Origin of the sequence: Leptothoe sp. LEGE 181152 (genome assembly GCF_032906605.1) — a bacterium.
In the GTDB taxonomy this organism is placed as follows: Bacteria; Cyanobacteriota; Cyanobacteriia; order Phormidesmidales; family Phormidesmidaceae; genus Leptothoe; species Leptothoe turfae.
Genome location: NZ_JASATU010000014.1, coordinates 57672 through 160473, shown reverse-complemented (window position 1 = coordinate 160473; position 102802 = coordinate 57672). Strand labels below are relative to the sequence as shown.

The window sequence follows — 102802 nt, the reverse complement described above, 5'->3', positions numbered from 1 at the left end:
GGGTTTCTTGGTCTTGTGTTTCATTGAAACGCCACAACAACGAACCGTCTCTATATATAGTATCGGTTAACTAAACCCGCGCCAGGGTGACCATTTCTGATTGATCCTGATACTTACCCTGGCGAGTTTCATAGCTAATTTGGCAAGGATCCCCTTCCAAAAATAAAAGCTGCACGACGCCCTCATTGGCGTAGATACGGCAGTCTGCGCTGGAGGAGTTGGAAAACTCTAATGTAAGGTAACCACGCCAGCCGGCTTCGGCTGGTGTCAGGTTAGCGATAATCCCGCAGCGGGCATAGGTACTTTTGCCGATACAAATAGTAGTAATGTTGTCGGGAATCGCAAGTCGCTCTAGGGCTACTCCCAAGCCGTAGGAATGGGCAGGCAATATGAAATAGCTGCCGGATTCATCACGTTGCAGCTGAGTGAGCTCCAAGTTTTCTGGATTAAAGTGTTTAGGGTCGATGACCGTGCCTGGTATATGACGGAAAATCCGAAATTCTTTAGGTGATAAGCGGATGTCGTATCCAAAAGAAGATAGTCCGTAGCTGATGACGGGCACGTTGGCACCATTTAGGTCTACCCGTCGCACTAGTTTGGTTTCAAAGGGCGCAATCATGCCCTCTTTGGCCATGGTGTTGATCCAAGCATCATTTTTGATCATTGTTTACGACTCACGACTCACCATATGGAAATGGGCTTGATTGCCTTTTGACTAGGGCAAAAACTCACGGCGGAACTCAGTGACCTGATCGGCCATTGACAGAATTGAATAGGGCATCTTAGGGCCTGTCAAAATGATATCCATTTGAGTGGGGCGGTGCTTAAGTAAATCGAGTACCTCTGCTTCGGGAATTAAACCGTATTCAATGGCAAGGCTGAGCTCATCTAGCATGACCAAACCATATTGATCGCTTTGTACAACTGACTTGACATGGGACCACAGCTCACCTACTGCCCTTTGGGCATCGGCATCGTCTGTAGTTTCAAAAATGCAACCAGCGTACCCGCAGCGTAACCAGTCTAAGTTTTGCCCCATGTGGGTCATGTGACCTGGGCCTTGGTCAATACCGCCTTTGAGAAACTGAGCTACTAGTACCGTCATACCTTGGTCTGCAGAGTGCAGGGCTTGAACCATGACATTGGTAAAAAAGCTGCGATGAACAGATGTAAATACCCGTATTGATCCTTCAAGGGCTTGTAAAAATGGGTGACGCTCCCCGCTGGCAATGTTTTGGGAAACATCAGGAACAGGCGAGAGGCGGGATGGGCGGCGGGCATTCTGATCTACCCTCAGCTGTTGAACCATAAAACGCTATATCTAGTAGCACTTTCTCAGTAGAGCCCTAAATATAGCGCATACCTGACAGATTTAAGCAGCTACTTAACATGATGATTTTCTTGCAAAGATAATGATACTCACCACTGGTGATGGATGCCCCAACCTTGCATAGCTCAGGCTTAGTGCTATATAGACTATATAGTTAAGATGTACTATCTGATGGGAGGGAGAATCTACGTTGCGAAAGCTGGGGACGCTAAAGCCACCACGGCCACCAGGGTAAGAGTTGCGATCGCAATCACCACGCTAGCTCTATCTGCTTTAATCCGTTTTTTCATCGTTCAAGTCTCGTAGGTCGCTATCGTAACACAGGGTTTGAGGATAGCCACGACACAGCTCTCAACGGCTAACCCACGCTATGGTCGAAGAGTTATATCGTTTTTTAGAACGCCACTCCAATGTTAAAAGCAGTTTTATTTGACTTAGATGGCACCCTGGCCAACACCGATCCAATTCACTTCCAAGTGTGGCAGACATTGCTGGCATCCCATGACATGGTCGTCGACCAGGAATTTTATGATCGCTTTATCAGCGGGCGTCTTAACCCTGATATTGTGCAAGATCTCTTACCGCAGCTTTCAGTGGAAGCAGGAGTAGCTTTTATTGCTGATAAAGAAGCTCAGTTTCGAGAAATGGCCGCGAATCAACTCCAGCGGATGCCAGGGCTGACCGACTTTCTTCACTCCATTGAGCAGAAAGGATATGCCATTGCCCTAGTGACAAATGCCCCCCGCCCCAATGCGGAATTTATGCTGAAAACCCTGGCCTTAAACGGTGTTTTTGATCCTATTGTCATTGCGGATGATTTACCTAAAGGTAAGCCTGATCCGCTTCCTTATCAAACTGCATTAGAGCAGTTGAGGCTGCTTCCAGATGAGGCAATTGTGTTTGAAGATTCTCCCACGGGTGTTCAGGCAGCGACTGCGGCGGGCATTCCCACTATTGGCGTGACGTCTACCCATAGCGACACGATCCTATGTCAATTAGGAGCCCAGTGTACGATTGCAGATTTTACCGATAGCCGATTGCTGGCCTATGTTGGCGATCCGGATGTGGCAGGTACAGCATCAAGATAGCGCTTAGAACGTTTGTCAGGGCCAGTCAATGATGAGTTGCAAGGACGTCCCAGACTCTTAGATGCTAGGAAGGGATTAGTTATGGATTTCCATTATGAGCAACGCTTCTGAACATTCGCCTGAGTCACAGACGGTCCAAGACCGTTTAGTGAATTTGCGTCAACTAGCGCAAGCATTTCCTAAGGAACAGCGGGAAGATGTCCTGCTAGAACTTGATGACCTCAGCACAGATCTAACCCATACGGATGGTTCTAGCTTGCAAACCCTCCACAAAAGGCTTAAACGGCTGGCTGCCATTGCCATGATGGCCCGTATGTTTGCTACGAATAACCAGCAGGTAATTGAAGAGTTTGCCAGTAATTTAGTCGAGCTGACCAATGCAACGAAGATTGGCGGGGGAGATAGTGAAGAGTAGGAGTGGGGGTAGGGCTAGTAATAATTTCTAGCGGGGGGTGGTGTGTAGGCCTGTTCTACCCAAATCTGGGTATTTACTGGTCCATAATGCTGGCGTAACGCATTTTCCACACGTTCACCGATAGTGTGGGACATGGCTAAAAATTCTGGATGAACGGCCAGATAAAGTTCGATCCAAACTTGGCGACCGACCATGCCCCGTGACCGAATGAGATTGCATCGGGTGACCCCCTCTACGCTAGTCGCTACCTGGGCAATCGCTTCAGGTGCAATGGCAGTGGGACGTAACAATGTGGGTAGTTGGGTGTCTAGGACGCGCCAGAAGCTGTGAAGGGTGAAGATGATAAGTGCGATCGCAAGCAGTGGATCGAGCCAAGTATAACCACGCCAGATACCTACCAAGCTTAACAGCATTATGATGCTGAGCCAGCCATTGCCTAAGACATGTTGTGTCGTGAGTTTAAGGGCCAAACTATTTAGATATCTGCCTTGGTAAGACACCAATAAAGCTAAAGTTAAGGCAATGGCTACCATGGCAGCCATCAACTGCATCAGCGCTACGGTCACTTCTACTGGAAAAGGAGTCGTAATCTTTTGCATTGCTAGTTGAAATTGCCTTAAAGCAACGATTAATAGGCTGACGCCAAAGAACCCTAACGTAGCTGCTAAAATTAACGCCCCTCCTGCTTCTCCTCGACCATGGCCCCATATTTCGCGTCCTAATGGACGATGCGATGAAGCGACCGCTGTCAAACTTAGAGCCGTGCTAAATACATCAATCAGAGTGTGGAGTGATTCTGCTAATAGACATACAGAATGACTGACCCAACCCGCTATGACCTCAATTGTCAAAATCACTAAATTAGCCCAGAGCATCATGAGCAATAGGCGGTAGCATGTTTGCCTTTGTTGCCCAGCATCTATGACCATGGGGGATTTTCTTTCAAGTTGAATGTGGGGTTAGCCATGATTTTCCCTACCGAACGCTATCAGTCAAGATGTCGTATGAGCCATGAACATTGGATCCTACCTATAGGAAACAATAAAAAAGCTACTGATTTAACCAGTAGCTAGAGTAAATATAGTAAGAATAGACCTGATACCCCTAAATTAATTTCAGGTCTGGCAGGCAAAGACATCACGAGCCGATGCCATCGCTCATCATATGTTTCTCAAACGTCTGTAACTTGCTGACAAAAGCAGACAGAAACTTCAGCTCAATATTCAGACAATACGAATAGCTATACGAGTCCTTGACAGCAGTTTAGAAAAGTTGGTTGCAGCGAATGCTTTTCTAAATCTTTTAAGAAGGATGTGGGAGAAGCAAGTGCATCTGATTGACTAATTGAAAATTTTAAAAGCAGAAAGGGTACCGACGACTGGCCGTGTTTCGTCTCGGTACCCTCACTGGTTCGCTCCTCACACACATCCATATGTTAGGGCACATCGTGGACTTTGTCATCCCCCCGTGGCAGGTTTGCATAGGTTAGATATCTAGAGTACCTACAATCGTTCAGCTAGTTGGTAGCCTAATCTGCCGTTCACAGACTGTTTCAAGACAATTCGAGTTGATTCTAGCCAAGGTCTAAGGGCAAAGACTTCTGGTGATTGATTGATTGGCGTAGTGCAGGCTGCTAATGCCAGGACAAGCTGTTGAACCTGTCGCAAAAGCTGAGGTGAGGTTGTCTGATGCCATCGATCGCAGATATCCAACAAACAATGAATCAGAGCTTGTAAAGGAGACCAGGAAGTTTGAAACGTTTCCGTTGGGCCCCTTTCGATGCTCCTTGCAGCGCTTTTTGTAGTTAAAAAATCGCGCTGATGATCACGGGTTTGCCATCGACAGCACAGCTCATAAGCAGATTGCAGTTGCCATAGGTCTTCAGGCGTAATCGGCCAAGGCGATGGTGCCAAGGGCAGTATCCACTGTTCTAGCTGCTGTTGCCACTGTGCCATTCCTCGCTGAGAAATGACGAACTCCAACCAACCATCCCTGGTCTTATGAACACTAGACCATAGGGGTGGAGTGGTTTGTTGGCGTAAGATCGATAACAGCATATTTGCGATGTCATCGCTTGGCTGCTGCCAGATTGTCGCCAACTTCCGTGAAATTGCAGAAATGTATGTAACTGTTCCGTTACAGTTAACTTTTTTTAAGGGAATATTCTGATGACAAATCTGTGTGGTTTTACCGATGCTTAACAAAACTGCTGAATACCTAAGGTGAGTATGAAGGTTTAATCTAGGTACATCTTGATTGATGGGATTAAGAACTTCAATCGAGGAAGCTAGATTAGACTGCAATGTCCGTTTTAACGAAAACCATGTCATATTTGTAATAGTCAAAGTAAGTAGGACAGACCCGACTCTGTTCAGGCCTTTTTAGCTTTATTGAAGAATTAGTGGTTGTATTTCAATCATCTCCTTCAATAAAAGCTGAAGTAAATATAAAGAAATCAATTTTAGGATGCCAACCAGGTTAGTCGTTTGTATTAATGTACTTGACATGTTTGTTCCGTATACTGATCGTGGTTTTACGGTTGACAGATATGGTGGTTCCTTGGTAGTTGACATAGAGCTTTAAATTACTTCTTTTTAATTTACATAAATGATTGCTTTCAGGGCGTATCGATAACTGGAATTTTCTTTAATCGGAAGCTTTCCAGGTTGTTTGTTTTGTCTACAAACTCTATGGCTTGACACTAGGTAAATGACACTATCTGAATTATCGACAACTTCCAGCACCTCCTCCATGTCCTCATCTATCCCATCAGATGACGCTCGGCCATTTCATGTATGGCAACGCATTCTGGATTGGGCGCAAGAGCACTATCGATGCCGCACTTTTAGTAAAGATGAGAGGATTCCGACACGCCCTGGACTGCTTTATTTAGTGCAACAGGGAGCTGTGCGCTTAGTTGGAAGCGCTCAGGTTAGCGCCACGCTAAAGCAGCAGAAGAGTTCATCTGCCAGGGTCCCCTTGGTGGCAGCTGAAGAAGCATTCCTAGGGTTTGTCGGTGCAGGTCAGCCGTTTGAGATCGTTGCGCAGCCACCATTTACCCTGCAAAGTTTTTCCCATGTAGATCAAACAACTATCGTTTGGCTTTACTGGAACGATTTGGACACGTGGCCTCATTTTCGTCGTGAGGTGCTAGACGCATTTCGTCGTCAGCACCAGCGTAAATTGCTTTGGTTAAGTACTTTGGGGCAGCGTCGTACCATCGATCGCCTGCTTGGTTTTCTAACTCTACTGGTTGATGAGTACGGTGAGCCCTGTGAAAATGGCTATTACCTGCCCTTCCCATTAACCCATGCTCAAATTGGTAGTGCTATCGGTTCAACCCGAGTAACCGTCACACGTCTGATGGGCAAATTGCGTCAGCGGGGTCTAATTCAGAGCCATGGGGAAAATTTGATTAGTATTCCTTTTAGTGCCAGCCTCAAGCAACAGGGATAAGAGCTGAGTTTATTTTTATTTGCCAAAACGTAGGGGGGGGCATGCACCCCCCTACGTTTTGGTGTTTCTAGAATTTGTGGAGCTTGGCACGGTTCCTTAGGATTATTGCAGGCGTGCAAACCCTACGCTGCTTAAAGCGGCTTGACCTTCATCCGATAAAATTAGCTCTGCATAGGCTTGGCCAATGGGCTTATCGATATTTGACACAATATAAATTTGACGCGTTAGAGGATAGTTTCCTGACTCAAATCCCTTTAGGTTGGGTTGATTGCGCTGATTAGGGCAGTTTTGTAAATCAATATAGGGGAGTTGATACGGAGGCTGTTGATTGATGGAGAGCGGTTTGACCGTACACTGACCTATGACTTCTGGAGCCGATGCAAAGTAAATAGCGCCTGGTGTGTTAGCTGTGAGACGAATCGCTTCAGTCGTGTTATTGCTGCGTTGTACCTGAGTACTTAGGGCTTCTCCATTCAGCACGATCTGGCTAAAAAACATCACGGTGCCACCTGCATCATCACGGGAAATGGGTACAACGGGAAGATCAGGGCCACCGAGTTGTTGCCAATTATTGACACGGCCAGTGTAGATATCCCGGAGGTCAGCCTGACTCAAATTTGAAAGTGGTAACGTTGGGTGGGTAACGACGGCAACCCCTTCAATGGCCACAGGAATTTCTTGTAACGCTATACCCTGTTGGTGGGCCTGTTGCTTGTCGGCTTGAGTGAGAGGGCGCGATGTCTGGGCAAAATCTAGTTCACCCTTGATCAGCATTTGAATACCAGCAGACGACCCTGGCGCTTGATTGCTGGGTGCTTGGTAGGTTAGTTGTAACCCCGGAATAGCCTGCTGTAGCTGAGGATCAATGATGCCTCGAATGGGAGCCCAAGTGGTGCTACCACCATAGGTGAATTGCCCGGTTGGTACATCGACATCTGCAAATTTTTCTGCTGGCTTGATGTCGGATAGCTGTGATGTTGGGGTGTTAAACAGACCCTTTTGTTTTATCCACCAACCTCCTCCAGCTACCAATGCGACGAGTAGAGCCAGACCGAGCATCCATGGCCGTATGACTCCTGGTTTGGTTTGGCGAGTTGAAACAGGGTTTTGGGAGGCTGCTGTGTTGAGTGGCTGAGGTGGTGACGTATTGAGCCTTGGTGCTGGTGGCGTAGCCGTTGCGGGTGGTGTTGCGGGTTTGGGGAGAGGTGGTGGGGGTGGTGACGGTGACGTCGGTGTTTGGGGCGTAGGTGTCGCTGCACCAGATACCGAATGACTGATGCTGGGCATCAAGACATCTAAGGCGGCCTGGGCACTGTGATATCGATCTTGAGGACTAGCACTTAGTAGTTTGGTGATGACATGGTCCAGATTTTTGTCTTCAAGGGTGATGTATTTTTGCCAAAGCCACTCGCTGCTATAGCTATCAAATAGATCTGCTGTTTCTTGGCCAGTCAATAAAATAATGCAGGTAACGGCTAAGGAATAGAGATCGGACGCTGGAAAAACTTGTCCACCAGTAACCTGCTCGGGAGGTGCGTAGCCTGTGGTGTAGATGCCTGTTGAACGATTTGATGCAGCGGCTCCAGTGACCTGTTTGACTGCTCCGAAATCTAACAAATACAGCTGATTATCAACTGTTTTCATAATGTTAGAAGGTTTGATATCGCGATGAATAGCTCCGTTACTATGGACAAAATCCAGGACTTTTAAAATAGAGATGAGGATAGCTTTAACTGCCCTTTCGGGTAAGGTGCCGCGCCGATCGAGAATTTGGTCTAAGTCTTCACCATCAATAAATTCTTGGACCAGGTAAAAGTATTCTTCATCCTGACCCGATGATGGAGATTTCACCACGATGGGGAAATAGGCGTAGAGATCGGGAATTTGTGGATGTTGATTTCCTAGACGCTCTAGGACCTCAGCCTCACGGGCAAAGAGCTTCTGAGCAATCTTTAATTGTTGTTGGTTGAGTTGGGCTGATGGTTGAAATAGCTTGACAACGCAGGGACGTAAGGTGGGGGTGTCGCGATCGCACGCATAATAAGCTGACCCAAACCCCCCTTGACCTAAAAGTCGCTGTGGCAAATACCGTCCTCTTAAAATTAACGGCATGCCACAGCTCGTGCAAAAGAGCTGAGACGCTGTTTGAAGCGAATCCTTTAGGTTTGGATGGAAGTTAACTGGTCGAGAACAGCCGGGTCTAGTGCAGTGTAATTGCATGGAGCAGCAACGTGACGACGTATTCAAGTGGCAACGCCCAAGAATAAGCTTAACTAAAGCTTAATTGCTCTCTTCAACAGGTTTTTGGTCTACTTGCTTGCCGTTGGTATCTGCTTTAGCGGGTGCTGCCTGATTTCCCCCATTTTTCTTGCGATCAGAGCGCTGATCAAAGTCAATTTCCCGGTTTGTAAACTGAGGCAGAATCTCCTTGGTAAAAGCTCCAGCTGCCGTTGAGCGATAGCGATTGGGATTAAAAATCACCGATAGGGTGCGTTTGACTACGACCGAGTCAATTTTGGCTCGATGCAATACTCCCATCTGTAATTCTTTCTCAATGGCTGAGATTGAGACAAAGGCCACTCCCAGCCCAGACTGAACGGCGTTTTTAATGGCCTCAATGGAGTTCAGTTCCATTTCGGTTCTTAGCCGCCGGGTTTCAATGCCGCACCGGGTGAGTACCTGGTCGATTACCTTACGAATAGTAGATTGGGAATCGAGGGAAATAAATTTTAGTTTGTAGAGATCTTCTCGCTGAATCGCTTGACTACTGGCCAGTGGATGGAAGACAGGCATAATCAACGCCAGTTCGTCTTCAGCGTAGGGGATAATTTCCAGCGAATCCTGTAGTTCTGGAGGGACTTCACCCCCAATAATCGCCAGGTCAATCTGGCCATTGCCGACACTCCAAGAGGTGCGGCGAGTGGAATGCACATGAAGCTGTACCGCCACATCTGGATAGCGTTGACGAAACAGGCCAATCATCCTTGGTAGTAGATAGGTGCCTGTGGTTTGGCTGGCCCCCACAATCAGAGTGCCCCCCTGTAGTTTTTGCAAATCCTCAATGGCGCGACAGGTCTCTTGGCAAAGACTGAGGATGCGATCGCCATATTCCAGCAACAAATATCCCGCTTCAGTGAGCTGTGCTCTCCTACCACCACGGTCAAATAGAGGGACATCCAACTGACGCTCTAAATTTTGTACCTGCAGGCTAACGGCAGGCTGAGATACATACAGACTATCGGCAGCTCGCTTGAAACTACCCTCTGCCGCAATCGCCTTTAGAATGCGCAGTTGATCTAACGTAAACGGGAGGTCAGACATAACGGTTAGGGTGTTAACGCCGGTATTTCAAGCAAAATCCGTGGCACGATCAATAAGGGCCTCTACTAATAAGAGCACTTTAAAGTATCTAACAAATAGAGCTACCCTGTCGCTGCTTAACACACTTACTAGCACGTTAAAGTCCACAGGATACGTAGATCATTCATTCCTTATGAGGGGAGAATAACTCAAAACGTTAGCTAAAGTATTTTTTGTGAGGAAAACTTTTAAAGCTTGTCAATGAGTTTACCGATTTTATTGAACGTTTGTGGTCATATTCTATCTGCTCTAGTCTTGCTTATATGCAGTTCCAATTAATTCAAAATTTTCTAGACCTGCCCGGTATTATTGGTTTTAGTCTGGTGCCTTTAAATGACACCTCCAATCACGCTTATAGCGTTGGCTTTCCTCAAGGGAACGGGCCTGATAAAAATCCCCTACTGCTACAAGGAATTCAACAGATTATCAAGACAACGCCCACCTCGCTAGAATTTTGTGCATTTCAATTTGGGTCGTATCAGGTGGAGTTGCACAAGGTTGAGAGCGGAGCTGTCTTACTAGTTTTTAGTGAAGGCACACTCTCTAGCCAGTATTCGAAGTCGGTCAGTGAGCTAATGCAGTTCATTAAAGCTGACTATTTAGCGTTAGTTGAGAGCATACAGTCCATTCATGCCGACAATGTAACTCCTGCCACAACATTCTCTGCACAGCGGCAAACAGCTAGTGTTGATGATGTTGTAGCGGCGATGAATAGTCTTAGTCAGGTAACGAGTCGATATTTAGGCACGCAATTGGTGGCTAATCATTGGCGCACCTATCAATCCCAGGACATGGTCTGGCTGAAGAAATTTTGTATTTCCGTTGATGGCACGATCAGTGTGAAGGATGTAGATTCAAAACTTTCGCCGGAACAGCTCACAGAGATTCGTCTGTGGACTCAGCGATTTCATCAGCGATGTACCCGTATTATTCGAGATTACGACGTATTAGTGGAGCAGACACTACCTAAAGAGCACTGGCAGCTGCTGTTTGGTGGATAACTGTTGTGTTGCGGATATTAGTGACGGTAAACCAAACACTGAGTCAATTTTAAACACTTGCCAGTCACTATGTTTACGTGAATAGTGGAAAATTTTGCCCGATATTTAAACACCTATGGTAAAGACAGTTCGGTTAGAACCGATTGCCCAGGAGAGTGCCGTTGAAACTAACGGCAACCTGTTATCGGTCTTATTACATCAAGAGTTAACTGTATTAAAGGAATGTGGCGGACGAGGTATGTGTGCTACCTGCCACGTTTATGTCAATGAAGGCATGGATGAATTGACCCCCATCAGTCGACGGGAGCAACGTACCCTAGCAATTATTACTTCCTGTAGAGCCAATTCTCGTTTAGCCTGTCAAGCTCGGGTGAAGGGGAATGGTGTAGTGGTGGAGTTACCCCCTGGCATGTACGTCAACTCCATCAAGGACATTGAGTCTCTGATTGGTCGTCGAGCCGACCAAGACTTACTGCACCCTTTGACTGGTGCCGTGCTGGTAGAACAGGGCAAATTAATTACCCGGTCGATGTTACGCAAAATTGCAAATGGTGCCGATTTAAACCTGAACGAGTATTTCAACCACAGTACCTAGAATGTAGGTATCTGGTAGACGGCACTATGTAGGCAGGTCCCTGTATTGCTTAGATTATTTTGTAACGATATGTTTACGCCCATAGTCTTCAAGGTCTTTTTGAGAAAGACAATTTAATATCTTTATTAAAAGATTTAGTATCTTATTGAGCTTTCTAGGTAAACAGCACCCTTTAGTATGGGTTTAATTGAGGGCTCGGCCAGATAATACTTGATGTGGCTGCTTGTATTTTTAGATATTGATGGCTGTCGATAAATCTAGGGATCTTAATCTCCGTCAACAAAATGTGATGCGTGCCACTGTGCGCCACTATGTGTCGACAGCAGAGCCTGTGGGGTCCAAAGCCTTGCTGGATGCCTATGACTTAAATGTCAGTGCGGCCACAGTGCGAAATGTCATGGGGGCACTGGAGCGCTCTGGTTTTTTATATCAGCCCCACACATCAGCAGGGCGAGTGCCTTCTGACTCAGGATATCGGCTCTATGTGGATCAGCTGATTAAGCCTTCAAGGCCAACGGCTCTGCGGATCGATCAACTTTTGTCACAGCATCTAGATTGGCAGGGATGGAGCATTGAGGCCTTGTTGCAGGAAGCGGCTCACATTCTGGCTCACTTGAGTGGCTATGTGGCTTTAGTGACCATGCCTGTATTAGAAAAAATGGTGGTCAAGCACTTACAGCTAGTGCAAATATCGGCTGAGCAAGTGCTTTTAGTGGTGGTCTTAGATAGCTACGGTACTGAGTCTATGGTGGTTAGTTTGCCTAGAGGCACTACGGGGGCCGGGGGAACCCAAGACGAGGAAGTGCTGAATCGAGAGCTACAGATTTTATCCAATTTTTTAACCGCTCAGCTATGTGGCAGGCAGCTGTCTGAGATCTCTAGCTTAGATTGGGATGAAGTAGATACAGCCGAACATCATGTTGTAGCCCTTTGTCAGGCCATTGATGACCTGTCGCGCCGTAAGCGTCAGCCCCAAACCCATATTTTGGTAAAAGGTGTAGCGGATGTGTTGAGTCAGCCGGAGTTTGCAGAGCAAAGTCAGCTGAGAAACCTGGTGTCGTTGTTGGCAGATGGACGCGAGCAGCTATGGCCCTTGATCTACTCAGACGATAGCCCGCTGCTTAAGATTTGGATTGGAGAGGAAAATCCGCTGGAGCCAATGCAAAGCTGTGCTCTGATTTCAGCGACCTATAATCGGGACTCTCTGCCGTTGGGTAGTGTGGGGGTGATGGGACCCACTCGGATGCTGTATGAAAATACAATTGCAGCTGTTGAAGCCACATCTAGTTATCTATCAGAGATTATGTCAGGCTTAGACGTTAACCAGTAGGCGGCGACAATGCCACTGATAAAGCCAAAAAGGTGGCTTTCCCAGGAAATTCCAGGTTGTGTGGGTAAAACTCCCCAAAACATTGCGCCATAGGTAACTAGGATAAATAAGGATATTGCGATCGCACCCATCGTTCGTTCGTAATATCCTCGGGCTACTAAAAATCCTAAATAGCCAAAGATTAGGCCACTGGCCCCAATGTGGACGGTTGAACCTAGAGAAAAGAGACTGCCCAATAACCATGTGCTTGCTCCCCCCAGGATCGTAATCATCACTGTGGCTTTGATCCAGGTGTCGATAGAGCGCAGCATCACCCACCAGCTGAGGGTGAGCATGGGTACTGTATTCGCTAATAAATGATTAAATCCACCATGGAGAAATGGGGCAAAGAGAATTCCCCAGATCCCATCTATAGAACGGGGGCGAATACCGTATCGATCGAGATGCCCACCAAACACTAAAAAATCTATAATTTCAATACACCATAGGGTAATCAAAACGATACCCAATAGCTGAAATCGAGCTACGGTAGCAGATTTCAGTTCAGATAAGAGAGGACGATCGGATGACATGTTTTGAGATGGCATTAACTCAGGATGTGGGCAACCTATGCGGCACAGGCTTGGAATAACCACTAGTTCCTAGGTTAAGCCAACTACCGTAAAGTTGCCTTCGCTTCTCTTGCAAATTTGCATTTCTACCGCCCTACCTGCGTCACCACCCTCATCTCACGTTTGACTCCCTTCACTCCATTTACAGAAACGACGTGATCCTTCCAGAACTGCTAGCGGTGCTCTCGATTTCGGCAGCCACTGGCCTCAGACTGGCGTTACCATTACTGCTGATTGGCCTGTTTTCAGGCGAACAGTTATGGGCCGCTGTGCCAATTTTGGCCAACATTCCTCAGATGTTGGTGGTTGCCGTGTTGGTGATTTGGTCCCTGCTAGAATTGACGATTTCTAAAGATCGGGTCAGTCGTCGATTTTTGCAAAGTGCGGAGCTGTTTATCAGTCCGTTTGTTGGCACAATTGCTGGCGTTGCGATCGCACGCCTCGCTGATATCAATGACAGCCTCACCCTTGTCCTTTTAGCCGTGACAGGAGGCGTGCTTGCCTTGGTTATTCAAATGGTTCAAGTGGGCTGGCTATATCGTTTTAACAGCCCGCCCATGTGGATGATTTTTGTGGAAGATGCCCTTTGCATCTGCCTGGTATTCTTTGCCTTTGATGCACCGGAACAAGGTGGCCTAATTGCTTTATTTTTACTTTGGTTTGCTATCCGGAGTTCAGCTGTCTGGCGGCAATGGCAGAAAAAACGGTGATAAAAATGCCGGAGGGTGGGCATTGCCCACCCTCCGGCATTTTTGTATTGCTCTTGCAGAATTACATCAGTCCAGCAATGTGCAACGGCCCATGACCGCTTACCATTTCCAGCAGTAGTGCCAAGAAACCCACCATCGCTAGGCGACCATTCCAGACCTCGGCAAAGGGAGTTAACCCCCATGCAGACTTATCTTGAGGGTAAATACGTACCTGTTTCTGCAACTGCGCAGCGTCAGAAAATAGCTTACGGGGAGATTCCAACGCCTTTACCACCATGTTACCCATGTCTTCAATAAAGACAGGATAGGTATTCAGGGCAGGAACTCGGTGGAATCCTTTGATGCCAGATTCTTCAGCCAACTCGCGATATTCAATATCGATTTCCTGCAAAGTTTCAATGTGCTCAGATACAAAGCTAATGGGCACAACCACAAGGTCATCAATGCCTTTCTCTGCCAACTCTTCAATGGCATCTTCTGTGTAGGGCTGTAGCCACTCTACGGGGCCTACACGACTTTGATAAGCCAGTGTAAAGTCATTGGGACGATTGACCGCTTTTATGATTAAGTCAACGCAGTGCTCCATCTCTCGCTGGTATGGATCACCTGCTTCTTCGACATAGCTAACGGGTACACCATGGGCGCTAAAGAAGATGTGACCACTTTCAGGATTTGGTAGTTTATCCAGCTCTTGAATGATCAAATCTGCCATAGCTCTGACATAGCCAGGGCTGTTGTACCAAGACGGAATCAGGGTGTAGTTAATTTTCTGTAGGGCGGGGTCGGCCTGCCAAAGTTTTTCTAGCAGCCGGAAACTAGAGCCACTAGTACTAATGGAAAACTGAGGATATAGAGGCAAAATAACGAGGTCTTCAATGCCATCTTGCTTAATTTGAGCAACAGCCTCTTCAGTGAAGGGATACCAGTAGCGCATGCCAATATAAATCTTGACATCGCGCCCCAGTTTTTGTAAGTACTCCTTGAGGGCTGTCCCCTGCTCTTCAGTAATACGGCGTAGGGGAGAACCACCTCCAATCTCCTTATAATTGTCCTGGGATTTATTAGCACGGCTAGTGGAAATTAGCCAAGCGAGAGGTTTTTGCAACCAGGGAAATGGGAGCCGGATAATCTCTGGGTCAGCAAACAAGTTGAACAGAAAAGGACGGACATCCTCTAACTGCTCTGGACCTCCAAGATTAAGTAATAAGACTCCAGTACGACCCATGACAGCGCAGTTACCTTTATAAACGAAGTTTTAATCATCTTTGACTTATCGTAACAACTAACTACTCGATAGGCATATCAGATTTGTAGAAGTTGAGAATTTTTTTCATTTAGTATGGCGGATGTATCCATAGCGCATTCCATAGATAAGTCATTAGCGCAGGTGAATCAGCGCTTAAAAGCTGCGAAATTAGGGCTGCAAATCGAACGGCGAGGAGATCGCTTAAATCTGCGGGGTACGTTGCCACCACGGCCTGGTAGCCCTAAGCTACGCCCCTATCAACAGCGAGTTCCTTTAAAGTTGCCTGCGACTAAAGCGGGTCTGAAGCAATGTGAGCAGACGGCTAAAATCATTGCGGCTCAGTTATTGCAAAATACCTTTGATTGGCGCAACTATCTGGGAGTTGTTGCAGGATTGCGCATGGCAGGGGCTGATTTATCTGCGCAGATTGATGCTTTTGAGCAGTATTTTTTTGAAACCCGGCGCTCACAATCCTCAGCTGCTTCATTGCAAACGACGTGGGAAAAAGCTTACGTGCCTTACCTGCGGAAACTGCAAGCCACAGCAGAGCATCATCGTAACCTCAGTTTGCCTGAGGCCATTTATGCCACAGTGCAAAGTACCAAGGCCAATTCCCGTAGCCGTCAGATTTGCTGCACCGCTTTAGCTGCCTTAGCGGAGTTTCTAAATTTGGATCTGCCTACAGATCTCAAGTCCTTTTGGGGTAACTATGGCAATAGTCACACTCAATTACGGGAGCTGCCCTCTGATGAACAGATTATTGAAGTTTACGATAGCCTCAAAAATCCTCGTTGGCAGTATGTTTACGGCATGATGGCCACCTATGGTTTACGGAACCATGAGGTGTTCTTTTGCGATCGCACCTGCACCCCTAACGCTGAAATCATTGTCCGCGAAACCACCAAAACCGGCCACCACGAAGTTTGGCCCTTTTACCCCGAATGGGTAGAGCGTTTTAACCTCACCACTGGTGAACTCCCAAACGTCAATACCGATCTAGATGCAACGACTTTGCAGCGTGTCGGTCAGCAGGTGACCACCCAGTTTCGTCGCTACAAAATTCCGTTTTCACCCTACGACTTGCGTCATGCCTGGGCTGTGCGCACTATATTAATGGGCCTACCCGATGCCGTCGCCGCCAGAATGATGGGCCACTCGGTACAGGTACACAATCGGACGTACCACCGTTGGATGACCTACCGAGATCAGCAGGCGGCGGTGCAGGCAGCGTTAGCAAAAAATGAGATGAAGGCACCCATGTAGGGGCGTTGCATGCAACACCCCTACATCCAACACCCCTACAAATTGAATTTCAATTACATCACCATGCCGCCATCCACATTCATTACCTGACCGGTGATGTAAGCTGCTGCGGGATCAGCTGCTAAGAATCGAATGAGTCCAGCAACTTCACTTACTTGACCGTAGCGACCTAACGGAATGTACTTGAGAATTTCCTCGGTGTTAGGGAGTTCGCTGGTCATATCAGTCTCAATAAAGCCAGGTGCAACGGCATTGACGGTCACACTACGGCCTGCCATTTCCTTGGCCACAGTCTTTGTGAAACCGATGACACCTGCTTTAGCGGCACTATAGTTAGCTTGACCGGGGTTACCCATGAGACCGGCCACGGATGAAATATTAATGATGCGCCCTGAACGCTGTTTGAGCATGATTTTGGCAACGGCACGGGTGCAGAGAAATACGCCTGTGAGGTTGAGATCGATCACTGCCTGCCAGTCGGCGGGCTTCATTCTGAGTAGCAACGTGTCTCGGGTGATGCCGGCATTGTTGACTAGCACGTCGATGCGCCCAAACTTTTCCATAGTGCCCTTGATCAGGGTCTCTACCTGATCTTCTTTAGAGACATCAGCCTGAAGGGCAATGGCATTACCACCTGCACCCGTTATTTCAGAAACGACTTCATCAGCAGCAGTACTAGAGTGTGCATAGTTGACCACAACGCTGGCCCCTTCTGCGGCGAGGGCGAGGGCAGCTGCTTTACCGATGCCACGGGACGAGCCGGTAATGATAGCGACCTGATCTTGCATTGCTCCAGTCATGGTGAGGGGAAATGGTTAACGGCTCGATCACTCTATTATTTTTGGGGGTTGGGGATCAATTACCCTCTTTTCACTGCCCATCTTGACCCAAATAGTTAGCTTAAAATCCAGTACCTTACAAATGCTTATAAAAATGCCAAGAATTCCCTTAAATTCCCGCCATTTTGATGGGGCTCGCTTAGCATGAAGGCTGAACCTAGCCTGGATTTAGGACAATGGCTGTAAAACAACAATTTTCTAGTTTTGAGGATATGTTAGCTGGGTCTGATAAGCCTACGCTGGTGGATTTTTATGCTACCTGGTGTGGTCCTTGTCAGTTGATGGCAGGAGAATTGAAGAAAGTTAAGGATGAGCTACAGGATAAGCTGCAAATCGTGAAAATTGACACGGATCGCTACGACACGCTGGCATCCAAGTATCAGATCCATGCGCTACCGACTATGGTGCTCTTTAAGGATGGTCAAGAAGTGGACCGAATTGAAGGTGCCATGAACGCTACTCAATTGGTTACGCGATTACGGCCGAATTTATAATTGGGAACTGCTGACTCAACTGCTTGGTAGCAACGGGTATGATTGAGAGTCCCCAGGCATGCCTGGGCTCGTGACGACTCAGCAAAACAGTATGGAAACGGCGTGTGCCATTGCCCTGGGCAGTAACCTGGGAGACTCGGAGCAAACCATTGAAGCAGCATTGGCACAGCTTGATCGGGGTGGTATGCGGTTGAGGCGGCGATCGCAACTCTACAAAACCGCTCCAGTGGGTCCCCCCCAGCCTGACTACATCAATGCCAGTGCTGTTTTCCATACCACCCTGCGTCCTGATCAGGTGCTGCAGTTACTGCTAGTGACAGAGGCGAGCTTTGGTCGTATCCGGCGTGAGCGTTGGGGACCTCGTACGTTAGATTTGGATTTACTGTTCTATGGCGATCAGATCATAGATACGCCCAGACTGATTTTGCCGCATCCGAGAATGCATGAGCGGGCGTTTGTGTTGGTGCCCCTGTCGGAAATTGCAGCGGACTGGCGACATCCCGTCAGGCAGCGAACCGTGAAGGAATTATTGGGACAGGTTGATACGGCTGGAGTGTATCCACTGGTGGCTTAGAGACTGGGCTTTGACTACGCTCAGCTCTCATCGCATTAGTTGGCTGAGCGAAGCGCCTTTAATGGAGTTAGCCAGCGGCTCATGGTGTAACCTGATCCCGTTACCTCACTGCATCCAACACTATGTCTCTTGGTTTAGAACCGCCTCAGCTACTCAAAAAGTGTCTATTTTACGCCGGACGTAAGTTTGACTTTGAAGTCAACCGTCTCCGTCTACCCAACAAAGTGGAAGGTCAGTGGGAATGCATTCGCCATCCAGGGGGAGCGATGGCTATACCCATTACCCCTGACGGTAAGCTGGTGCTGGTCCGACAATATCGTTTTGCCGTGCAAGGAAGATTGTTAGAGTTCCCGGCAGGTACGATTGAAAGAGAGGAAGATGCATTTACAACCATTCAACGAGAGATAGAAGAAGAGACTGGTTATAGTGCCAGCGAATGGACCAATCTTGGCAAGTTTCCATTGGCCCCCGGTTACTCTGATGAATATATTTTTGCGTTTTTGGCAAGCGACCTTGAGAAGCTAGAAACAGCTCCAGCCCAGGATGAAGATGAGGATATTGAAGTTGTTTTGATGACGCCAGAAGAGTTTGAAAAAGCTGTTCTTAGTGGTGAAGGTGTGGATGCAAAATCGATTGCCGGGTACTTTATGGCAAAACCGTTTTTGAATAAATAAAACGAGAGTTTTAGAAGACATCCACTCATCTTATGTAGGCATACACTGATGTTGGCTTCTCAAAGTGCCGACAGTACATCAGCCCTTTATGGGACGACATGGAGGGCTGATTATTTGTTTTCAAGGATAATTTGGGATTTCTATGGTGCAATGAAGACAAAAAATGGTGTAGACATTGATAGTAATAAGACGATTAGCCACTGGGTTGTAGTCAATACCCAGAGTTTAGTGAATCCTGATGCGATAGAAATCATGGTGTCGAAATCGATCATGTCGGAACCGGTCATGGTGGAAATCATGACGTCTACCATGTCGAAATCTTCCACGGTAGAAATTATGATGGCGGACACTGCCATGACGGAATTCCCGGTTTCGGAAGAAAATTTCATCCCGCCGAAATTCCCCATGTCTGAAGTGGATTCGACGGATGCTGCCGTTTCGGAAGAAAATATCTCCCCGAAATCTATCAGGACGAAATCGACTGCGCCCGGATCGTCTTCTATGAAATCCTTTCTCTAAGGAGATACTAGTATCTTCTGTTTTTACCCATGGGCTTTCCCCATCTTCTAGATCTGCCAACTTATCTACGTTATTTGTAGAATCATTAATAATTTCTGTTGGTGTCTTGGGAACAGTCTCAAACTCGAAGGCAGCGGCTTTTGGCGTAAGAGCACTGAAATGAGCGCCCAAAATTAGGAGTGGTAGCCAATAAAGTTTCATGGGACCTCCAGCTTTTAAAGCTATGTAGAGGGATGGGGGCAGTGGTGGATTTAGAGGTGATGCACCCTTGGTAGATGCTTGAAATGAACCTTGATAGTTCCTAGGTTGACGCGCTCATATGAAATAAACGTGATGGCAGTCTGAAAAAAACATGAGTGATCTTGATCTAAATTATGGCTGCTTTCACTAACTTTGGTGTGCAGGGGAGTGAAGAATTCCCTAGCCAAAAACACAAAAAACACAAAAAACTCTTTCTTCACTATCAATGAAGAAAGAGGGCAATACGATACTTTGTTTCTACTGAGAGGAAAGAGTCGGCAATGACATTCCCTGAGTTCAACTTAGAATACCTGCGATTTTAATCTAATGCGAGGTTGCCACCCCTCTTTTAGACTTCTTGGTTATATTTCACGCCACGATAGGTGAGCTGTACACGCTGATGGGGGTGATTAGGAACCTTAAATGCCTTGCGCTTAAGGGGCGCACCACGGTAGGTGCCAATCTTTTCAGTATCAGTTACTTGAATATTTTCGAAGTGCGCTTCGTAGAGAGCGCCAAGAAATGAGAGTTTCATCTCGGTTCCTCCAAATGTGTAGATGCCATGACAGAAATATTTGGACAGCAAGAAAATCGCTAAAACTTCCCGCCAAAAACATCAAACTGTGTAATTGGTTACAGTTTATATGCTATCGGGATGCATTAAGGCTAAGTTAGTAAACCTTAAAGTGTAATTTAATATTTGCTTAATTGTGTGGCTAAGCTGTCCTTGCACTGGACCTCGTGTCCACAAACGTTCAGTGTTCCGGAGGCGCTAGCTTGGAGCTGCTAAACCTAGGCTATCCAGCATAAAGGCATATTCAAAGGCGGTTTCTTCGAGCCATCCATAACGCCCGGAGGCACCGCCGTGGCCTGCATCCATATTGGTTTTGAGAAGAAGCTTATTCTGATCGGTTTTTAACTCTCTCAGTTTTGCTGTCCACTTGGCAGGTTCCCAATAAGAGACTCGTGGGTCGTTAAGTCCACCCGTGATCAACAGGTCAGGATACTTCTGGGCTGTGACATTGTCATAGGGCGAGTAAGACTTCATGTAGTCATAGTACGCTTTCTCATTAGGGTTGCCCCATTCGTCCCATTCCATCACTGATAGCGGCAGGCTGGGGTCTAAGATGGTTGTTACAACATCCACAAAGGGGACAGCTGCGAGGGCAACTTTAAATAACTCGGGTCGTATATTTAATACGGCACCGATCAATAATCCACCGGCACTACCACCATAAATAGCGAGTTTGTCAGCGCTGGTCCATTGGTTATCGATCAGGTACTCAGCACAGGCAATAAAGTCCGTAAACGTATTTTTCTTATGGAGAAACTTGCCGTCCTCGTACCATGGCCGACCCATTTCACCACCACCGCGAATGTGGGCAATGGCATAGATGACACCTCGGTCTAATAGGGAGAGCCGGATAGAGGAGAAATAGGCCGATGATGATGCGCCATAGGATCCGTAGCCATAGAGAAAGAGGGGACTGTTGCCATTTCGCTCAGTTCCTTTTTTGTACACCAGCGAGATTGGCACTTCGGTGCCGTCGGGAGCCTTCGCCATCAACCATTCACTTTGATATAGGCTGCGGTCGTAGCCTCCAAGTACCGGCATCTCTTTTTTGAGCTCTCGTTCATGGGTGTCCATGTCATAATCAAATACTGAGGACGGAGTGATTAATGACGTGTAGGTAAATCGCAGAGTTTTGTTGTCAAATTCAGGCATGGCACCAGACCAGACCGAATAGGTGGGTTCTGGAAACTCTAGGGCTGTGTCTTCTCCTGTGGAAAGTTTGTGGATACGAATGGTGGGCAACCCCCCCTGGCGTTCGTAAATGATCAGATGGTCGATAAATACACTAATACCTGTCAGCTGTACATCAGGGCGATGGGGTATGACAGTTTCCCAATTCTCTTTGCCAAGTGCGTTGACTGGTGTCACCATTAGCTTTGAGTTAATGGCATCCTCGTTGGTAACAATGTAAAACCGGTCGAGGGTGTTGTTGTTGCCAGGATGGTGAGAAATGGAGTATTCCACGCCATGTTTGCGGGGACAAACTATCTGAAACTCTCCATCTGGATTATTGGCATCTAAAATCCAGATTTCGGAGGTGATTTTGCTGTTAATTGAGATGAATAGATAAGCTTCGCTGCGGGTGCCGCCCACTGAGAGATAAAAAGCATCGTCGGTTTCTTCGTAAACCAGTTGGTCGTTACCTGGATCTTCTCCCAAACGATGTTTCCATACTTGGTAGGGGCGATGGGCATCATCTAGTCGAGTGTAGAAAACAGTACGATTGTCGTTAGCCCAGATAACTTCACTAATGTTTTCAATTTTTTCTGGATAAAGATTTCCAGTGGTCAAGTCTTTGAATACTAAGGTGCAGCGCTCTGATCCATTGGTGTCTGTAGCATAGGCTAGCAACTGATGATCAAGACTCGTTTCATAGTCTCCCAAGGCAAAAAACTCATACTCCTCAGCTAGCTCATTTTCATCGAGCAAAATTTCTTCGGGGGCGTCTAAGCTACCTTGTTTACGGCATAGGATGCGATAGGCTTTGCCTTCTTCAGTGCGGCTGTAATAGTAATAATCCCCGTCTTTTGTGGGTACCGACAGATCACTTTCCTGAATGCGGCCTAGCATTTCGTTATACAAAGCTCTCTGAAAGCTCTTGTTATGGGAGGTTTGTGCGTCAGTGTAGGTGTTTTCAGCTTTGAGGTAATCCAGGGTTTCTGGGGAGTCGCGATCGCACAGCCAATAATAATCATCAATGCGAACATCCCCATGTTTTTCAAGGGTTTTCGGCTGTTTTTTGGCGATAGGGGCTCCAGACGTCATCAAAACTTTAACTCCCTGAACGTGTGCCCTTCTAGAATACTGAGCTAAGCCCTGGGAAGCCATGATGCATGGGTGTAGAATACCGTCCCTGTGAAGAAGTTTTGAATTCTGAGTTCTAAGTTTTGGGGTGTAGTGCAATTAAACCCCCCACTCAAAACCACCTATACTGATCGGATTCTCCCCTTTTTACCAAGTTTATGGCTGATCTGATCCTGTTTTGGCACCGTCGTGATCTGCGCATTAGTGATAATTTAGGCCTGGCCGCTGCTCGGGAACGGAGTCCTAAAGTAGTCGGGGTTTTTTGCCTGGATCCTGGCATCTTAGAAGCAGATGACGTAGCCCCAGCCAGGGTGGCCTATATGCTTGGCTGTGTGGCGCAGTTACAGGAGCGTTATCAAGCAGTCGGGAGTGAACTGCTGATTCTCAAGGGTAATCCTGTAGAACAAATCCCTCAGACAGCTTCGACATTGGGAGCTATGGCTGTCTATTGGAATCGAGATGTGGAACCCTATTCCCGCCAGCGAGATAACGCAGTGGCAGCAGCCCTGACGGAAAAAGGCATTGAAATGCGGACCAAAACTTGGGACCAACTGCTGCATGCACCGGGGGATGTGCTGACTGGAGCTGGTAAACCTTACACGGTGTATGGTCCTTTCTGGCGAAACTGGCAAAATTTAGTCAAACTACCTCCAGCTGCAACGTTGCAGGGGGCGGTGGGTCTGAGTGACGCGGAACGTGGGTTGGTAGATGCGATCGCACTGCCCTCGGCTAAAGCATTGGGCTTTACGTGGGATGCCCCATTACCCCTAGAACCCGGCGAGCGGGCCGCCCGTGCCCAGCTAGAATTCTTTGGTCATAAAGCCATTGAAGCCTACGATGAGCAACGCAATTTCCCCGCGGTGACAGGTACTTCATTGCTGAGTGCGGCCCTTAAGTTTGGTGCAGTGGGTATGCGTGAGGTGTGGCAGACGGCAATGACAGCCTACGATGCCTGTAACAGTGATGAGGGTCGTACCAATGTGCAAACCTGGATGAAGGAACTCGCCTGGCGAGAGTTTTACCAGCATGTAATGTTTTTCTTCCCAGAGTTAGCACATGGTCCCTACCGTGATGCCTGGAAAGATTTTCCTTGGGACAATGATGAAGAGAAATTTGCAGCTTGGTGTGAGGGACGTACAGGCTATCCCATTGTGGATGCTGCCATGCGTCAGTTAAATGAGACCGGATGGATGCACAATCGTTGTCGCATGATTGTGGCCAGCTTTCTCACCAAAGACTTAATTGTCGACTGGCGCTGGGGTGAGAAATATTTCATGCAAAAGCTGGTGGATGGTGATCTCAGTGCCAACAATGGTGGCTGGCAGTGGAGTGCCTCTAGCGGCATGGATCCTAAGCCGTTAAGAATTTTCAACCCGGCTAGCCAAGCTAAGAAATTTGATGCGGATGCAGACTATATTCGCCAGTGGCTGCCTGAGATTCGCCATGTGGATACGGGTGCACTGGTGAGTGGTAAACTCTCACCCCTAGATTTAGAGGGGACTGATTACGCTGCGCCTATTGTCGATCACAAAAAACAACAGGCTGTTTTTAAAGAACGTTATAAGGAACAAAAAGCTAAGTTGGGAGCCCTAAACGAACGTGATTAATGACACATGAGAAAATTAGGTGTACTGATTTCTGTCTCTGATAAACGGTGATTATGGGCAGTAATGGTGCAGTATGCTGTTTTTCCCGCTAGTTCATCCGGATTTTTATCAGTTCATATTGATTAAATCTTTATAACAAGGTTTTTCTATGCCGAAAATCGGGCAATTTTGAAGAGAGGTCGTCATAACGACCAGCATGATGGAAATGCACTTAAAGAGGAATTGAATCGATATGACAAATTCTGGTGGCGTTGAAGGGGCTGACAAGAAAGTTGTAGCCGGTATTTTAGGGATTTTGCTGGGTGCTTTTGGCATACACAAATTTTATCTGGGGTATACCAACGAAGGCATTATCATGCTGCTGGTTTGCCTGATTGGTGGCACTGTGACCTGTGGTGTGGGTTCTGCTGTAGTGGGTGTGATTGGTCTAGTTGAAGGTATTCTGTATCTGACTAAGTCGGATGAAGAATTTGTCAGCACTTATATCACTAATAAAAAGCCATGGTTCTAACGTAGAGTCATGGTACTTGCAAAATCGTCAATTTATTTGCGCCTCGGTCTATTAGGAGCGTTATGTACACCGCTCTTGATCGTGGTGCTGACTTCATTTGGATATGAAATAACGCTGTGGGGATGTCCGCTAAATGCATTGGTGGGCATCCCCTGTCCTACTTGGGGGATGACGCGAGCGGTGTTTGCGATCGCAAACCGTCAGTGGTCAGCGGCTATTCATTACCATCTCCTGGCTCCTTTGGTTGTCATACTCTGGGCAGTTGCCCTAGTTCAGGTCAGTATTGAGCTTTGGACTAAGCGCCTATGGAGCCGCTGGTGGCGACATCGCAGTCTATGGAGTACCGGGCTTATACTAATGTTTGGATATCACGGTTTCCGGTTATACCAACTCTGGATGTCAGGGGCACTAGCTACAAACATGCAGCAGTCTTTTCTAAGTTCTCTAATCTAAATTAAAGCAGCTAAATAATTACTATGCGTAATCGTACACTACCTCTTAAAGCAGGATTGGCCATCGCAGGATTGACCTACTGTCAAATCTTTGCCCATATGGAAATCAACCCTTTTCTAAAAAACTATTTGATTCTGGTGCCGATACAACTGGGAGTGCTGATGTATTTCGGCTACATGCATTGGAGTGGCAAGTATAAACAGCCCTAGACGCTGCCACAATTTGATTTCTTACCCATAAACCCTTTCACTGCACTGGGTTTGCAGGGTCGCTTGGCTGCCTCATGCTCAAAGCTATGCTTCATTTGAGCGATGCCCGCTACTCAAACGATTTATTAAAATAAACACTTACATGACAGCCTTAACCTTAAATTACTCCGCAGAAGAGCCCCGTTTAAAGATCTCTCAAGATTTAACCGAATTCCCCCTAGAAATTTTAGAACAAGCCGATTCGTTGGAAATTCTAGATCTATCCAATAATCACCTCAGGACGCTGCCACCTGAATTCTCTAAGTTAAAAAAGCTGAGAATTGCCTTTTTCAATAACAATCAGTTTGAAGAATTTCCAGAGATATTAGCCGCCTGCCCAAATCTCTCTATGGTGAGTTTTAAGGGCAACAAAATGAAAACGATTAGTGAAACGGCCCTGTCACCCAACCTTCGCTGGTTAATTCTGACTAACAATCAGCTAACATCATTGCCCAAGAGCATTGGTAAGCTCAGTAAACTACAAAAGTGTATGCTGGCAGGTAATCAGTTACGCTCGTTGCCGGACGAACTGGCCAATTGTCAAAGCTTAGAACTCATGCGACTCGCAGCTAATCAGCTACAAACTTTGCCTAGCTGGCTTTTTGATTTACCCCGGTTAACCTGGTTGGCCTATGCCGGCAACCCATGTAGTCAGGCTACAGAAGTTCAACAAAATAATACCCTAGCCACCATTGATCCAGCAGAACTACAGCTGGGTGAAGTCTTGGGCCAAGGGGCCTCTGGGGTTATCTATAAAGGCCTGTGGACGCCTGAAACAGCATCGACTCCAGCTCAAGATGTGGCAGTTAAGCTGTTCAAAGGTGACATTACTAGCGACGGTTTGCCTCTAGATGAAATGCAGGCCTGTATCGCAGCGGGTTCCCATCCTAATTTAGTCAAAGTATTCGGTAAACTAAGCCACCCCATTGATGGCAAGGCGGGTTTAGTATTCTCCTTTATTACCGCTGAGTACGGTAACTTAGGTAACCCTCCCAGTTTAGAAACCTGCACTCGAGATACGTATGCCGATGGTATTACATTTAGACTCCCTGTTATTCTCCAAATTGCCAGGGGCATCTCCTCTGTCGTTGCACACCTCCATAGCCACGGTATTATGCATGGCGATCTCTATGCCCATAACATTCTAGTCAATACTCATGGGAAGAGTATTCTCGGAGATTTTGGCGCAGCGTCTTTTTACGCCCCGACAGATACAGAGGTCGGGCAATCTTTCCAGCAGCTTGAATCTAGGGCCTATGGTTGTCTCTTAGAGGATTTGCTAGCACGTCATATTTCCGAGAATGATGAGATGGAAATAAAGATATTTCAAGCTCTTCGGGATTTGCAGCAGCGTTGTATGGACGCGGTTCCCAGTGAACGCCCATTATTCAGTACAATCAATGAATTGCTGACAGAGGTATCCACACTTGTTTGAGGCTACTCCCTTTCGGGTTCATCATCCTACGACCAGGCTATGTCCGATTGTGGCCAGTATTCCCCATAGTGGCTTGGTGATTCCGGAAGAGGTTATCACCTCGCTAAACCCTCAGTATCAAGATTTTCTGCCCCACCAAGACTGGCATCTGGATAAGCTCTATGACAATTTACCCAAGCTGGGTATTACGGTGTTGGCTGCCAACTACAGTCGCTATGTTGTGGATCTCAATCGAGCTGCTAAAGCACCTTTTATGGGAGGGTTTTGGCAAGCGGCAGTACCACGACAGACTGCTTACAAGCAGTCCCTGTATCGTCACTTACCATCAAGCCATCAGGTTCAAGATCGAATTGATCACGTTTATCGCCCTTACCATCAAAAGCTGGAATATCTTCTACAACAAATAGTTGACCAATTTGGCTATGCATATTTGTTAGATTTACACAGCTTTGCAGGACCGATTGTGGATCAGGTTTGCCTGGGTAATGGTAATGGCAAAACCTGTTCTGACAAGCTGATGTCAGCTGTTGAAGCAGCATTTGTATCACAGGCCTATCAGGTCGCACAAAACCATGTGTTTAATGGCGGATATATCACTCGCCACTATGGTGCAATGCCAGGTGTGCAATCGTTACAGATTGAGCTTCGATATCACAACTATCTCAATTTAGAACAACTTGAACAGCCTCGTATTCCCGATTGGGATATCCCTGAATTTCATCAGGCCAAACAAAACATTCAGGCCGTTTTTAGTCATTTGACCCAATCGATACTGGTGCCGTCTAGTGGAGAAGATAGCTGAAAAGTCTGTATCCTAGGGATTTCAGAAATCTTATGGAGATGAGCAATGGGTCTATCAGCGTTTCATGGCGAGCATCAGCCCATCTGCAATTGGCAATAAACTCATGGAAACACGCTCATCCGAGTGAATTTTCTGATTCAGGGCATGAATACGCTTTGTGCGATTATCCTGTTCTGTGAATGGATTGGCGACTCGCCCTGACCACAAAACGTTGTCTACAGCGATTAAGCCGCCTGACCGTACGAGCTGTAGAGCCTTCTCATAATAGTTGTTGTAGTTGCTCTTATCTGCGTCGATAAATGCAAAGTCAAAACTGTTACTATGACCTTCGGCAATGAGGTGGTCAAGGGTTTCGAGTGCCGGAGCGATGCGTAGGTCTATCTTGTGGTCAACTCCAGCTTTTTGCCAATACTTGCGAGCCATGCCTGTATACTCATCACTAATGTCGCAGGCAATAAGCTGACCATCGTCGGGCAGTGCCATGGCCACAACTAGCGAACTATAGCCAGTAAAAACGCCTATTTCTAGCGCTTTTTTCACCCCTAATAGCTGTACCAATAACCCCATAAACTGACCCTGTTCTGGGGCAATTTGCATCACTGCTCTAGGGTGCTGAGCATTCTCTTCTCTTAACTGCTGGAGAATCTCACTGTCTCGAACGCCTACAGACAGTAGATAGTCATAGAGATTTTCAGTGAGGGTGAGAATTTGAGTAGACATTGAAGAGGCTGCTGGGACTTTGGATTCTGAGTGCATGCACATCATAAACTAGAAAACTCTAAGGGAAACAACCCAGCCTTTAAAGATATTCAATTGAGTAAGAAGGGGCGATTCTACAAGACTTAGAGCTCAATGGTTCTCTTTTGCAACGCTAATGCTGATATCGTTTGACGGTTTGCTAACCTAAGGTACAAAGCGTGAGGAACACCTAATGGATGTGACCCAGGTGGTGCAGGTATCTGCACGGGTGGGGTGGATCATTGAAGTGAGCCAGCAAGACGATGGATATCGCTGCTGGGTAATCAACCGTGAATTGGATGTCTTGAGTGATGGGCACATATACGCCACTAGCAGTGCCGCTCTAGCCGCAGGCAGATTATTTGTTGAAAGGAATTAGGTGCTTAGAAGTCTTTGAATAGCCTATTGGCATTCTATTGGCATTAAATTAGTAAGAAGTAGGGTCCTAGGAATGCATTTTCCTAGGACCCTTACTTTTTAGATGAGCCTGTAATTAGCTCAGAAAAATTACTGTCTGCTACCCATTTAGGGCTGGCACAGCACCCGACGCATGGTTTTCATATTGCCGGGTAAGTCAATGCGCATGGCCTGCTCTAGCAAAAACTTAGGTGCTGGAATCATGGGTGTGGCTTTGACCGAGTAGGTCAGTAGCGTACCTTCACCAAAATCTTCTAGTACAAGGTCGGCGGCAAAGTCTGCAAAAGTGCCGCGTTCTAGCCGAAACTGAATGCTCTGATGCAGATGCTCAACGACGTGAAGGTAAATTTCTACCTGAGCGGTGAAAAGGATAAAGGCTTTGCGGGCTGCCTGGTAGAGTTTGCGAGTAATGCGCTGGGACTGCTGTCTGACGTGGTGTTTTACGGACGCTTCTAACTCGCGGCTGTGGGTAATGTCGGGAAAGTAATGAACCCAGCGACTGTAGTCAGTGAGTTGCTCCCAAAGTTGCGATCGCACTAACGGCACATACATTTGAGCAGTAACAGCGGCACCTTTACCTTTGTGGTTAGTATCGGTCGCAATTAAGATATCGCCGCGCAGCAAAGCTGTTTGTTGTGTCGTCGAAACCATAGGATTCAATAAGGAAAAACTTTATATATGCTTAATAAATCTGCCGAATAACTGAGACGCCCCAAAGCATCCATTAGCTTAATGTAGATTGCAAGTTTGTACCGATTCGTTGCCCATTATTAACCAGGCGATATGAGACAAGTGTCAAGCAAACACATTTTTGCGTAAAACCTTAGTAAACCTTGTTGTTCCCTCGATACATGTACCTACTCCGAACCGATGGCTAATCGTTTTCGTCTGCGTCCAATTACTCAACTGTTGCTGGCCACCATCGCGATGACAGCCATTGTCTGGATATTGCGTGGTACGGGCCTCCTGTCATTTCTGCCGGGCATTATTATCTGGTTGCTGATTTTGACATGTTTTGCGATCGCACTCTTTAGCAGCGTGCAATCCACTCGATAGGATAATGCACACTGGTCTTGAAATGTAAATTATTTCTAAATCAAACGTTAAATAAACTTTAAATTCACTCTGCTAGGTTGCCGGGGAGTTGTGAGGCAATCAGCAATGGAACTATTGAGAATATTGGGAATTTCCCTGCTATTACTACTGCTAGGGGACTTTGTCGCTACGTTTATTTACCACGTGCCGGAGCATGTGTTTGGCCGTTACCACAGCATCGTGCACCATAGCCCCAACCGTAGTTTTGTGAGTTACGCCTTCCGCAAACATTGCCCCCAGGCCCTACTGCCAGGATTTTTGGGCGCGTTGCCCTACCTAATGTGGGTGCCATTGCTTTGGCTATTGTCTCCCGTGGGGACCGTGATTGGGCTGTTACTGGCTGAGCTGCACGTGATCTGGCGGCACCAGTTCAACCCAGACTATTGCACGCCTAACTGGATTAAAACCATCTGCCGTTGGCTATGCATTACCACGCCTGAGCGCCATCACCTCCACCATAGAAATGCAAATCTGGCCTATGGTGATGTCTTTACGTTTTACGGTAAGCCAGCTCAATATTGGCTTACATTTTTGCGGCAGCTTAAGCGCCAGTGGGTTTAACAGGTCTGCTGCTAACTATTCTGGCCGTATTTTTACGGGTATCCCTTTATGGTTTCCCTCGTGTAGTTATGGTTTTCCAAAAGGGTATGCCCGCAACCCATCGATCGGTGGAACGCATGCCACTGCAGTCCGTCGAACACATCGCAGCCACAGCATCCTGTAAGGTTAAGGATGAATCGGCTCGCCGACGCAGAGATAAGGAGTATCATGACCATCCAAACGGTTTCGACAACGCCTTTTTCAGATCAAAAGCCGGGCACATCCGGTTTACGTAAACAGGTCGCTGTTTTTCAAAAGCCTAATTATCTAGAGAACTTTGTTCAATCTATCTTTGATAGCTTGGAGGGCTACCAGGGCCAAACGCTGGTTGTGGGTGGAGACGGTCGCTTCTACAATCGCCAAGCGATCCAAATTATTCTAAAAATGGCCGCTGCTAGCGGCTTTGGTAAAGCCCTTGTGGGGCAGGGTGGTATTTTCTCCACACCGGCAGTTTCCTGCATTATTCGCAAGTATGGAGCCTTTGGTGGCATTATCCTTTCTGCTAGCCATAACCCTGGTGGCCCCGATGGTGACTTTGGCATTAAGTACAACATCGGTAATGGTGGCCCCGCTCCAGAAAAAGTAACCAGTGCCATCTTTGATCGCAGCAAGGTCATCGATAAGTACGAGATTCTCGATGCTGAAGATGTGAACCTGGATCGGGTGGGCACTACTTCCCTGGGCAATATGACCGTTGAAGTGCTTGATGCGGTCAATGACTATGCCGCATTGATGGAAACTCTATTTGACTTTGAGCAAATCCGTCAGCTGCTTACCTCCGGCAATTTCAACATGTGCATGGATTCGTTGCATGCAGTAACTGGCCCCTATGCCAAGGCCATTTTTGAAGGTCTACTGGGCGCTCCTCAAGGCACCGTGCAAAACGGTGAGCCTCTAGAAGACTTTGGCGGTGGGCACCCTGACCCCAACTTAGTCTATGCCCATGACCTGGTAGAGGTCATGTTTGGTAGCAATGCCCCTAGCTTTGGTGCAGCTTCTGATGGCGATGGCGATCGCAACATGATCGTCGGTAGCAACTTCTTCGTTACCCCCAGTGACAGCCTGGCGGTGCTAGCGGCTAATGCCACTTTGGTTCCCGGCTATCGTGACGGCATTGCAGGTGTGGCCCGCTCTATGCCCACGAGCCAGGCCGTGGACCGTGTGGCTGAAAAACTGGGCATCGACTGCTACGAAACCCCAACCGGTTGGAAGTTCTTTGGCAACTTGCTAGATGCTGACAAAGCCACCCTGTGTGGTGAAGAAAGCTTTGGCACCGGCTCTAACCACGTTCGTGAGAAGGATGGCCTCTGGGCCGTGCTGTTCTGGCTCAATATTCTGGCAGTGAAAGGCCAGTCTGTTGAAGCAATCGTCAAAGAGCACTGGGCGACCTATGGTCGTAACTACTACAGCCGCCATGACTTTGAAGGGGTGGAAACGGCTGTAGCCAATCAGCTGATGGATGGCTTAAGAGCCAAGCTCTCCACCATGAAGGGCCAGCAATTGGGCAGCTACACCGTCGACTATGCCGACGATTTCAGCTACACCGACCCCATCGATAACAGTGTGAGTCAAAAGCAAGGCATCCGCATCGGCTTCACCGACGGTTCCCGCATTGTGTTCCGCCTCTCCGGCACCGGCACCAAAGGAGCCACCCTACGACTTTATGTCGAAAACTACGAGCCCGATGCTGCTAAGCATGACATCGATACCCAAGCAGCTCTTGCACCTCTGATTCAGCTAGCTGATGAAGTTGCCAAGATTAAAGAGCTGACTGGGTTTGACAAGCCTACGGTTATTACCTAAATCTACGACGCCACTATCTGAGCACTCTCCCCTTCTGGGAGGGTCTCCGGGGCGGGTTAACCGTTAGCGCTACTGCTTCAACTCACTCTGTCTTAAAGGTAAATTCCCAGAGAATCGCCAAGCTCGTCCTAGCTACCTGGCACCGTCACACTACTCTGAACCTGCTGTCTATCTGCACTCTTTGCATATTTCTCAGCCACAGCGGTTACTTCAGCCACCCGCTTAGCATTGCTAACCTCTTCAGCCTTAGCTTTGGCTGCCGCCGCTTCCTTGGCTTTCAGGCCATTCTGGGCCCGTGTCAAAAAAGATAAAGTAAATCCTACGCTCAAGTAGGTCGCGCTCATAATCGCCCATCCTTCAATGACGTAGGTCATCATATGATTCAAGGTTTCAACGGTCATGATGCGCTCCTGTCGGTATAAATAACTTTGATCAAAAGGATTCTGAAGATCAGAGTTACTCGCTAGCTAGCGGAAACTCAATACAACACAAAATGTTTTGATCACCATTTAAGCAGGTTCTTTTTGGGATCGGTACTTATCGCAAAAAATATTTTGGACCGGCTTTTATAAAGAAGGTCTCAAATACATCTGCAGTCTCTAAGTGATCACAAGGTGTTGCTGTAAATTGTCGAATAGCCTGTATTCCAATGGATTGAGGCTATTCATTGTATATATAACTTTATTAATTAAGACTATGAATTTTGCCGCTTGTGTGAAGCCTTTGACAGGGGCGTTGGTGGGAGTATTGGCGATCGCTACACCCACCCTGGCCTTACCCTCTGCCGAAAGTGAGATTGAGAACTATGTAGGGGTAGGTGTACGAACGGGGCTTAACGATGATACAGCAGCCGTACTTGATTCCAAGTTGGAGGTGATTCCGTTTGAGCAGGGGAGTTTATCAGTACGCCCTGCTATTTTGATCGGTGAGGACTTTGAAGGTCGTTTACCCGTCTCCTTTGATCTGGCGTTAGATGAGCAATTTTTGGTCTTTGGCGGCGGCGGCTTTGCCTATAACTTTGATGACAGTGACCTTGACCCCATGATTACGGGGGGGGTTGATATGGCTGTCAGTGAGCGCCTCATTCTGAATGTAGAAGGCAATCTGATTTTCAAATCTAACGATACAGATGCAGAAGTTGCGGCATCGATCAACTGGCTGTTTTAGAACTGGCTGTTTTAGAACTGTTTAGTACTATTCAGGCTATGGCGCTGTTCGGTATTGTGAAATACCGAGCGTCACTGTCTGAGTTATGTCTACCCGCTTGTCTTTCCGTACAAAATTTGCCTACGGTGTTGGTGAATTAGGAACGGCTGTTCCCATTGGCCTGGCAATTTTTTATCTACTGTTTTTTCTCACAGAGGTGGTGGGGCTGTCTCCCACACTGGCTGGGACAGTGCTGCTCATTGGACGAGTGTGGGATGCCGTTAATGACCCGATTATTGGCTGGCTAAGCGATCGCACCCAGTCCCGTTGGGGACGTCGTTATCCCTGGCTGGTGCTGGGCGCTTTGCCCCTGGGCTTTTTCACCTTCATGCTCTGGTTGGTGCCTCCCCTGGAGTCAGAGACCAGCCTATTTATTTACTATGTGCTGATGGCTGTGGGGGGCTATGCGGCGTTTTCGGTAATTATTTTGCCAATGGTTGCGATCGCAACCGAACTTACCCCCGACTATGACGAACGCACCAGCATTATGTCGGTGCGTTCAGCAGCCAATATTATCGGCTCGGTGGTGGGGCTAGTGCTGGCCCAGATTATCTTTGCCCTGGTGGAAAACACCCGACGCCAGTACATGATTCTGGGTGCGGCCAGCGGCATCTTTATTGTGATAGCCATTGCTGTGTGTGTCGTTGGCACCTACGGTCAATACCGTCCGGTGATGCGTAAACAGCCTGAATTATCGCCCCACCCCATGGGTCGTCAGCTGCGTCGGGTCTTTGCCAATCGGGCATTTCGTTGGGTGATGGGGCTATACCTGTGTTCTTGGGTCGGAGTGCAGGTAACAGCGGCGATGCTGCCTTTTTTCGTGACGGATTGGATGAACCTGGGAGAGCAGCATTTTACCCAGATGGCCATTGCGGTTCAGGGTAGTTCCGTGGTGCTAATGCCATTTTGGCTGTGGGTGACCAAGCGCACGAGCAAGCAGATGGTTTACTACGCTGGGGCACCTTTAGCGCTCATCGGCGTATGTATATTAGGTCTGGTGCAACCGGGGCAGATAGGTCTCATGTACGTCATCGGCGTGGTGATTGGGGCAGGGCTATCCACATTTTATCTAGTGCCTTTCGCCATGTTGCCCGATGTCATTGATGACGAAGAACTGCGTACCGGTGAACGTCAAGAAGGCATGTTTATTAGCCTGATGGTGTTTTTGCAGAAAGTGGGTGTGGCGATCGCCATCTTTCTCTCCGGCTGGATGCTGGATTGGGCCAGTCAAATTGGACCGAACGCTCATCTACTGATTATCCGATTATTAGCCAGCGCCTTACCGAGTCTTTTAATTTGTGGTGGTGTTTATTGTGTATATCGTTATCCCTTAACCCGCAAGGCCCATCATCGTATTCGTCTACAACTAGAACGGAGCCGCAAACAACCTCAACGTAATTAGGTTCGTTTTCATCCCAAAATTTTGTAGAGATGTTCCATGGAACATCTCTACAAAATTGGTCCCTATTCCCCTACGACATATGCAAACCACCGCCGAATACTATTGCGCCTACTGCGGCGAACCCAACACCACCTTTATCGATATCAGCAGCGGTCTCACCCAGCAATATGTTGAGGATTGTCAGGTATGTTGTCGACCCAATATTCTTTACATCACAATTGACGAAGAGACCTTAGACGTAGATATTCAAACTGATTGTGAAGATCGTTAAATACCTGTGAGCGCATTTTACGGTTCGGTTTTTCACACCTATTAAGTGGGCAGGATAAATCCGAATTTCATATCAATTGTTATGTAGCTATTGATAATGTCACATTGGCAGCTATGGAGAACCGATTGAAAACCTTTGTTCGCGTTATTTCTAATTCCTTAGTTAGTGCCTTGTTACTTGCCAGCTGTAATAGTGGCACCAGTTCCAGTAACGGTCGTGGGTTTGAAGTAAAGCTGCTGGTGGGTAGTGCACTACACCATTTTTGTGATGAAGCAGCGGTTCAGTTTAACCAAACAAAGCCGCAGCTGGAGAATGGTGACGCATTTCATATGACCTGTGAGGCAGCAGGTAGCGGCGATGTTGTAGAACGGACGGTCGACCTAGCACAGCAATTTCAGCAAGGTAATCTCACCGCTGAGGCTCCAGACTTTCCCACTATTCTGTCTGTAGACGGTGAGATTTATCAGAATCAGCTGATCTACCGCATGGACCAGCTGTATCCTGGCCAAAACTACATTCCAGCGATTGCCGATGCGCCACTATTGGCCAATAGCCCCATGGTGTTTATGGTGCCATCGGATCTGGCTTCTGGTTTGCGCAACGTTGACGATCTGTTTGCCCAGCTAGTAACGGCTAAAACCCATAAGGATTTGGATGCCAACAGTCCTGAGCAGCCCATCTACTACGTTCATACCGCACCTACCCGGTCTAATTCTGGATTACAAACCCTGGTGTCGCAGTTCTCTTCAGTCTCAGGCAAACGTCCTGAAGAACTAACGGTGGCAGACGTGCAGCAGCACCAAACAAAAGTCCAAGAAATTCAGAGCAAGATCACCCGCTATGGTAAGTCCACCTCTACACTGGCCCAGTCTATGGTGGAAAATGGCCCCTTCTGGGCCTCCATTGGCTCGGTATATGAGTCATCGGTGATTGCAGCTAATACTGATTTGCCCCCCGGGGGTACCCGCTATGAAGCGGTGTATCCCAAATCCACCTTCACCTCCAATATGCGGGGCATTGTGCCCAATGCGCCCTGGGTCAGCGACCAAGAAAAGGAAGCGGCTGACCAGATTTTAGAGTATCTGCAATCTCCGCCAGCGCAGCAAATCGCTACAAAATTGGGATTGCGACCAGGCGTACCCGGAGTCGCTCTGGGGCCTAAGTTTAGTCCCAATTTTGGTGTGGACCCCCAGGCTAGCTACGATTCGTACCGCCCCCCTGCACCAGAGGTAGCTGAAGCCATGTTGACCACCTGGAGTCAGGTGGCTAAGAAGTCTTCTTTAGTAGTGATAGTAGTGGACACCTCTGGCTCCATGGAGGGTAACAAGCTGCCGTCGGTGCAAAACACATTGAAGACCTATGTCGATGCCTTGGGTCCTAAAGACCAGGTGGCTTTGATTGACTTTGATAGTGATATTCGTCAGCCAGTGCTGGCGGATGGTACACCCGAGGGTAAATCGCGAGGACTACAATTTATTGCTGGGTTAAGGGCCGATGGCGGCACCCGACTTTACGATTCGGCATTGGCAGCGCGCAATTGGCTATCGGCTAACCTGAGGCAAAATGCCATCAATGCAGTACTGATTTTGACCGATGGTGAAGATTCAGAATCGGGCATTAGTCTGGACCAACTTGAACAAGAACTAGCGCGCAGTGGATTTTCATCGGACCAGCGCATTGCTTTCTTTACAGTGGGCTATGGCAAGGAGGGAGAGTTTAATCCCCAGGCTCTAGAGCAGATTGCTCAGTTGAATGGAGGTTACTATCGTAAGGGTGATCCGGCGACCATTGCCCAGTTGATGGCCGATCTGCAGGTAGAGTTTTAGGAGCGCTGATGAAGCTAGCCAATCCATTACAGTATCCGTTGGCGGTGCTGGCGGGAGGCATTTTTCTGATAGGTGGTGTGCGTTTGGGACGTTTGCCTGCCGTTGTGGCAATACCCGGTGCGGCGGTTCTTGCCACTGCCGGTGCAGCGATCCTGAAGTCTCGTGAACCTGACCAGGTTGAGTTGGCCAACAAATCTATTAATCGGGAGTTTCAACAGGTGCGGCAGCAGGCTCTTGCTCTGGGGGCTCGGGCCGATGAGTTAAATGAGGAGGCGACTCGGTTACTGACTGATAGCGACCAGATTGAGTTGTTAGGTGTGGTGCAATATGCGTGCGATCGCACCCAAGAGCTTCCTAACAAGATCGCTCAGCTGGCCCTGCGTCTGGAAGGTAACGATGCCCTTCTCTCAGTAGATGAACTCCAACGTCAGTTAAAGCAAGCCGAAGCTAAAGTTCGCAACAGCAAAGGTATTGCCCAAGAACAATGGGGCAAACTTGCCAACAGCCTTAAGCGCAATATTTCCCTTGCCCAGCATGGTGAAGACGCTCGCCAGGCCCAGCTAGCCAACCTGTCTACCCTAATTGCCGAATCAGGGGGTGTGTTGCAACAACTTCAGAACAAACTCCGCACCGCTGATCTCACCAGTTCGGTAGCCGCCGATGAACTGCGAGAGCTTAGCGATGAATTCAAGGGCTTCCAAGAAAATGTCGATGTCTTAATTGCCTAATTTGTCATCCATTCCAATTGTGTAGGGTCGTTCCATGGAACGACCCTACACAATTGGCCCCATTCCCCATTTTTCTCCACCATGGTTACCAAACCCGTTACCTCCCTTGCCATCATCGTCGCCTCTGCCGGTCTCGCCTACGCCCCTCTCCCCGGTGTTAACCAATCCATTACCATTGTTAGCGGCAGCGAACTTCAGGAACCTCTTAAACTTCTCGAAACTCGTTTCGAACAACAGAATCCTTCGATTCAAATCAATCTTGAATTCCAAGGTTCCCAAGATATTGTCAACAAATATATTGATGATAACAATGACTTTGAACCCACAGTGCTAATTCCGGCCAATGGTCAACTATTGGACGAACTAAGCCAACGTTGGAAGGCACAGTACGGTGATGAGCCCTTTTATGAAACGCCCCAACCCATTGCAAAAACCATGCTTGTAGCAGTCTCCTGGCCAGAACGAGCCCAGGCACTATTCCCTGGCGGTGAGTTTCAGTGGCAGCGTGTGGAAGACGCCATGACGGGTGGTAATTGGGACAAAATTGGTGGCAATGCCGCTTGGGGCAGTTTTGACTTTGTAACGACTGATCCTACCCGCTCTAACAGTGGTCAGCTGACGATGAGTTTATGGTCACAATCTGAGGCTAATAGCAACAGCCTCAATACGGGTGACTTTAGCAAAGACAATGTACAAACTTTGTTTGGGTTGGTAAAACGCTCTGTTTATCAGCCGCCTAGATCTACGGACATTTTATTGCAAGAGTTTATTACTCGCGGTCCCAACGATGCCGACATTGCCACCGTATATGAGAGTATTGCCCTCCACCGTTGGGAACAATCCAGCGCAACCCAAGGCCAGCCCTATCAAATCCTTTACCTAGATCCGACCATCGAGACTATTTCCACCGCTGTCATTGTGCGACGTGATGTAAACGGTGGTGAAGCTAACGCTGCTCGCGCATTTATTGACTTTTTGATGGAGCCCGGGCAGCAGGCCGTATTTGTGCAGCATGGCTTTCGTCCAATGAATGCCAAAGTTGATATTAATTCCGTTCCCAACAGTCCTTGGAGTAAAAATATTCCTGGAGCAACAACAGATCCAACTGGACGGGTGAGTACTCCCCCAGATCGTTCTGTGGTTGAAGAGGTGATTCGCCAGTGGCAGCGCGCTAATTAACCGTAGCTCTAAATCGGACAAATCCATAAGCACCGGTTGGAGCACTCGATGCAGGCGGTACATCTCCCACATTGACAATAATGAAGCCATTGTCCTGGGTCTGACTGCCCAGGGTCAAATCGTAACGACAATAGTTTAAAGAAGCGCTATTGCTGGCAATATAGGCCCCTATATCCAGATCTTCAGTGTTAGTGAAAACCTGATTCCCATTAGCCAGCCCTAACATGATGCCAGTGTCAGGATTAAATGCATCGTCGGCAAAGGTGAGATAGTCGGGGATGCGATCGCACAGTCGAAAATCCTGCGCTACAGTACTACCGTTAGAGAGAAAATAGATCGTGTACTCAATCTCATCCCCTGGCTGCACGCTGATACCACCTACAACTCCACTCAGATAGTTAGCTGGCCACTCGGCTGCATTATCGTCATCATCGGAGCTACCCACATCTACATAGGTGTCGTCAAATACCTGTTCATCAGCCTGTCCTCGGTTGATAGCCGTAATTCTTTTAACTAAAGCCATTTGAGCATTGCCCGCCGGGTCAAATGGAAAATTAATATTCAAAATATCTGTTGTCAAAAGGGTTACTTGGCGCGGATTTATTTGAGACGCCTCCGCATCACCCCCACCATAGAGCAATCCTTTCAGATCTCCATCGGTTTCATCAATATCTACCCAGTAGTTTGTATTCTCCGCCAGGTTAGTAAATGAATACTCTCCGCCATTTTGCGTCTCCTTAACCTCAATCAGTAAGTCGTCACCATTGGTTTCTAGAATATTATCGCCGTCATCCTTATAAAGTGTGACAGTTACCTCATCTAGTCCGCGCTCACCACTGCTCAGCAAATCATCTTGACTCGTGTCCTCAAAGGCATTACCACTAATGTGGCAGCCCGCTGCCATACCAGAAGTCATAAAAATAGATTGAGTAGCTCCCCCATCTAAGGATGCACCCACTGCATAGGTAATTTGGGTAGTATCAATAAACGTATTTTGATAATCAACGACAATTCGATTACTAGGGTCATTTTCTGAGGGGTTGGGACCTAATCCCTCGGTATTAGAGGCATTCGGATTATCCGTTGATGATGAATCATCTGTGAATGTGTGTTTATTACCTGAGAGACTCTCCACCAGGATAGACCCAACATAGGTATTGGTAGAGCTAATGGATGTCCCACCCAAAAAACTTTCAACCTCAAGGATGTCTCGAAACCGGACATTACTGTTAACGTACTGACTGTCAACATCCCCCGCCAGGACACGAGCATTACCAATGGGGCGATTGTATTCAACTTCCAGAACCCAGCTATCACCAGGGTCGCCTTCACGCTCCGTCAGCCTGGGAGTGCTAATCCCTGTTCTTGGATCGGTAAACTCAATAAAAAATACATCTGGATCATTGCCAGTGGCTATAAACTTACCACTGTTGTTGTTAATGGCAACAGTACGCATCGTGGCCGTAGTTCCATTAGGGGCCGTTGCTGTCCATACCGTATCTACAGAATACTTAGGCCTGGCATTACTTCCTCCAGTCATGCCAAATGGCTCACGGTCAGGCACAAAGTCGCCAAATGCCATATCGTGACAGCTCAAAGAGAGAGGAGCCTGAGGTGAACTATCCGGCCATGCCTCTACAGGCAGATTATTTGCTTGAGCAGGTAAGGCTGTCATTAACGTGGTCGCAATACTCGTTGCCAGTGCCAAAGAATGGGCCGCGACCATTTTCCCATTGTGTATTTTTTTCGAGGGTGCACCCAACAACCGCTGCTGAATCAAACTAACCAGCGGCAAAGACTTTTCTGCCAGCTGTTTTCGAACTCTGACCCTGTGAGGATTTAGAGCGACGAGACGCTCAAGTAATGATGAAAACACTGTATAAAAAAATACTTGCCTTGGTTTTCTTAGCTTGCCTTAAAGATCAGCGATAATCTCTCGGGAATTTTACTAAAATACTTGACATAAAATACTGAAAAAGACAGAAGAGATTTAATCAAAATGCTTTGATATTTAAGCATTTTGGGGCTCAAAGTCCTTCATATGAATCTAATCAGCCTATTCTTTATTTTTGTCTATAAACTTGAATTTAAGATAGTACTAAATACGTGATTTTACTAGTATGACCCATCAAGCTCCAAAGCCATGATCTTATACTTGTCAGTACTTACTTACATCACAAAATGTATTCATCTCAACTGGAAACCGCTATATCTATTGAACAGTTTCTCTTGATGTATCTCTTGTCTGATTATGGTTTAAGTTAGTACGCTCTGAAGACGTTGAGTTGTTTGTTGCAACATCTTCTAACTCCACACCATCAACTATATTAGATTCAATCTGCTGCACATCATTATCAACGTTTTCTATGAAACTTCCCACTGCCTGACTCTCAATCAGAATCATTGGCTTGTCGTTGCTGTTGGCTAACACAGGTGCCCCACAGACCAAAATGCCGCTGTATATAATCAAAGAGGGAACTGCCTGCTTTGCAGGTGTCTGGCTAAGGTTTGCTAGATATGGTGGCAACAAAGACATAGATAGCTATTCTTCCTTTCAGACCCTATGATGCCTGTATAGTTGCTAGTTTGACTTCGGTGAAACTCCTTGAGAATATGGCTTGTTATTGTAGCAACTCTGCAATGTCAGGACAATACTGATTTGTGTTGTAGGGGCACTCCACGGAATGTCCCTACAACGATGTCATTGGTAAAAATCGGATTGCTTATTCATCCACCTTGGTGGTAAACCGAAAATAGCCATAGGCATTGGTGGGTGTCCCTTGCCCGGTGGTGTTAGGTAATGTGGCCAATCCGGTTGGATTACCGGTTGTGCCAGTGATATCGACCACCACCACTTCATCGGTGGCGGATGTGCTAAACCCAGAGAGATTACATGTCGGTACCGCAGGTAGATTGCCCACTGTGGTCACCTCGCCTCGATCAACAGTTGTGGCATCGCTATCATCAGTGAGATTGTAGGTGGTGCTGCCGATAACTAGCTCAATGTCGTTGCCACCATAAAGTCCAGTAACAAAACTCTGATTCGGCTGAATCCAGTCACAGATTCTCACGGTTTCGGCTGTAGTGCCACCTGCGTTGAGGAAATACACTGTGTATTCAATCTCGTCACCAGGGTTGACCAATCCTGCATCAAGTTCACCTAGCAGATAACCATTTGGCCAGTTACTCATGTCATCAGCCGAATTTGTAACATTATCGTTGACTATCCCATTGAGGGTGGTATTGTCGTTAGGATTTTTGGTGCGATCGCCATTGATGGCCGTAATCCGTTTCACCAATACTACATCAGCGTTACTCGACACGACCGTAAACGTGGTCGGATCATCAATGGGGGGTGAGTCCGGGTCGTCGCTAGGGAAGGTTTGTGCACCGAAGGAGAGGGATGCCTGGTTATCAATGTTGCCCACTGGAGCATTGTTATCAACAACAGCATTTACTGTGAAAGTGACACTGTTGGTAATGTTATCCACACCGTTAGGGATGTTAATGCTGCTGATGCTCAGTGCAGTGTCATTAAATGTGGTGACGGTGCCACCACCAGGGGATGCAACACTCAGACTGTTGGTATCAAAGGTAATGTTGGGGTCCGTGAGGACATCCTCAAAATCAATAAAAATGTCGCTACCATACCCGTTGTATAACACGTAGGTATAGGTGACCGTATCACCGGGAAATGCAATTTCAGGTTCAACATTTTTGGTGAGGGCGGGTGGAGTACAGGAAGTGGCATCAAATTTATCATTGGTAAACACTGGTCCCACCCGGTGGACAACAGCGGGCGACCGGGTCAAATCAATGGCAAAGAGGGCATTATCACCACCAGCCACATTGCGATAAAAGTAGCTGATGCCGCTGCTGGTGGCCCAAGACCCTCCTGAATTAAAGGGTACGGGGTCACCTGTCGTTGTAACAACGGTTGCAGCTCCTCCTGTTGGTGGAATACGATAGAGATTTCCCTGGGTGATGCCGTATAACTGACCATCAACAGGATTGAAATTAAGGTCATCGGGATCATTGGGTAGCCCTGTAATAGCAAAAGTTTGGTAGGTGAGGCTACCATCGGTAGGAGTGTCACCAATCGCAACAACTCGCAGTGTGTTGCCATCTACCATGTTGTAGTAATTACCACGGCCATCCATGGTGCCACTAAACCAGGCGGGGGTATTCAGTTCGGTAGACGGATCGCTCACTAAGGTGGCTCGACCTAACCCTTCAAGGGTGCCATCGGCGCTGATGCGCACAATCTCGCGCGGTTGGAAACTGGACTCACCTAGAGTATTGATGACAACACCATAGAGGTAGTTATCCAAAATGTTATAGGCTAAACCATTGACTTCGATGGGAGGATCAAAGTTTGGGGACGTAGCGGTATTAATTGAGTTAAAGCTCAGGGTGGTTGGGTCAAAGATACCGAATTCGGATGGACTGTTGATGATGGAATAGGCGGAAGTGTCGCAGGCAAAGGTGGGACCAGAAAATGTGCTAGCACGAGTTCTCACCGTAGCATCGACAGATGGAATAAAGCCTAAACTAGGATGGTCAGGAGTTCCCTTGAAATTATTGGTATAAATGTCACCGCCGAGACTACCCGTAGATGACATCGTTAGTCGCAGCCGCCGCGTCGGATCCCCGGCATTCATAGCGGGTGCTGTGATCAAAACTGCCGTGACATCAGAATAATCGGCCGCAGGACAACCTCCTGCTCCACTAGTAATATCAGCAGGAGTACACCAGACTGTACTGCCATTTTGAGTCGCTGGGTTATCACTGATATTGTTGGGACTATCGTTGGTGAATTGGAAGGTAAAACCCGCATTATCTACATCCTGAATAGTTTTAAAGATAGGCGTGGCTGTATAATCTGTGGGCGGGGTACCCACACCATCAAACGCATCTCGAATAGAGCCATCGCCCTCATAGGGAAGGATATCGATGAATTCAGAGCCTGCTGTTACATCAATATCTTCACTGAGATTGGCCAGATACAGATCATAAACAATATCTTCTCCTGGCTCTATTTCTGGTGTGACCGCCTCTTTGAAAATGGTAAATGCTGCATTGTTGACGATAGTAACCGAACGGATATCGGTACGCGATTCTAAAGGAGAGGAGTCAAGGTCCGAACCAGTATCATCTAGAGCAGCAACAGATGCTTGGTTGGCAATACTGGTGCCACCGACAATATCAAACCCCGCCTTAGCTTCGAAGGTGATCGTCGGAATCGGCACATTGGGAGAGTAATCGCCTAAGCTCCAGCTCAGAGTCGTAGTTCCATCTCCATTCGCGATCACGCTGTCAGGGGTAATATTGGCAGATCCGGTAACGTAGCTGAGTTCTGTGGGCAAGGTATCGGTCACCACAATCTCAGCCTCAGAGACATCGCTGGTTAATGCTGTGAGGGTGGTCTCTAGGGCAAAGGTAATATTCTCAGTTGCCTTAACGGTATTAACGGAGTCATCTGCTTCCGTTCCATTAGTTGGATCATCGGTGCTTTTATCAATTCGGACGATCGCACGGGTGAGCTGCAGGCGATCACCGTCATCATTACCGCTATGGTCAACGGGGTTATAAGACCCGACATCCCAATTGCCACTCTTGAGTTCATCTACCCGAGAGGTAACAAAATTAGCAAGAATTGTCGGATCGGGGATTTGTATCCCCGTCACTGGATCAATATTAAGAACCTGCAGGTGAAGCACAGCGTCTATACGGAAGCCTTCTGGCAGAACACCATCCACTCCGCTAGGCCGAATCCGTACTCGGGTGACTTGAGGAATCAAACCAGGATTGCTGGCCAGGTTAGCTTCGCTATACCAGGTGGCATCACCATCATTGCAGGTGGCGTTGCGCTGAGCCTCAAACCGAGTCACGTCTCCAATCGCCGCTGTTTCACCCCCATAATAGCTATCTGTTGCAGTGTCGCCTCCTACACCATACTCAATAATCACATCTGACTCTGTCAGCCGTTGACCTCCCGTGCGGAATTCCACATATTGACCACTGGTGGGATTAGGGGCCAAAATTTGGGTACGGTTATCAAACTTGTCGCACAGCATAACATTGGTTAAATCGCCAACACCCGTGTTCCTAATAGTGAAATAACTACCAACGCTCTCACCTGGGAGCACGACACCATCGCCGGATTCAATGTCTGTCATAGGATACAACACGCTGTTGTTATTGAAATTACCACCGCTGTAGGGAGTACGATAATATTTGTCCTGGCTACGCCCTGACTGGGGCTGCTGCAACGCAAATGTTCGATCATTGTTTACATCATCACTGTTACTGATGGGAACGGTGACATTCCCTCCTTGGTCCGGTTCTATATTGGACTGATTGGTAACACTTGGGGTATCGAGAAAGTCATAATAGTTTGTAACTGTGAGCTGATTTCCCCCGGCTGGAAAATCACTCGTAGGTATCCAAATCTCTACAACTCCGGCGACTAGATGAGTGTCATGAACATTGAGGGTACCTCCATTGGCATTTAGGGTAGGACGATGTTGACCAGACAAGTCGGCATCGGTAATGGTGATAGTAATGTCGTTGCCTGCACCGCTTTGACTACAGCTCCAGGTACCAGAATCTGTGACAGCATTTGTCTCTTGTCCTGCCCCGGCAATACTTAGGGAGCCCAATGGGAGTTCTCTGATCCAAGATCCGGCAATACTGTTGTCTTTGGTATTGGGGGCACAGCCCGATCGTCCACCCCAAGTATATAAACGGGCATTGGGGGAAATGCCACTCACCACATCAGTGATAATCATTTGATTGCCTGGGGTACTCGGATCGTCATCACCCAAGACCTCGCTCCCTTTTGGAGCAATAATTGACAGGGGCCAGACATAAAGCACCCCTTCTTCGCCTCCAGGCCCCTCGGTTAATGTACCGACTCGACGAGGAGCGCCGGAGTCATCCTTCGCCAGGTCCATTTGTGGTGTGGCTGAAACTTTCACCTGGGTAGGGCCTGCTGAGAGATTACCGGCACTAGAGGTGAGATTAGCGTTTACTTCCAGATCTGCACCATGGGGGGCTGTGCCTAAAACAGCGGCTGTAAAGTCAAAGAAGCCGGTGGTTGAGGTGGGTAGGGGTTCAGTACAGGTGAGGGTTTTGCGATCGCTACTAACCGACACACTCCCAAGACATGAACTTTGGTTCTCTTCCCACAAATGATAATCATCGCCAATGGTGACTGTGATCGTCGTACTGCCATTGGGCTGAGTATCGGTGGCATAGTTAACCCGATAGGTGACAGTATCATAGGTCCGCACAATCCCATTCTCATCATTAGCATCATTCCCCGCATTACTAAAGCCAGGGTAGGTTGGATCAGGTCCCGAGAAGTTTGCAGTACCATCACTTCTAACACTTACTCCAAATGTTGTCACCTCTGCTGTTGCTGTCGTTGCAAATATTCCACCCATCATACTTGCAAGCCCCAATGTGGCTAACAAGTAATTACGAGAAGACAAAAAATAGTGGCTTTTTCTAGAGTTAGGACAACTGTTTTCTTTCTTTGCGAAATGATGATGAATCCCCAAGGAATTTAGAGATAGGAATGGAATTTGCATGGTAGATGACTGACCTGATCAGGAACGGCATATGCAGTAAGCTAACTCTTCTCCTATGGAGAATAATCAAAGTCCATCTGCTAATGGAATAACTTCACACGAATTGAGATGTTTTACCCAGAAAAGTTGTTGTAACTATTCCAATTCGTGTGGCTTTAAAGTGATCTCATCTAATAACGCTAGGGTACACAAAAAAACTTTGATTCTCTCAGTAACCATGCGTATTTTTTGTCAAGGTTACGAACTTGTATTATGCCGGAACTTTGTATTAAGAGCTTTTGCTGTTGACAAATAATGTGCAATCAAGCGTTAGATAAAAAAACGTTAATTCTACTGGCTCGGCTATTCAACTACTTGGGTCGTAAATCGAAAGAAACCAAAAGCGTTGCTAGGCAAATCTTGTCCAGATATACCAGGCAATGTAGTTAACCCAGTGGGTTCACCGATTGTTCCAGTAACATCCAACACCAATACATTATCGTTGAGAGCAGTGTCGTCAGATAGATTACAAGTAGGATTTGTAGACAAGCTACCTACAGTTGTTAATTCTGCCCTATCAGTTACATCGTTCGTAGCGGTTAACTGGTAGGTGCTACCACCAATATCAAGCGCAATGTCTTTTCCATCATATAGGTTGGGCGCAGAAGCTCCATACAGACCAGTAACAAAATTCTGGTTAGGCTGTATCCAGTCGCAGAGCCTTACATCCATAGCCTCCCTGCCCCCAGTATTGATAAAATATATTGTATATTCAATCTCATCGCCGGGCTTTACTAAGCCTGCATTAATCTCACCAATCAGATAATCTGTAGGCCAGTTCCTGTTATCATCAGCGGAATTAGCGATATTGTCATTGACTTCAGTGTTGAGAGGCGTGTTGTCGTTTAAGTTAACCGTGCGGTTGCCATTGATAGCCGTAATCCGTTTGACGACGAGTACTTCAGGCGGTCTGAAAACATTAGCACCGATAAAACTAAGGTGTTCGCTATCGGCATTGTTGTTGCCTGCTGTACTGTCATCATCGCCGACAATGAGCATGACTTTTTGTATACGTTCGATCTCACCATTATCAACAAAGCCAATCCAGCGAGTTGATTGGTTGCCACAGCCTGGTTCGTTATTGGCTGTGCCGCCACACAGGCTTTGAACAACCAGTTCTGGGTCGGGTTCGTTACTGTCATAGAGAGAATTTGGCGCAATTTCAATATCATTGCCAATGCGGTTATTCGAGGCATCCAGAAGCCTTAAAATTGCTGGTGTTCCGTTGCCATCAGTGCGAGTTTCTAAGTCTCCTACCCAGAAGCCAAACGAGCTAACTGGTTGGTCAAATGATAGGAGAACGGTATTGCGTTTGAGATCACTCAAAGCGCCGGCGTGAGTCTCATTCCAAAATCGAGGTTGGTCATTACTTTCATAAAGGCTGGTCGGACGGGGTGCTGAACCTTGCAAAGAACTACTACTGCTGAGGGTAGGACTTGAGCCTGCAATCGTAGGCTCTCCAGCACATGCAGTCTCCCCTATGGGAATCTGTACCAACTCAACAGAGACATTGACTATATTGTCGATGACAGGATCGTGATAGCTAAAATTGTTAACGCTACCCTGAGGAACACTAGCGGTTCCAAACCAGTTTTCTAACGCAGGATCGGTTGGTTGACCAACCGCAGTTCGCCAATCATCGTCCAAGATGTCTACTAAATCGCGGGTGGCAATGACATTGCGTCTGACCTCACCGCTGATATAAGGGATAATGCTAGGGTCAGATGTACCGCTACCGATGGTGCAGCCGTCTGAGTCGGTGGTCACCATGACAGATGAACTTGTCCGTGTCTCTTGTGAGTTGTTAACTGGGTTAATAAAGCTCCCTGTGGCTTCGTTTTTAAGCGCAGTGCCAGGTGCTGGAGCATCTGCCCGAGCTGAACGATCAATCAATGCTCCATGAGATAACAATATTATGACAATTAGGGCATGTTTGAGGCCCCAACTGAGTAACTGACATTTCATTTGTGCGCAACCCTGACAAAATGTGCCTGGTTATCCCAGTGCTCTCATTAAGGTGCCCACCCATAGTTTTCTCATGTGATGAGAAAGTTGATATCCCTGTCTTTAGGAATTGATGATGCCTGGGCTCAGGTGGAAGAAGGGTTGGCTCTACCTAATATCTGGATTCCGTTATCCACCGATCAATATTCCACTGTTTTAAGGGGCTTGCTGCAAGATGCCCATATAAATGCCAACCTGTTTCCAGATGCCCATTTAGCGGCTTTAGCGATAGGGCATTGTCTGGAAGGTTGTACAATAGATACTGATTTTGCGAGATCCTCTGGCTGTCGATGGCGTAATCCGCTTCAAGTTGCTTCATGATAGAGGAGCGGACGTTTCCTTTGGCAGGTTATGGCACCGGTATTCACAGATCGATTCTTTAATACGGCGGGTCCGGTGCGGGCTGATTGGCACTATCTGATCGATCCGTTGACCCGTTGGGCTATGGATGACATTCTCCAGCTGATTGCCCAGGGAAAATATTTTGTGCTGCATGCACCCCGGCAGACAGGGAAAACCTCCTGTTTGCTGGCCCTGATGGAGTATCTCAATGCTGAGGGGCGCTACCAGGCGGTTTATGCCAATATTGAGACGGCCCAAACCGCTAGAAATGATGTTTTTCGTGGCATTGACACCGTTGTCTATACCCTGGCATCAATGGCTCAGCTTTATCAGCAAGATGCTCGATTGCATGACTGGCGACAGGCAATGCTCAAGCAATCGGCACCAGCCGATGATATGCTGCGTAGCCTATTATCCCAATGGGCTACTCAAACGGACCAACCCATTGTTCTATTTTTGGATGAAGTGGATGCACTGGTGGGGGATACGCTGGTTGCCCTGTTGCGTCAGTTGCGAGCAGGCTATACCCAACGACCTCAGAATTTTCCTCTATCAATTATTCTCTGTGGGGTACGGGATGTGCGGGACTATCGCATTCAAACCACAGGACAGGACATTATTACCGGGGGCAGTGCATTTAATATTAAGGCAGAATCCCTGCGATTAGGTCATTTTATTGAGTCTGAGGTGCAGGCATTGCTCCAGCAGCACACGGATCTGACGAAGCAGGTGTTTACGCCAGAAGCACTAACTTACATATGGCAGCAGACCCAGGGGCAACCCTGGTTGGTAAATGCCCTGGCTTATCAGGTTTGCTTTAAAGGGGACGGTAAAAAGCGCACCCAACCCATCACCCTGGAACTTATGAAAACTGCCCGAGAAAGTCTGATTCAACGGCGTGACACCCACCTGGACCAGCTCACTGATAAACTCAAAGAGCCCCGAGTCCATCGGGTAATTGCCCAGATACTGGCTGGAGAAGTGCAGGTGGATGAGTTTCCTACGGATGATACCCAATATATTGAAGATTTAGGATTGATTCATCGTCGACCTACCTGGCAGATTGCTAACCCTATCTATCAGGAGATTATCCCTAGGGAATTAATTTGGACTAGTCAATATACGATTCAACAGGAACCCAATTGGTATATCCAGAGTGATAAACGACTGGATATGCCTAAGCTACTGAGAGCATTCCAACAGTTTTTTCGGGAGAATAGTGAAGTCTGGATCGAACGATTTGATTATAAAGAGGCCGGTCCTCAACTCCTGTTGCAAGCGTTTTTACAACGTATTCTTAATGGGGGTGGCAGACTGACAAGAGAATATGGTCTGGGACGTAAACGTACCGATTTGTTAATTGAATGGCCCTTGGCTCAGGAGCAGGGGTTTCTCGGGCCAGTGCAGCGAGTGGTGTTGGAGCTTAAGATTTTATACCGGTCTTTGGAGGCCACTGTGGCTAATGGTTTAGCGCAAACGGCTGACTATGCGGATAAATCTGGAGCAGCAGAAGCCCATTTGATTTGTTTTAATCGCGATTCTCAGGTGAGCTGGGACGATAAGATTTTTGAACGGGTTGAATTGTACCAGGAAAGAACAATTTACCTATGGGGCATGTAAGAAAATATTCATCATGGTGGGGTTACTTCACTCGGGCTCTAAATTTCACATGGCCGTAGGCTCCGGTGGCGTTGGTGGTAGCGTCAGGTAAATCACCCAGGTTAACAACAACGGCACCGTTGGGGTTGGCATTGCTACCATTGCCGTCGCCGTCGCAGTCGATGTCGGGAAAGCTGTTGGCGGGGTCAACGCCGGGGGCAAAGTAAGTAGCACTATCGCCGTCGTTGGCTCCGGTGTGGTAGTCGGTGGTGCCATTGCGGAAGAGTTCGATGCTGAGGTCGGCTCCGCCGATGCCGCCGGTGGCTTGGGGGTTGTTGCCAGTGTAGGCGTTGGGGATAAAGGTGGTAAATGTGGGAATATAGTCGCAGAAGAGAACGTTTTCTGCGGTGGTGTCTCCGGAAGAGAGGAAGTAGATGGTGTATTCGATTTCGTCGTTGGGCATGACGTTACCGCCATTGATACCGCCTAGTAGATTGTTTGTGATATCCGGCCACTGATCTGTATCTTTTGGTGGATCTCCAGGATTGACCGGATCTGCAACCGTAATGTCGTTGTCATCATAGGGGTTACTGGCTTCATCCAGGTATTGAGCTATGTCATCACCTTCGGTGGTAGTGGTTCCCCCATTAAGGGCGGTAATCCTTTTCACCAAAAGCACATTGGGATCAAGTGCGGCTGTGATCTCGACCGTTAAACTATCCTCAGCTTCTCTTTCTCCATTAATCGGTGCACCTGTTGTGTCCCCATTATCCGTGCCCGAATTATCCTGGGTGTAGACATCATTTGACCCTGCCACATAGGCCTCATTCTGACCATCTGTCGCCGCTGTATCCCCCAGGGTGACCGTTAAATCATTGCCTGCAGTCCCTGCCGTTACCGGTACCCGTACTGTAATGCTGGCCCCTGCTGGAATAGAGCCATTGTTGGCACTGGCCACACCACTTAACAAATTACCAGTGGTCTCACCCCCACCGGGCACCGTAATATTGTTGCCCGTCAGATCAACCGCAGCCCCTGCCCCTATCCCATCGGCATCGTACTCAATAATTTGAATATCTCCTGCTTGGGTGCCATTGGTCACTGAAGCAGAGCCCGGAAGTACAAACTGGGTAGGATCGTTACCCACATTGGTGATTACAAAGTCTACATATACCGTATCGCCTTCATTGACGGTGCCGTCAGTGGGTTCGTTATAACCATTGCTGACCACAGTGATACCTGCTACCTCAGCCACTTCCACCTGTACTTCATTGGAGATAATGGTCTGGGTGCTACTATCACTCGGATCAACAAAACTACCTGTCGCCTGGTTCCGAATAATGGTCCCTGGGGCAGGACTATTGGCCCAGGCCATCATCCCCGGTGACAATACGCCTCCCGACAACAATATGGCGGCGATAATAGTCCGTGCCCGATTGGTTAACTGACGGCGGTTTGGTTTTGATTGATTGGGTGAAAGGCGACGGTTAGACATTTTCAATAACCAAATTTTGTGTAATACTGAAAATTGGAATTTTTTGTAATACGGATAATCGTCCTCGATCCCTTTGTAGAGACCTTCCATGGAAGGTCTCTACAAAGGGATCGTTGGGGCGGATTACGTTATTGGGGGAGATTTTATTGGGGGCAATAATTTGCGGGGATGATTGCGATCGCGTCCCCAATTGCTCGGATTTTTGACGATATATCGCCGAATATAATCAATTGATCTGTCGGCACGAATGATGTGTTCGTAGAACCGAGATTGCCATGCAAACCGAGAATACCCATTTTGGCGACACCATCGCGTTACCGAAGATTTATAGGACCGTACGATGGCACCTAAGGAACCTCGTTTTGGGGAAATCGCGGACATCTTCTGGGACAACGACGACCCCTCTTGTAGAGACCTTCCATGGAAGGTCTCTACAAGAGGATTATCCAAACGACGTTCAATTATCAAAATTCCGTGGAGGTGATTGGGCATCACTACGTATTCATCAATTCGCACATTCTCACAATGGTCAGGAATCTCTTGCCAACACCGTTTTGCCATATGACCAATAGCTGAAAATTCCATAACACCATCCACTACATCACCGAAAAAACACTCCCGTTTTTTGGTGCATAGGGTCAAAAAATAACCACCTGCTCGTCTATAGTCCCTCTGCGGTAAACGCATGGAGGTACCCTTAAATCTGTTGCGATAAGCCATCGTTAACATCACCAGGATCTCCTATTCATCTACCTTGGTGGTAAACCGGAAATACCCATAGGCATTGGTGGGAGTCCCTTGTCCAGTGGTATTCGGGAATGTGGTCAACCCGGTCGGATCACCCGTTGTTCCCGTAATATCCACCACGACTACTTCATCGCTAGCGGTAGTACTAAACGAAGAGAGATTACAGGTGGGTGTCGCAGGCAGACTGCCCACCGTGGTCACCTCTCCCCGGTCGGTGGCCGTATCACTATCGTCAGTGAGATTGTAGGTGGTGCCGCCAATCACTAGCTCAATATCGTTGCCGCCATACTGGCCAGTTACAAAACTCTGATTCGGCTGAATCCAGTCACAGATTCTCACGTCTTCCGCTGCACTATCTCCCGCATTGAGGAAATAGACGGTGTATTCAATCTCATCACCGGGCTTTACTAGGCCTGCATCCAATTCACCCACTAGATAACCCGCTGGCCAATTGCTTTCGTCATCGGCAGAGTTAGCAACACCATCATTAACAATCTGGGTGAGGTCATGACTGTCATTAGGATTGGTGGTGAGCCCATTAATGGCAGTGATGCGTTTAACCAGAACAACATCTGGATTAGTTGATACTGCTGTCGTCGTAATCTCAGTACAATCATCCACCGCTGACGTATTCGGATCATCCGATACCCCCGAACCCGTATTTCCACTGGTCGCTCCGGTATAATCAATGCTCGCCTGGTTACAGACCAATTCCCCTGCTGTCGCTGTCACTGTCACATCAAAGGTCATTGTCACCGAGTCATTAATATTGACCTGCCCCCCCTGGGATGCATTAGCCCCCGTCCCCACACGAAAGATCACATTACTGCCATCAAATTCCGCTTCGTCATCCCCGGAACCATCAGTTTTTGTTACACCATTAATTTTCAAAGACCCCGGCACAAAAGTAGTTCCCGTCGGGATCGCGTCCGTAATCACCGTATTTGTAGAATTGTCATTCCCCGTGTTGGTTACCGAAATGGTGTAAGGCATCGTATCGCCTGTGGTGTAGGTTGTTGAGGGAGTTGTTTTCTCAAACTGGGTGACCAAATTGGGCTCAAACACCTCTACAGCAAAGAAATAGGCGAGAGGCCAGATACCATCTCCTTGACTTTCTAAGGTCAGGTCAATACTTGTGGCATTGGTAGGGATTACGTTATTCGTTTGGTTCCAGATAGTTAGATCTAAATAGTCAATATCAATGACCATGTTGTAGGGGTCATTGGGGGTTCGGCTAGTCACATGGTTACCAAATTTAGAAATTGTGCCATTGAAGAAGTTATTGGCTGGGTTCAGGCTATCCGTAATATTGTTATTGTTGATATGCAGGAAATCATCTGGTTGGTCCACTTCTCCATCGTTAGCAATGGCCCCCATGAAAACATCAAACCCTGTAGTAGGTGGAGTTCGGATACCAGTTAAGTTAAATGTTTTAAGACTGTTACGAACCACATCGTGGCCATCGAAGATAGAGATATTACGAATTGGTTGAGTCGAATCTTCATAGACCACTACAATCGACCAACCTGCATTGGGATAGGTAAATCCTGCACCCGTATTAGATTGAACGTTTGCGACAGTATAGGTGCCATTACCTGCCCCTTGAACTAGAGTTGTAATGTCTGCGAAAGCTCCGTAGGTATGCCAGGAACCAAAGTCAGTACGGTCGTTTTGATCGTCAGCAGTAATTGTTTGATAGGTACCGCTGCCCGGAATTTGCAGTGACACTTGGTTAAATCCAGTCAGGTTAGGAGCTGGAGTTGTGCCAAATCCTTCCAGACTGCCCCCCCAATAAAGAGCTGCAAACTGCACATTTGCCCCGGCAGGAATATTTAATTCTGCTGCACTGGAGTTAAAGGTGGAGCCATCACTATCGATATCCAGCATCTGCATGGCTAAGCCGCCATTATTATTGCCTCTTGTTCCGTTGGCAAGACCATCTGCACAGGAGGCGTTGTTGCGATCGCAAATCACTGACGCATTACCAATCGCTTCAATATTGCCAGATAGTTCAGTATTGTAGCGCTGGTCAAAATTAGGATACGAGGGATTAGCAAGGGCCTTGGTAGGAATACCGACCATGAGGAGAAATAAACTAGCGGTTAATTTAACCGAAGTGCTTGGGGATAAATATTTAAGAACAGAATGTGACATTAGCTAAAAATCTCCTCGGTATATCCTAGACGCATAGCGTCATCCTGGAATAACAAGTTCAGAGTTGTTAGGACCAGTAAATAATTAATGCTTGAGTTGTTCACAGCCAGTAGCCTAAGTACAATGCTGCCTTTAGGCGAACTACTGCTCTATTTGCAGATCATTCTCTTGATCCACAAAGGTAATTTCCACACCTCGGACATCGCTGAACACAAACTCTACCCGGCGATTGCGTGCATAGTTCACCCGGTCAATTTCCTCCACTAAAAGTTCAGTCTCTCCAAAGGACCGAATCGTCATCCGTTCAGGGGCAATTCCTTTTTGCATCAGATATCGTCGTGCATTATTTGCCCGACGTCGAGCCAGGTCCTGGTTATAGGCCACGCTTGCCCGAGAATCAGTATGCCCGTGCAAATCAACAACTATCGATGGGTATTGCTGCATTACCTCAGCAATTTGGTCTAAAATTACCGCGCTATTCGGGTTGATGGAGTCTTCGTCAAGACCATAGTGAACATTGCGAGGAACTTGGAGGCGGATGATTTCGGGTTCAGGTGCGGGGGGGGCAGGTGGTGCCGGAGGAGCTGGTGCAGTCGTGCATTCAACACTCTTCGCAGTCACTGATCCCATACGGTTGGGGCGAGTTGGATTGGTTTCGCCTAGGGCAACGACTGTGGTGTTGAGGGCAGGCTCAGAGGTACCGTAGTTAGGATCAGTGGAAATACCGCTGATCACATCGCCAGGTTGTAGGTCCGCTGAGGGATAGCTAAATGTTCCCGCCTCATCTACACTGAACGTCGCCAATGGTGTTGTCAGAGGACCATATTCGCCTGTATTACCTCGGGTGAGATAGAGCTGTACCGTGGAACCAATATCGGCTTTACCCTGGATCACCACCTGACCATCAATGACAAAGAACTCAGGACTATCAAACTGGGGAGGATTGATAGCACTATTACCCGTATCTCGCCGCCGCTGATTGGAATCTCGTAGTGGGTTGGGGCCATCTCCCCGCTGAAAGTCTTGCACACCTCGATTACGACGGGTATTGAGGTCAATACTCAAACCTTCCAGATTTTCAAAACGATTGTTCTCGATCACATTACGCTGGCTGTGGGTAGTGCCCCCTTGGCTGAAGGCAGTAACCACCACACCAGGTCCTTTTTGGTTCGCGATTTGATTATCCACCACCCGGTGATCATTACCCATCAGGTAAATAGCCGCCCTTCTCAGGCGTTGACCATTAAAGCGAATGTCGTTGTTGCTAATCTCTACGGCACCCTGGGGTTTAAACAGGAATATACCACTACCGTCATTGCCACACATCAAGTTGCCACTAATGAGACTATTATCAATGTGACCTTCTAGGCGAATGGCATCGGGCATACCCGCTAAACCATTGTTGACAATCAGGTTTTCAACAACTTCTAAGTTCTCAGCCCGAGCCCCTGTAATCACTCCACTGCCATCGTGGTAGGAAATACGATTATGGCGCAGTTTCACCCCCTGACTGTTAAATACGGATACCCCAAAGGCAGAGGGTTGTTCAGGTACCGTATTATCCGTAGGAATACCAATCCAGTTTTGCTCAATGACAATACCCTGGGGCGGATAATTCTCATCATGGAACGAGAAATTATTCGCCGGGATATGCTGCTGACTAATATCCGGTGGGGGCAGCTCATGGGCAATAAAAATATCAGCCGGTGGAGTAGATTCGGTAGCCCTGTGCTGTGAGGTAAATCCATACAAACTGAGGCCACGAATGGTGACATCGTCTGCAACGATAGTTAAGCCTCGAAAAACCTCAGTATTGTCAGCCGGGGTAATCTCCACCATTGGGATTGCCACTAAAATTTCTGCTGTGGCTGATTTGGTGGCATCGTAACCAGGCTGGGTGGTGCCATCAATGACTAGGTCAGGCTGAGCTAAAACTGGTAACAGTGACTGTAGTTCAATAGTCGTGTTATCTGCGGGTAAATCAAAGGCAATGACGGAATTGCCAGAGCTAGGGGTTACTTGTTGCTGTTCTGCGGCACTGAGATCGGCTAAGTTGAGGGTGCCGTTGGTAATTGCGATCGCTTCTCGCAACGTCAGCTGCTCATCGGGAGTCATTGGCCCATCCTGAGAGCTATTAACCGTAGCCTGTACCGTAGGAAAATCAAATGCGACTGAAGTTTCAGCAACGGCAGTAGTTGCTGTCACTGTTGTTAACAGAAGAGCAGTGGCTAAGGTACGAATAGATTTTTGATAGGTCATGGCTCTGGCATCCGAAGCATTAAAGAAGAGAAAATAGAAGATGATTTAGGCCTAAGTATTGATTAGGGTGTTCCATTTAATTCCCTCCCAGGAGAGAAGAAGATATTGGCCTGCGTATTGAGGAATTACAGCACTCAGTTTCATAGCGCTTGCCCATCAATAGAGAGCTGCCCTGTATCTGTTTCGCTATTATCAGGTGAAGCCTCAGATACGTCTTCCTCCGTTGGCTCCTCCATGGATTCAGGGGCCTCGAAAGATGCTTCCTCTACTGCCTGTTCACCTGGAAAGATGATGTCGGTGGTATCTTCAAAGAAGATAATCGGTTCCTCAGATTCCAAGGCAGATTCCTGTTGTTGTTCTGGGGCAATGTCTTGCAAGCCAAAGCCATCGAATAGGCTATTAATCTTGGCTGACACACCTATATAAAAACCACTGGCTGTGCGATTTACACCAAAGTCGTCATCGTAGGCACCGCCACCACTGTAGCCTCCATAGATGCGCATATCAGGTGTGGGATAATAACCTGCTTCGAGGGCATAGCCAATCTCACTGTAGTCTCCAAGACCACCAAACCATCGGGCTTCACCACTAATATCCCAGCTGTACCCTAACCGATACGTCGCCCTCATCTGAGCTAAGTGTAAGTTGTTGTTAGAAACAAAGTCACCGCCCACATCTGCTGGTAGATTAATTCGGGTCTGGGTTGTGCGGAAGGCATATTTGCCGTAGAGTTCCCAACGCCAGTTGGGGGTATAGAGGGCTTCTGCTGAGAATAAATGTTCAGAGGTATCAATGCTGCGACCAAATAGAGCGTTAGTGGGTAACGTGTTGGGGTTGATGCGATGCTCGTAACGGAGTAAGGCATTAAATCGGTCGTCGTTAGGGTCACGATACGCTAAACCCAGTTTCAGGTTGCTAGTGGTGCCAATGTCGCTGATGTGCTGGTTTGCAGCTCTATTCAGTTGATAATTGAACAGAGCGCTGACGGCTGGTGTTAATCGTCCTACAGCTGAGGCATTGAGAACGGTATTGGTGCCCTGGGAAGAGTCACGGTGCTCAAAGCGGGCGCTGGCTTGTAGGTCTGGGTTGTCTGTATAGGATAGTCCAACACTATAAGTATTAGCATTGATGGTGCCGAGGGATGAGCCACCTGTACCTACAGCAAAGGGCTGACTAAATTGAGACCCTGCGGCTGTTCCACCGAAGATGCTATTAAACGTGCGTTCGTAGCCTAAATCAAGCCGTAAACCAGGGGCTAGATTAAAGCCATGCTCAATTCCGACAGCTCCACCCAGGTGTTGTCCATCGATGCTGCTAAAGCGTCCTCGCAGTGTGGTGTCTTGGCCCAAGGCATGTTCTCCAGAGAGATCAACAATGGTGTAGGAGTCGCGATCGCTAAAGCCATTGTCACCATAAAAGATTTGTCCCAATCCCAAATTAATGCCAGGCATCACTTCCCAATCGAGACCAAAATAGGTGCGACTTGGGTAAAGCGGATCGCTATCGGAGGAGAGATTCAGCTCATTTTGGGCACGCAGTGTTAACTTATCGGTTAAATGGGTGGTTAGTCGGGTACGCAGTTGATCGGAACTAGCGCTTAAGCGATCGGGGTTAGTGCGGTCGGTGCGATCGCGATGAATCCAATCAAACTCCAGATTGCTATTGCCTAGCCGCTGTGCCAGACCTAATGAATAAGTGGTGAGTGAGTTATCCACCCGTCTGCCGGGTACCGGGTCTTGGCCTGGTTCTAACAAATCTTCGAGATTGATTAATGGTCGTGGTGCTACCCCATCGTTATCCTCATGGTCAAACTGGGCACGAATCGTCGTATCGCTGCTGACTTTGAAATTAGCTTGGGCACCGTATCGGGTTTGTCCGGGCACAAAGCTAGTGGTGGCAGCGTTGGTAAAGCCTGAATCAGTAGAACGCCAATAGGCCCGACCATTTAACCAGTCACCCACTGTGCCATCTAACTCGACGCGATAGGCGGAACCACTAATGGGACCAGACAGGTCAAAATCACTTTCTGAATGGGCAATCTCCGCCACCAGACGACTGCTTTCTCCCAGGGAGAACTGGGCATCGGCACCAAATAAGGTAAAGTCTCGATTTCCCTGGTTTTCTCGCAGATAGGATGCGCCGAACCAGGATTCTTGATTGAGTGTACGATCAAAATTGTACTGTAGTCGCCCAGCCAGAATATTAGTATCTGTGTCGTCCCCTTCAAACTGATAGGTGACCACAATGCGGCGTAACAACACTGTACCAAATTCACCAATTGCCGTTTGGGTGACTGGATCGTCAAATAACAGAGTGCCGCGATCATAGTCGATATCATAATCTGTGTTGCGATAGAGCCGCTCTCGATCGACAATGGTACCAGGTCGATCGAGTTCTTCGGTTTCGATATAGACTTGTTCACTACCGGAAATGACTAGCCGCCGTGAGAGGAAATAAAGACCACTGGTGCCATCTGGAGCAATCGTATCGCGTTGGAATCCTTCAACATTGTCGCCATACAGACCGGTAATGGCCAGATCACCCAGGTTATAGTTCAGCTTAAAACCATGGAGCTGTCGGGAGGTAGAGGTAAATAGCTGGGATGAGTTAGCAAACTCTTCGGTGTTGTAGTCCCCCCACATAATGTAGTCAGCAGTTGCACCTTCGACCGGTGATGTTCGTTCTAAACGCAGGTACAAATTGTCGGTGGAAGGGGTGGTAACATCCAGTGTGGAGTCATCACCGTAGACAGGGTAAAGATTACTACAGCTGCCTGAACTTTGACGGAAAAGAGCTGTTTCTCCACGACAATCTTCATTCAAAGGTCGATCGCTATTAAAGGCCCCCGTCAACAACCATTCACCCAGGTTCCCCATGGTAAAGAGAGAAGCGTCTAGATCGAGGCTGTAGTCGTTATCTCCATCTGGGGGCAAGAAATCTCGCAGACTGCTGTGGAAGTTAGTACCCCGTGCCCCCCATCTCAGGTCAACAATACCGGTGGCAATACTGGGGCGTTGGGGAGTGATAAACTGCACCTGGTTAAAGGCTTCCAGACCATTGGTGGTGGCTTGTAGTTGGACCATATGGGATTCCAGCGATGATTGTAACTCTGCTGAAAAGCGTCCACCTTTGGCTTCTACCTGGAACCCTGGCTGATCCGGGGCATGGTCTACACCGACAAATTCACCATCAGTCGATTCAAGAGTAACAATTGCATCCCAGTGAGAGACATTGCCATGGCTGTCAATTAAGCGACCTTGTAGTGTAGCCGTCGATCGCCCATCGGCTGGAATCTGAGACTCCCGAGAGCGAAGCGTCATCTCTACCGGAGCACCTCTGACCTCTACATCAGTCGACTGTAATATGCTCCCATCACTAGGATGCACTACTGTGATCGTATTGTTACCCTCTGCCAGGGCAACACCATACCAGGTCTGGGTGACTAGACCTGTAGTGGGGTTAGACTCTGTCCGACCAATGAGATCGTTGCTAACTGCCTGAGCATTTACCTGTAACTGAATATCAGCCGTGGCTGGAAAGCGAACAATAACTGTGATTGCAGGGACATCTACAACGCTGCCCACCGTTGGATTTAAGATTTCAATCTGATCGCTAGAAACAGCTTGGGATAGATCTGGGCTAGGTCCAAGCAGATCTTCTATATCCGCCGATTGTTCTGATACAGTCACATTTGTTTCAGGGGGCGTTGGAGAAAATAGCTCAGGTTCAACGGTCTCAGGTGTCTCCGTAAAAGATGGTTTCGCTTCAACGGAAGGTGAGGTTGAGAATTGTGGCCTAATTGGGGTTAGGGATGGAGGAGATTCAATGTTTATGTTTTGGGCCTCTACCACCGACTGCGTTGGTGACTCTGCTGATTGCTCGTCTGATTCCTGGTCATCTGACCCCTGGTTATCAGCCAGCACTGTAGGCGAGATCTCAGGGGAGGATAAGTTAGAAAACTGAGGAATGCCCGAGGTTAATGATGGAAAGACTAATGTGGCTGTGTCACCGCTTTCTATAGCTGTACTGCGAAGAGATAGTCCGAGCAGATCAGGACCTGTTTTGGAGGATGAGAACTTTGGCTCTAAAAATGTTTCAGAACCTGCTGTGTTTGGCATATCTCCATGGAGAGAGATAGCCGTAAAACTGCTAGGAATAGCTTCATAAGATGAATTAGGTGAAACAGGCTCAGGTATATCCTGGGAGGCATAGGCCCAACTATCAATTGATACTGCTGATAAGGCAACTGAGCTAGCTAAAACGCTCCAATAATAAACTTTAGGGTGGCGAGTTAATGACATTATTTAGCTTCCTCCTGGAACGTGGGCGTGACGCCAAAGTTCATGCGAACCATGCCACCGGGAGCAATATTCACCATCCGAGACTGGCTGTTGCGTTCGTTAAAGTAAAGGTTGGGGGCCAGGGTATAACCGGGTAAACTTGTTAAGTCTAGAACTCCACTGCGAGTACCTGGTAACATACACTCTACGGAGTACAAACCATCGGCGTCGGTAACAATCCGGTTGCCATCATCTAAGAAGACTACGGCATTGGGGATACCGGCCTCACCTGGCTGCTGTTCACCATCAAAGTTTTTATCAACAAAGACGCGACCAATTAATGTGGCACAATCTGTGAGAATACCTGGGTCAATGACGAGGCGATGAATGCTGGGACCATCTTGCACAAAGAATTGATTGTCACTACGTTCAGCGGAGACGGATGCGGAGTTTTCGCCATCACCACGCAACGCATCGGGGGTAACGCGAACAGCGTAGAGAACGCTCATGCTTGCATCCACTGGTAAAGGTGTGGTGGTTGTAAAGATGATTTCAGAACCCGAGGCTTGAGCATCCAGAGCAACAGTTTGTTCGTTAAGTACGCCTGTAACGGACTCCGGAATGAGTTGAAATCCTTGGGGAAGAATATCCTCAACGGTAATAGATTCGAGCTCAATATCGGTTAGATTGCGCAATTCTAATCGATAAACAACGGTATCGCCTGGTTGTGCTGCTGCTCGATCAGCTGTTTTTGTAATGCTAACTTGGTTGGGATCACACATCACCATGCCAAGGGCCAGGGAGAATAAGTTTAACCCTTGGGTCTCAGCATTAAAGATTTCCACAACAGTTTCGCTAACTTGGCTGCCGCCACTAGTCCCGATGGGAATACCATCTAAGGCGGTCGCTACATAGCGAATAATCGAGTTGTTAACACCACCGGTGCTGGTAACAAGTTCTAACTTGATGCGACGCTGAGGGAAAACAGAATCTGCTGGTGGATTGACCACTAAAATGTATACAGCATCCGTACTGGTTTGGGTTAACCCTGTATTGATCGGACTTTGTAAGGGGGTCTGTGGATCAAATAAGAAGTTATATTGTCCGGCATCGGCATTGGTTAAGAAAAACGGATTGCTGTTCTCTATGTTGGGAGCTTTACCACCCGGAATTCCATTGTCTTCAATGTCGGGAACCTCTGTACCCGTGAGTGGAACAATGGGACCTAACTCTAAACCACTAGCATCGGGCTCATATAGAGCAACGGAGAAGCCGTCATAGTTGGGCAGCAATTCTCCGTTGCAGCCTAAAATTTGCCCCAGTGGATCGATCAAACTTGCAGTTTCAACAACAATCTCTGCAGATGTGCCACCAAGAGAGATGTTGCGCTCAGCATCTCTATAACTAAAAGCAGCTCGGTTATTGATTTCAGCAGCTCTTGCGATCGCAATAAATGGTGCCTGACCAAAGCTGCCTGCCAATAAGACAGCTATCATTCGATGCATCCAGTTGCGCCAAGCACCTGGTTTGGGTTTAGGTGGTTGGGATAACTTCATTTTTAGCCTCAAACCTGATGAATATTTAAAGAACTAGCGGTAATTGCAGTTGTTACTTGGTGCAAATTTGCCAGGGAGCACTGATGCGATCGCAACAAGATTTATAGAGTAAGCACGACAATTTTTAAGGGCTTATGCCCTTCATGCATGTTTGCAATCTTGTCAGACACTTTTAGGAAAGGACTAGCTGGCTGAACATGTCATAGAAATCTTGGCTGTTAGACCCCGATATCCCAGACTGTGCCATGACGTGAGCTTTCGACCTGGGCTCAAGTCGAAGGGCTCAGCTGAACTACACAAGGCACAGCCCATAAAAAATGGTCTATCTTGAATCGGGTTTAAGGAATTTACAAAATCCTGGTTACTTGTCCCCGATCTCGCAGAGCAATCACAAGGAATGACCTCTACGAAATTGTCCATTTTTAACTGGGTTTACTGAATTTGGATTTGGTATCAGAAACCAAGTACTCACCTATCCTGCTAGGAAGAATACCTTGCTCAATGTCTAAGATGTGCAGTCTATCTTCTGAGAGTAACTGAATGGCAGAGATTCCTTTGACCTCAGGGGTTAATCGTCAAAGGTAAAACTGTTAATAAGTTCTTCAGAGAGATATGGGTAGCAATAGAATCCCTAATTGATTCTCCTGTAATAATGAGAGTATTGCTCGATGTAGAAGAATCGTTCTGGAATGAAAGATTTTGTAGGAGGAGAGTTCTCAACTCTCCTCCTCAAGTTTGGGGTTACTGAACCTTCACGTTATAGAATGCTTTAACGGCCTGGGCAGAAGCGAGATCATCGCTAAAGTTCCACTGCACATGAGTATACATATCAGCAGGGGCAGGCTGTTCTTCAACCGTACCATCGGGCAATGTAACTTCGACCATGGGCTCAGCCACAAAGCTCTCACCACCATCAATGCTATAGATAATCTCAGCATTGCCATCAACTTCAGCAGAACGCAGCTCATAAACGGTCTGAGCAGGAATAGGCTGAGTAATGGACAATCCTTTGGCTTCTACATCACCGGAGTTAGAGCCATCTACGGTATAGCGTAGAACATCATTCGGCTGCACAGTGACTTTACCTTCAAGGGCTTCCCAAGAAATTGTCTCTTGGCCATTAGAATTAAGTTCCACAACCTGCTTTGCGGCACTGAGGGTCAGTTTGACCTCAGGACGCAGAACAGCCTGGACAATAGCATCGGTAACATCTTGCAATTGTGCCAACACTGGCTGATTCATTGCAAATGGAACTGTTCCCACCAAGGCAAGGGCACTTAAGCCCAAGAACAAACGCTTCTTTGCAAAAAGACGCTGCATCATAATTACTCTCGTTTAACTTCAAAGATTTTGCAAGGTTCAAGGTTTGACCTTGGAGCAAGGGCTAAGCTCTATTAGATCATTCCCTTGCTCCAGGGAATGCATCAGACTTAGTTAATACGACGTTCAAACTCAACGTAGCCAGTCTCTAAGGGCTCAATATCACCCTCAATGTCAAAGGCATACTTAGTGCTGTCTGTGTTATAAGACGTCCCTGAGATTTCAGTCGTTGGTGTAGCCGTGTCTGGGTTAAAGGCTGGATTACCAGTCGTGCCGCCGCCGTCGCACACTGGACCACCACTGTAGAACACGACACTGCCTGTGGAGCCATCGTCTAGATTAGTTAAATCCACGGAGCTGGGAACATGACGAGTATCCAGGTCGCCATTTATGTCATTGTCAAAGGCCCAGTTATTGGCGTCTGCAACTGCACCGGAACAACCCAACTCAGTGCCATCCTCAAGGATAGTCAGGTCAGAGGCTGTCAATAGTACGTTGCCCTGCATGGGTGCAATCTCAGTTTCAGAGATATTACGGTAAGTCACCCGATAGCGGATATGGTTACCAGGGGCAGGATTACCCGAGACTGCGGGACCATCTCCCTGAACCACCTGAGCAGTCTTTACTAGCTCCAGGAAGCCTGTGTAAACACGGTCGATGGTGACGTTGGTGGTGGTTGATGCATCTAAACCGGTATCAATGCTAGCTGGATCACTCGGATCGGTGACCTCAGAAACGCCGACAAAGGTGGCTTCAATGGGTACGGGGAAGCTATCGAGCTCGTCGATATTCGTGGGATCGTTGGGTAGATCTACCTCAACACCGTAGTCAAATTCGTCGTCACCACCGGGAACACCATCATCGGCCCGTAGGGGAACAATTATATCTGGGTCGGCTGGATTGCTCTTAGACCAGGTGCCAGTGGGCTCATCGTACTCGTATTCAACCCGAGTACCATCAGGAGCGATAATTGTGGCTGTCGTCTCATCGGGTAAGTCGGATGGATCCTGAGGTGCAATGGGCTCTAAACGGACCCAACCATCTTCAGTGGTGTTGACTGCCGGATCGGGGTCAGTATCGTTATTGGCTACCGTATTGGTAAAGGACACAACCGGTGGATCACCATCAGAATAGGGTGCAGACTTATTGGTAAAGTCATCGTTGGTGCCAGTGGGACCCACTGCATCAGGGGCACCGTCAGGACCATTCAGGATATCGGGCTCAGGTTCTGATACCAGGGTGACAATGATAGCTTCACCATCACCGTCGGTGTTATCTCCGGTGTTGTCATCACCGGGAACGGTGGGGGTGTCACTACCGGGGTCTACGCCTTTCTCTAGGAGATCAGAAGGATCGCCAATGTGGCCATCGTCTGGTGTGAAGCCCTCTGGTAGAGGTGTGCTGGGGTCATCAATCACTTCAGGATTAAAGTCACTGAAGGTATCCGTATCAGGATCGTAGTTACTGGGGGTGTCATCACCAGATTCATCCAGTACGGGGAAGCTGAGGGACTCATCTTCTGGTGTTAATGGATCATCTACTGCACCAGAACCGACAACCTGGGCAATGTTAGCAACGGTCAAAGGTGTGGCGGTGGGGTCAACGCCGTCAGCCACAACTGTGATTGTGAACCCAGTTACTGCAGGATCGGTGATTGCGATCGCTGTGTTAGCAGGTCCGATGAAACCGACACGTGTTGTTGCCGCTGCTCCTGGATCAGCAATGGTCCAAGTCGCCTCAAGGGCTGTATCAGTAAGCGGATCGGAGAGGTTACTGGTGGAATAAACAACGGTCCAGCCACCAGGCGCGGTTGCGCTTTGTAGCGATGTGCCAACTGGAATGGCATCGGACACCAACACATGCTTATCTGGCAATCCATTAATGCTAATGGGCTGTAGATCCGCTGCGATCGCATTACTACCTGTCGGCATAGACGCCTGATCTAAAACATCAACTTCCAGGTTGTAGGTAATGGTGTCGTCTGTTGGACTGGCCCCATTAACGGTATGGCTACCGATAGACTTCTTAATCTCAACCAAAGACTGTTGTAGAGGATCTTCACCAATGGTAATTTCACCCGTAGCACTGGCTTCACGCTCACCGTTAGCCGGAGCATCAGGCCCTGCTTCAGAATCAGTTTGACCAGGAGTATTGCTGGCTAACGGATCCGTGTCTACACCCGCTGCACCTGTTGGATTGGCCGCATCAGTTGCATCGTTATCATCGGTGAAGACGCTACCACCAGAGGAATCGTAGGGTTGGTTTTGGCCGTTACCAGGGGTGTCACCATAGGTCACGGTAACAATATCATCATCTTGGGCACTGGTGGAAACCTGAACAATTACTTGGACATCAAAGGACTCACCCGGTTGGACATCTTCAATATCTGTCCGATTGCTAATCGTTTCTGTTGCAGGGTCAAAATTGCCGTCCTTGTTAAGGTCGGCAATAATGCTAACCACACTGTCTACGGGACCAGTGAAGCCTGCTACCGCAGGTAAACTAATGTCAGTTTCGTCGTTACCTACGTTAGTAACTTCAAAAATATACTCTAATTGTTCACCAGGTCCTGGTGGATCTGCATCTGGAGTAACTTCTTGCGCAGCCGTGTTAACAACCGTGATACCGGCAATCTCAGCGACTTCAACCGTTACTGTGTTAGACGTAGAGGTTTGCGGTGTGCCATCGGGATCACGATAGGTGGCAGTGGCAGTGTTACTAATTTGTGTGCCAGCAGCAGTCCCTTCTGCCAACACAATACCCACTAGGTTAAACACACCGCCAATGGCAAGTGCGGATGCAATAACTGGCTTGCAAAGCTGCCAGCTCAGTTTCTTAGACTGTTTATTCTTTGTCATTATTTCTGAGAACCAATGAATAAATTGAGCAGGTTAGAGAACCACTTTCTTGAAATCAAAGGGCTTATTAGGGGGCAGCGACAGATAATTAAGACTGGAACTACTCAATGTGAGGGGCAATTCAGTAGTTCTAGACTCAGGAGAATAAAACTCAAGTATACATAAGAGAGTTTTTTGCCTAATTTTCTAAAATTCCCTAGACTTTCTACTAATAATTGATTTTGATTATTAGAGAGATTTCAGGAAGAATCCGTCCAATTTGTATCAAATAAAAAGAGTTTTGTAGACTTGTTTTTCTTGGTAAAAAAATGAAGATCTATCGCTCTTTTTATTTGTGATTGAACCTCCGTATATATTGGATACCCTTTTCTGTAAAATTTGTAGCTAAGTCACATCACTTATTTTGACAGCTAAAATAACGTAGTTTTACAGATAGGAATATGACTTTTTTGTGGGTTTAAATTATCTTTAAAAGCAATGGCAAATATCTTTGAGATCCTACGTAGGTGTTCTTCCTTGTTCCTTTATGAGGAGGTATCTTTTGTCAGGATATTTACTTGGTATCAAAAAAAGGCGAACCCGTTTAACGGGTTCGCCTTTTTATCGTTTGGTGATATTGTCGTTTTTCTCTATTCAACTTCAAAGGGGGGAAAACTCACGATATATCGATAACCATGATTGGATGAACCTTGAATCATAATTTCACCGCCATGGATATCGGTTAGCTGTTGACTCAATAGTAGACCTAATTCTTGTCGTAAATCGTTAGGTGTAGAGCCTTCTGTTAGGTCGTTTGTGTTCAATGGAGACAGGTTCTCTACGATCTCAAATCCATAGGTGGTGTCTAACGGTTTTGTCGAGGACAAAAGTTTGTTTTGTTGCCCCCAGCTTAAGACTGATTGAGGTAAGTCATCTCCTAGCCATGGATTAGAGACCCATATCGCCAGAGTTAGACGCTCGTCTTTGCGAGAGATGTGGAGACGTACGGTGCTACCGCTAGTGGAGGCTTTAGTAATGCTGAGGATGAGGTGATAGAGCAATTGTTTAATAATGCGTTTGTCAAGCACCCAGATGCGCGATCCTGGCTCTACTGTTAGATTAAAATTGATTTCTTGCTGCTTAGATCTTGTCTCAATGGGTTGGAGGCTTTGCTGAGCTAGCATTTCAATGTCTACGGGAGCGAGTAGTAACTCCCAGGGGGAATTGTTGAGTGCCCCTAATTCCATAATCTCATTGGTTAACGAGAGTAGGTTTTGACTGCTGTGTAAGACAATGTTTGCATATTCCTGTTGTTTCTGAGTCAGTGGCCCATAAATTTCTCGGCTTAACATGCTAGCCATGCCGGTGATGGCCGTTAGTGGGGTGCGTAGATCCTGAGTAAGCTGGGACATCAAGTTTGTGCGCAGGGTGTTGATGCGACTTTGGCGTTGCTTATCTGAGGAGGTTAAATAGTCGTTGTTTTCTGTAGGTTGTTGAATCTTTCCATCTTTTAGCCAGCATTGTTTCTCATATTCACTCATTGCCCATCGTGCATTGAGTTCTAGGATCGCTAAATCTTGTTGAGTATATTGATGTGGCATGATATCCATGACCTCCAATGTGCCAATGCAGCACCTTTCAGACGTCATGAGGGGCACCCCTAAGTATGCTTGGACACCATATCTCTGTACCAAAAGACTTTTTCTAAATGCTGGATGTTGAGCGACATCCGATAGCATCAATGACTGACCACTATCTACTACCTGGATGCCAAAGGATTCTATCTTTGGCAGTTCACGGGTAGCAGCTAGCTGATTCATTAACCCTAAGCTAGATAACCCCATGGTGGCTTTGAATAGTTGGTTTTGTCTGTCAAATACACTAATTAAACAGATCGGGGCTGCTAGCAAACGAGAAACGCTTTGGGCTGCTTCTTCAAAAATAGGAATTGGCTTGGATGTATCCAGTCTAAGTTGTTCAATGATACTTAGACGTATTTGCTCTCGTGCCATGGGGGGCGTTCCATCCAGTGAACATACGGGTCGATGACCAATGGGTTGTTGACTTGGCTGACTATTTGTTGCAGCTGGGGTAACGCCGTAGTGCATTGCAATACTACTAAAAGGGTGGGATCTTGATGACTACATCGTTCCCGAAACTTTATGTTATTGAACGTTAAAGCCCTATAAAACAAGTAATTTGGATGTTTTACACTGAATCTTTAATCAACTCTTTAAATCGATAACACTATCCATTGATTAATGAAGATAGGGTACTCGACATGCTGATGATGAATACGCTAAAGACGCTGTTGTATGGATACATAATCTATGTAAGCTGAAAGCGTTAGTAACAGCTTCTATGGGTGGCTTGTACAGGACTGCGAATGGCCGGGGTAATGTGGTGTAAAACCGATGCCATTGGTTAGTCATTAGCTAATCAATTTGATAGAGTCTGAAGCGATGGAGCATTGATAGAGCATTGGGGTAGAGTGGTATAGCCTGTCTGGAGCCTCAGACCCCAGGGGTTAATCGTTTGATGTCAACACTTTGGGACGTTTACTATGCAACCTGCCCTAGCCGTCGGCACTCTTTTGCAAAATCGATACCGTATTGTCCGGTTGCTTGGTCAGGGGGGGTTTGGGCGAACCTATCTAACCAAAGATCAGGGACGCTTTGAGGAGGAGTGCGTAATTAAGGAGTTCATGCCTCCAGCAGGGGGCGATCGCTTTTCGAGTAAGGCGGCTCAGTTATTCCAGCGGGAAGCCGAAATTTTATATCAGATTAGCCATCCTCAGATTCCTGAGTTTCGTGCAAGTTTTGAGCAGGATCAGCGCTTATTTTTGGTCCAGGAGCATATTGAAGGCCTGACCTATCGGGAAATTTTGCAACAGCGGCCGGGACAGGCATTTTCGGAAACAGAGATCCGGGCTTTTCTCGGACAGTTGCTACCGGTTTTGGCTCATATTCATGCTAAAGGCATTATTCATCGAGATATTAGCCCTGACAATATTATTCTGCGACGCAGTGACCAAAAGCCTGTACTAATTGATTTTGGTGTTGTTAAAGAAGTCGTCACTCGCTTACAGACGGGGACAACGGCTGTGCAAGCGACAACGGTAGGGAAAGCGGGATATGCCCCTAGCGAACAGCTACAGTCAGGGCGAGCTTATCCCAGTAGTGACTTATATGCGCTGGCTGTAACTGTTTTAGTACTACTGACGGGTAGAGAACCCCATGAGCTATTTGACGATACGACTCTAGGTTGGAAATGGCGGTCGTTTACTCAAGTCAGCGATCAGTTAGCTACTGTGTTGGATAAAGCGTTGAGTTATCGGCCTGGCGATCGCTATCAATCTGTCAGCGATATGGTACAGGCATTGCAAGGGGGGGTGGCTGCGCCTGGAGCTCCTCAAAGTCCTGTGGCCAGAGGGCAGCAGCAATCGCCAATTTCTGAGATGCGTACAGTTGCAGTGGGCAGCCCCATGGCGACTACAGGGGTTCCAACTCAGTCAGTGCCCGCGTCTCGTACCCCTAAGACGCGGGTGGTAACGTCTACACAACGCCGGGAGACCATGGATAATCCATTGGTCTTAATTGCCCTATTTATAGGTGCAATCATTTTGGCGGGCTTTGGTGGTTGGGCTGTTGTTAATTATGTATTAAAGCCTTCTCCACCCGATGTATCAGATGGTGGGGTCCAACCTTTGCCGTTCCCAGAAGATCTAGACGATCAGCCTAGTCAGCCTGATGCGCCGACTCCTGAGCCGTTAGACCCACCAATTGAAGATGGGCCAGCTGACTATACAACTTCACTCGCTCTAGCTGTTGGCGATCCGAAAACTGTTGAAGGAGGAATAAAAGAAGGCGAAACCGTTAACTATCAAATAGAGGCTGAGGCGGGTCAGATCCTGCGGGCAACGATAGAAGGTGAGGGTGTGGTGTTTTCGGTATTAAATGCCGAAGGAAAGGCATTACGTGGTGCTCGCCAAGTGTTGGATTGGGAGGGAGACTTACCAGAGGATGGTCTTTATACAGTACAGATTCAGACGACTCGCGGTAGGGAACAGGGAACCTATGAGTTAGGTGTTGCCCTGGAAGGTCTGGCTGATGATGGGGAGACAATTGATGACACAACTGGTGATGAATCATCATCGACTGATCCGTCTGAGGGAGAGGATGCTACGGACGATGGCTCTAGCGATCAGCGACCTGATGAAGAAGAGGGTGGCGAAGCAGACGTGCAAGAACAGGTATCTACCCAGCGAGTTCAATTTCCTGAAGGGCAGACGGGGACACTGTTAGCCAATTCAGTCGGACCCGGTAGAGTGCAGCGCTACATGGTGAATGCCAACCAGGGACAGGTCATTACCGTGAAAATTACTCAAGCCAGTGGTCCTGTAACCTTCGATGTGACTTTTCCGGGGGGAGAAGCGATTGCTGAGGCTGAAGGGGTGTTGTATTGGAACAGTGTTTTACCTTTGGGAGGTGATTATGCTGTAGATGTGCGAGCTAGCAGTGAGGCGAACTTTACCTTGGATGTTCAAATTGTTGGCCAAGGAACCCAGAGCCCTTAGGGTAGATATTGCCTTTATATTGAAGAAAAATCGTGGGGTGGGTACGACCTACCATTGTGTGAATAGTGAGTGGATTATTAATTGCAGCGACGGATACGGAGTGTGGCAAGACGGTTTTAACCTGTGCGCTGATAGCCTACTGGCAACAGTATTGTGCGTCGCGTCGCCTGGGGGTGTTAAAACCAGTCCAAGCCGGTGAAGGTGATCGTGAATTATTCCAGCAAATATTTAATCTGGAGCAATCGCTTGATGATTTAAACCCTGTGTTTTATAGGGCTCCATTGGCACCGCCGATTGCAGCAGCCCTAGAAAATACGACGGTAGATTTAGCCCCGGCATGGCAACGTTATATGGTTCTAGATAAAGAATGTGATTGGGTGCTGGTGGAAGGTTTAGGCGGTTTGGGATCTCCGGTAACTAATGAGCTGCTCGTGGCGGATCTGGCCGCAGATTGGCGGTTGCCAGTGGTGTTGGTGGTGCCGGTGAAATTGGGTGCGATCGCAGCTACCGTCGCCAACGTAGCCCTCGCCCGTCAACACCGGCTGCAGCTTCAAGGCATTGTCCTGAATTGCACGACACCTGAAGCCGAAGATAAAGTGGAGCAACTCACCCCACCAGAAATGATTAGCAACCTCACCCATATTCCAGTGCTGGGGGTATTGCCCCATTTTGACGATCCAACAGACTTGGCGCAGCTGAGTGCAGCTGCGCGTGGGCTGCGCCTTGAAGCCATCATGCCCCAGCCATTTTGGGTGGCTTAATCGTCTTGAAAGGCAGTGTTGGAACCAGATATGGGTGGTATACAGCTTCAGAAGACCTAGCTCCGCCAGAATTTATATACTGAGCTTATACATGTGTCTGCTAAGGTCCTATGGTTTCAACGCTGCCTGCCAATACGCGAATTTCTAAAGCTCCGCCTCAGGTGCGGGACAACATTAAAACTCTGCAATCGCAATTGGTAGAGTGGCGGCGTCATCTACATCAGCGCCCAGAACTAGGTTTTGAAGAGACCATAACGGCTGACTTTATTACTCAGCAACTTACTCGGTGGGGCATTGAACACCAAACTGGCATTGCTAAAACCGGTATTGTCGCTACTATCCAAGGCTCTCGCCCTGGTCCGGTGCTGGCGATTCGAGCTGATATGGATGCTCTGCCCATACAAGAGCTGAACCAGGTGCCTTATCGCTCGCTCCATAACGGTAAAATGCATGCCTGCGGCCACGATGGTCATGTCACTATTGCTTTGGGGACAGCCCATTATCTAGCGCTGCACCGCGATACCTTTGCCGGAACAGTGAAAATTATTTTTCAACCTGCAGAAGAAGGGCCTGGCGGTGCCAAACCTATGATTGAGGCTGGCGTGCTCAGCCAGCCTGAGGTAGACGCTATTATTGGTCTGCACATTTGGAATAATTTACCTTTGGGAACAGTGGGTGTGCGCAGTGGCCCACTGATGGCCGCTACCGAATATTTTCACTGCACGATTCAAGGGCGTGGAGGGCATGGGGCTTTGCCACATCAGACCGTTGATTCTATTGTGGTTGGGGCACAGGTTGTGACTGCATTACAGACCATTGTTGCCCGTAACATTAGCCCCATTGAGTCTGCTGTTGTTACCGTCGGAGAATTTCAGGCTGGCACAGCGGTCAATGTGATTGCTAATAGTGCACGTCTCAGCGGCACTGTGCGCTACTTTAACCCAGAGTATCGAGACTTGTTGCCAGAGCGCATGGAAGCCATCATTGCTGGAGTGTGTCAGGCCCATGGAGCCAGCTACCAGTTTGACTATACTCGCCTGTATCCGCCGGTCATTAATGATGCGGCCATTGCTGAGTTGGTTAAATCGGTTGCCAGCTCAGTCATTGAAACGCCTGCTGGTGTGGTGCCAGAATGCCAGACCATGGGCGGTGAGGATATGTCATTTTTCTTGCAAGAGAAACCCGGTTGTTATTTCTTTTTAGGATCGGCAAACCCTGATTTAAATCTGGCATATCCCCATCATCACCCCCGGTTTGACTTTGATGAAACAGTTTTAGGAACAGGTGTGGAAATATTTGTACGATGTGTTGAGCGCTTTTGCCAACAGAAATAAACAGGTAGGAGCATCGCATGCAATGCTCCTACCTGTTAAACGCCCGATATGGGGAGAATGCGTTTGGCCCACCATTGAACAGTAAAAATTAATGAGAACAACAAATACAGTTCAATCAGAGCAAGCAACAGCAGAGCCTTGTTGGCGAGGTACCCTGGATCTTCGCTTCGCCAATATGAATGGCAGAACTTTTCCTGCCAAGAGTTTCAGCACATCTCCATTACGTATTCAGCGACCTTTTTACCCGGCGGCGGCCCCAGGAAATTGTCAAAGTGTGATTGTCCATACGGCAGGGGGAATGGTGGGGGGCGATCAGCTGGATATGGTGATCACGGCTGAGGCTGATACTCAGGCCTTAGTGACCACAGCGGCAGCCCATAAGGTATATCGCAGTCAGGGGGATTGGGCACAGCAGGCGATTCAGCTCACGGTTGCCAGTGATGCCTATGTGGAATGGCTGCCTCAGGAGCTGATTTTGTTTGATGGGGGACGGTTTCAACAATCCCTGAAAGTAGATTTAGAGCCTGGTGGGGTATGGCTGAGCTGGGATATTACTCGGTTTGGGCGCAGTGCCAGGGGAGAGACGCTGACGACTGGACAGTGGCGATCGCAAACCGAAATCTGGCAGCAGGGTACTCCCCTATGGATCGACCAGCAACAGCTTTTAGGGGGTTCTGAGGTCCTGGGTAGTCGGAATGGATTAGCTGGATATCCAGTCGTCGGTACGTTTTTGTTATTGGGTAAGTCCATTACTCCAAAACATCTCAGTGCCATCAGAACTCGCCTTAATTTAAAGAGCCTAACGGGGTGTGACGCCGGTGTTACCCAATTAGAACAGGGACTGGTGGCCCGTTACCGAGGCTCCTCTAGTCAAATCGCTCGACAGTATTTTATTGATATCTGGCAATATTTTCGAGCCAAAGTGCTGGACCAGAAAAGCTATATACCAAGGGTTTGGGGAGTTTAATCTGCTTTTGTATTGTCAGGTGGGCACAGCCCACCTGACCTATTATTTAGATAACGTTTAGCTCTAAGTTGACCGCAGCAGATCCTGGTTTAATATCTCTGTTGTGGTTAGTCTCCGTCGCATCCTATGCAACTCACTCCTCAAGAAAAAGATAAGCTGCTGATTTTTACGGCTGCTTTGGTGGCTGAGCGTCGTAAAGAGCGAGGGCTAAAGCTTAACCACCCAGAATCCGTGGCCTATATTTCTGCCGCAATTTTAGAAGGCGCGCGCGATGGCCGGACAGTGGCTGACTTGATGACCTACGGCACAACGTTACTGAACCTTAATGATGTCATGGATGGCGTGGCGGAAATGATTCACGAAGTTCAGGTGGAAGCGACGTTCCCAGATGGTACTAAGCTGGTTACCGTACATAATCCAATTCAGTAGAAGACGTTGCATGCAACGTCTGTACATTCAAAATTCGATTGTTTAGGCGTTTTTATGGTTGAGTCCGATGGTTCTGATGGTTTTATAAGTTCTGGTGGTGGTTTTCAGGATATAGACCTGGATCAGGAAAGTCGTACCCATGTGTTGGAGGCGATTGCTGAGGCCTTAGACCGCTATGCGTTTCCAGAAGCGGCGGCAAAAGCTCAGGCAGACATTCGACAACGGCTGAGCGATGGCGGCTACAGTGACATTGTTAGCGGACATCAGTTTGCAGAAACCCTAACCAATCAGCTGCAAACCCTGACTGAGGATCAGAGTATTCAGGTGTATTTTAGTCCTGCACCGCTGCCAGACTTAAATGCTGATACACCACCGACGGCTGAAGAGCTGGCCTATCAGAAGCAACAAAGCCAGCGTCGTAACTTTGATATCAATCAGGTGGAACGACTGTCAGGCAACTTAGGATTTTTGCAGCTCTATGGGTTTGAACCACCCGAATTTGCTGGGGAAACCTTAGCGGCGGCTATGGCCTTTGTGGCGAATACAGACGGCTTAATCATTGACCTACGTTATAACCGGGGTGGTTCGCCGGGAATGGTAGCACTGCTGTGTAGCTACCTTTTACCCGCTTATCCAGCCGTTCACCTGAGCGATGTGCATTGGCCTTCGGAACAACGCACTCAACAAAGTTGGACATCGGCCTATGTAGGGGGTCCGCGTTACCTGGACCGATCTGTCTATGTTTTGACTGGACCAGAAACGGCGACAGCAGCTGAGGAATTTGCTTATACACTGAAACAGCTTGATCGGATTACGTTAATTGGCGAAACAACGGCTGGAAAAGCTAATCCAGGAGCTGGTCAGCGGTTGCATGACCATTTTTGGATGTTCTTGCCCACGGGGCAGGTGCTTAGCCCAATAACGGGTAGAAATTGGGAGGGTAGTGGCGTATTGCCAGACTTTAAGGTACCGATAGAACTAGCCATGAAAGTTGCCCACTATATGGGATTAACCGACTTAAGTAAAAAGCCTGGAGCCCTGGATCGAGAGCTGGAAGCTGCTCTAGAAACGGTGAAAAAGCAACTTGATCAAATGCAGCAAGATTTAATTAGTCAGCTTGGAGGATTACGATAATGTCTGGTAGTTCTACCGTTGTTCCTGGGGAACTGTTGCCCGCAGCAGGTGACATTGAACTTAATGCCGGTCGCCCAACTGTCACGTTAACTGTGGCTAACAGCGGGGATCGCCCCATTCAAGTTGGTTCGCATTTTCATTTCTATGAAGTGAATAATGCGTTGCAATTTGATCGAGATCAGACCAAGGGAATGCGTCTAGATATTCCGGCGGGGACAGCAGTCAGGTTTGAACCGGGGGATGAGCGCTCTGTAACATTGGTTGCGTTGGCAGGAGAGCGTAGAGTCTATGGATTTAACCAACGGATAGAAGGTAGCGTGTAGGACTGCTAAAAAATCAGCACTTTGTTCAGTGACAACACAACAAAACGTTGATTATGTCTGATATGGGGATTAACTCCTTGAATCAGGAAAATGTCTCCTGGATAGAGCTGCAAATTTGTCCACATCCAGAGCTGTCATTGCTTCGTAGAGGGAACGATTAGTTTGGATGTGATGTGAATGCCGATGTGTTCTGTCTCTGGCGGTATCTGGTCCAACCGGGCGACCACACCTGTTAAATGTGTTCTGAGATTAACTGACGTTGACTATGTTACGACTACACCATTTTGCTGCAATTGCTTGCCTGCAAGGGGCATTGCTCTTGGGTAATGTGCCAGTATTGGGGCAAACATCTGATGAAGCTGTAGGGTTACCAGCGGCCATTACGCCTAACTTAGAAGGGATTGTAGACCTTGCAGAGACAGACTTGCCTCTCGGTGTAGGCTACCTATCCCCACGTCGTCGTGCCGGTGTGCAGGCGGATTGGTTGTCGGAGGTGGAACTGCCGCTTTACAGCGAGCCCGGTGGCGATCATTGGGGCTGGATTTGGCAAGGTTGGCTGATTCCCAATGGGCAACAGGCGTTTGCCATTGGTCGTGATGCCAGCTTTACGATGGTTAGTGTAGACCCGCTACTGCTTGCATTTCCTGTGCTAGAAGCCCGTGAAGATGGCTGGTTGCAACTGCAATATACCAATGGTGGCAGTGCGTGGATTCACCGTGAACAATTGGATGATCGCGGCATGGAACTCTCGTTTTATTCCTGGGCAGATCGATTGGCTGAAGCTGATATCGTAGCTTTGAGAAATAGAAATGATGCTCAAGTGTTGCGATCGCAACCCGAACGAGGTCGCAACGTCCTGAGCCTGGTTAGTCCTAGCAGCCTGATCGAACCCTTGGAAGTCAAAGACAACTGGATTCGTGTCCGTGTTACTCGCCCCGCCAATGGCTGTGAGCCCCTAGCGGGTGCTAGTGAGCAAGAAGGCTGGCTACAGTGGCAAAACAACGATGGGGAAGTGTTACTGTTGCCGAGTCGGGACGAATGTGCGGGGTAGAAGGTTAAAAATGTTCGTCATATACTCGTCGGAGCTCCGTAGCTAGCGTAAGCTATCCAGTGGCTTTGTTTTTTTCCTTTAACTCCAGGAGACTCCGATGAGCTACCGCATGGATCGCCGCGCCTATGCTGAAACCTATGGCCCCACCGTAGGAGATCGGGTTCGTTTAGCAGATACGGCACTGGTGATCGAGGTAGAACGGGACTTTACCACCTATGGCGATGAGGTCAAATTTGGTGGTGGTAAAGTAATCCGCGATGGCATGGGCCAATCGCCAATTACGCGGGCTGATGGCGCGGTGGACATGGTAATCACCAACGCGCTGATTTTGGACTGGTGGGGAATTGTTAAAGCCGATATTGGGATTAAAGACGGTCGCATTGCCAAGATTGGAAAGGCAGGAAACCCTTATATTCAGGACAATGTAGACATTATTATTGGCCCCTCTACCGAAGCGGTGGCTGGTGAGGGCATGATTGTTACCGCTGGGGGCATCGACTCCCATATTCACTTTATTTGCCCCCAGCAGATAGAGACGGCCATTGCCAGCGGTGTGACCACGATGATCGGTGGTGGTACTGGACCAGCGACCGGGACAAATGCCACTACCTGTACCCCTGGAGCTTGGAACATGTATCGCATGTTGCAAGCGGCGGATGCATTTCCCATGAATCTGGGGTTTCTGGGTAAAGGTAATAGTGCTCAGCCTCAAGGTCTGGTGGAACAAGTGCAAGCTGGTGCGATGGGTCTGAAGCTCCATGAAGACTGGGGCACAACACCAGGTGCCATTGACACTTGCCTGGCTGTGGCCGATGACTTTGATGTGCAGGTGGCGATCCACACTGACACCCTTAACGAGGCTGGGTTTGTAGAGAACACCATTGCTGCCTTTAAGAATCGGGTGATTCACACCTATCACACTGAAGGTGCGGGGGGCGGACATGCACCAGACATTATTAAAGTGTGTGGCGAAGCCAATGTGCTGCCGTCATCCACCAACCCCACGCGCCCCTATACGCGCAATACGCTGGATGAACACCTAGATATGCTGATGGTGTGTCATCATCTGAGCCCCAGTATTCCTGAGGATGTGGCCTTTGCCGAGTCTCGTATTCGCCGAGAGACCATTGCGGCTGAGGATATTCTGCATGACCTCGGTGCCTTTAGCATGATTGCGTCGGACTCCCAGGCCATGGGGCGTGTAGGTGAAGTGATCATTCGTACCTGGCAGACGGCTCACAAGATGAAAGTGCAGCGGGGGTCCCTGGCAGAAGATTCTGACCGTAACGATAACCATCGTGCTAGGCGCTACGTGGCTAAGTACACGATCAATCCGGCGATTACCCATGGCATTGCCCATGAAGTAGGTTCTCTAGAAGCGGGCAAGCTGGCAGATATTTGTCTATGGAAGCCTGCATTTTTTGGGGTTAAGCCCGAGATTGTGATTAAAGGTGGGGCTATTGCCTGGGCGCAGATGGGTGACCCCAATGCTAGTATTCCAACACCGCAGCCGATTCATATGCGGCCTATGTTTGGTAGCTTTGGCGGTGCGATTGGCAGCACTTCCCTCACATTTATATCTAAAGCAGCGGCTGAGGCAGATATTGCTAGTCAGATTGGTTTGCAGACGACTGCTGTTGCGGTGAATGGTTGCCGTGAGCTGAGTAAGGCGGATATGAAACTGAATGACTATCAGCCCAAAATGGAAGTGGATGCTGAAACCTATGAAGTGCGAGCAGATGGGCAATTGCTCACTTGTGAGCCAGCTGAAGAGCTGCCCATGGCCCAGAGATATTTCTTGTTTTAGGAGATATTTAGAGAAACATGGCTGGTACTATAAAAAAGAAAAATTGATATTTTCCCTAAAATAGCTATGATCTACCTTGAGGCTCACTTTGAAGTCATCAGCGATTAATGTCAGTAAATTCCTAGCTCTAAATCGCCAGCTTTTCAGAGGGAGTTATTGACATCATAGTCATTTACTCACTTGCTAGTCATGTATGCCAGCCATAGTAATCAAAGTGCCAACCTGTATACTGAAAAATCATATGCAGTAGCTTTTCACAAGCGGGTGCTAAGGGCAGATGCTTTTAGGAACATAGTTTCAACACTTTTTTACGCAAGTAGACTTCAAACAGCAAGTTAATTGCATTACCTTTTTTTATTTGTGAGCACTGAACTCACATAGGGTGAATGTTGAATATGTTAATCCCAAAAACGGTCAGTCAGCATCTGGAAACCTAGATATAGTATGAGATCGAATACACGATTTTTCCAAAAAAACACTGAAAAATCTAAACTCTATGGCAGGAAGAAGAAAAAAACTTATGCTATATCTTTCAAAAGGCTCTTTTCTCCGAAAATACTAGCTCTTGGAATTTCTCTTTTATTTGTTGGAACATTGCCACTGTGGGAAAAGATCCCTCTTGATGAAGGGCAAATAGATAATACTGAAAATCAAGCTAAACAAACATTGCCTCAACAATTTAAGTGTGAGCATGGAGAATCCGGAATTAATTATTTCATTTGTAAATTAAAGGAGTCGAGAGTGCTTGCTCCAGTTCAAAATATTGGCGTTGTAATTGCTGCTACTCTCTATGTTCTCGAAACTAGTCAACGCAGAAAACAGCAACATCGTCAAGCCTGGCAGGTTATTGATAGCGCAAGAGATGTAGAGACAAGTGGGGCACGTATACATGCCTTAGAAGAATTAGTAGAAGATGGAGAATCCCTATGTGGGCTTGATGCAGATGGTGCTGATCTAAGAAACATTAGATTATCAGGCGCAGACTTGTCAGATGCATCCTTAACCATGGCAAATCTTAAGCATGCAGACTTACGGCTTACTACCCTTGAGAGAGCAACATTAAATGGAGCCGATCTGTGCGGTAGCAATTTAGAAGGCGCAAATTTGAAAAGAGCTCAACTAAATAACATTAATCGTCATAAGCTAGAAGGTGATCCATTACCACCGAAACAACGTGCTGTAAACCTAAAAGAAACAGATTTAGGTGCTTCTTCTTTACAGGGAGCAGATCTTGAATATGCAATTCTTGAAGGTGCAAATCTGTCAGCTTCCAAGTTACAGTATGCATCTTTTCGATCTGCAAAACTCGATGGAGTTGATTTCCAAGGAGCTGATCTTGAAGGCGCAAGGTTTGCAAATGCTAAAGGGTTATCTATCGAACAACTGAAAAAACAACAGGCAAAAAATTGGAAACAAGCATATTATGACAGAATTATATGCCAGACTCATCCCAATGAAAACCTACTTGAAGATGATGTAAATGATGAAACTTGGAAGTTGAAGCAGACAACCAAATATAGCAAAAAAGATGAAAATCCTGTGGAACTGGAGCTATTGAGCTGTATTCAGCACATGCTTTCTTTGAAAGAAAAGATTCGACACCAAGAAATTCAAAACATTCGTTCCAAGATTGCTGAGTTACGAGTTCTTTTGAATAAGACAGAAGAGGAAATTGAAAAAGGTTCTGAGCAGGCAAATGAATTGGCAAATGAAGTTGTGGTTGCTGTTCAGAGTTTATCGGAATCGGAGGAAGACCCAGCTCAGGTTGTAGCTGTTCAGGATGATATTATCCAGATTCCACAATTAATGGAAAGACTTGATTATTTAGATGGCGGTATAAAAAGGATCAATGAAGATGAAGAAAGAGAAAGTGATATAAGACCTTTTCATGAAGCGGGTCAATGGATAATTTCTAATGTTGAACTTATCTCATGTCGTACGTCTGATGAATATATAAAAGGAATAAAACAGCCTCTCTATGATGCCAGAGAATTTTATAATGGAGTTAGTGATTGCTTAAGCAAACTTGGAAATCATCTTAATAATGTTCATCTTCTGGATAAAATAAAACCTTCCTATGCAGACTTTTCAAATAGTCTTCCAGCTAGTGTTAACCTTGAGGCTCTACATATTATTCTAGGGATAGTTATTCCAGAATTTTTTTTAGAAAAACCTTCAAAAATATCCGAAGACGCATGTAAGGTGCTTGAATGGATTTTGGGTGAAGCCATAAAAGCTATAGATACTTAGTATATTATTATTACTACTAGCCTACATTAGCTAATGAGAACTGATGCTTTTTCAAAAGTAAAGTATGCTTCCTCTCACTTTGGATCGCCACAGCAGGTATGTAAGTAGCTCTTAAAATGATCCTTACATGTCTTATACATGTCAGATTTGAGTTTTTTGGTTATTTCTCTGAACTGTTTATTCTCAAGCAGCTCCTTTACTGTTTGACAAATTTCATCATCTTCGTTGTCTTTGCAAGGTGTGATCCCTGGAGTATTCTTTTTTTTTACATATTCATCTATGCGATTTAATGCATCTTCAAGATGTTGAAAGATTTTTTCCCGATCAACCTTCATATATTTAAGTTGTATAGTTCCTAGCTCAATACGAGCCGCAGCTTCTTCAGGATTAAAATTACTCATAATTACTTTTCCTGTTATGACTAGGTGACTTCGTTCAGTATCTGAATGAAGTACGAAATTCCTATTGTTGTGATTCAGCGATGTTTGTCTCCCTTAACCTAGACAGGCTCTAGTTGACTAAAACAGGAAAAAAATTGTTTGCTTTATAAAAATATTTTTTATTCCTTATTACGTATAAGTCTTGGTGGTATTTTACACACGCATAAAGCCCTTCGGTTTGAAAGGTTCTATCTAATAAAGGTTTTACGGCTCTTTAAATCGTTGGGGAATCCTTTCCAGGATACGATTGCCAAACACATGATCCAGACCTAAATCGTTCATGTGTACGTAACCAATATGACAGTGGCATGTGTCATTAGTACAGACGCGTTCCCGTAGGGCCTCTTCAAAGTTGGGATGATAAATATTGCCGATGGGGGCTTTAATAAAATGGCATCGGCGCATAGTTCCTTCTCCATCCACAGAGAAGACCGATTTCCCGGTGCGGCATGCTTTACCAAGACTGGGGTAATAGTGGGTGTTTAATTCGTAAAGTGGATCAATGGTTTGGAAAAAGACGCGGTCTTCTGGGGTAAGTTGAGGCAGCTCAGCTTTGACGGCGTTGATCCATAGATAGACGTTGGGGGGCAACGCTTTGCGAAGAGATCGAATGGCGGGGATGAATTTTGGAAAACCCACGACACCAACACTAAATTGGATGTTTTGGTTAATAAGAGTTTGACACTTTTGTAGAAAGTGTTTTTCATTGGACCATTCTGGATGAAATGTAGCCCAGAGAGCTAGAGTGTTTGGCTCTGCCTGATTTATCCAGTCTAACTGGCAAGATAAATTGGTTTGGATGGCGACTTTTTGTACATTGGGTAGGTGGGATAGATGACTGAGATTCTTTTGATACCATTTATGAATTAATGCTTCGCCCCATGGGGTGAAGAGAATGCCAAAGTTGTGTTCAGTGTGTTCTGTAATCCATTGGACAAATCGTTTTAAGGCCTGGCGGTCCACATCGAGTTCGGTAGCCGTTTGTTGACGTTTGGCAAAGGGACAGTAATGACAGCCGTAATTACAGCTGATTAGAGGGCCTCGATAAAGAATGCTGAGATCCATGTTTGATTGATTGAATGGTTATTATTTGATTTTATAGGTGTGCATTAGGGTGTTGACATTGGCTGAAAATAGGCTGGGGCCAATGGCATCTGAGCGTTCTAGACCTAGTTCAGTAGGGTGCAGGTGGTGATGGTGTTGTTGCAGAAGCTTCAGAGTTAGGAAATGCTGTAGCTTTGGAAAATCGGTTAATGCGTCCGTGTGAAAGCGATCGCAATACCCCCCCATATCTAACCCCTCTTGAGACAGTAAAGACAGTAAAATAAATCGCCGCTGTTGTTCTTCTCGATTTAACTCAAAGCCATAGTTAACGATGTCAAAATCTTGATCAGTACTATCAATGTAGCGAGCTAGGATATGTTTGATTTCTTTGGCATTGACAGCATAGTCATAGGAATAATGAAGTGCTTGAGTGTAGGAGCGGGCTCCGCAGCCCAGGCCTATCATGCCATCGACCTGACAGCAGTAAACAGGACCGGAACGTGAATTCACATCGATTTTCCGAAACATCCGCATTGAGACCTGTTCGTAGCCCTGGTCTAATAATAAATCTCGCCCAGCGCGATAACAGTCTAATCGATGATCATCCCAGGCCTGATTAGTCATTCCTAATCCCGTTAAGGGTCGCACATACAACGGATACAGATATAACTCTTCCGGTTGAAACTGTAGCGCAGTGTGGATAGACTGCAGCCAGCTGTCTATGGTTTGTCCAGGCAATCCATAGATCAAGTCGATATTCAAGGTGGGAAACTCAATTTCGCGAATACGACACAGCACATCTTTAACGACTTCAGCGGTTTGACGACGTTGGGTGGCTAGCACTTCGCTATCGATAAAGCTTTGCACACCGATGCTAATGCGATCGGTGCCATAATCAAACAACAGATCTAATTTTTCTGGGGTGGCGGTGTCAGGAGAGACTTCAACAGATACGGGAATTGTTTGCAGGGGTGCTCCCATCGTGGTTGCTGCAATCTCTAAAATCTGTGCCAGGGCTTTAGTGGGGAGTTGGGTGGGGGTGCCACCGCCGAGGGCAAACCGGGCAAATGTTGGATTATCAAGACTCTCCTGAACACGATGGGCCTGTCGTTGAACGGCCTTGATATAATTGTTGATAAAATCATTATCCTGGGTCACCGTGGTGAAGAGATTACAAAAGCCACATCGCATCTCACAAAAGGGAATGTGAATATACAAAAACAGTGAGTTCTGGTCTTCTTTAGACCATACATCGTGAACAGATTTTACTGGTAAAGGTCGATAACTGGTCTTGTGAGGATAGGAATAAACATAATGTTGATAGGGTGATTGAGTTAATAAGGGAACAGGGACTGTCATAGGAGAAATCCAAGAAAGGATTGGAAACTAACGATACGGTTTTATGACTACTTTATGACTACGTCTGCATAGGGAACTGTCCACACAACTGGATGGGCACAACGGTGACCAGTGTAACCATCTTCACCATAGGTGGTGCCATGGTCTGAACAGAGAATGGCATAGGTGGGGGCGCGACATCTCAGACCTTGCCAGAGGGAAACCAGGGCCTGATCAACATACTCTAATGCAGCACCGTGGCTTTCTATGGAGTCTGCTTGGGCTCCGGGTAAGTAGAAATAGTTGGGCTGATGCAGGGCTGATAGGTTAATAAACAGGAAAATACGTTGTTGTTTGGGAATGACTTGAATGCGATCGCAAGCCAACTTCACCTGACATTCCGTAGACTGCGGATTTGTCACTCCTAATTCCGGTGACCAATACCGTTCCTGAAACAGATTGGGGAGTACACAGCTAAGGGGATTTAGTTGATTAAAAAAGCCTACCCCACCGATACAAATGGTGCGATAACCTTTGGCCGCTAACCCTTCCGGCAGACTAGGGGCATCTAGTACACAAGTTTCTGGGGTGATGGTGGTACTGCCCGCAAAATTTAAGGCAAAGGGGCGGGGGTGCTTTCCCGGTGTGATGGGAGTGGGTAGAAATCCGGCAAAGAAGGCTTGATGAGCGGCATAGGTAAAGCTACCGGGAGAGTGCCGGGCCTCCCAGCCTTGGGGAATTAATTGGGCTAAGTTGGGTAAGCGGCCTTGTTCAAATAACCGTTGGGCCACATCGTAGCGGAGGGTGTCGAAAGTGAGTAGTAGAATGTCATGGGTGCCGACCAGCTGATTGACGTTTAGTCTGGTGGGTAGATGATGCGTGGACATGGGGTAACCCTTGGTGCTGCTGGAGTAAGGTTTTTATTTCTGTGGTGTAGGTGTCTTGGCCTTGCCAGGTAATGCCCCTGAGTAAATCGCCAAAGGCATTAACTTCTAAGACATAATGGTTCTTGAGATTGGGGGCAATGAGGAGGTCAATGCCACAGTAAAGGCTTTTGGGAAAGCAGGCAGCGGCCCGTTCGCAGGTGTGCATCATGGTGGCCCAGTTATCGGCGGTAAGGGCTGAGGGGAGATCGGTGATGGATTTGCGATCGCTACCCAAATGCAAATTGGTCATGGGGCTTTTCCCCACACGCACTACCACATGTTTAGCCTCTCCCCCAATCACCACCACCCGCAGGTCAAACTCTCTGCCCTCTATCCTGGCCTTAGGCATCCACGCTTCAACTTGAATAGTCTCTTTAGCAAGGAAGTTAATAATCTCGGCAATGTGTTGGGGATTGCGATATTGATAAACCTTGCGAGAATTATAAAATCGCAGCTCACCTTGCTCCATGGTACGCTCCACAGTGGTGATCGCCCGTTCGTAATCACCACGATAGTCATAGGCAACAACACCTGATGCCGATGAACCATGGGCAAGTTTAATAAAAACACGCCGACAGCCCTGCTGTGCCATCCGTTCCTTAAGCTGATCATAGTTCTGGATCGGCTCTTTGCGCACCAACGAGCATGGAATTGGAATATCGGCATTTTCTAAGATCCGCTGACACCGAATCTTATCAAACATGCTGACAATGTTATCTGGATGATTCATCACCTGCCCTTGCAACGGTTGCGCCCAAGATTGAAGACAATGTCGCCAACCCAAATACCATTGGCGCGGGTAGAGAATTCTGCCTTTATCTTCAGGCAATTGATAGGCGGCTGTAGCGCTGATCCGCTGATGATCGCCCGAATCATCTACTACAGCGCCAGTGGCAACAAAACTGCGATCAACAACAAAGTTTCGTTCCGGAGCCTCAAACCGAAACCAAGCGTTAGATCCATCCCAATCAGTTAGAGAATTTTTTTCAGCAAGCAGCCCCTCATAGGAGACTAATTGAGCCATAGATAGACCACACCCCCTAAGCGCCTGTTGAAAGAGATCCACTCTACGGCTTTGAGGATTAGCGATGAGAACAAAATTGATCATATCAAGTTGACTATTAGTCATCTATGGAGGAATCAAATAAATTAGGTTCCATTTTTAGCTGTAGAGACGTTGCATCCAACGGCTCTACAGCCAGTGGAATTCCTATTCAGACACCACACAATATCGACGAAATTCAGGGTCTTCGTCTTCCTCTTCTTGCCGCTGTCCATCAGCAATGATCTGCATCCCTAACGTCGTCAACTGCTCGATTAGCGCATCCGAGAGATAACTTTCCGACACATTTAAGATTTCTAAATCACGAATAGCAGGGCACGCCAACAACTCAGTGGCTCCCGCATCTGAGAGCGTCCCCAGAGACAGATCTAACACCCGTAACCTTGGCAGCAGGGCAGACTTTACCAATCGTTCTATAAGTTCATTGGTAAATTTGCTATTGCGCAGTCCCAGGTAAGCCAGATTGGGAAAACACAGATTATCCAAAACAGGTTCTAGATCTTGTTCCCAGCAATCACCACCATAGTTGTCACTGCCAAACCAAAATTCCAAATGCTCCAGGGCAGGCAGCTCCCAATTATAAATTTGATAAACTGTATCGCGACTGAGGCCACCCGTTTCAAGGATTAAGGCCTTCAGATAGTCGTGCTTAGTTGGTGTTGTAAACGTCAGTCCTGTGCCACCCCGCACCTGCAAAATTTCTAACTTAGGATAGGCCAGCAAAAGAGGAGACATATCACTTTGCTGTAGCCAGGAAATTTCACATTCCTCATAGGTAATATCGCCAATAAACAGAGCTTTCAGATTTGGTAAACGATCATTGATTTCCGCTAATGTACTGACCAACTTAGCTGTTGATGATTCCTCCGTGCATACGTCCCCATCCCCTTGCCAAAGGCCTAGGACCAAGGCCTCAATATCAGTAGCTTCAGGTCTGTTTACGAGTTGCTGTAATACTTCAACTAGTGATTCGTCGTCGTCATAGTCACAACGCAGAGCATAGGCTGTGTTTTGGGGATTTGCTAAGGACTGATCGTGCTGAAATTCTTGGACTGTTCTATTGGCAAAGCGAGTGGTGTGTTTCCCTTCATATCCGCCATAACCTGTTAACCGTTCGGTCAGGTTCCAACCGGGTACCGTATGCTGAGCTCCATTGAACGTGGGTGAATCAGTCATAGTTGAAAACGTGAGAAGACCGCAAAACTTCTTGAATTGGAAATGTCAGTAATGCACCTGCTCTAATGACGTCTTAGATTACCCACACGTTGCCTATGGCTTGCCTGAAGGCGGAAATATGGGAATACGATTTCAGTGCTGACCTGACAATAGCGCAATCAGTATCGCGCCTACACCCAATAATAGTTCATATGAACTATTATTGGGTGACAAGGTGTGCACTCCGAAACATCAATTCTTTAAAAGAGGGCTTATGTGAGTGATGGTTTTGGCTGTGGGATTTTGGGCCAAAGACCACAGATAATAGGTGTGATGCCCAGGGAGATTGCGATCGCACTACCCATAAAGTTTAGAAGTCTTAACACCTCAAGACATAGATAATTTCCTTCTCATCTTCATATATATGAGTTTAGGTACCCCAAAAGGACGCCTCCTAACGTTATGACTACCTTTCAATACACCAGCCTGATTGCGGCCTCAACTGCGACCGTTTGGCGTTTTCACGAACGGCCTGATATCCTTACCCTTCTGACACCACCCTGGCAACCTGTCGAAGCCGTCCGTCGTGAAGGTGGCCTTGGCCCTGGAGCCATCAGCGAGTTTCGTCTGTGGCTAGGGCCTATTCCTATCACCTGGATCGCCCGCCACACCGATGAATATGAACCCAATCGGTTATTTACAGATATCCAAGAAAGCGGCCCACTGGATGCCTGGACCCATCGCCATCGGTTTGAATCCGAAGGTGAGCAAACGCGGTTAACCGACGATATTGTCTTCACCTTGCCGGTAGAGTGGGCCAGTGAACCCCTGATTGGCTGGTTTGTCCTACAGCGTTTGCAGGACATGTTTGACTATCGTCATAAGGTGACGCGGGAGGCTTGTGAGTAGCCCTCACCCTAAATCCCTCCCACCAGGGAGAAGGACTTTGCAGGAAGAAACCCAACTAAAAACTAAAAATTCCCTAAGAAAATAAAATCAATTAACGCCCAAATTTTGGATGTACAAACGTTCCATGGAACGTCTCGTCCATATTTACTTTTGGACTTTTTTATTTATAGCTTGCTCTTACGCAATATCCGCTGGCGGTTCTCCTTTTTCCTTCAGTTGCTGCAATTGTGCCCGCATCACCTGCTCCAGCATGGTTCGCGGCACCTCAATGCCCTGACCTTTTCCCTTTACCTGCATAAAAATAATGCTGTCTAGCTGCTTTAGCGATAACAGCTGAAACAGTAGGTGGGTGCTGGGATGAGGCAGTGCCATCATCTGAGGATTATCAGCTGCGCTGGCTGCTGCCGCTTCTAGGGATGGGTATGCATAGACGACCGTTTTCGTTGTTTTGGGATCTTGCCGACCACGCAGTGTCGTCATGACCCAGCCCTGTCCTAAAGACTGGACGACGTAATATAGTTGTCTTGGCAGTTGACCCGCGATTTCCTTTAACAGGGGTGCTACCAACGAAATTGCCTGACCAGTTGTCTGATCCGGAGCTTCATCAATCAAAGTTTGAATTTGTTTTTCGATATCCATCTGACTTTTTTGATAGTTTCGTGAAAATTACTGACTTTTGTTAGAACGTGCGGAATACTGTCTATGCTCAGGTGAGGGAATGCCTGGGACGCTCTAAGCTCTAATGACCACGCTGCTAATGCTTGAGGAAACGTCTACAACGCTCGTAGAAGCACTTAATACAGAAGTTTTGAAGTTGCTCAAGCAAGCGACCAGAACCTCCGAAAAAAGTTGCCAGGCTGTCGCCGAGCGCATCTGTAGTGAATCGCTTCGTATTTGTACAGAAAGCCAACGTATTCAAAATTCTGGAGATGTAAAAAGTTGGGCATTTAACCTCGCTAATCATCGAGTTGACCAGTGCATTCGCTATTACAAACTTAGCTCTGAACGGGGGCGCATCGAGCTGCATAGTACTCTCAGTGCCATTATCTATCGCTATATATCAGTTCCCTACGCTCAAACTAGCTATCAGGCGCGACTTTCCCTAATTGAAGATTTTCTACAAAATTTCTATAGCGAAGCAATCAATGCTTTTCGTCGGGAAAATCAGATGGAGGCAAACTTTCAGCCCCGCACGGCTCTGGAGCTAGCTGAATATATGGCCTTTACTGAGCGCTACGGTAAGCGTCGTATCCCTTTGAGGCGAGGACGGAGTCAACAGCTCATTATTTTGCGAGCCCAAACCTTTTCCAAGCAGCAGCCCCCAGAAACAGCGGTCGATATTGAGCAGGCCACTGAAGCTGCCAATGACAATGACCAAAGCTGGAAGAATGCACCCGTTCAGCGCCTACGGGAAGAAATTTTGCTGCAGTCTGACACCCAGCCAGAGGATAATCTGCGGGAGCGAGTTGTCGACGAGTTGATGGTTTACCTGAAAGATAAAAAGCAAGAGGATTGTGCCGACTACTTTAGTTTGCGGCTTATGGATCTGCCTGCCAGTGAAATTGAAGATTTGCTAGGCCTCACATCCCGTGAGCGCGATTACCTGCAGCAGCGCTTTAAGTATCATTTGCTGCGGTTTGCGCTGACGCATCATTGGGAATTGGTCCATGAATGGCTCGGTATTGAGTTAGAAAAAAATTTGGGATTAACACCTCAACAGTGGGATCACCTACAAGAAAAAATGGACCAGAGCCAGACAAAATTACTACAGCTCAAACAGCAAGGGCTTTCTGATGCGGATATATCGCAAGCGTTGGGTTTGAGCTTGACTCAAATTAGGAAACATTGGTCTAAACTGCTTGAACAAGCCTGGGAATTACGTAATCTATCAGTTAGTTGACTCCGTTAGTTGACGATCGACTTTTTTTGTGTAGACAACCGAGCTAAATTTTTTACACTCTCGGTTTTATCATCCGGATCAGGGGTATTTAGCCATGAATAGTGAGTCAGAAAATTTGAAGCGCTTATTGCTAGAGTTTTTAACTTTTGACCGCTCGGCGTCCCCTATGTCAGGGGGTGAGCCTACCCCATCGACAGGATCCAACCCATCAGCAGTTTGTGCATCTGAAGTCGGATCTGACGCTGTATCATTTGACTTTTTATTTGAAACGGGTCAGTCGTTTAACTTCGGAGATAAAACCACTGTGCAAGATCGTTTCCACACACTTTTAAAACACCGATTCCAAACGGAATTTGCCAATCGGCCCCCACTGTTTCCTTGGGAAGCAGAAGTGCGTGAGTATCCGACTGAGATACCCATGCCTGCCTATGCTCAATCTATTAGCCGACTGTGGCTTGAAAACCCACTGCGGTTTAGCATATCGAGCAAGTTGCCTGAGGCTGTTTTGCAACAGCTATTAGACCGCTGTCAGAATATGGCTCAGTCTACTCAAAAAGAAGGCATTAAGCTCATCAAAATTGTCGAGTCCATGTTTCCAGATTCTTTGGAAGCCCTGGAGCCAATTGCCAATATTGTGCTGACGCCGGCTTATCGAGACCCTACCCTGAAAGAAGCCACCTTGAAAGAGGTTGAAAACATGGCTGGTGGCTATGAACAAGCCACTGCTGAGCAGCAAATCGCTTTGACCATGTTGGCCTCGATAGAAATTATGTCCGCACTGGCATTAACTGTGTCGGCTACAGATCCTACAGCTAGCCGTGATTGGGTGACTCCCCAGGGTGTGGTTCACTTGGATGTGAACTATACAGGTGCGGTTTTGATTATCAATGTAACCATGCCTATGGGTGGCAGTATTCAACTTATTGGAGCTGATGCAGATAGCCAGTCATCTCGCCCTGAAGCAGGTATGCTGACGCTGGCAAAAACAGCTCCGGTCGTTGGTGGTTCTTACTCCTTGGAAGTGTCCTTGGATAATGATTGCCAGCGTCCTTTGCGATTTTCAGTTATGGTTTTAGAGGCATCTGCAAGCTGAGCCCGCTAGGATAAGAATACGCCGACTGATGATGTGTTTGCGCGTTTTTGCCTGGTATGGTTTCTCCGATTTCTACCCCTAATAATTCATCTCAAGATTTGAGTTCATCATGGCGGCAGCGGCTATCGGCCCTGCCGCCATCTGTACCTGAAGACTCGATTGCTTTGCGGGTTTTGGTGCAATGTTTGGTGACAGTGGGGATCGGTAGTCTCAGTGTGGCTGCTTCGGGGGTAACGGATACGTCTGTATGGAATCTGCTGGCGATTCCGCTCAGTGCTGCGGGCGCTTACTGGAGCTGGCGGAGTCGTCGCCGTCGAAATATTGCTGCTAAGTTTCTGATCGCCGTGGGCATGTTGTTGGCCCTGGCGTTTTTTTTAGGGCGGATGGTGAGCATCCCTGGCGATACTCGGATTGTGCTGGCTGAATTGTTGATCCATTTACAGGTGCTCCATAGCTTTGATTTGCCACGACGTAAGGATTTGGGCTACTCAATGATGATTGGTCTGATTCTGGTGGGGGTGGCCGCTACGATCAGTCAAACGCTTCTATTTGGTCCGTTTTTGCTGTTGTTTCTTTTACTGTCGCTACCGGTGCTGGTTTTAGACTATCGTTCTCGATTAGGTCTATTAAACTGGCGGCAGATGTCCGTGGGGATATCCTGGCGGCAGTTCGGGAGCATTATTGCTGTAGTTGTAACGTTGGGGCTTTTGATTTTTATCGCGATGCCGCGATTCCCAGGGTATCAACTTCAAACCTTTCCAGTGAGTGGCAGCATTGATGTGACTGGCGAGGCCAATAGTAGGGAAATATTTAATCCAGGCTATGTGAGGCGAGGCAATAACAATACTGGCAATGCAGACGAGGAGCAAGAGGGCTCTGGTGTTAGCCCTGAGGATGGGCCGGGCCGTATTAATCCTGATTTTTACTATGGGTTTAACCGACGGATTAATCAAAACCTGAGGGGTGAGTTGGAACCGCAGGTGGTGATGCGGGTGCGATCGCAACGGGCAGGTTTTTGGCGTGTTATGGCCTTTGATAATTACACTGGCCAGGGTTGGGAAGCATCTCGTGGCGATGAGTTAGCCGAACTCAGACGCTCTCCGCTGTCCTATCGATTTTTACCGATTACTCCGCAGCCCATTGGCCGCAATGAAGAGGTTGTTCAGACCTACACCATGGTGCAGGACTTTCAGAACTTGGTGCCTGTTCTCTATACTCCCCATTCAGTGTACTTTCCAGCTGATGAACTAGCCATGGATCCTGAAGGAGCCCTGCGACCCTCTGGGTTGCTGCCTGAAGGTCTGACGTATACGATTGTTTCCAGGGTTCCGGTACGGGATATTCAGCGTCTCAATCAAAGTTCTACGGAGTACAATGGCTCGATTCGGCAGCACTATTTGCAGGTGCCTGATGATATTCGCGATCGCATTCGTACAGAAACCGAGCGTTGGCTAGCCACATCAGAGGAGCCCTTGAATACTCCCTATGAAAAAGCGACATTTTTAGCCCAGATTCTGCGGGATAACTACACCCTGCAAACGGAGCTGCCCTATTTCGAAGAAGATGAAGATCTGGTCAGTGCTTTTCTGTTTAAGTACACCGGGGGCACCCGCGATCAATTTTCCACAGTGCTGACGGTAATGCTACGGTCTATTGGCATTCCAGCCCGATTGGCCACCGGGTTTGGCACAGGCCAGTTTAACCCCTTCACTGGGTTTTACATCGTTCGCAACACCGATGCCTATGCTCTAACTGAGGTATATTTCCCTGAGCACGGCTGGTTTTACTTCAATCCGATTCCTGATGGTCTGCTTTTTTCGCCTGATGATAGTGGTGCGAATCCCTTTAGTGTTCTGCGGCAGCTATGGCGCATATTAGTGGGGGTTTTACCAGCTCCTGTTGCCCAATTTATTCGACGTGGGTTTCAGGTGCTGGTGTTGGTGATTGGCACAGTCCTACGGTTCTTATCACGTTTTAGTGGCAGAGGTTTACTGAGTGCCCTCTGGTATCTGGTGGGTTTCACGGGGTTAAGTTTCTTGGGATGGTTGATGTTTCAAGGCTGGCGACGGTGGCAGCGTCGGCTTAAACTCAGTCGTCTAGCCCCCATGGAGCAAATTTATCAACAAATGTTGTGGATTCTGGCTCAGCAGGGCTATGGCAAACGCGCCAGCCAAACTCCCTTAGAATATGCAGCAGGATTACAACAGCGCCCAGATTTTCGCCAGGGTAGCTTAGTTCGCCAGATAATTGATCGCTACATTTGCTGGCGTTACGGTGGACAAACGGTGGATGTGGATGGTTTACAGACGAGACTGCAAGAGTTACGACGGTCTGGACGGTAATCGAAAATATTGTCCAGTTTGATACTATCTATCAAATGATTTAGCGGTAAAAGCTGCTGCAATTTTTTACAATCACCTAAGACATTGGAGAGTTTTGAAGTCTAAGTTTTGAGTTTTGGGTTGTGAATTTTACAGCTCAACTCAAAATACTCAGCAAGCTGAGAAGAGCAAAGCTCTACAAAACTCAAAATTCAAAACTTACAGAAGAGGTCAGTCCGTGGTTAGTCTAAAACAGCTTGTTAAGAATCCTCTCAAAGTCTTTGGTGCTGGTACAAAAGCTGGAAAAGGTTTTCGGCCAGAGGTGTTTGATAGTCATGTGATGACCACCTATGGTCGGTTTCCATTGGCATTGACCCGAGGTGCAGGCTGTCGTGTATGGGATGACCAAGGTCATGAGTATTTAGACTTTGTGGCGGGCATTGCCACCTGCACATTAGGCCATGCCCATCCAATCATGGTGGAGGCAGTGACCCAACAAATCCAGAAACTACACCATGTGTCGAATCTCTATTACATTCCAGAACAAGGCGCATTAGCCCAGTGGCTGACGGAACATTCCTGTGCTGATCGAGTATTTTTCTGTAACTCAGGTGCTGAGGCCAATGAAGGGGCGATCAAGCTGGCCCGTAAGTATGGCCACACTGAGCTGGGCATTGATGAGCCCGTGGTTATTACCGCCAAGGCTAGCTTCCATGGGCGTACCCTAGCCACGATTACGGCGACTGGACAGCCTAAGTATCAGAAGAGCTTTTCGCCACTTGTGCCTGGGTTCCACTATGTCCCGTTTAATGATGGCGATGCGTTGGAGGGTGCGATCGCATCCCTTAATGCTAGCGGACCTCGTGTGGCTGCCATTCTGCTTGAAGCCTTACAAGGAGAAGGTGGTGTGAATCCTGGTAATGTTGAATATTTCCAACGGGTACGACAACTGTGCGACCAGCATAAAATCCTGTTGATCTTGGATGAAGTGCAGGTGGGCGTGGGCCGTACTGGAAAAGTATGGGGATATGAGAACCTGGGGATTGAGCCCGATGTTATTACCGTAGCTAAAGGGTTAGGTGGCGGTGTGCCTATTGGTGCAATGATGTGCAAATCTAGCTGTGATGTGCTGGGACCGGGCGAACATGCTAGCACCTATGGCGGAAATCCCTTTGTCTGTGGTGTAGCCCTGGCGGTGTGTCAGACCCTGGAGTCAGAGAACCTAATGGCGAATGCTAGCGCCAGGGGACAGCAGTTACGGCAGGGTCTGCTTAAGTTGGTGGATGCTTATCCTGAGTTATTTGAACAAGCTCGCGGCTGGGGGTTGATCAATGGTCTGGTTCTAAACGGTGATGCACCCCTGACATCTTTGGACATTGTGAAAGCGGCCATGAATGAAGGCTTGTTGCTGGTGCCCGCTGGCCCTAATGTCGTTAGATTTGTTCCACCGTTGATTGTGAGCGCCGCTGATGTGGATGAAGCCCTGAAAAAACTCTCTAAGGCAGTTAAAATCCTGTCTTAGAGAGAGAGGGTTATTCAGTGTCAGTTGGCTACAGACACGGGTCGAACTGACAAGAATGATGCTGTTGCTTTAGCTATATTTGGGCGACATCTCTGGTGTAACGCTGGAGGATTTCAATAGATAATCAATCTTCTTGCGTTGCACCTTATCAAGCGTTGTCGGAAAAGACAGTTCAACAGTCACTTTCTCATCTTCCCAGGCGGCTGAACCCGATGCAGAAGCTTCAACTGAGATCAGCTGAGCTAGCAGCTTCATGGGGGCATGATTATTATTTCCGCTTCTGATTAATAAGCCAACAGGTGGCTGATTCTGCTGAATGTAGTCGCTACCGTGGAGAATTGTATCTGGCATCTCTAGTTTGAGATGGCGAGAACTTGCTGCGGTAATGATGGCTGGGTAAAAATGTCCTTCCCAGTAGACTTCGGTAGGAATATTGACCTGTTTTTGAACAACAGTTGCTTTGGCTGCTTTAGGTTCTCTAAATGCTCTGGAAAGAGCGGTAAATACAAACTGCACCGACTTTAAAAGATTATCGGGGTGAGGTCTGCTTTGGGAGTACCATTCATTGACATCGGCATAGATAACCAGTATCAGCATTTCCCACTGTTCCTGGGTCATGTCAACAAATTCCACAGCCACGGTGACTTCGTTATCTTTGACAACCTTGACTCGATGCACCTTAGCCTCAATACACACGGTCGAATCTGAATCTCCCCAAATCTGCAAGGTTAGGCGATCGGGCAGGTTTGGCCAATTGCTCAAGGAGAGTAGTGCACCTGTTTCACTAATGTTAATGGTTTTACCCACTAAGTCTTGGTATTGGCCATGGTTGTGAATGGCAATATCTAGTTCACGATTCAGACGATGCGCGTCTCGTACTTGTGGTTGTTCATAGGCAACCAGTAATGAGGCCACTAACAGGATGAGGTTAAAAACACACCATCCTGCATTAATGAGAACGGCTTCAGTAACGTTTGGATTGATCGCTAACCAGAAGGGGACAGCGAGTAAAGAGGTGACCAGGAGTGCTACCATCACTAAGGTGGCGCGGGAAGAGTTCCAGTCAAAGACTCGCTTAGTTACCGATACACCCTTATCTGTTACGTTAAAACTGCCAAGCTTTGGGTTGATCAAAGCCATCAAGGTAACGATACCGTTTTGAAATGCTAGGGCATATTCAAAGATTTCGTTCCAAAAAGAGAAACGTACTTGCTTTTGGGTGATGTAGTTGGCATACATGGCCAATACAATATGGGGTAATGCGTAGGCTAAAGTTTCAAGACCTATCCCGCGAATTAGGTTAATCCCCAACAGCAAATAGAGGACAGGAGCAAGGGCATATAAAAGACGTGGGAACCCAAAAAAGAAGTGGCTTGTTGCTGAAAAATAGCACAGTCTTTGTGCAAATGATAACTTGAGTTTGGGGTTAAATAATGGGTTTTCAATACGAAGGATTTGAGCCATGCCCCTTGCCCAGCGAACCTGTTGCCCTACGTAAGAAGCAAAGGTTTCAGGGGCAAGCCCGGCCACCATAATCTTGTCGTAATAGATTGATTTGTATTTTTTGGAGTGGAGCCTTAATGAGGTATGGCAATCTTCGGTAACGGTCTCAACAGCGATGCCACCCACTTCCAATAGGGGTTTTTTACGTACAACGGCAGCTGACCCGCAAAAGAAAGCGGCGTTCCAAAAATCGTTCCCTTTTTGAATCACTTTATAGAACAACTCATTGGCTACGGGTACCCGACCCCGAGTCAGCAAATTGCGCTCAAATGGATCGGGATTATAAAACCAGTGAGGTGTTTGAACTAAAGCTACTTTGGGATCTGAAAAGAAGCCGACTGTATTTTTGAGAAGGGGTTTGGCGGGAATATGGTCGCAATCAAGAATGAGGACCAAATCGCCATGGGTACGTTTTAGAGCCGTGTTAATGTTACCTGCTTTTGCATGGTTGTTATTGGGACGCGTGAGTAAAGTACAGCCCAGTTCCTTACACATTCTAGAGAGCTGTTTACGCCGTTCTGGATACTTACGACCATCATCAAGAATATAGATGGTCTTCTTCTCTTTTGGATAATCTAGCGCCAGAGCAGCCAGAGCTGTTTTACGAACAATGTTGACATCTTCGTTATAGGTGGGAATGTAGACATCAACCTTTAGCCACTGTTGTTGTGGAATGGTACTGATATCGATGGGGGTGCGATCGCGAATCCTTAATGTTTGAAAATAAGACAGTATTAGAGTACCAATCGCATACAGCTCAGCAACAAACAGCAGCAGGCTAAAGAACCCGTTCACCCAACCGTCCAGATTGAGGGTGTAGTTAACACGGTAGTACAGATACCGTAACGTCACCACAATGCTGATCCAAGCCATGAAAAGATGTAATGCTTCACTGGCTTGCTTTTGCGGTCGCTGGTTTTCAATCCATACGATTGCCCAACCCAATAGGGTTAAAAAAATAGCGACGATACCTTGTTGCCAAACTTCAAGCGGAGTCGTGATCAGTGGTATGGATGCCACCAGACACATCGTAATCAGTCCGAGCAGTGGCCATTTACCAAAAGGGGAGAGAACTTTTTCAAACACATGGGGCAACTGTAGCAACCCCTGAATGAGGGAAGGCTGATAAGAATTAGTTTTAGCGGGAGACATTAGGGTTATTCAGGATCAGAGAGACGGTTGAGATAAAGCTGTGAAATGCTGTAGAGTGGCAGGGCCATGATGATAATGCCAATGGGTAATGTCCACCAGTGATTCTCTAAAAAGAGTGAACTGCGCTGAATCACACCTGCATCAACAATTTGTCGCTTAGCAGATTCGTCTAGAAAACGCATGTTGTAGTCCTTCCGGTCATAGGGAGAAGGATTTGGCACCTTGCGTCCAATCAGGGTGGTGTCTCCATTGAGTGCCAGGAACAAAGGTTCAAGATCCAGGGCATCTTGTACCTCTCTCAGTCCAGCCTCTGTCTGAGCACTTAAGGCTAGAAGAATGTGCTCATTACTCCAGGGTGACAGTACTGCTTTGATTACGCCTTCATTGTCTTGAATACTCTGAATCTGGCTGTCGTTCCACTGACGTCTGAATTGGGCAAATAGTCTGAATCCATTGGCATTAAAGGCTTCTGAGAATGGAAATTGTTCCCGTAAACCGATGCCAACCCAGTGAAACTTACTTCTGTCTGCGCCAGGGATTGAGCTGTTTTTATAAACATTGAGTTTAATGCTCTCGGCCTTTGATAGTTTGCCTAGTCGGCCACTGAAGGCGAGCAAGGTTTCTATCTCAGCTTGGGAAGGGTTATCGGGAAGTGCGATCGCAGTTTTTGAGAGATCCTGCGGGGCCGTGAATGGATAGCCGACGCGAAACAGTTCTAAATCGGGTAATTGAGCAACGATATAACGAGAGAGTTGGAAGCTCGTATCATTGTGCAATGTTCCCCAGAGCTGTTTTTGAGCAGCCATGCCACATACGGTTGAATCTTGAGGATTCATCGTAAATTGCACCCGTAGCTCAGAATCAGGCTTCATCAGGTGAGGGGGCAAATCAATCTGATACGTCTGATTACTATGATTTTTTGTAGACAGTGGCTTAGAACCAATTGTCACATCGTCCAGGATAACCTCAATGGAAGACGTACGTGGATTAATCTGGGATGTATGGCTGTAGTGAAGCTTAAGGTTGCTACCGCGGCTAAATTGGCTGTCGGGTAATGCCCGGAAGTCAATTCGAACCGGTGGAGCATTTGTCCCTCGAACCGTTGTATCCTCAAACAGGTTGCCATGCTCGTCCTGGAGAGCGCTGAGTACAAACTCTTTCTCCTGGGGGAGATAACCAGGCCAATTGTGCTCATCAGGCGAGGTAGTCTCAGCTAAACTCTCGACTAGTAAGGCTTGCCCTGCTCCAATTGTTTGTTCCTGGAACTGAACCAAGAATTGTATAGCAAGCTGAACGCCTTCCTCACTGTTACCTGTAGCTACCAGAATAGGGTTACCTGTATCAGGATCCGCTGTTTGAGCTAAGATACCGACCTCTTCTTTGAGTGGGTTGCCATCTCCATCCAGGAGCTTATTTGCCGATAGACTAAAAGGCAAGTCCAGAGAAGTCAAAATAGATTGTTCAGCAGGTGTACCGATAACAACCAGACGCTCATTCCAGTCTAGGTCATCTGCTGAATTGACCAATCTAGCGGTCAACGGTCGGTATTCGGCAAGACGCCCGATTGATGCTTGATAACGTGCGGCGGTTGTCAACCATTTTTCACTGTAGGTTTTGGGGCGTAGATAAGCCAGTTTAGTGTCATCCAGGCTCAAATCATCAAAGAACGGATAGGGGTACTGATTAAAATCAGCCATAAAGTTCTTAGTCTTAAACTTAAACAAGAACTCTGAGTCTGGCAAAATCTCTGTCCAAAGAGCCGGATCGTTGGGATTAGTGCAGGTTTCAGACGTATTATGCTCAACTTCCATGTTGAGAAAATTCTCGTCTTGAATCAAATTTGCAGGTATGTCAAACAAAAATTGAGCGACTTCTGCTGCTGAGCGATCCAGTGGAACACTGCCAATGCTTGTGTCATTCATGCGAACTACAAGATTTGATTTCTCAGGTATTAAAGAAGGCGAGTGCCGCAGCTTAATCTGCACCTTAACATCAGTCAAATCCCAGTTTCTAGGTCGGCTGAAGTACATACTCGCGTCAGAATAAACGCCTTCTAGGCGAATACGGTTGCCAACACTGGCATCTCGATTAAATGGCAAGCGATATTCATAAGTGGGGGTTAGGTCCTCACCATCTTCATTTAGTGTTGAACCAGCGGTTGTGCTAGATGCTTCCTGGATTGTTGCATCATTGGAAGCACTTGCTCCTGCATTTTCCTCTTCAATGTTGCTACTAGGTAGTGGAAAAGTTTTTATTACCGTTGATTGAGAACTGTTTGTTGGTGTCTGAGCACTTGCTACCATAGGCAGTAGTAACGTAATTCCAAGACCTAGTAGACAAAATAAACTTACTCCAGATCGGAATAATCGTCGAAATAATTGTTGTCGCAGGGACAGAGTCCTTTTTAGCGTTGCTTTTTTAAGAGAACTATAAGGTTTAGGGAAAGACATATTGCTCAGAATTAAATAAACATATAATGGAAACTTAGAGAGAACCGCTGGTGATTTGTTGACTCGCAGGGGCTTGCGACAAATTATTTTCTTGTGTCAGCCATTGCTTATCCAAGCTTTCAAACGGATAGAAGGCAAACCAGCCTAAATTTTGAACATAATAAGCTGTGTTGTTATCCCAAAAACCATTCTGATAGCTAGGCTCTAACTTTTCTTCTAAAATTTGTTCTGCGATACTATCTTCAATGCCCTGGAGACCAAAATAAAGCATCGCGTATTGAGCTGTTGATTCATAGCTCACGGTAGGTGTACCCGATGTAGCAATACGAGCAGGAATAAAGCGCTGCGACTGCCAAAGCTCTATTAGAAACGTTAAGTGACTTTGGAGATAGGCGTTAGCCCTGGGTTCATCAAACCAGAGAGCATCAAGCCTGACACGCCACCAGACTCGATAGGCATCAAAACTATAAACCGACGGTAGTATAGCTGCATCGCTCAATTCAAACTGTCCACTTTGCATGTTCAGTAGCACCCAATCACCAGGCAGTTGACTAGCTGCCAGTTCAGAGGATGCTTCTAAAACCCCATAGCTACTTTCCACTAAAGACATCCAGTCTCGCCTAGGATCAACTTGGGCAAATAGCCGAAAGGCATAGGGAGCCATGTAGCTAGGATTAAGGTAAACCTGGTTAGGTTGAGGCTTAAATGCATCGACAGGACCAGGCAACAAGTAACGCATTGACCCAGACTTGTCATCAACAGCGGTAGTCACCAGTGTTGAATACTCCCAAAGGTCTGCTAATTTGAGCTGAGCTAATTCAAGATAGTCGAGCCGATTCCACCGACGGCCAGCCAAAATCAGTGCAGTAATAGCATCAATATCGGCATCGCTCGCGAAGTTTTTATCGATGGTGCCCCATGTCCCGTCATCATATTGTCCCCATCTCCACGACCAGAGATGATCTTGTAGAATACCCTCGGCTGTGTGACGACGAAGATTTTCTTCTGCCCATTGCAACGTTTGGGAGAATGTTTCTGGATCATTCACAAGCACGGCTCTGAGCATGGCATAGGCCTGTCCCTCAGAGGTTGAACGATCTTTATCTTCGCGATCGATTACTCGGCCATCGGTCTGAATAAATCTTTGGCGATACGTTTCCCAGCTTTGGGTGATAACATCCTGGGATGTGATTCCTTGGGCAGTAAATGGGGATGAATCTTTTTGGCTATTGAGATTAGAAACCTGTGACTGTGAGTTATTAAGTTGTCCAAGCTCGCTACTTGGGCCTGTCGATTGTAATGAACAGCCAAAAAGAGTTGTTATTCCGATTGAAACAGTTGCCCGCAGGCTAGATTGGATCAAGGTATTGAATGTGGAGTAGTAGTTACTCATAGCACCGGAACAAAAGCTAATTTAATATCGTTCCCAAAATGGTTGAAACCCTCGTCGATATAGATATCCCTGAGTTAAACTTACAAGCGCTGATTGAGCTGATTGATTGTTAGGATCGTCTGCCAAGATATCTTCATATATTTGGGATGCTTCATTTAAGCGCTGTTGTGTATAATACAAACCTGCCAATGCCATGAGGCCACTGGTGTCATTGGGATACGCTCTTAGCAGGGTGGTATACGCTTCTTCGGCCAACTCAAATTGCTCTAAGTCAACAGCTAAATCACCTTGTGCAAAAAAGTCGGAGCGTTCTACCGCAAAATTTCCTTGAAACGAGCGCATTAGCAGCTCCTTAGCTTCAGCTTCTGATATTCTCTTTGCCAAAAGAGCTAAACGAGTCCGTCGTAAGATTTGAGAGGTTGTAGGTTGTGGGCTTTGTGCAAGCAGCTGATCGTAAAGGACCAGAGCTTCTTCATTACGCTCTTGAACCCTAAGGATCTCAGCATATCCAGTCAGAGCTGCTGCTGTAATGGACTGATCCGTCGGTCGACTGCGTAATATAGCATCATAAATATTGCTACTGGCTGCGAAATCTCCTTCGCGGCGTTCAATATCAGCTAATAAGAGCAGGCCACTACTTTGCCGATTGATCCCTAATGCGCTGTCAGCATAGGTGGCTAGTGCAGCTCGAGCAGCTTGATAGTTTTGGTTCTCAAGATAGACTTGGGCAATTCGATAATACAAGAGAGGTTCTTGTAGACCACTCTCAATAAGGGCTTGGTATAACGGC

General features: G+C 47.3%; 83 protein-coding genes and 1 pseudogene (1 of these 84 running past the window's edge). 45 read left to right on the top strand and 39 right to left on the bottom strand.

Translation table 11 applies throughout. The features are described from left to right. Positions 1-70 precede the first annotated feature (70 nt). Entirely contained in the window at positions 71-664 is a 594-nt protein-coding gene (gene dcd / locus QGP82_RS07815) for a dCTP deaminase (protein ID WP_163664865.1), read from the bottom strand. Positions 665-715: 51 nt separating this feature from the next. Next, positions 716-1309, bottom strand: a complete 594-nt coding sequence (locus tag QGP82_RS07810; RefSeq protein WP_499058205.1) for a cob(I)yrinic acid a,c-diamide adenosyltransferase — start codon at positions 1307-1309, stop codon at positions 716-718. Positions 1310-1740: 431 nt separating this feature from the next. Here QGP82_RS07810 and QGP82_RS07805 point away from each other — a divergent pair, with 431 nt between their 5' ends. Both QGP82_RS07805 and QGP82_RS07800 read left to right on the top strand, forming a co-directional pair. After that, positions 1741-2418, top strand: coding sequence for an HAD family hydrolase (locus tag QGP82_RS07805; RefSeq protein WP_163664867.1), 678 nt, complete (start codon positions 1741-1743; stop codon positions 2416-2418). Positions 2419-2512: 94 nt separating this feature from the next. Beyond that, positions 2513-2833, top strand: coding sequence for a hypothetical protein (locus QGP82_RS07800; RefSeq protein ID WP_163664869.1), 321 nt, complete (start codon positions 2513-2515; stop codon positions 2831-2833). Positions 2834-2847: 14 nt separating this feature from the next. Here the strand turns inward: QGP82_RS07800 and QGP82_RS07795 are convergent, their stop codons facing one another. Together QGP82_RS07795 and QGP82_RS07790 are read right to left on the bottom strand one after the other, a co-directional pair. After that, entirely contained in the window at positions 2848-3762 is a 915-nt protein-coding gene (locus QGP82_RS07795) for a cation diffusion facilitator family transporter (protein ID WP_499058202.1), read from the bottom strand. 573 nt (positions 3763-4335) lie between these two features. Beyond that, positions 4336-4890, bottom strand: coding sequence for a hypothetical protein (locus QGP82_RS07790; protein WP_499058200.1), 555 nt, complete (start codon positions 4888-4890; stop codon positions 4336-4338). A 694-nt stretch (positions 4891-5584) separates the two neighbouring features. Here QGP82_RS07790 and QGP82_RS07785 point away from each other — a divergent pair. Beyond that, on the top strand, positions 5585-6289 hold the full coding sequence (locus QGP82_RS07785; protein WP_163668339.1) for a Crp/Fnr family transcriptional regulator: 705 nt from the start codon (positions 5585-5587) through the stop codon (positions 6287-6289). A gap of 102 nt (positions 6290-6391) precedes the next feature. On the opposite strand, the gene QGP82_RS07780 is transcribed toward QGP82_RS07785, so the two are convergent. The 3 genes and pseudogenes from QGP82_RS07780 to QGP82_RS07770 form a co-directional block, all read right to left on the bottom strand. Continuing rightward, positions 6392-8401: a protein kinase domain-containing protein gene (locus QGP82_RS07780; RefSeq protein WP_499058207.1), complete on the bottom strand. Its 2010-nt coding sequence runs from the start codon at positions 8399-8401 to the stop codon at positions 6392-6394. Between the two features lie 3 nt (positions 8402-8404). Continuing rightward, positions 8405-8509 (bottom strand): annotated as a pseudogene (locus QGP82_RS07775) (4-Cys prefix domain-containing protein); the annotation flags it as partial. A 60-nt stretch (positions 8510-8569) separates the two neighbouring features. Beyond that, positions 8570-9610: a LysR family transcriptional regulator gene (locus QGP82_RS07770; protein WP_163668335.1), complete on the bottom strand. Its 1041-nt coding sequence runs from the start codon at positions 9608-9610 to the stop codon at positions 8570-8572. A gap of 302 nt (positions 9611-9912) precedes the next feature. On the opposite strand from QGP82_RS07770, the gene QGP82_RS07765 reads away from it, so the two are divergent. The 3 genes from QGP82_RS07765 (at position 9913) to hrcA (ending at position 12575) form a co-directional block, all read left to right on the top strand. Further along, entirely contained in the window at positions 9913-10650 is a 738-nt protein-coding gene (locus tag QGP82_RS07765) for a hypothetical protein (protein ID WP_499058197.1), read from the top strand. A gap of 115 nt (positions 10651-10765) precedes the next feature. After that, on the top strand, positions 10766-11245 hold the full coding sequence (locus QGP82_RS07760; RefSeq protein WP_006517953.1) for a 2Fe-2S iron-sulfur cluster-binding protein: 480 nt from the start codon (positions 10766-10768) through the stop codon (positions 11243-11245). Positions 11246-11486: 241 nt separating this feature from the next. Beyond that, a complete protein-coding gene (hrcA, locus tag QGP82_RS07755; protein WP_499058195.1) occupies positions 11487-12575 on the top strand; it encodes a heat-inducible transcriptional repressor HrcA in 1089 nt (362 codons plus the stop codon). Here hrcA and QGP82_RS07750 read toward each other — a convergent pair. Continuing rightward, the gene (locus QGP82_RS07750; RefSeq protein ID WP_499058194.1) at positions 12533-13147 is read right to left on the bottom strand and encodes a rhomboid family intramembrane serine protease; all 615 of its coding nucleotides are present in this window, start codon (positions 13145-13147) and stop codon (positions 12533-12535) included. The genes hrcA and QGP82_RS07750 overlap by 43 nt on opposite strands. 194 nt (positions 13148-13341) lie before the next feature. Here QGP82_RS07750 and QGP82_RS07745 point away from each other — a divergent pair, with 194 nt between their 5' ends. Next, entirely contained in the window at positions 13342-13896 is a 555-nt protein-coding gene (locus tag QGP82_RS07745) for a DUF4126 family protein (RefSeq protein ID WP_163668329.1), read from the top strand. Positions 13897-13957: 61 nt separating this feature from the next. Here QGP82_RS07745 and hemH read toward each other — a convergent pair whose 3' ends face one another. Further along, positions 13958-15121 carry a ferrochelatase gene (gene hemH / locus QGP82_RS07740; RefSeq protein WP_163668327.1) on the bottom strand — a complete coding sequence of 388 codons (1164 nt, stop codon included), beginning with the start codon at positions 15119-15121 and terminating at the stop codon, positions 13958-13960. 114 nt (positions 15122-15235) lie between these two features. On the opposite strand from hemH, the gene QGP82_RS07735 reads away from it, so the two are divergent. Next, on the top strand, positions 15236-16405 hold the full coding sequence (locus QGP82_RS07735) for a site-specific integrase (RefSeq protein WP_163668325.1): 1170 nt from the start codon (positions 15236-15238) through the stop codon (positions 16403-16405). A gap of 53 nt (positions 16406-16458) precedes the next feature. Here QGP82_RS07735 and fabG read toward each other — a convergent pair whose 3' ends face one another. After that, the gene (fabG, locus tag QGP82_RS07730) at positions 16459-17205 is read right to left on the bottom strand and encodes a 3-oxoacyl-[acyl-carrier-protein] reductase (RefSeq protein ID WP_499058192.1); all 747 of its coding nucleotides are present in this window, start codon (positions 17203-17205) and stop codon (positions 16459-16461) included. Between the two features lie 215 nt (positions 17206-17420). On the opposite strand from fabG, the gene trxA reads away from it, so the two are divergent. From trxA to QGP82_RS07710, 4 genes are all read left to right on the top strand, one after another. Next, a complete protein-coding gene (gene trxA / locus QGP82_RS07725; RefSeq protein WP_163668323.1) occupies positions 17421-17738 on the top strand; it encodes a thioredoxin in 318 nt (105 codons plus the stop codon). A 58-nt stretch (positions 17739-17796) separates the two neighbouring features. Beyond that, positions 17797-18312: a 2-amino-4-hydroxy-6-hydroxymethyldihydropteridine diphosphokinase gene (gene folK, locus QGP82_RS07720; protein WP_163702931.1), complete on the top strand. Its 516-nt coding sequence runs from the start codon at positions 17797-17799 to the stop codon at positions 18310-18312. Between the two features lie 122 nt (positions 18313-18434). Further along, the gene (locus QGP82_RS07715) at positions 18435-18986 is read left to right on the top strand and encodes an NUDIX hydrolase (RefSeq protein ID WP_499058189.1); all 552 of its coding nucleotides are present in this window, start codon (positions 18435-18437) and stop codon (positions 18984-18986) included. A gap of 48 nt (positions 18987-19034) precedes the next feature. Continuing rightward, positions 19035-19505 carry a hypothetical protein gene (locus QGP82_RS07710; protein WP_163668316.1) on the top strand — a complete coding sequence of 157 codons (471 nt, stop codon included), beginning with the start codon at positions 19035-19037 and terminating at the stop codon, positions 19503-19505. A gap of 589 nt (positions 19506-20094) precedes the next feature. Here the strand turns inward: QGP82_RS07710 and QGP82_RS07705 are convergent. After that, positions 20095-20280, bottom strand: coding sequence for a DUF4278 domain-containing protein (locus tag QGP82_RS07705; protein ID WP_006517942.1), 186 nt, complete (start codon positions 20278-20280; stop codon positions 20095-20097). Positions 20281-20517: 237 nt separating this feature from the next. After that, a complete protein-coding gene (locus QGP82_RS07700) occupies positions 20518-22584 on the bottom strand; it encodes a S9 family peptidase (protein ID WP_499058187.1) in 2067 nt (688 codons plus the stop codon). Positions 22585-22781: 197 nt separating this feature from the next. Here QGP82_RS07700 and QGP82_RS07695 point away from each other — a divergent pair, with 197 nt between their 5' ends. From QGP82_RS07695 to QGP82_RS07670, 6 genes are all read left to right on the top strand, one after another. After that, on the top strand, positions 22782-24230 hold the full coding sequence (locus tag QGP82_RS07695; RefSeq protein WP_499058184.1) for an FAD-binding domain-containing protein: 1449 nt from the start codon (positions 22782-22784) through the stop codon (positions 24228-24230). A 232-nt stretch (positions 24231-24462) separates the two neighbouring features. Beyond that, entirely contained in the window at positions 24463-24741 is a 279-nt protein-coding gene (locus QGP82_RS07690; protein WP_006517939.1) for a TM2 domain-containing protein, read from the top strand. Positions 24742-24750: 9 nt separating this feature from the next. After that, positions 24751-25194 (top strand): DUF2752 domain-containing protein, encoded by a 444-nt coding sequence (locus QGP82_RS07685; RefSeq protein WP_163663864.1) that lies wholly within the window; start codon positions 24751-24753, stop codon positions 25192-25194. Between the two features lie 23 nt (positions 25195-25217). Next, the gene (locus QGP82_RS07680) at positions 25218-25403 is read left to right on the top strand and encodes a hypothetical protein (RefSeq protein ID WP_006517937.1); all 186 of its coding nucleotides are present in this window, start codon (positions 25218-25220) and stop codon (positions 25401-25403) included. 142 nt (positions 25404-25545) lie between these two features. Further along, a complete protein-coding gene (locus tag QGP82_RS07675; RefSeq protein ID WP_163663866.1) occupies positions 25546-26877 on the top strand; it encodes a protein kinase in 1332 nt (443 codons plus the stop codon). Beyond that, positions 26870-27679 carry an N-formylglutamate amidohydrolase gene (locus tag QGP82_RS07670; RefSeq protein ID WP_499058181.1) on the top strand — a complete coding sequence of 270 codons (810 nt, stop codon included), beginning with the start codon at positions 26870-26872 and terminating at the stop codon, positions 27677-27679. Before QGP82_RS07675 ends, QGP82_RS07670 begins: the two co-directional genes overlap by 8 nt. A gap of 54 nt (positions 27680-27733) precedes the next feature. On the opposite strand, the gene QGP82_RS07665 is transcribed toward QGP82_RS07670, so the two are convergent. After that, positions 27734-28399, bottom strand: a complete 666-nt coding sequence (locus QGP82_RS07665; RefSeq protein ID WP_499058179.1) for a class I SAM-dependent methyltransferase — start codon at positions 28397-28399, stop codon at positions 27734-27736. Between the two features lie 211 nt (positions 28400-28610). On the opposite strand from QGP82_RS07665, the gene QGP82_RS07660 reads away from it, so the two are divergent. Beyond that, the gene (locus tag QGP82_RS07660) at positions 28611-28796 is read left to right on the top strand and encodes a hypothetical protein (protein WP_006517933.1); all 186 of its coding nucleotides are present in this window, start codon (positions 28611-28613) and stop codon (positions 28794-28796) included. A 146-nt stretch (positions 28797-28942) separates the two neighbouring features. Here the strand turns inward: QGP82_RS07660 and QGP82_RS07655 are convergent, their stop codons facing one another. Beyond that, complete coding sequence (locus QGP82_RS07655; RefSeq protein ID WP_163663872.1) at positions 28943-29485, bottom strand: SRPBCC family protein; 543 nt, start codon at positions 29483-29485, stop codon at positions 28943-28945. 219 nt (positions 29486-29704) lie between these two features. Between QGP82_RS07655 and QGP82_RS07650 the strand changes: the two genes are divergently transcribed. The 3 genes from QGP82_RS07650 to QGP82_RS07640 all read left to right on the top strand — a co-directional run bounded on the left by QGP82_RS07650 (position 29705) and on the right by QGP82_RS07640 (position 32332). Continuing rightward, on the top strand, positions 29705-29890 hold the full coding sequence (locus QGP82_RS07650) for a hypothetical protein (RefSeq protein WP_163663874.1): 186 nt from the start codon (positions 29705-29707) through the stop codon (positions 29888-29890). Between the two features lie 105 nt (positions 29891-29995). Further along, entirely contained in the window at positions 29996-30490 is a 495-nt protein-coding gene (locus QGP82_RS07645) for a sterol desaturase family protein (RefSeq protein ID WP_163663876.1), read from the top strand. A gap of 207 nt (positions 30491-30697) precedes the next feature. After that, positions 30698-32332 (top strand): alpha-D-glucose phosphate-specific phosphoglucomutase, encoded by a 1635-nt coding sequence (locus tag QGP82_RS07640; RefSeq protein WP_499058175.1) that lies wholly within the window; start codon positions 30698-30700, stop codon positions 32330-32332. A 128-nt stretch (positions 32333-32460) separates the two neighbouring features. Here QGP82_RS07640 and QGP82_RS07635 read toward each other — a convergent pair whose 3' ends face one another. After that, a complete protein-coding gene (locus QGP82_RS07635) occupies positions 32461-32733 on the bottom strand; it encodes a hypothetical protein (protein WP_499058173.1) in 273 nt (90 codons plus the stop codon). Positions 32734-33028: 295 nt separating this feature from the next. Here QGP82_RS07635 and QGP82_RS07630 point away from each other — a divergent pair, with 295 nt between their 5' ends. From QGP82_RS07630 to QGP82_RS07605, 6 genes are all read left to right on the top strand, one after another. Beyond that, positions 33029-33499: a hypothetical protein gene (locus QGP82_RS07630; protein WP_499058172.1), complete on the top strand. Its 471-nt coding sequence runs from the start codon at positions 33029-33031 to the stop codon at positions 33497-33499. An 85-nt stretch (positions 33500-33584) separates the two neighbouring features. Further along, a complete protein-coding gene (locus tag QGP82_RS07625; protein ID WP_490794193.1) occupies positions 33585-34940 on the top strand; it encodes an MFS transporter in 1356 nt (451 codons plus the stop codon). Positions 34941-35019: 79 nt separating this feature from the next. Then, positions 35020-35211, top strand: coding sequence for a CPXCG motif-containing cysteine-rich protein (locus QGP82_RS07620; RefSeq protein ID WP_006517925.1), 192 nt, complete (start codon positions 35020-35022; stop codon positions 35209-35211). Between the two features lie 113 nt (positions 35212-35324). Next, entirely contained in the window at positions 35325-37037 is a 1713-nt protein-coding gene (locus tag QGP82_RS07615) for an extracellular solute-binding protein (RefSeq protein WP_499058169.1), read from the top strand. Between the two features lie 8 nt (positions 37038-37045). Beyond that, a complete protein-coding gene (locus QGP82_RS07610) occupies positions 37046-37765 on the top strand; it encodes a hypothetical protein (protein ID WP_499058167.1) in 720 nt (239 codons plus the stop codon). 81 nt (positions 37766-37846) lie between these two features. Then, positions 37847-38944, top strand: coding sequence for a substrate-binding domain-containing protein (locus tag QGP82_RS07605; protein WP_163703069.1), 1098 nt, complete (start codon positions 37847-37849; stop codon positions 38942-38944). Here the strand turns inward: QGP82_RS07605 and QGP82_RS07600 are convergent. The 4 genes from QGP82_RS07600 to QGP82_RS07585 all read right to left on the bottom strand — a co-directional run bounded on the left by QGP82_RS07600 (position 38937) and on the right by QGP82_RS07585 (position 48471). Continuing rightward, on the bottom strand, positions 38937-40820 hold the full coding sequence (locus QGP82_RS07600) for a hypothetical protein (RefSeq protein WP_499058165.1): 1884 nt from the start codon (positions 40818-40820) through the stop codon (positions 38937-38939). The genes QGP82_RS07605 and QGP82_RS07600 overlap by 8 nt on opposite strands. Positions 40821-41156: 336 nt before the next feature. After that, the gene (locus QGP82_RS07595; RefSeq protein ID WP_163663895.1) at positions 41157-41480 is read right to left on the bottom strand and encodes a hypothetical protein; all 324 of its coding nucleotides are present in this window, start codon (positions 41478-41480) and stop codon (positions 41157-41159) included. A 187-nt stretch (positions 41481-41667) separates the two neighbouring features. Then, the gene (locus QGP82_RS07590; RefSeq protein WP_163663897.1) at positions 41668-46395 is read right to left on the bottom strand and encodes a hypothetical protein; all 4728 of its coding nucleotides are present in this window, start codon (positions 46393-46395) and stop codon (positions 41668-41670) included. A 486-nt stretch (positions 46396-46881) separates the two neighbouring features. Further along, a complete protein-coding gene (locus QGP82_RS07585; RefSeq protein ID WP_499058163.1) occupies positions 46882-48471 on the bottom strand; it encodes a hypothetical protein in 1590 nt (529 codons plus the stop codon). 150 nt (positions 48472-48621) lie between these two features. Here QGP82_RS07585 and QGP82_RS07580 point away from each other — a divergent pair, with 150 nt between their 5' ends. Continuing rightward, entirely contained in the window at positions 48622-48903 is a 282-nt protein-coding gene (locus tag QGP82_RS07580; RefSeq protein WP_163663901.1) for a PIN domain-containing protein, read from the top strand. A 30-nt stretch (positions 48904-48933) separates the two neighbouring features. Beyond that, a complete protein-coding gene (locus tag QGP82_RS07575) occupies positions 48934-50544 on the top strand; it encodes an AAA-like domain-containing protein (RefSeq protein ID WP_163663904.1) in 1611 nt (536 codons plus the stop codon). Positions 50545-50566: 22 nt separating this feature from the next. On the opposite strand, the gene QGP82_RS07570 is transcribed toward QGP82_RS07575, so the two are convergent. The 9 genes from QGP82_RS07570 to QGP82_RS07530 form a co-directional block, all read right to left on the bottom strand. Continuing rightward, positions 50567-52018, bottom strand: coding sequence for a hypothetical protein (locus tag QGP82_RS07570; RefSeq protein WP_163663905.1), 1452 nt, complete (start codon positions 52016-52018; stop codon positions 50567-50569). A 123-nt stretch (positions 52019-52141) separates the two neighbouring features. Further along, positions 52142-52747, bottom strand: coding sequence for a transposase (locus QGP82_RS07565; protein WP_163663906.1), 606 nt, complete (start codon positions 52745-52747; stop codon positions 52142-52144). 12 nt (positions 52748-52759) lie between these two features. Then, complete coding sequence (locus QGP82_RS07560) at positions 52760-54919, bottom strand: hypothetical protein (RefSeq protein ID WP_499058160.1); 2160 nt, start codon at positions 54917-54919, stop codon at positions 52760-52762. Between the two features lie 141 nt (positions 54920-55060). Then, complete coding sequence (locus QGP82_RS07555) at positions 55061-57178, bottom strand: OmpA family protein (RefSeq protein ID WP_499058158.1); 2118 nt, start codon at positions 57176-57178, stop codon at positions 55061-55063. Positions 57179-57318: 140 nt separating this feature from the next. Continuing rightward, entirely contained in the window at positions 57319-61479 is a 4161-nt protein-coding gene (locus QGP82_RS07550; RefSeq protein WP_499058156.1) for a TonB-dependent receptor, read from the bottom strand. Further along, complete coding sequence (locus QGP82_RS07545) at positions 61479-63014, bottom strand: DUF11 domain-containing protein (protein WP_163703077.1); 1536 nt, start codon at positions 63012-63014, stop codon at positions 61479-61481. The genes QGP82_RS07550 and QGP82_RS07545 overlap by 1 nt, the downstream gene beginning before the upstream one ends. A 741-nt stretch (positions 63015-63755) precedes the next feature. Further along, positions 63756-64337, bottom strand: coding sequence for a hypothetical protein (locus QGP82_RS07540; protein WP_499058154.1), 582 nt, complete (start codon positions 64335-64337; stop codon positions 63756-63758). Between the two features lie 107 nt (positions 64338-64444). Further along, positions 64445-67192 carry a DUF7925 domain-containing protein gene (locus QGP82_RS07535; protein ID WP_499058152.1) on the bottom strand — a complete coding sequence of 916 codons (2748 nt, stop codon included), beginning with the start codon at positions 67190-67192 and terminating at the stop codon, positions 64445-64447. Between the two features lie 629 nt (positions 67193-67821). Continuing rightward, positions 67822-69279, bottom strand: coding sequence for a GAF domain-containing sensor histidine kinase (locus tag QGP82_RS07530; protein WP_499058150.1), 1458 nt, complete (start codon positions 69277-69279; stop codon positions 67822-67824). Between the two features lie 455 nt (positions 69280-69734). On the opposite strand from QGP82_RS07530, the gene QGP82_RS07525 reads away from it, so the two are divergent. The 10 genes from QGP82_RS07525 (at position 69735) to QGP82_RS07480 (ending at position 81803) form a co-directional block, all read left to right on the top strand. Then, on the top strand, positions 69735-71747 hold the full coding sequence (locus QGP82_RS07525; RefSeq protein ID WP_499058149.1) for a protein kinase domain-containing protein: 2013 nt from the start codon (positions 69735-69737) through the stop codon (positions 71745-71747). A 65-nt stretch (positions 71748-71812) separates the two neighbouring features. Continuing rightward, complete coding sequence (bioD, locus tag QGP82_RS07520; RefSeq protein WP_499058147.1) at positions 71813-72508, top strand: dethiobiotin synthase; 696 nt, start codon at positions 71813-71815, stop codon at positions 72506-72508. Between the two features lie 110 nt (positions 72509-72618). Next, entirely contained in the window at positions 72619-73842 is a 1224-nt protein-coding gene (locus QGP82_RS07515; RefSeq protein ID WP_499058145.1) for a M20 metallopeptidase family protein, read from the top strand. 91 nt (positions 73843-73933) lie between these two features. Further along, complete coding sequence (locus QGP82_RS07510; protein ID WP_499058143.1) at positions 73934-74809, top strand: urease accessory protein UreD; 876 nt, start codon at positions 73934-73936, stop codon at positions 74807-74809. A 126-nt stretch (positions 74810-74935) separates the two neighbouring features. Beyond that, positions 74936-75238 (top strand): urease subunit gamma, encoded by a 303-nt coding sequence (ureA, locus tag QGP82_RS07505; RefSeq protein ID WP_163663928.1) that lies wholly within the window; start codon positions 74936-74938, stop codon positions 75236-75238. Positions 75239-75292: 54 nt separating this feature from the next. Continuing rightward, positions 75293-76372: a S41 family peptidase gene (locus tag QGP82_RS07500; protein ID WP_163663930.1), complete on the top strand. Its 1080-nt coding sequence runs from the start codon at positions 75293-75295 to the stop codon at positions 76370-76372. Beyond that, complete coding sequence (locus QGP82_RS07495; RefSeq protein ID WP_163663939.1) at positions 76372-76695, top strand: urease subunit beta; 324 nt, start codon at positions 76372-76374, stop codon at positions 76693-76695. The genes QGP82_RS07500 and QGP82_RS07495 overlap by 1 nt, the downstream gene beginning before the upstream one ends. 259 nt (positions 76696-76954) lie before the next feature. Then, a complete protein-coding gene (locus tag QGP82_RS07490; protein ID WP_490794183.1) occupies positions 76955-77746 on the top strand; it encodes an SH3 domain-containing protein in 792 nt (263 codons plus the stop codon). A gap of 97 nt (positions 77747-77843) precedes the next feature. Further along, complete coding sequence (ureC, locus tag QGP82_RS07485) at positions 77844-79553, top strand: urease subunit alpha (protein ID WP_499058139.1); 1710 nt, start codon at positions 77844-77846, stop codon at positions 79551-79553. Positions 79554-79997: 444 nt separating this feature from the next. Continuing rightward, the gene (locus tag QGP82_RS07480; RefSeq protein ID WP_499058137.1) at positions 79998-81803 is read left to right on the top strand and encodes a pentapeptide repeat-containing protein; all 1806 of its coding nucleotides are present in this window, start codon (positions 79998-80000) and stop codon (positions 81801-81803) included. Between the two features lie 74 nt (positions 81804-81877). Here QGP82_RS07480 and QGP82_RS07475 read toward each other — a convergent pair whose 3' ends face one another. The 6 genes from QGP82_RS07475 to QGP82_RS07450 form a co-directional block, all read right to left on the bottom strand. Continuing rightward, positions 81878-82204: a hypothetical protein gene (locus QGP82_RS07475; RefSeq protein WP_499058135.1), complete on the bottom strand. Its 327-nt coding sequence runs from the start codon at positions 82202-82204 to the stop codon at positions 81878-81880. Positions 82205-82447: 243 nt separating this feature from the next. Beyond that, entirely contained in the window at positions 82448-83308 is an 861-nt protein-coding gene (locus QGP82_RS07470) for an STM4011 family radical SAM protein (RefSeq protein ID WP_499058133.1), read from the bottom strand. A 21-nt stretch (positions 83309-83329) separates the two neighbouring features. Beyond that, positions 83330-84646, bottom strand: a complete 1317-nt coding sequence (locus QGP82_RS07465; RefSeq protein WP_499058132.1) for an STM4012 family radical SAM protein — start codon at positions 84644-84646, stop codon at positions 83330-83332. A gap of 47 nt (positions 84647-84693) precedes the next feature. Further along, positions 84694-85512, bottom strand: coding sequence for an STM4013/SEN3800 family hydrolase (locus QGP82_RS07460; RefSeq protein WP_163663948.1), 819 nt, complete (start codon positions 85510-85512; stop codon positions 84694-84696). Next, positions 85454-86659: an STM4014 family protein gene (locus QGP82_RS07455; protein WP_499058131.1), complete on the bottom strand. Its 1206-nt coding sequence runs from the start codon at positions 86657-86659 to the stop codon at positions 85454-85456. The genes QGP82_RS07460 and QGP82_RS07455 overlap by 59 nt, the downstream gene beginning before the upstream one ends. 102 nt (positions 86660-86761) lie before the next feature. After that, a complete protein-coding gene (locus tag QGP82_RS07450) occupies positions 86762-87790 on the bottom strand; it encodes an STM4015 family protein (protein ID WP_499058129.1) in 1029 nt (342 codons plus the stop codon). 441 nt (positions 87791-88231) lie between these two features. Here QGP82_RS07450 and QGP82_RS07445 point away from each other — a divergent pair, with 441 nt between their 5' ends. After that, positions 88232-88678, top strand: coding sequence for an SRPBCC family protein (locus tag QGP82_RS07445; RefSeq protein ID WP_163663954.1), 447 nt, complete (start codon positions 88232-88234; stop codon positions 88676-88678). A gap of 177 nt (positions 88679-88855) precedes the next feature. On the opposite strand, the gene QGP82_RS07440 is transcribed toward QGP82_RS07445, so the two are convergent. Then, positions 88856-89317, bottom strand: a complete 462-nt coding sequence (locus QGP82_RS07440; RefSeq protein ID WP_006517892.1) for a hypothetical protein — start codon at positions 89315-89317, stop codon at positions 88856-88858. Positions 89318-89420: 103 nt separating this feature from the next. Here QGP82_RS07440 and hetZ point away from each other — a divergent pair, with 103 nt between their 5' ends. The 4 genes from hetZ (at position 89421) to QGP82_RS07420 (ending at position 95514) form a co-directional block, all read left to right on the top strand. Then, complete coding sequence (gene hetZ / locus QGP82_RS07435) at positions 89421-90578, top strand: heterocyst differentiation protein HetZ (protein WP_006517891.1); 1158 nt, start codon at positions 89421-89423, stop codon at positions 90576-90578. 94 nt (positions 90579-90672) lie between these two features. Continuing rightward, the gene (locus QGP82_RS07430) at positions 90673-91671 is read left to right on the top strand and encodes a hypothetical protein (protein ID WP_163663956.1); all 999 of its coding nucleotides are present in this window, start codon (positions 90673-90675) and stop codon (positions 91669-91671) included. A 56-nt stretch (positions 91672-91727) separates the two neighbouring features. Then, a complete protein-coding gene (locus QGP82_RS07425) occupies positions 91728-94013 on the top strand; it encodes a transglutaminase TgpA family protein (RefSeq protein WP_499058126.1) in 2286 nt (761 codons plus the stop codon). Between the two features lie 217 nt (positions 94014-94230). Beyond that, positions 94231-95514: an acetylornithine/succinylornithine family transaminase gene (locus QGP82_RS07420; protein ID WP_163663960.1), complete on the top strand. Its 1284-nt coding sequence runs from the start codon at positions 94231-94233 to the stop codon at positions 95512-95514. A gap of 69 nt (positions 95515-95583) precedes the next feature. Here QGP82_RS07420 and bcsA read toward each other — a convergent pair whose 3' ends face one another. From bcsA to QGP82_RS07400, 4 genes are all read right to left on the bottom strand, one after another. Next, on the bottom strand, positions 95584-98169 hold the full coding sequence (bcsA, locus tag QGP82_RS07415) for a UDP-forming cellulose synthase catalytic subunit (protein WP_499058124.1): 2586 nt from the start codon (positions 98167-98169) through the stop codon (positions 95584-95586). A gap of 5 nt (positions 98170-98174) precedes the next feature. Then, the gene (locus tag QGP82_RS07410; RefSeq protein ID WP_499058122.1) at positions 98175-100472 is read right to left on the bottom strand and encodes a cellulose biosynthesis cyclic di-GMP-binding regulatory protein BcsB; all 2298 of its coding nucleotides are present in this window, start codon (positions 100470-100472) and stop codon (positions 98175-98177) included. A gap of 181 nt (positions 100473-100653) precedes the next feature. Then, positions 100654-102012: a family 8 glycosyl hydrolase gene (locus QGP82_RS07405; RefSeq protein WP_499058120.1), complete on the bottom strand. Its 1359-nt coding sequence runs from the start codon at positions 102010-102012 to the stop codon at positions 100654-100656. A gap of 21 nt (positions 102013-102033) precedes the next feature. Beyond that, positions 102034-102802: the 3' end of a tetratricopeptide repeat protein gene (locus QGP82_RS07400; protein WP_499058119.1), read on the bottom strand. Its footprint extends 1232 nt past the window's final position; 769 of the gene's 2001 nt are visible here — the last part of the coding sequence; the start codon falls outside the window, past its right edge — the gene reads right to left on this strand; its stop codon occupies positions 102034-102036.

Bases quoted from the DNA above. Each gene is read 5' to 3' on its own strand.
- dcd (WP_163664865.1), bottom strand. From the start codon at position 664: ATGATCAAAAATGATGCTTGGATCAACACCATGGCCAAAGAGGGCATG.
- QGP82_RS07810 (WP_499058205.1), bottom strand. From the start codon at position 1,309: ATGGTTCAACAGCTGAGGGTAGATCAGAATGCCCGCCGCCCATCCCGC.
- QGP82_RS07805 (WP_163664867.1), top strand. From the start codon at position 1,741: ATGTTAAAAGCAGTTTTATTTGACTTAGATGGCACCCTGGCCAACACC.
- QGP82_RS07800 (WP_163664869.1), top strand. From the start codon at position 2,513: ATGAGCAACGCTTCTGAACATTCGCCTGAGTCACAGACGGTCCAAGAC.
- QGP82_RS07795 (WP_499058202.1), bottom strand. From the start codon at position 3,762: ATGGTCATAGATGCTGGGCAACAAAGGCAAACATGCTACCGCCTATTG.
- QGP82_RS07790 (WP_499058200.1), bottom strand. From the start codon at position 4,890: ATGCTGTTATCGATCTTACGCCAACAAACCACTCCACCCCTATGGTCT.
- QGP82_RS07785 (WP_163668339.1), top strand. From the start codon at position 5,585: ATGTCCTCATCTATCCCATCAGATGACGCTCGGCCATTTCATGTATGG.
- QGP82_RS07780 (WP_499058207.1), bottom strand. From the start codon at position 8,401: ATGCCGTTAATTTTAAGAGGACGGTATTTGCCACAGCGACTTTTAGGT.
- QGP82_RS07770 (WP_163668335.1), bottom strand. From the start codon at position 9,610: ATGTCTGACCTCCCGTTTACGTTAGATCAACTGCGCATTCTAAAGGCG.
- QGP82_RS07765 (WP_499058197.1), top strand. From the start codon at position 9,913: ATGCAGTTCCAATTAATTCAAAATTTTCTAGACCTGCCCGGTATTATT.
- QGP82_RS07760 (WP_006517953.1), top strand. From the start codon at position 10,766: ATGGTAAAGACAGTTCGGTTAGAACCGATTGCCCAGGAGAGTGCCGTT.
- hrcA (WP_499058195.1), top strand. From the start codon at position 11,487: ATGGCTGTCGATAAATCTAGGGATCTTAATCTCCGTCAACAAAATGTG.
- QGP82_RS07750 (WP_499058194.1), bottom strand. From the start codon at position 13,147: ATGTCATCCGATCGTCCTCTCTTATCTGAACTGAAATCTGCTACCGTA.
- hemH (WP_163668327.1), bottom strand. From the start codon at position 15,121: ATGGGTCGTACTGGAGTCTTATTACTTAATCTTGGAGGTCCAGAGCAG.
- QGP82_RS07735 (WP_163668325.1), top strand. From the start codon at position 15,236: ATGGCGGATGTATCCATAGCGCATTCCATAGATAAGTCATTAGCGCAG.
- fabG (WP_499058192.1), bottom strand. From the start codon at position 17,205: ATGACTGGAGCAATGCAAGATCAGGTCGCTATCATTACCGGCTCGTCC.
- trxA (WP_163668323.1), top strand. From the start codon at position 17,421: ATGGCTGTAAAACAACAATTTTCTAGTTTTGAGGATATGTTAGCTGGG.
- folK (WP_163702931.1), top strand. From the start codon at position 17,797: ATGCCTGGGCTCGTGACGACTCAGCAAAACAGTATGGAAACGGCGTGT.
- QGP82_RS07715 (WP_499058189.1), top strand. From the start codon at position 18,435: ATGTCTCTTGGTTTAGAACCGCCTCAGCTACTCAAAAAGTGTCTATTT.
- QGP82_RS07710 (WP_163668316.1), top strand. From the start codon at position 19,035: ATGTTGGCTTCTCAAAGTGCCGACAGTACATCAGCCCTTTATGGGACG.
- QGP82_RS07705 (WP_006517942.1), bottom strand. From the start codon at position 20,280: ATGAAACTCTCATTTCTTGGCGCTCTCTACGAAGCGCACTTCGAAAAT.
- QGP82_RS07700 (WP_499058187.1), bottom strand. From the start codon at position 22,584: ATGACGTCTGGAGCCCCTATCGCCAAAAAACAGCCGAAAACCCTTGAA.
- QGP82_RS07695 (WP_499058184.1), top strand. From the start codon at position 22,782: ATGGCTGATCTGATCCTGTTTTGGCACCGTCGTGATCTGCGCATTAGT.
- QGP82_RS07690 (WP_006517939.1), top strand. From the start codon at position 24,463: ATGACAAATTCTGGTGGCGTTGAAGGGGCTGACAAGAAAGTTGTAGCC.
- QGP82_RS07685 (WP_163663864.1), top strand. From the start codon at position 24,751: ATGGTACTTGCAAAATCGTCAATTTATTTGCGCCTCGGTCTATTAGGA.
- QGP82_RS07680 (WP_006517937.1), top strand. From the start codon at position 25,218: ATGCGTAATCGTACACTACCTCTTAAAGCAGGATTGGCCATCGCAGGA.
- QGP82_RS07675 (WP_163663866.1), top strand. From the start codon at position 25,546: ATGACAGCCTTAACCTTAAATTACTCCGCAGAAGAGCCCCGTTTAAAG.
- QGP82_RS07665 (WP_499058179.1), bottom strand. From the start codon at position 28,399: ATGTCTACTCAAATTCTCACCCTCACTGAAAATCTCTATGACTATCTA.
- QGP82_RS07660 (WP_006517933.1), top strand. From the start codon at position 28,611: ATGGATGTGACCCAGGTGGTGCAGGTATCTGCACGGGTGGGGTGGATC.
- QGP82_RS07655 (WP_163663872.1), bottom strand. From the start codon at position 29,485: ATGGTTTCGACGACACAACAAACAGCTTTGCTGCGCGGCGATATCTTA.
- QGP82_RS07650 (WP_163663874.1), top strand. From the start codon at position 29,705: ATGGCTAATCGTTTTCGTCTGCGTCCAATTACTCAACTGTTGCTGGCC.
- QGP82_RS07645 (WP_163663876.1), top strand. From the start codon at position 29,996: ATGGAACTATTGAGAATATTGGGAATTTCCCTGCTATTACTACTGCTA.
- QGP82_RS07640 (WP_499058175.1), top strand. From the start codon at position 30,698: ATGACCATCCAAACGGTTTCGACAACGCCTTTTTCAGATCAAAAGCCG.
- QGP82_RS07635 (WP_499058173.1), bottom strand. From the start codon at position 32,733: ATGACCGTTGAAACCTTGAATCATATGATGACCTACGTCATTGAAGGA.
- QGP82_RS07630 (WP_499058172.1), top strand. From the start codon at position 33,029: ATGAATTTTGCCGCTTGTGTGAAGCCTTTGACAGGGGCGTTGGTGGGA.
- QGP82_RS07625 (WP_490794193.1), top strand. From the start codon at position 33,585: ATGTCTACCCGCTTGTCTTTCCGTACAAAATTTGCCTACGGTGTTGGT.
- QGP82_RS07620 (WP_006517925.1), top strand. From the start codon at position 35,020: ATGCAAACCACCGCCGAATACTATTGCGCCTACTGCGGCGAACCCAAC.
- QGP82_RS07615 (WP_499058169.1), top strand. From the start codon at position 35,325: ATGGAGAACCGATTGAAAACCTTTGTTCGCGTTATTTCTAATTCCTTA.
- QGP82_RS07610 (WP_499058167.1), top strand. From the start codon at position 37,046: ATGAAGCTAGCCAATCCATTACAGTATCCGTTGGCGGTGCTGGCGGGA.
- QGP82_RS07605 (WP_163703069.1), top strand. From the start codon at position 37,847: ATGGTTACCAAACCCGTTACCTCCCTTGCCATCATCGTCGCCTCTGCC.
- QGP82_RS07595 (WP_163663895.1), bottom strand. From the start codon at position 41,480: ATGTCTTTGTTGCCACCATATCTAGCAAACCTTAGCCAGACACCTGCA.
- QGP82_RS07590 (WP_163663897.1), bottom strand. From the start codon at position 46,395: ATGATGGGTGGAATATTTGCAACGACAGCAACAGCAGAGGTGACAACA.
- QGP82_RS07580 (WP_163663901.1), top strand. From the start codon at position 48,622: ATGAGAAAGTTGATATCCCTGTCTTTAGGAATTGATGATGCCTGGGCT.
- QGP82_RS07575 (WP_163663904.1), top strand. From the start codon at position 48,934: ATGGCACCGGTATTCACAGATCGATTCTTTAATACGGCGGGTCCGGTG.
- QGP82_RS07570 (WP_163663905.1), bottom strand. From the start codon at position 52,018: ATGTCTAACCGTCGCCTTTCACCCAATCAATCAAAACCAAACCGCCGT.
- QGP82_RS07565 (WP_163663906.1), bottom strand. From the start codon at position 52,747: ATGTTAACGATGGCTTATCGCAACAGATTTAAGGGTACCTCCATGCGT.
- QGP82_RS07560 (WP_499058160.1), bottom strand. From the start codon at position 54,919: ATGTCACATTCTGTTCTTAAATATTTATCCCCAAGCACTTCGGTTAAA.
- QGP82_RS07555 (WP_499058158.1), bottom strand. From the start codon at position 57,178: ATGACCTATCAAAAATCTATTCGTACCTTAGCCACTGCTCTTCTGTTA.
- QGP82_RS07550 (WP_499058156.1), bottom strand. From the start codon at position 61,479: ATGTCATTAACTCGCCACCCTAAAGTTTATTATTGGAGCGTTTTAGCT.
- QGP82_RS07545 (WP_163703077.1), bottom strand. From the start codon at position 63,014: ATGAAGTTATCCCAACCACCTAAACCCAAACCAGGTGCTTGGCGCAAC.
- QGP82_RS07540 (WP_499058154.1), bottom strand. From the start codon at position 64,337: ATGATGCAGCGTCTTTTTGCAAAGAAGCGTTTGTTCTTGGGCTTAAGT.
- QGP82_RS07535 (WP_499058152.1), bottom strand. From the start codon at position 67,192: ATGACAAAGAATAAACAGTCTAAGAAACTGAGCTGGCAGCTTTGCAAG.
- QGP82_RS07530 (WP_499058150.1), bottom strand. From the start codon at position 69,279: ATGCACTACGGCGTTACCCCAGCTGCAACAAATAGTCAGCCAAGTCAA.
- QGP82_RS07525 (WP_499058149.1), top strand. From the start codon at position 69,735: ATGCAACCTGCCCTAGCCGTCGGCACTCTTTTGCAAAATCGATACCGT.
- QGP82_RS07515 (WP_499058145.1), top strand. From the start codon at position 72,619: ATGGTTTCAACGCTGCCTGCCAATACGCGAATTTCTAAAGCTCCGCCT.
- QGP82_RS07510 (WP_499058143.1), top strand. From the start codon at position 73,934: ATGAGAACAACAAATACAGTTCAATCAGAGCAAGCAACAGCAGAGCCT.
- ureA (WP_163663928.1), top strand. From the start codon at position 74,936: ATGCAACTCACTCCTCAAGAAAAAGATAAGCTGCTGATTTTTACGGCT.
- QGP82_RS07500 (WP_163663930.1), top strand. From the start codon at position 75,293: ATGGTTGAGTCCGATGGTTCTGATGGTTTTATAAGTTCTGGTGGTGGT.
- QGP82_RS07495 (WP_163663939.1), top strand. From the start codon at position 76,372: ATGTCTGGTAGTTCTACCGTTGTTCCTGGGGAACTGTTGCCCGCAGCA.
- ureC (WP_499058139.1), top strand. From the start codon at position 77,844: ATGAGCTACCGCATGGATCGCCGCGCCTATGCTGAAACCTATGGCCCC.
- QGP82_RS07480 (WP_499058137.1), top strand. From the start codon at position 79,998: ATGAGATCGAATACACGATTTTTCCAAAAAAACACTGAAAAATCTAAA.
- QGP82_RS07475 (WP_499058135.1), bottom strand. From the start codon at position 82,204: ATGAGTAATTTTAATCCTGAAGAAGCTGCGGCTCGTATTGAGCTAGGA.
- QGP82_RS07470 (WP_499058133.1), bottom strand. From the start codon at position 83,308: ATGGATCTCAGCATTCTTTATCGAGGCCCTCTAATCAGCTGTAATTAC.
- QGP82_RS07465 (WP_499058132.1), bottom strand. From the start codon at position 84,646: ATGACAGTCCCTGTTCCCTTATTAACTCAATCACCCTATCAACATTAT.
- QGP82_RS07460 (WP_163663948.1), bottom strand. From the start codon at position 85,512: ATGTCCACGCATCATCTACCCACCAGACTAAACGTCAATCAGCTGGTC.
- QGP82_RS07455 (WP_499058131.1), bottom strand. From the start codon at position 86,659: ATGATCAATTTTGTTCTCATCGCTAATCCTCAAAGCCGTAGAGTGGAT.
- QGP82_RS07450 (WP_499058129.1), bottom strand. From the start codon at position 87,790: ATGACTGATTCACCCACGTTCAATGGAGCTCAGCATACGGTACCCGGT.
- QGP82_RS07445 (WP_163663954.1), top strand. From the start codon at position 88,232: ATGACTACCTTTCAATACACCAGCCTGATTGCGGCCTCAACTGCGACC.
- QGP82_RS07440 (WP_006517892.1), bottom strand. From the start codon at position 89,317: ATGGATATCGAAAAACAAATTCAAACTTTGATTGATGAAGCTCCGGAT.
- hetZ (WP_006517891.1), top strand. From the start codon at position 89,421: ATGACCACGCTGCTAATGCTTGAGGAAACGTCTACAACGCTCGTAGAA.
- QGP82_RS07430 (WP_163663956.1), top strand. From the start codon at position 90,673: ATGAATAGTGAGTCAGAAAATTTGAAGCGCTTATTGCTAGAGTTTTTA.
- QGP82_RS07425 (WP_499058126.1), top strand. From the start codon at position 91,728: ATGGTTTCTCCGATTTCTACCCCTAATAATTCATCTCAAGATTTGAGT.
- bcsA (WP_499058124.1), bottom strand. From the start codon at position 98,169: ATGTCTCCCGCTAAAACTAATTCTTATCAGCCTTCCCTCATTCAGGGG.
- QGP82_RS07410 (WP_499058122.1), bottom strand. From the start codon at position 100,472: ATGGTAGCAAGTGCTCAGACACCAACAAACAGTTCTCAATCAACGGTA.
- QGP82_RS07405 (WP_499058120.1), bottom strand. From the start codon at position 102,012: ATGAGTAACTACTACTCCACATTCAATACCTTGATCCAATCTAGCCTG.